At 70.3% G+C, this 115,343-nt stretch carries 101 protein-coding genes, 2 tRNA genes and 4 pseudogenes (1 of these 107 only partly in view); 60 read left to right on the top strand and 47 right to left on the bottom strand.

The genetic code is table 11. The annotated features are described in order from the left end of the window. Positions 1–662 carry the start of a potassium/proton antiporter gene (locus CP976_RS18635; RefSeq protein WP_150481400.1) on the bottom strand. The gene continues 868 nt to the left of window position 1, outside the view, so the window shows 662 of its 1,530 coding nt (coding positions 1–662); the start codon lies at positions 660–662; the stop codon falls past the left edge of the window. Positions 663–900: 238 nt separating this feature from the next. Between CP976_RS18635 and CP976_RS18630 the strand changes: the two genes are divergently transcribed. Then, positions 901–3,768, top strand: coding sequence for a penicillin acylase family protein (locus CP976_RS18630; RefSeq protein ID WP_150481399.1), 2,868 nt, complete (start codon positions 901–903; stop codon positions 3,766–3,768). 57 nt (positions 3,769–3,825) lie between these two features. Here CP976_RS18630 and CP976_RS18625 read toward each other — a convergent pair whose 3' ends face one another. Next, on the bottom strand, positions 3,826–4,449 hold the full coding sequence (locus tag CP976_RS18625) for a 5-formyltetrahydrofolate cyclo-ligase (protein ID WP_150481398.1): 624 nt from the start codon (positions 4,447–4,449) through the stop codon (positions 3,826–3,828). A 93-nt stretch (positions 4,450–4,542) separates the two neighbouring features. Between CP976_RS18625 and galU the strand changes: the two genes are divergently transcribed. From galU to CP976_RS18590, 7 genes are all read left to right on the top strand, one after another. After that, positions 4,543–5,445: a UTP--glucose-1-phosphate uridylyltransferase GalU gene (gene galU, locus CP976_RS18620; protein ID WP_150481397.1), complete on the top strand. Its 903-nt coding sequence runs from the start codon at positions 4,543–4,545 to the stop codon at positions 5,443–5,445. A gap of 4 nt (positions 5,446–5,449) precedes the next feature. Then, on the top strand, positions 5,450–6,787 hold the full coding sequence (gene glp / locus CP976_RS18615; protein ID WP_150481396.1) for a molybdotransferase-like divisome protein Glp: 1,338 nt from the start codon (positions 5,450–5,452) through the stop codon (positions 6,785–6,787). 61 nt (positions 6,788–6,848) lie between these two features. Further along, positions 6,849–7,343, top strand: coding sequence for a cyclic pyranopterin monophosphate synthase MoaC (gene moaC, locus CP976_RS18610; protein ID WP_086845559.1), 495 nt, complete (start codon positions 6,849–6,851; stop codon positions 7,341–7,343). Beyond that, positions 7,340–7,840, top strand: coding sequence for a MogA/MoaB family molybdenum cofactor biosynthesis protein (locus CP976_RS18605; RefSeq protein ID WP_086845557.1), 501 nt, complete (start codon positions 7,340–7,342; stop codon positions 7,838–7,840). The genes moaC and CP976_RS18605 overlap by 4 nt, the downstream gene beginning before the upstream one ends. A 23-nt stretch (positions 7,841–7,863) precedes the next feature. After that, positions 7,864–8,484, top strand: coding sequence for a GNAT family N-acetyltransferase (locus tag CP976_RS18600; protein WP_150481395.1), 621 nt, complete (start codon positions 7,864–7,866; stop codon positions 8,482–8,484). 172 nt (positions 8,485–8,656) lie between these two features. Beyond that, positions 8,657–9,844 carry a divisome protein SepX/GlpR gene (gene sepX, locus CP976_RS18595; RefSeq protein ID WP_150481394.1) on the top strand — a complete coding sequence of 396 codons (1,188 nt, stop codon included), beginning with the start codon at positions 8,657–8,659 and terminating at the stop codon, positions 9,842–9,844. A gap of 82 nt (positions 9,845–9,926) precedes the next feature. Beyond that, positions 9,927–10,000: transfer RNA gene (locus tag CP976_RS18590), tRNA-Ala, on the top strand. Positions 10,001–10,065: 65 nt separating this feature from the next. Here CP976_RS18590 and CP976_RS18585 read toward each other — a convergent pair. Further along, positions 10,066–10,542 (bottom strand): GNAT family N-acetyltransferase, encoded by a 477-nt coding sequence (locus tag CP976_RS18585; protein WP_150481393.1) that lies wholly within the window; start codon positions 10,540–10,542, stop codon positions 10,066–10,068. A gap of 60 nt (positions 10,543–10,602) precedes the next feature. On the opposite strand from CP976_RS18585, the gene CP976_RS18580 reads away from it, so the two are divergent. After that, complete coding sequence (locus CP976_RS18580; protein WP_150481392.1) at positions 10,603–11,406, top strand: exodeoxyribonuclease III; 804 nt, start codon at positions 10,603–10,605, stop codon at positions 11,404–11,406. A gap of 10 nt (positions 11,407–11,416) precedes the next feature. Here CP976_RS18580 and CP976_RS18575 read toward each other — a convergent pair whose 3' ends face one another. Continuing rightward, on the bottom strand, positions 11,417–12,064 hold the full coding sequence (locus CP976_RS18575; protein WP_150481391.1) for a MerR family transcriptional regulator: 648 nt from the start codon (positions 12,062–12,064) through the stop codon (positions 11,417–11,419). Between the two features lie 130 nt (positions 12,065–12,194). Here CP976_RS18575 and CP976_RS18570 point away from each other — a divergent pair, with 130 nt between their 5' ends. The 4 genes from CP976_RS18570 to CP976_RS18555 all read left to right on the top strand — a co-directional run bounded on the left by CP976_RS18570 (position 12,195) and on the right by CP976_RS18555 (position 15,823). Next, positions 12,195–13,730, top strand: a complete 1,536-nt coding sequence (locus CP976_RS18570) for a flavin-containing monooxygenase (RefSeq protein ID WP_150481390.1) — start codon at positions 12,195–12,197, stop codon at positions 13,728–13,730. Continuing rightward, complete coding sequence (locus CP976_RS18565; protein WP_150481389.1) at positions 13,727–14,650, top strand: alpha/beta fold hydrolase; 924 nt, start codon at positions 13,727–13,729, stop codon at positions 14,648–14,650. Before CP976_RS18570 ends, CP976_RS18565 begins: the two co-directional genes overlap by 4 nt. After that, positions 14,647–15,531: an SDR family oxidoreductase gene (locus CP976_RS18560; RefSeq protein ID WP_150481388.1), complete on the top strand. Its 885-nt coding sequence runs from the start codon at positions 14,647–14,649 to the stop codon at positions 15,529–15,531. The genes CP976_RS18565 and CP976_RS18560 overlap by 4 nt, the downstream gene beginning before the upstream one ends. Before the next feature lie 76 nt (positions 15,532–15,607). Next, entirely contained in the window at positions 15,608–15,823 is a 216-nt protein-coding gene (locus CP976_RS18555; RefSeq protein ID WP_150481387.1) for a hypothetical protein, read from the top strand. A 47-nt stretch (positions 15,824–15,870) separates the two neighbouring features. On the opposite strand, the gene CP976_RS18550 is transcribed toward CP976_RS18555, so the two are convergent. Continuing rightward, on the bottom strand, positions 15,871–19,116 hold the full coding sequence (locus tag CP976_RS18550) for a S41 family peptidase (RefSeq protein ID WP_150481386.1): 3,246 nt from the start codon (positions 19,114–19,116) through the stop codon (positions 15,871–15,873). A gap of 165 nt (positions 19,117–19,281) precedes the next feature. Between CP976_RS18550 and CP976_RS18545 the strand changes: the two genes are divergently transcribed. Together CP976_RS18545 and CP976_RS18540 are read left to right on the top strand one after the other, a co-directional pair. Continuing rightward, positions 19,282–19,881: a TetR/AcrR family transcriptional regulator gene (locus tag CP976_RS18545; protein WP_150481385.1), complete on the top strand. Its 600-nt coding sequence runs from the start codon at positions 19,282–19,284 to the stop codon at positions 19,879–19,881. A 103-nt stretch (positions 19,882–19,984) separates the two neighbouring features. Next, entirely contained in the window at positions 19,985–22,195 is a 2,211-nt protein-coding gene (locus CP976_RS18540; protein ID WP_150481384.1) for an MMPL family transporter, read from the top strand. Positions 22,196–22,272: 77 nt separating this feature from the next. Here the strand turns inward: CP976_RS18540 and CP976_RS18535 are convergent, their stop codons facing one another. Further along, positions 22,273–23,415, bottom strand: coding sequence for a glutathione-independent formaldehyde dehydrogenase (locus tag CP976_RS18535; protein ID WP_150481383.1), 1,143 nt, complete (start codon positions 23,413–23,415; stop codon positions 22,273–22,275). Positions 23,416–23,505: 90 nt separating this feature from the next. Here CP976_RS18535 and CP976_RS18530 point away from each other — a divergent pair, with 90 nt between their 5' ends. The 4 genes and pseudogenes from CP976_RS18530 (at position 23,506) to CP976_RS18515 (ending at position 28,370) form a co-directional block, all read left to right on the top strand. After that, positions 23,506–23,691, top strand: a complete 186-nt coding sequence (locus CP976_RS18530; protein WP_150481382.1) for a hypothetical protein — start codon at positions 23,506–23,508, stop codon at positions 23,689–23,691. A 43-nt stretch (positions 23,692–23,734) separates the two neighbouring features. Continuing rightward, a pseudogene (locus CP976_RS18525) lies at positions 23,735–24,249 on the top strand (YbaK/EbsC family protein). Then, the gene (locus tag CP976_RS18520) at positions 24,246–25,022 is read left to right on the top strand and encodes a DMT family transporter (RefSeq protein ID WP_150481381.1); all 777 of its coding nucleotides are present in this window, start codon (positions 24,246–24,248) and stop codon (positions 25,020–25,022) included. Before CP976_RS18525 ends, CP976_RS18520 begins: the two are co-directional and overlap by 4 nt. A gap of 219 nt (positions 25,023–25,241) precedes the next feature. Next, positions 25,242–28,370: an HD domain-containing protein gene (locus CP976_RS18515; protein WP_150481380.1), complete on the top strand. Its 3,129-nt coding sequence runs from the start codon at positions 25,242–25,244 to the stop codon at positions 28,368–28,370. A 188-nt stretch (positions 28,371–28,558) separates the two neighbouring features. On the opposite strand, the gene CP976_RS18510 is transcribed toward CP976_RS18515, so the two are convergent. Further along, entirely contained in the window at positions 28,559–29,044 is a 486-nt protein-coding gene (locus tag CP976_RS18510; protein ID WP_229876166.1) for a hypothetical protein, read from the bottom strand. Between the two features lie 465 nt (positions 29,045–29,509). Here CP976_RS18510 and CP976_RS18500 point away from each other — a divergent pair, with 465 nt between their 5' ends. From CP976_RS18500 to CP976_RS18485, 3 genes and pseudogenes are all read left to right on the top strand, one after another. Beyond that, positions 29,510–30,631 carry an IS630 family transposase gene (locus CP976_RS18500; RefSeq protein ID WP_308430070.1) on the top strand — a complete coding sequence of 374 codons (1,122 nt, stop codon included), beginning with the start codon at positions 29,510–29,512 and terminating at the stop codon, positions 30,629–30,631. An 806-nt stretch (positions 30,632–31,437) separates the two neighbouring features. Beyond that, positions 31,438–31,995: an ATP-binding protein gene (locus tag CP976_RS18490; protein WP_150481378.1), complete on the top strand. Its 558-nt coding sequence runs from the start codon at positions 31,438–31,440 to the stop codon at positions 31,993–31,995. A 330-nt stretch (positions 31,996–32,325) separates the two neighbouring features. Beyond that, positions 32,326–32,626: pseudogene (locus CP976_RS18485) on the top strand (hypothetical protein). Positions 32,627–32,806: 180 nt separating this feature from the next. Here the strand turns inward: CP976_RS18485 and CP976_RS43740 are convergent. Both CP976_RS43740 and CP976_RS18475 read right to left on the bottom strand, forming a co-directional pair. Next, a pseudogene (locus CP976_RS43740) lies at positions 32,807–32,941 on the bottom strand (GntR family transcriptional regulator); the annotation flags it as partial. A 333-nt stretch (positions 32,942–33,274) separates the two neighbouring features. Further along, positions 33,275–33,904, bottom strand: a complete 630-nt coding sequence (locus tag CP976_RS18475) for a recombinase family protein (RefSeq protein WP_229876169.1) — start codon at positions 33,902–33,904, stop codon at positions 33,275–33,277. 26 nt (positions 33,905–33,930) lie between these two features. On the opposite strand from CP976_RS18475, the pseudogene CP976_RS18470 reads away from it, so the two are divergent. Beyond that, positions 33,931–34,053: pseudogene (locus tag CP976_RS18470) on the top strand (EamA family transporter); the annotation flags it as partial. Positions 34,054–34,124: 71 nt separating this feature from the next. After that, positions 34,125–34,400 (top strand): DUF1876 domain-containing protein, encoded by a 276-nt coding sequence (locus CP976_RS18465; protein ID WP_150481377.1) that lies wholly within the window; start codon positions 34,125–34,127, stop codon positions 34,398–34,400. Positions 34,401–34,440: 40 nt separating this feature from the next. Here CP976_RS18465 and CP976_RS18460 read toward each other — a convergent pair whose 3' ends face one another. The 6 genes from CP976_RS18460 to CP976_RS18435 all read right to left on the bottom strand — a co-directional run bounded on the left by CP976_RS18460 (position 34,441) and on the right by CP976_RS18435 (position 39,260). Beyond that, the gene (locus tag CP976_RS18460; RefSeq protein ID WP_150481376.1) at positions 34,441–35,604 is read right to left on the bottom strand and encodes a serine hydrolase domain-containing protein; all 1,164 of its coding nucleotides are present in this window, start codon (positions 35,602–35,604) and stop codon (positions 34,441–34,443) included. Positions 35,605–35,639: 35 nt separating this feature from the next. Continuing rightward, positions 35,640–36,086: an organic hydroperoxide resistance protein gene (locus tag CP976_RS18455; RefSeq protein ID WP_150481375.1), complete on the bottom strand. Its 447-nt coding sequence runs from the start codon at positions 36,084–36,086 to the stop codon at positions 35,640–35,642. A gap of 106 nt (positions 36,087–36,192) precedes the next feature. Then, on the bottom strand, positions 36,193–36,654 hold the full coding sequence (locus CP976_RS18450) for a MarR family winged helix-turn-helix transcriptional regulator (RefSeq protein WP_150481374.1): 462 nt from the start codon (positions 36,652–36,654) through the stop codon (positions 36,193–36,195). Further along, positions 36,651–37,418, bottom strand: a complete 768-nt coding sequence (locus CP976_RS18445) for an energy-coupling factor ABC transporter ATP-binding protein (RefSeq protein ID WP_190146991.1) — start codon at positions 37,416–37,418, stop codon at positions 36,651–36,653. The genes CP976_RS18450 and CP976_RS18445 overlap by 4 nt, the downstream gene beginning before the upstream one ends. Beyond that, positions 37,406–38,167, bottom strand: a complete 762-nt coding sequence (cbiQ, locus tag CP976_RS18440) for a cobalt ECF transporter T component CbiQ (protein WP_150481372.1) — start codon at positions 38,165–38,167, stop codon at positions 37,406–37,408. The genes CP976_RS18445 and cbiQ overlap by 13 nt, the downstream gene beginning before the upstream one ends. A 1-nt stretch (position 38,168) precedes the next feature. After that, positions 38,169–39,260, bottom strand: a complete 1,092-nt coding sequence (locus CP976_RS18435) for an energy-coupling factor ABC transporter permease (protein WP_150481371.1) — start codon at positions 39,258–39,260, stop codon at positions 38,169–38,171. A 168-nt stretch (positions 39,261–39,428) separates the two neighbouring features. Between CP976_RS18435 and CP976_RS18430 the strand changes: the two genes are divergently transcribed. Further along, a complete protein-coding gene (locus CP976_RS18430) occupies positions 39,429–39,794 on the top strand; it encodes an SsgA family sporulation/cell division regulator (protein WP_150481370.1) in 366 nt (121 codons plus the stop codon). 16 nt (positions 39,795–39,810) lie between these two features. Here the strand turns inward: CP976_RS18430 and CP976_RS18425 are convergent, their stop codons facing one another. From CP976_RS18425 to CP976_RS18410, 4 genes are all read right to left on the bottom strand, one after another. Next, positions 39,811–41,481 (bottom strand): penicillin-binding transpeptidase domain-containing protein, encoded by a 1,671-nt coding sequence (locus CP976_RS18425; protein ID WP_150481369.1) that lies wholly within the window; start codon positions 41,479–41,481, stop codon positions 39,811–39,813. Between the two features lie 96 nt (positions 41,482–41,577). Then, a complete protein-coding gene (locus CP976_RS18420) occupies positions 41,578–43,212 on the bottom strand; it encodes a penicillin-binding transpeptidase domain-containing protein (RefSeq protein WP_150481368.1) in 1,635 nt (544 codons plus the stop codon). A gap of 159 nt (positions 43,213–43,371) precedes the next feature. Continuing rightward, a complete protein-coding gene (locus CP976_RS18415; protein WP_150481367.1) occupies positions 43,372–43,560 on the bottom strand; it encodes a hypothetical protein in 189 nt (62 codons plus the stop codon). A gap of 51 nt (positions 43,561–43,611) precedes the next feature. Then, positions 43,612–45,357, bottom strand: coding sequence for a dolichyl-phosphate-mannose--protein mannosyltransferase (locus CP976_RS18410; protein ID WP_167537360.1), 1,746 nt, complete (start codon positions 45,355–45,357; stop codon positions 43,612–43,614). Positions 45,358–45,469: 112 nt separating this feature from the next. On the opposite strand from CP976_RS18410, the gene rsmI reads away from it, so the two are divergent. The 14 genes from rsmI to CP976_RS18340 all read left to right on the top strand — a co-directional run bounded on the left by rsmI (position 45,470) and on the right by CP976_RS18340 (position 61,318). After that, entirely contained in the window at positions 45,470–46,315 is an 846-nt protein-coding gene (gene rsmI, locus CP976_RS18405; RefSeq protein ID WP_150481365.1) for a 16S rRNA (cytidine(1402)-2'-O)-methyltransferase, read from the top strand. A 229-nt stretch (positions 46,316–46,544) separates the two neighbouring features. After that, positions 46,545–46,955, top strand: a complete 411-nt coding sequence (locus tag CP976_RS18400) for a hypothetical protein (protein ID WP_150481364.1) — start codon at positions 46,545–46,547, stop codon at positions 46,953–46,955. 79 nt (positions 46,956–47,034) lie between these two features. Continuing rightward, on the top strand, positions 47,035–47,916 hold the full coding sequence (locus CP976_RS18395) for a TatD family hydrolase (protein ID WP_150481363.1): 882 nt from the start codon (positions 47,035–47,037) through the stop codon (positions 47,914–47,916). A gap of 120 nt (positions 47,917–48,036) precedes the next feature. Next, the gene (locus tag CP976_RS18390) at positions 48,037–49,506 is read left to right on the top strand and encodes a resuscitation-promoting factor (protein ID WP_150481362.1); all 1,470 of its coding nucleotides are present in this window, start codon (positions 48,037–48,039) and stop codon (positions 49,504–49,506) included. 178 nt (positions 49,507–49,684) lie between these two features. Further along, the gene (rsmA, locus tag CP976_RS18385) at positions 49,685–50,572 is read left to right on the top strand and encodes a 16S rRNA (adenine(1518)-N(6)/adenine(1519)-N(6))-dimethyltransferase RsmA (RefSeq protein WP_150481361.1); all 888 of its coding nucleotides are present in this window, start codon (positions 49,685–49,687) and stop codon (positions 50,570–50,572) included. After that, complete coding sequence (locus CP976_RS18380) at positions 50,569–51,468, top strand: 4-(cytidine 5'-diphospho)-2-C-methyl-D-erythritol kinase (protein ID WP_150481360.1); 900 nt, start codon at positions 50,569–50,571, stop codon at positions 51,466–51,468. Before rsmA ends, CP976_RS18380 begins: the two co-directional genes overlap by 4 nt. 41 nt (positions 51,469–51,509) lie before the next feature. Then, positions 51,510–52,778 (top strand): HEAT repeat domain-containing protein, encoded by a 1,269-nt coding sequence (locus tag CP976_RS18375; protein ID WP_229876171.1) that lies wholly within the window; start codon positions 51,510–51,512, stop codon positions 52,776–52,778. Positions 52,779–52,849: 71 nt separating this feature from the next. Further along, entirely contained in the window at positions 52,850–54,658 is a 1,809-nt protein-coding gene (locus CP976_RS18370) for an ABC-F family ATP-binding cassette domain-containing protein (RefSeq protein WP_150481359.1), read from the top strand. 191 nt (positions 54,659–54,849) lie between these two features. Next, entirely contained in the window at positions 54,850–56,652 is a 1,803-nt protein-coding gene (locus tag CP976_RS18365) for an outer membrane protein assembly factor BamB family protein (protein WP_150481358.1), read from the top strand. Between the two features lie 64 nt (positions 56,653–56,716). Next, the gene (locus CP976_RS18360; protein ID WP_150481357.1) at positions 56,717–58,654 is read left to right on the top strand and encodes an outer membrane protein assembly factor BamB family protein; all 1,938 of its coding nucleotides are present in this window, start codon (positions 56,717–56,719) and stop codon (positions 58,652–58,654) included. A 240-nt stretch (positions 58,655–58,894) separates the two neighbouring features. After that, entirely contained in the window at positions 58,895–59,587 is a 693-nt protein-coding gene (locus tag CP976_RS18355) for a helix-turn-helix transcriptional regulator (RefSeq protein ID WP_150481356.1), read from the top strand. A 106-nt stretch (positions 59,588–59,693) separates the two neighbouring features. Beyond that, positions 59,694–60,077, top strand: coding sequence for a hypothetical protein (locus tag CP976_RS18350; protein WP_150481355.1), 384 nt, complete (start codon positions 59,694–59,696; stop codon positions 60,075–60,077). Between the two features lie 43 nt (positions 60,078–60,120). Further along, positions 60,121–61,089, top strand: coding sequence for a hypothetical protein (locus CP976_RS43285; protein WP_190146992.1), 969 nt, complete (start codon positions 60,121–60,123; stop codon positions 61,087–61,089). A 13-nt stretch (positions 61,090–61,102) separates the two neighbouring features. Next, positions 61,103–61,318, top strand: a complete 216-nt coding sequence (locus tag CP976_RS18340; RefSeq protein WP_150481354.1) for an ATP-binding protein — start codon at positions 61,103–61,105, stop codon at positions 61,316–61,318. Between the two features lie 59 nt (positions 61,319–61,377). Here CP976_RS18340 and CP976_RS18335 read toward each other — a convergent pair whose 3' ends face one another. Both CP976_RS18335 and CP976_RS18330 read right to left on the bottom strand, forming a co-directional pair. Continuing rightward, positions 61,378–61,692: a hypothetical protein gene (locus CP976_RS18335; RefSeq protein ID WP_150481353.1), complete on the bottom strand. Its 315-nt coding sequence runs from the start codon at positions 61,690–61,692 to the stop codon at positions 61,378–61,380. Positions 61,693–61,710: 18 nt separating this feature from the next. Then, a complete protein-coding gene (locus CP976_RS18330) occupies positions 61,711–63,390 on the bottom strand; it encodes a sodium:solute symporter family protein (RefSeq protein WP_150481352.1) in 1,680 nt (559 codons plus the stop codon). Positions 63,391–63,554: 164 nt separating this feature from the next. On the opposite strand from CP976_RS18330, the gene galT reads away from it, so the two are divergent. The 3 genes from galT to galK are packed head-to-tail and all read left to right on the top strand — an operon-like array spanning position 63,555 to position 66,779. Next, positions 63,555–64,616 carry a galactose-1-phosphate uridylyltransferase gene (gene galT / locus CP976_RS18325; RefSeq protein WP_086841407.1) on the top strand — a complete coding sequence of 354 codons (1,062 nt, stop codon included), beginning with the start codon at positions 63,555–63,557 and terminating at the stop codon, positions 64,614–64,616. Continuing rightward, entirely contained in the window at positions 64,613–65,575 is a 963-nt protein-coding gene (galE, locus tag CP976_RS18320) for a UDP-glucose 4-epimerase GalE (protein ID WP_150481351.1), read from the top strand. Before galT ends, galE begins: the two co-directional genes overlap by 4 nt. A 28-nt stretch (positions 65,576–65,603) precedes the next feature. Next, entirely contained in the window at positions 65,604–66,779 is a 1,176-nt protein-coding gene (gene galK / locus CP976_RS18315; RefSeq protein ID WP_150481350.1) for a galactokinase, read from the top strand. Positions 66,780–66,838: 59 nt separating this feature from the next. On the opposite strand, the gene CP976_RS18310 is transcribed toward galK, so the two are convergent. The 3 genes from CP976_RS18310 to CP976_RS18300 form a co-directional block, all read right to left on the bottom strand. Then, positions 66,839–67,864: a hypothetical protein gene (locus CP976_RS18310; protein WP_167537359.1), complete on the bottom strand. Its 1,026-nt coding sequence runs from the start codon at positions 67,862–67,864 to the stop codon at positions 66,839–66,841. Beyond that, positions 67,852–68,304: a hypothetical protein gene (locus CP976_RS18305; RefSeq protein ID WP_229876174.1), complete on the bottom strand. Its 453-nt coding sequence runs from the start codon at positions 68,302–68,304 to the stop codon at positions 67,852–67,854. Before CP976_RS18305 ends, CP976_RS18310 begins: the two co-directional genes overlap by 13 nt. A gap of 287 nt (positions 68,305–68,591) precedes the next feature. Next, positions 68,592–69,050, bottom strand: a complete 459-nt coding sequence (locus CP976_RS18300; RefSeq protein ID WP_150481349.1) for a GNAT family N-acetyltransferase — start codon at positions 69,048–69,050, stop codon at positions 68,592–68,594. A gap of 305 nt (positions 69,051–69,355) precedes the next feature. Between CP976_RS18300 and CP976_RS18295 the strand changes: the two genes are divergently transcribed. After that, the gene (locus tag CP976_RS18295) at positions 69,356–70,123 is read left to right on the top strand and encodes a LuxR C-terminal-related transcriptional regulator (protein WP_150481348.1); all 768 of its coding nucleotides are present in this window, start codon (positions 69,356–69,358) and stop codon (positions 70,121–70,123) included. On the opposite strand, the gene tamR is transcribed toward CP976_RS18295, so the two are convergent. Further along, positions 70,082–70,579: a MarR family transcriptional regulator TamR gene (gene tamR, locus CP976_RS18290; RefSeq protein ID WP_059416014.1), complete on the bottom strand. Its 498-nt coding sequence runs from the start codon at positions 70,577–70,579 to the stop codon at positions 70,082–70,084. The two genes, CP976_RS18295 and tamR, sit on opposite strands and share 42 nt — an antisense overlap. 149 nt (positions 70,580–70,728) lie before the next feature. Here tamR and CP976_RS18285 point away from each other — a divergent pair, with 149 nt between their 5' ends. Continuing rightward, on the top strand, positions 70,729–71,547 hold the full coding sequence (locus CP976_RS18285) for a trans-aconitate 2-methyltransferase (RefSeq protein ID WP_150481347.1): 819 nt from the start codon (positions 70,729–70,731) through the stop codon (positions 71,545–71,547). After that, positions 71,547–71,906 (top strand): VOC family protein, encoded by a 360-nt coding sequence (locus tag CP976_RS18280; RefSeq protein ID WP_150481346.1) that lies wholly within the window; start codon positions 71,547–71,549, stop codon positions 71,904–71,906. Before CP976_RS18285 ends, CP976_RS18280 begins: the two co-directional genes overlap by 1 nt. On the opposite strand, the gene CP976_RS18275 is transcribed toward CP976_RS18280, so the two are convergent. Both CP976_RS18275 and CP976_RS18270 read right to left on the bottom strand, forming a co-directional pair. Then, positions 71,903–72,580 (bottom strand): TetR/AcrR family transcriptional regulator, encoded by a 678-nt coding sequence (locus CP976_RS18275; RefSeq protein WP_086849988.1) that lies wholly within the window; start codon positions 72,578–72,580, stop codon positions 71,903–71,905. The two genes, CP976_RS18280 and CP976_RS18275, sit on opposite strands and share 4 nt — an antisense overlap. After that, entirely contained in the window at positions 72,577–73,593 is a 1,017-nt protein-coding gene (locus tag CP976_RS18270; protein ID WP_150481345.1) for an acyl-CoA desaturase, read from the bottom strand. The genes CP976_RS18275 and CP976_RS18270 overlap by 4 nt, the downstream gene beginning before the upstream one ends. A 294-nt stretch (positions 73,594–73,887) precedes the next feature. Between CP976_RS18270 and ppc the strand changes: the two genes are divergently transcribed. Beyond that, the gene (ppc, locus tag CP976_RS18265; protein WP_150481344.1) at positions 73,888–76,620 is read left to right on the top strand and encodes a phosphoenolpyruvate carboxylase; all 2,733 of its coding nucleotides are present in this window, start codon (positions 73,888–73,890) and stop codon (positions 76,618–76,620) included. A gap of 64 nt (positions 76,621–76,684) precedes the next feature. On the opposite strand, the gene CP976_RS18260 is transcribed toward ppc, so the two are convergent. The 8 genes from CP976_RS18260 to CP976_RS18225 all read right to left on the bottom strand — a co-directional run bounded on the left by CP976_RS18260 (position 76,685) and on the right by CP976_RS18225 (position 83,209). Continuing rightward, on the bottom strand, positions 76,685–77,386 hold the full coding sequence (locus CP976_RS18260; RefSeq protein WP_150481343.1) for an LPXTG cell wall anchor domain-containing protein: 702 nt from the start codon (positions 77,384–77,386) through the stop codon (positions 76,685–76,687). Between the two features lie 173 nt (positions 77,387–77,559). Further along, positions 77,560–78,063, bottom strand: coding sequence for a hypothetical protein (locus CP976_RS18255; protein ID WP_150485389.1), 504 nt, complete (start codon positions 78,061–78,063; stop codon positions 77,560–77,562). Between the two features lie 42 nt (positions 78,064–78,105). Beyond that, on the bottom strand, positions 78,106–78,708 hold the full coding sequence (gene pth, locus CP976_RS18250; protein WP_150481342.1) for an aminoacyl-tRNA hydrolase: 603 nt from the start codon (positions 78,706–78,708) through the stop codon (positions 78,106–78,108). Positions 78,709–78,775: 67 nt separating this feature from the next. Further along, the gene (locus tag CP976_RS18245; RefSeq protein ID WP_150481341.1) at positions 78,776–79,369 is read right to left on the bottom strand and encodes a 50S ribosomal protein L25/general stress protein Ctc; all 594 of its coding nucleotides are present in this window, start codon (positions 79,367–79,369) and stop codon (positions 78,776–78,778) included. A 195-nt stretch (positions 79,370–79,564) separates the two neighbouring features. Continuing rightward, entirely contained in the window at positions 79,565–80,545 is a 981-nt protein-coding gene (locus CP976_RS18240; RefSeq protein WP_059415896.1) for a ribose-phosphate diphosphokinase, read from the bottom strand. A gap of 135 nt (positions 80,546–80,680) precedes the next feature. Beyond that, positions 80,681–82,126, bottom strand: a complete 1,446-nt coding sequence (gene glmU / locus CP976_RS18235; RefSeq protein WP_150481340.1) for a bifunctional UDP-N-acetylglucosamine diphosphorylase/glucosamine-1-phosphate N-acetyltransferase GlmU — start codon at positions 82,124–82,126, stop codon at positions 80,681–80,683. Positions 82,127–82,258: 132 nt separating this feature from the next. Further along, positions 82,259–82,334, bottom strand: a tRNA-Gln gene (locus CP976_RS18230). Positions 82,335–82,348: 14 nt separating this feature from the next. After that, the gene (locus CP976_RS18225; RefSeq protein WP_150481339.1) at positions 82,349–83,209 is read right to left on the bottom strand and encodes a terminase gpP N-terminus-related DNA-binding protein; all 861 of its coding nucleotides are present in this window, start codon (positions 83,207–83,209) and stop codon (positions 82,349–82,351) included. A gap of 167 nt (positions 83,210–83,376) precedes the next feature. Between CP976_RS18225 and CP976_RS18220 the strand changes: the two genes are divergently transcribed. After that, positions 83,377–84,675: a sensor histidine kinase gene (locus CP976_RS18220; protein WP_150481338.1), complete on the top strand. Its 1,299-nt coding sequence runs from the start codon at positions 83,377–83,379 to the stop codon at positions 84,673–84,675. Positions 84,676–84,703: 28 nt separating this feature from the next. On the opposite strand, the gene CP976_RS18215 is transcribed toward CP976_RS18220, so the two are convergent. Together CP976_RS18215 and CP976_RS18210 are read right to left on the bottom strand one after the other, a co-directional pair. Continuing rightward, the gene (locus CP976_RS18215) at positions 84,704–85,198 is read right to left on the bottom strand and encodes an SUKH-3 domain-containing protein (RefSeq protein WP_150481337.1); all 495 of its coding nucleotides are present in this window, start codon (positions 85,196–85,198) and stop codon (positions 84,704–84,706) included. A gap of 85 nt (positions 85,199–85,283) precedes the next feature. Further along, positions 85,284–85,874 carry a YwqJ-related putative deaminase gene (locus tag CP976_RS18210; RefSeq protein ID WP_150481336.1) on the bottom strand — a complete coding sequence of 197 codons (591 nt, stop codon included), beginning with the start codon at positions 85,872–85,874 and terminating at the stop codon, positions 85,284–85,286. A 378-nt stretch (positions 85,875–86,252) separates the two neighbouring features. Between CP976_RS18210 and CP976_RS18205 the strand changes: the two genes are divergently transcribed. The 4 genes from CP976_RS18205 (at position 86,253) to CP976_RS18190 (ending at position 91,843) form a co-directional block, all read left to right on the top strand. Continuing rightward, complete coding sequence (locus CP976_RS18205) at positions 86,253–87,257, top strand: SMI1/KNR4 family protein (RefSeq protein WP_150481335.1); 1,005 nt, start codon at positions 86,253–86,255, stop codon at positions 87,255–87,257. An 8-nt stretch (positions 87,258–87,265) separates the two neighbouring features. Further along, on the top strand, positions 87,266–90,202 hold the full coding sequence (locus CP976_RS18200) for an SUKH-4 family immunity protein (protein ID WP_150481334.1): 2,937 nt from the start codon (positions 87,266–87,268) through the stop codon (positions 90,200–90,202). A 149-nt stretch (positions 90,203–90,351) separates the two neighbouring features. Further along, positions 90,352–90,813 carry a carboxymuconolactone decarboxylase family protein gene (locus CP976_RS18195; protein WP_150481333.1) on the top strand — a complete coding sequence of 154 codons (462 nt, stop codon included), beginning with the start codon at positions 90,352–90,354 and terminating at the stop codon, positions 90,811–90,813. A gap of 142 nt (positions 90,814–90,955) precedes the next feature. Beyond that, on the top strand, positions 90,956–91,843 hold the full coding sequence (locus CP976_RS18190; protein ID WP_150481332.1) for a cellulose-binding protein: 888 nt from the start codon (positions 90,956–90,958) through the stop codon (positions 91,841–91,843). A gap of 575 nt (positions 91,844–92,418) precedes the next feature. Here the strand turns inward: CP976_RS18190 and CP976_RS18185 are convergent. From CP976_RS18185 to CP976_RS18175, 3 genes are all read right to left on the bottom strand, one after another. Continuing rightward, the gene (locus tag CP976_RS18185) at positions 92,419–94,032 is read right to left on the bottom strand and encodes a sodium/solute symporter (protein WP_150481331.1); all 1,614 of its coding nucleotides are present in this window, start codon (positions 94,030–94,032) and stop codon (positions 92,419–92,421) included. Further along, the gene (locus tag CP976_RS18180) at positions 94,029–94,475 is read right to left on the bottom strand and encodes a DUF485 domain-containing protein (RefSeq protein WP_150481330.1); all 447 of its coding nucleotides are present in this window, start codon (positions 94,473–94,475) and stop codon (positions 94,029–94,031) included. The genes CP976_RS18185 and CP976_RS18180 overlap by 4 nt, the downstream gene beginning before the upstream one ends. A gap of 152 nt (positions 94,476–94,627) precedes the next feature. Then, complete coding sequence (locus CP976_RS18175) at positions 94,628–95,149, bottom strand: GNAT family N-acetyltransferase (RefSeq protein ID WP_150481329.1); 522 nt, start codon at positions 95,147–95,149, stop codon at positions 94,628–94,630. 127 nt (positions 95,150–95,276) lie between these two features. On the opposite strand from CP976_RS18175, the gene CP976_RS18170 reads away from it, so the two are divergent. Further along, positions 95,277–96,464: an alpha/beta hydrolase family protein gene (locus CP976_RS18170; RefSeq protein WP_150481328.1), complete on the top strand. Its 1,188-nt coding sequence runs from the start codon at positions 95,277–95,279 to the stop codon at positions 96,462–96,464. Positions 96,465–96,476: 12 nt separating this feature from the next. Here CP976_RS18170 and CP976_RS18165 read toward each other — a convergent pair whose 3' ends face one another. Next, entirely contained in the window at positions 96,477–97,970 is a 1,494-nt protein-coding gene (locus CP976_RS18165; protein WP_150481327.1) for an MFS transporter, read from the bottom strand. A gap of 530 nt (positions 97,971–98,500) precedes the next feature. Between CP976_RS18165 and CP976_RS18160 the strand changes: the two genes are divergently transcribed. Together CP976_RS18160 and CP976_RS18155 are read left to right on the top strand one after the other, a co-directional pair. Then, on the top strand, positions 98,501–99,289 hold the full coding sequence (locus CP976_RS18160) for an ABC transporter ATP-binding protein (protein ID WP_086854879.1): 789 nt from the start codon (positions 98,501–98,503) through the stop codon (positions 99,287–99,289). Then, positions 99,286–101,865, top strand: coding sequence for an ABC transporter permease (locus CP976_RS18155; protein ID WP_150481326.1), 2,580 nt, complete (start codon positions 99,286–99,288; stop codon positions 101,863–101,865). The genes CP976_RS18160 and CP976_RS18155 overlap by 4 nt, the downstream gene beginning before the upstream one ends. Before the next feature lie 105 nt (positions 101,866–101,970). On the opposite strand, the gene CP976_RS18150 is transcribed toward CP976_RS18155, so the two are convergent. Then, positions 101,971–103,407, bottom strand: coding sequence for a DUF2079 domain-containing protein (locus CP976_RS18150; RefSeq protein ID WP_229876176.1), 1,437 nt, complete (start codon positions 103,405–103,407; stop codon positions 101,971–101,973). A 296-nt stretch (positions 103,408–103,703) separates the two neighbouring features. Between CP976_RS18150 and mfd the strand changes: the two genes are divergently transcribed. Then, on the top strand, positions 103,704–107,237 hold the full coding sequence (gene mfd, locus CP976_RS18145; protein ID WP_150481325.1) for a transcription-repair coupling factor: 3,534 nt from the start codon (positions 103,704–103,706) through the stop codon (positions 107,235–107,237). A 13-nt stretch (positions 107,238–107,250) separates the two neighbouring features. On the opposite strand, the gene CP976_RS18140 is transcribed toward mfd, so the two are convergent. From CP976_RS18140 to CP976_RS18130, 3 genes are all read right to left on the bottom strand, one after another. Next, positions 107,251–107,622 (bottom strand): MerR family transcriptional regulator, encoded by a 372-nt coding sequence (locus CP976_RS18140; RefSeq protein WP_150485387.1) that lies wholly within the window; start codon positions 107,620–107,622, stop codon positions 107,251–107,253. A 26-nt stretch (positions 107,623–107,648) separates the two neighbouring features. Next, positions 107,649–108,410: an SDR family NAD(P)-dependent oxidoreductase gene (locus CP976_RS18135; protein WP_150481324.1), complete on the bottom strand. Its 762-nt coding sequence runs from the start codon at positions 108,408–108,410 to the stop codon at positions 107,649–107,651. Positions 108,411–108,499: 89 nt separating this feature from the next. Then, complete coding sequence (locus CP976_RS18130) at positions 108,500–109,102, bottom strand: TetR/AcrR family transcriptional regulator (RefSeq protein WP_150481323.1); 603 nt, start codon at positions 109,100–109,102, stop codon at positions 108,500–108,502. A gap of 236 nt (positions 109,103–109,338) precedes the next feature. Here CP976_RS18130 and CP976_RS18125 point away from each other — a divergent pair, with 236 nt between their 5' ends. Next, a complete protein-coding gene (locus CP976_RS18125) occupies positions 109,339–110,175 on the top strand; it encodes an SCO6745 family protein (protein WP_150485386.1) in 837 nt (278 codons plus the stop codon). Positions 110,176–110,330: 155 nt separating this feature from the next. Here CP976_RS18125 and CP976_RS18120 read toward each other — a convergent pair whose 3' ends face one another. Next, a complete protein-coding gene (locus CP976_RS18120) occupies positions 110,331–110,516 on the bottom strand; it encodes an antitoxin (protein ID WP_150481322.1) in 186 nt (61 codons plus the stop codon). A 161-nt stretch (positions 110,517–110,677) separates the two neighbouring features. Between CP976_RS18120 and CP976_RS18115 the strand changes: the two genes are divergently transcribed. The 3 genes from CP976_RS18115 (at position 110,678) to CP976_RS18105 (ending at position 113,599) form a co-directional block, all read left to right on the top strand. After that, entirely contained in the window at positions 110,678–111,448 is a 771-nt protein-coding gene (locus CP976_RS18115; protein ID WP_150481321.1) for an HNH endonuclease family protein, read from the top strand. A 125-nt stretch (positions 111,449–111,573) separates the two neighbouring features. Then, positions 111,574–112,815 (top strand): MFS transporter, encoded by a 1,242-nt coding sequence (locus tag CP976_RS18110; protein ID WP_150481320.1) that lies wholly within the window; start codon positions 111,574–111,576, stop codon positions 112,813–112,815. Positions 112,816–112,855: 40 nt separating this feature from the next. Next, positions 112,856–113,599: a GNAT family N-acetyltransferase gene (locus CP976_RS18105; protein WP_150481319.1), complete on the top strand. Its 744-nt coding sequence runs from the start codon at positions 112,856–112,858 to the stop codon at positions 113,597–113,599. A 60-nt stretch (positions 113,600–113,659) separates the two neighbouring features. Here the strand turns inward: CP976_RS18105 and CP976_RS18100 are convergent, their stop codons facing one another. After that, positions 113,660–114,424: an AfsR/SARP family transcriptional regulator gene (locus CP976_RS18100; RefSeq protein WP_167537357.1), complete on the bottom strand. Its 765-nt coding sequence runs from the start codon at positions 114,422–114,424 to the stop codon at positions 113,660–113,662. 389 nt (positions 114,425–114,813) lie between these two features. Between CP976_RS18100 and CP976_RS18095 the strand changes: the two genes are divergently transcribed. Next, on the top strand, positions 114,814–115,257 hold the full coding sequence (locus tag CP976_RS18095) for a hypothetical protein (RefSeq protein ID WP_150481317.1): 444 nt from the start codon (positions 114,814–114,816) through the stop codon (positions 115,255–115,257). Positions 115,258–115,343: the final 86 nt, after the last annotated feature.

The following is a 115,343-nucleotide window of genomic DNA, read 5'->3' as shown; positions in this document are numbered from 1 at the left end:
CTCAGCCCCCAGGAGCCGAGCCAGCCCACCGCGAGCCCGATGGCCGCGCCGATGGCCAGCTCCAGCAGGATCACGCCGAGCAGTACGTACCAGTGCTCGACCGGACCCGCCGTGGACAGCGAGACCACGAGGATGACCACCGGGGCGTCGTTGAAGCCGGACTCCGCCTCCAGCGTGCCCGTCACGCGCGCGGGGAGAGGGATCTTCCGCAGCACGGAGAACACGGCCGCCGCGTCGGTCGAGGAGACGACCGCCCCGATGATCAGCGCCTGCCGCCACTCCAGGTCGATCAGGTAGTGCGCGGCCGTCGCCGTCACCCCGACGCTCACCGCGACACCGGCCAGCGCCAGTGCCGTGGCGGCCGGCAGGGCCGGCTTGATCTCCTTCCACTTCGTGCCCAGACCGCCCTCGGCCAGGATCACGACCAGGGCCGCGTATCCGATGACCTGGGTCAGTTCGGCGTTGTCGAAGTGGATGTCGCCGACGCCGTCCTGGCCCATGGCGACGCCTATCCCCAGATAAACGAGCAGGCTGGGGAGCCCGCTGCGCGAGGAGATCCGTACCGCTGCGACGGCGACGAGCAGGACGAGCGAGCAGACGAGCAGGAGCTGGTTGAGGTGGTGAACAGTCAGCGGCCGAATCCTTCCCTGGCTCACACGCACGCGCGCGTGAGCTCACGTACATCGCACATGACGCGGTGGCGCATCGCGCCAACTACTTCGTTACCTTACCTAACTCTTGACGATTTCTTGACGCTTCCGAGGGCAGGATCGAACGTTCGTCCGTGCCGGTTCCCGACTCCGCGTCAAGGGGCGCAGGGCCCTGCGCCTATCGTTGCTCCAGCGCTCAGTTAAAAGCACAGCCGAACCTGCCGCTCGCGTTAGGACAGCAAGGACAGCGATGCCCCCCAACACCACCGCCTCCACGGGCCAGCAGCCCGCCAAGTCCGGCAGGAGAAAGGGGCGCAAAGCCCGCCTGATCGTGCTCGTCCTGGTGCTGGCCCTCATCGGGGGCGTCGGCTTCGGGGGGTACTGGACCATCAGCACCGTCCGGGCCTCCTTCCCGCAGACCAAGGGCTCCCTCACGCTGAAGGGCCTCTCGGGACCCGTCGAGGTCAAACGCGACAATTACGGCATCCCGCAGATCTACGCCTCCTCCGACGCGGACCTGTTCATGGCGCAGGGCTACGTCCAGGCGCAGGACCGGTTCTACGAGATGGACGTACGCCGTCACATGGCCGCCGGCCGGCTCTCGGAGATGTTCGGCAAGAGCCAGGTCGACAACGACGAGTTCCTGCGCACGCTCGGCTGGGAGCGGGTCGCCAAGCAGGAGTACGACACCAAGCTGTCGGCCGCCACGAAGAAGTACCTCCAGGCCTACGCCGAGGGGGTCAACGCCTACCTCCAGGGCAAGGACGGCGAGGACATCTCCCTGGAGTACGCGGCGCTCGGGTTCACCAACGACTACAAGCCGCAGAAGTGGACCCCGGTCGACTCGGTCTCCTGGCTGAAGGCGATGGCCTGGGACCTGCGCAGCAACATGCAGGACGAGATCGACCGCGCCCTGCTCACCAGCCGCCTCGGCCCGAAGCAGATCGCCGAGCTGTACCCGCAGTACCCGTACAGCCGGAACAAGGCGATCGTCCAGGACGGCCAGTACGACGAGCTGACGGGCGCGTTCGAACAGGGCGGCACGAGCGGCACGGGCACAGGCACGGGCACCGGCACCGGCACCGGCACAGGCACCGGCACCGGCACCGGCGGCACGGGCACAGGCGGAACCGGCGGCACCGGGGCCGGCACGGCGGGCACGGCCTCCGGCACCTCCGGCACGGCTTCCGGCGCCTCGGGCACCGCCTCCGGTACCTCGGGCCTGGACAGCCAGCTCACCGGCCTCAGCGATGCCCTGAGCGACCTCCCGCCGGCCGTCGGCGTGAACGGCGACGGCATCGGCTCCAACTCCTGGGTCGTCCGCGGGAAGCACACCATCACCGGCAAGCCGCTGCTGGCCAACGACCCGCACCTGTCGCCCTCGCTGCCGTCCGTCTGGTACCAGATGGGCCTGCACTGCCGCAGCGTCTCCAGCGCGTGCCAGTACGACGTCAGCGGCTACACCTTCGCCGGCATGCCGGGCGTGATAATCGGTCACAACCAGGACATCGCCTGGGGCATGACCAACTCCGGCGTCGACGTCACGGACCTCTACCTGGAGAAGATCACCGGCAACGGCTACCTGTACGACGGCAAGGTCAAGCCCTTCGAGACGCGCGAGGAGACCATCAAGGTCGCCGGCGGCTCGCCCAGGAAGATCGTCGTCCGCGAGACCAACAACGGGCCGTTGCTGTCCGACCGTGCCAAGGAGCTCGTGAAGGTCGGCAAGAAGGCCACCGTCGACACCGCCGCACCCGACAGAGGCGACGGCTACGGCGTCGCGCTGCGCTGGACCGCGCTTCAGCCGGGCACCAGCATGGACGCCGTCTTCGCCATGGACCGGGCGAGGAACTGGACCGACTTCCGCAAGGCCGCCGCACTGTTCGACGTGCCCTCGCAGAACCTGATCTACGCGGACACCGAGGACAACATCGGCTACACCCTGCCGGGCAGGATCCCGAAGCGCTCCCAGGACGACGACGGCTCCGTCCCGGCGCCCGGCTGGGACCCCAAGTACCGCTGGACCGGCTACATCCGGCAGGACGAGCTGCCGTACGAGTACAACCCGGACCGCGGCTACATCGTCACCGCCAACCAGGCCGTGATCGACCCGGACAAGTACCCCTACACGCTCACCGGGGACTGGGGCTACGGCACGCGCAGCCAGCGGATCACCGACCTGATCCAGTCGAAGATCAAGGACGGCGGCAAGATCTCCACGGACGACATGCGCCAGATGCAGCTGGACAACAGCAGCGAGATCGCCCGGCTGCTGGTTCCCACGCTGCTCAAGATCGACACCGAGAACAAGGACGTCCGCGAGGCGCAGAAGCTGCTGGAGGGCTGGGACTACACCCAGGACACCGATTCGGCGGCCGCCGCCTATTTCAACGCGGTCTGGCGCAACATCCTCAAGCTCGCCTTCGGCAACAAGCTGCCCAAGGAGCTGCGGGTCAAGGGCCAGTGCCTGTGGGTGAAGCCGGTCAACATCACCGGGCCCGCCGACGAGGCTGAGGACGTGCGCGAGTGCGGCGAGCGCGACCCCGACCAGGCGCAGCCCGACGGCGGCGACCGCTGGTTCGAGGTGGTCCGCAAGCTGATGGACCAGCCGGACAGCGACTGGTGGAAGACGCCCGAGGTGGGCACCCGCGACGGCGCCGTCAACCGCGACCAGCTGCTCAGGCGCGCCATGGTCGACGCCCGCTGGGAGCTGACCGCCAAGCTCGGCAAGGACATCGACACCTGGACCTGGGGCCGGCTGCACCGCCTGTTCCTGAAGAACCAGACCCTCGGCACCGAGGGCCCCGGTTTTGTCCAGTACGCCCTCAACCGCGGCCCCTGGGAGCTCAGCGGCGGCGAGGCCACCGTCAACGCGACCGGCTGGAACGCGGCCGGCGGCTACGGCGTGGTGTGGGTGCCGTCCATGCGGATGGTCGTGAACCTCGGCGACCTCGACAAGTCCCGCTGGATCAACCTCAGCGGCGCCTCCGGGCACGCCTACAGCGCCCACTACGTCGACCAGACGGACAAGTGGGCCGACGGCGAACTGCTCCCGTGGTCCTTCTCGGACCGGGCGGTCGAGGACGGCACGACCGACAAGCTGGTGCTCAAGCCGTGAGCCGCTGAGACCGGAAACCGAACGGCCCTCCACGCACGCGTGGAGGGCCGTTTCGCATCAGCTCTCCTGCCCGAACCGCCGCACCCCCGACGGCGTCACCACCGCGTGCACCGGCCGGTCGTGGGGCTCCTCCGGGACGTGCGCGATCACCTCCGAGTCGTACAGCAGCACCACCAGCGCGGGATGCATACCCGCCCGCTCCAGCCGCGCCAGCACACGGTCGTACGAGCCTCCGCCGCGCCCCAGCCGCATCCCGCGCGTGTCGACCGCCAGACCCGGCAGCAGCACGGCGTCGGCGGCGGTCACGGCGTCCGGGCCGAGGCGCTCGCCCGCGGGCTCGAAGAGGGCCATCCTGCCGCCGTGTTGGACGCGCGCCAGCGAGCCCTCGCCCTCGTAGACGCCCCAGTCCAGGTCGTTGTCGGGGAGCAGGACCGGAAGCAGGACACGTACGCCCCGGGCGCGCAGCGCGTCCAGGAGCGCGCGCGTCCCCGGTTCGCTCCCCACGGAGACGTACGCGGCCACCGTGCCGGTCCGCGCCAACTCGGGCAGCTCCAGCGCCCGCCCGGCCAGCGCGGCCGAGGTTTCCCGCAGGTCATCCGCCGTCAACCTGTTCCTCACCGTAAGGAGATCGCGCCGCAAACTCCGCTTGTCAGGCTCGCCCGGACGTCCGATGTGACTCAAAGGTTGCTCCCGTACCGTTCCAATACGCTCATATGAGCGCCTATGAACCGGAGCCGCAGATTCCATGCAAAGGCACCGGATATGGTGGCGGGCATGACTCAGTCGCACCCTCGGATCAGCAAGGCTGTCATTCCAGCAGCAGGCCTCGGTACCCGGTTCCTGCCGGCCACGAAGGCCACTCCCAAGGAGATGCTGCCGGTCGTCGACAAGCCGGCGATCCAGTACGTGGTCGAGGAGGCCGTCGCCGCGGGTCTCGACGACGTCCTCATGGTGACGGGCCGCAACAAGCGCCCCCTCGAGGACCACTTCGACCGCAACTACGAGCTGGAATCGGCGCTTCAGAAGAAGGGCGACGCCGGCCGTCTCGCCAAGGTGCAGGAGTCCAGCGACCTCGCGACGATGCACTACGTCCGCCAGGGCGACCCCAAGGGCCTCGGCCACGCGGTCCTGTGCGCCGCTCCGCACGTGGGCGAGGAGCCCTTCGCCGTCCTCCTCGGCGACGACCTGATCGACCCCCGCGACCCCCTGCTCCAGCGCATGGTCGAGGTCCAGGAGCAGCGCGGCGGCAGCGTCATCGCGCTCATGGAGGTCGCCCCGGAGCAGATCCACCTCTACGGCTGCGCCGCCGTCGAGACCACCGAGGACAGCGACGTCGTCCAGGTCAGCGGCCTCGTCGAGAAGCCCGACCCGGCCGACGCCCCGTCCAACTACGCGATCATCGGCCGCTACGTCCTCGACCCGCACATCTTCGGCATACTGCGCCGGACCGAGCCGGGACGCGGCGGTGAGATCCAGCTCACGGACGCCCTCCAGCAGCTCGCCGAGGACGAGAAGATCGGCGGCCCGGTGCACGGCGTCGTCTTCAAGGGCCGCCGCTATGACACCGGCGACCGCGGTGACTACCTGCGTGCCATTGTCCGACTCGCATGCGAACGTGAAGACCTGGGCCCGGACTTCCGGACCTGGCTTCGCAGTTACGTAGCCGAGGAGATGTAACACGTTGAGCAGCGCCGCGCCCCGCGTCACCGGCCAGGACCACTCGGGCCCCGACCACCTGTGGTCGGTGGAGGAGCACCTGGAGGACATCCTCGCCACCGTCCGGCCCCTGGAACCCATCGAGCTGCATCTGCTCGACGCCCAGGGCTGCGTCCTCGTCGAGGACATCACGGTGCCGGTGTCCCTGCCGCCCTTCGACAACAGCTCGATGGACGGCTACGCGGTGCGGGTCGCGGACGTCGCGGGCGCGAGCGAGGAGTTCCCGGCGGCCCTGGAGGTCGTCGGGGACGTCGCCGCCGGCCAGGCCGAGCTGCTCCACGTGGGCCCCGGCCAGGCCGCCCGCATCATGACAGGCGCCCCGCTGCCGCCCGGCGCCGAGACGGTCGTGCCCGTCGAGTGGACCGACGGCGGGCTCGGCGAGGGCCCGGTGGCCGGGATGCGTGCCCGCAGCCTCGGCCCCGAGGGCGCCACGGGACACGTGCACGTGTACCGCCCGGCCGGGGCCCGCGCGCACGTGCGCGCCAAGGGCAGTGACGTGAAGGCCGGCGACCGCGCCCTGGAAGCCGGCACGATCCTCGGCCCGCCCCAGATCGGCCTGCTCGCCGCGATCGGCCGCGGCACGGTCCGGGTCCGCCCGCGCCCGCGCGTGGTGGTGCTCTCCACCGGCAGCGAACTCGTCCAGCCGGACACGGAACTGGGCACCGGTCAGATCTACGACTCCAACAGCTTCGCCCTCACCGCCGCCGCCCGCGACGCCGGCGCCATCGCCTACCGCGTGGGCGCCGTCGCCGACGACGCCGAGACCCTGCGCTCCACCATCGAGGACCAGCTCGTCCGCGCCGACCTGATGGTCACCACGGGCGGTGTGAGCGTCGGGGCGTACGACGTCGTCAAGGAGGCCCTGTCCCACGTCGCCGACGCGGACGAGGCGGGCAGCGGCATCGAGTTCCGCAAGCTCGCCATGCAGCCCGGCAAGCCCCAGGGCTTCGGCTCCATCGGCCCCGACCACACGCCGCTGCTGGCCCTGCCCGGCAACCCGGTGTCGTCGTACGTCTCCTTCGAACTGTTCGTCCGCCCCGCAATCCGCGCCCTCATGGGCCTGGAGGACGTCCACCGGCCGGCGACCCGGGCGACGCTGACCGCGGACAAGGCGCTGACCTCCCCGAAGGGCCGCCGCCAGTTCCTGCGCGGCACGTACGCCGACGGCACCGTGACCCCGGTCGGCGGCGCCGGATCCCACCTGGTCGCGGCCCTCGCCCACGCCGACGCGCTGATCGTCGTCCCCGAGGACACCGAGTCCGTCGAGCCCGGCGCCGAGGTCGAGGTGGTCCTGCTCGGCTGAGAGGCGCTGGTTGGGGGTACCGTGTCGCGCACAGCAGGCCGGACCGGGAGCGCCACACAGCATGAGCACGCAGGACCCCCCTACGCAGGACCGCCTGACGCACATCGACGAGGCGGGTGCCGCCCGCATGGTCGACGTGTCCGAGAAGGACGTGACCGCGCGCACCGCCCGCGCCAGCGGACGCGTCCTCGTCTCACCCCGCGTGATCGAGTTGCTGCGCGGCGAGGGCGTCCCCAAGGGCGACGCCCTCGCGACCGCGCGGATCGCCGGGATCATGGGAGCCAAACGCACCCCGGACCTGATCCCGCTCTGTCACCCCTTGTCGGTGTCCGGTGTGAAACTGGACCTGTCGGTCGCGGACGACGCGGTGGAGATCCTGGCCACCGTGAAGACGACGGACCGCACGGGCGTCGAGATGGAGGCCCTCACCGCGGTCTCCGTCGCCGCGCTCACCGTGATCGACATGGTCAAGGCGGTCGACAAGGGAGCGGTCATCACGGACGTACGCGTGGAGGAGAAGACGGGCGGCAAGTCGGGCGACTGGAGCCGGGCATGACATACCGCGCTCTCGTCGTCACCGCCTCCAACCGAGCCGCCGCCGGGATCTACGAGGACAAGGGCGGCCCGCTCATCGCGCACGGCCTGAAGGGCTTCGGCTTCCAGGTCGACGGCCCCCAGGTCGTCCCGGACGGCGACCCGGTGGAGGCCGCCCTGCGCGCCGGTGTCGAGACCGGCTACGACGTCATCGTCACCACCGGCGGCACGGGCATCTCGCCCACCGACCGCACGCCCGAGGCGACGCGCCGGGTGATCGACCACGAGGTCCCGGGCATCGCCGAGGCCATCAGGGCGTTCGGCAGGGAGAAGGTGCCGACCGCGGCGCTCTCCCGGGGGCTGGCCGGAGTGGCGGGCGGGACGCTGATCGTCAACCTGCCCGGCTCCAGCGGCGGGGTGAAGGACGGCCTGGCCGTCCTGGAGCCGCTGCTGGTCCACGCCGTCGAGCAGCTCCGCGGCGGTGACCACCCCAGACCCGGCACTGGGGGTGCGAGCTGAACAGCCCATCCTGGCCCGTCGAGCTGGTGGACGGCGATATCGTCCTCAGGCCGATAAAGCTGCGCGACCAGCGGGCGTGGCGCGAGGTCAACCGGCGCAACCGCGACTGGCTGCGCCCCTGGGAGGCGACCATTCCGCCGCCCGCGCCCGGCGGCCCGCTGACGCACCGCCCGACCTTCCGCCAGATGGTCCGCCACCTGAGGTCGGAGGCGAACGCCGGCCGGATGCTGCCCTTCGTCATCGAGTACCAGGGGCGGCTGGTGGGGCAGTTGACCGTGGCCGGAATCACCTGGGGCTCGATGTGCTCGGGGCACGTCGGCTACTGGGTGGACGAGGGGGTGGCCGGCCGCGGGGTGATGCCGACGGCGGTGGCGCTCGTCGTGGACCACTGTTTCCGCACGGTCGGGCTGCACCGCATCGAGGTCTGCATTCGCCCCGAGAACGGGCCGAGCCGCCGGGTCGTGGAGAAACTCGGATTCCGTGAGGAGGGGATCAGGCCGCGTTATCTCCACATCGACGGGGCCTGGCGGGACCACCTCGTCTTCGCGCTGACGGCGGAAGAGGTGCCGGACGGGTTGCTGAGGCGCTGGCACCGGGCACGATCGCAGAGTAATCCGGGAATCCGGCAGCACCCCGGGAATTGAATATGTGTTCGAAATTGATCGCCCGGTGACCGCCTCAGGTCATTGAATTCCCGGCCTCGTCGGTCTGCTGATCGCATCCGTCGCAAAAAAAGTTCGAAATATCAGCCAGATCGTGCGACACACCGGCTCAATTGGCAGATGGCCTCACGCAAACCCCTCTACCGTGTGAGGCGTGAGCAGCAGCGGCCTCATCTACGCAGTCATTGTCGGGGCCTGGGCCGCCTACTTGGTGCCGATGTGGCTCCGTAGGCAGGACGAGCTGAACGAGGCCCGTCCGACGGAACGCTTCAGCACCGCCATCCGGCTTCTGTCCGGAAAGGCGGCCATGGAGCGCCGGTACGCCAGGGACCTGCGGGCGCGCTCCGCCGAGGAGGGGGAGCAGGACGCCGACGACCTGGACGCCGTCACCGACTCGGTGGACGTCCGGGCCTTCGCCGTGTCCAAGACGCGTCCGCAGACCCAGGCACCCGTACCGTCGCCCGCCCCCGAGCAGCCGGCCCGCCCGGCACCCGGACCGGCGAGTGCCGAACGCGGACGGGGGCCCGTGCCCGCCGCCCGGCGCGGCGCGACGCCCCAGACGAACAAGGCGAACGAGGCGGCCGCAGCGCGGGCCCGGCGCTCGAAGGTGCTCGCGCGCCGTCGGCGCACCACCACCATGCTGTTCCTCGCCTTCACCGTCGGCGCGATCGTCGCCGCCGTCGGGGGCCTCGCGTTCCTGTGGGCGCCTGGTGTGCCCGCCGTCATGCTCAGCGTGTACATCGCGTACCTGCGCTCCCAGGAGCGCCGCCGCTTCACCTACCAGATGGACCGCCGTCGGGCCGAGGCCGCGGCCCAGCGGCTGCGGGAGCACCAGCGGCAGCCCCGCCGGCGCGCCTCCGCCGACGAAGCGGCCGACGACCCGGAGGAAGGACCCGGGCCGGCGACCGACCCCGGCCTGTCGGCCCTCGCGGCGGACCGGCGCGCACTCGTCGAGCAGACCGACCACGCCGAGTGGGTCGATCAGCAGCGCGAGCGGCAGCGGCGGCCGGGACAGGGCGACAGCTGGGAGCCGGTGCCGGTGCCCCTGCCGACCTATGTGACCGCACCCGTCGCGCCCCGGGCCACCAGCGACGTGGACCTCGCAGCCCCCGACACCTGGAGCTCCGCGCGGTCGAGCGCCGTCACCCCGGACCACGAGGACGCCCCCGCCGGCGGCGCGGACCCCGGCGAGGCGGAGCACCGCGAGCAGGAGAGGGCGGACGGCGACGGGCGCAGTGACGCCCGCCGCGCGGCTTCCGCACGGCGGGCGCGGGAGCGCGGCCGCACGCCGCTGTTCGACCAGTACGAGGACGGGGGGCGGCCCCGGGCCGCCAACGAGTAGCCCGCGAAGCCGCAGGTGACCGCCCCTCGGGAACGGATTTCCAAGCAGGCCGATCGGGGTGCTAAAGTTTCACTCGTTGCAAGGGCCTGTGGCGCAGTCCGGTAGCGCACCTCGTTCGCATCGAGGGGGCCAGGGGTTCAAATCCCCTCAGGTCCACGCAGCTCAGAGCCCCGGTCGGGAATCCCGACCGGGGCTCTGACGTATGTTCAGCACCACACGCGTCAGAGGCCCTTGGCGAAGCAGCGGCTCGACTCGTAGTGCCGGTAGTAGCCGAACTTGGCGCACGGCTCGTAGCCGCTGGACGTGTACAGGGCTATGGCCTCCGGCTGCTTGAGGCCCGTCTCCAGGACCATGCGGATGCGGCCGGCCGCGCGGGCGTCCTCCTCCAGGGCGGCCAGGATGCGGCGGGCGAGGCCCCGGCCGCGCATCTGCTCGATCACGTACATGCGCTTGACTTCGGCGTCGCCGTCCAGGTTGCCCTCGTCGTTCGCGTCCTGAGCACGCCAGCCGCCCGAGGCGACGGGGGTGCCGAGCTCGTCGTACGCGATCAGGTAGATGCCGTTCGGCGGCTCGAAGTCCGACGCGGCCATGACCGTCGCGTCGCCGTCGTCCCCGTAGCGGACGGCGTACTCGGCCTGGACCTGGTCGTTCAGCTTCACGGCGTCGGGGTGGTCGAAGGAGACCCGGCGTATATGCATGCCGGCTACCGTATTCGATCCGGAACTGGACCTCGTCCAGGGTGCCGGTATCGTGCCGGGGTGCTCACTGTGACCTCTGTGAATGTGAACGGGCTGCGTGCCGCCGCGAAGAAGGGCTTCGTGGAATGGCTCGCGGAGACCGAAGCCGATGTGCTGTGCCTCCAGGAGGTGCGCGCCGAGCCGGGGCAGCTGCCCGAGCATGTGCGGGCGCCCGAGGGGTGGCACGTGACGCACGCGCCGGCCGCCGCCAAGGGGCGGGCCGGGGTGTCCCTGTACAGCCGCCGCGAGCCCGACCGGGTCCAGGTCGGGTTCGGGTCGGAGGAGTTCGACGGCAGCGGACGGTATGTGGAGGCGGACCTGCCGGGGGTCACCGTCGCCTCCCTCTATCTGCCCTCCGGTGAGGTCGGCACCGAGCGGCAGGACGAGAAGGAGCGCTTCATGGGCGAGTTCCTCGCCTATCTGAAGGGGCTCAGGGAGCGGGCCGCCGCCGAGGGGCGCGAGGTCCTGGTCTGCGGCGACTGGAACATCGCCCACCAGCAGGCCGACCTGAAGAACTGGCGCGGCAACACCAAGAACTCCGGGTTCCTGCCCGAGGAGCGGGAGTGGCTGTCCCGGGTCCTCGATCCCGCGGACGGCGGGTACGTCGACGTCGTACGCGCCCTGCACCCGGACACCGAGGGGCCGTACTCGTGGTGGTCGTACCGCGGGCGGGCCTTCGACAACGACACCGGCTGGCGGATCGACTATCACGTGGCCACCCCGGGTCTCGCCGGGCGGGCGGTCAAGGGGTTCGTGGAGCGGGCCGCCACGCACGCGGAGCGGTGGTCCGACCACGCGCCGGTGACCGTCGTCTACGACCGCTAGGACCCGGTGGTCAGTCTCCGCCCCCGCGCATCCTGCGGTCCATGGCCAGGGACAGTTCCGCCTCCACCACGCTGCGGGCCAGCGGGCGCAGGCGGGGCAGGTCGTCCTCGGAGGCGTGGCGCAGGACCAGGCCGGTGAAGAGTTCGGCCAGGGCGTCGGCGTGGGTGCGGACCTGCTTGGCCGCGCCGAGGACCTCCGCGAGGGGGATGCCCTCGCGGACCAGGGCCGAGGAGACGTCCAGGAGGCGGCGGCTGATGTGGACGATCTCATTGCCGTCGGTGCCGAGGTAGCCGAGCTCCATCGCGGCGGCGAGGTTCTCGGGGGTGGCCTCGCCCGCGAAGTGGTCGGCGAGTTCCTCGGGGGTGAGGTGGACCGGCTCCTCCTCGGTGGGGGCGCCGACGCCGAGCAGGTCGCCGACGTCCCGGCCGTGGTCGAAGGCCTCCGCCAGCTCCGCGATGCCGCTGAGGGTGTGGCCGCGTTCCAGCAGGGCCGTGATCGTGCGCAGCCGGTTCAGGTGCTGGTCGTCGTACCAGGCGATGCGGCCTTCCCGGCGAGGTGGCGGGATCAGCTTGCGTTCGCGGTAGAAGCGCAGGGTGCGCACCGTGATCCCGGCCAGGCGGGCCAGCTCTTCCATGCGGTATTCACGCTTCTCGGCCACCTGGGCACCTTAAGGCGTACCGAGGGTAACTTTCCTCGACGGCCCCCTACCCATCAGTACGTCACTGCCCTACTCTCCCATTGCGCCAGTGTTCACTGGCATGGTTCTCGTGGTGTGTGGAGGTGTCGGCATGGGCGAACGCGAACACGAACGCGAGCATGTGCGGGTCGCGGTGGTCGGTTCCGGGTTCGGCGGGCTGGGGGCCGCCGCGCGGCTGCGCCGCGAGGGTGTCACCGACTTCGTCGTCCTGGAGCGGGCGAGCAGCGTCGGCGGGACCTGGCGCGACAACAGCTACCCGGGGTGCGCGTGTGACGTGCCGTCGCATCTGTACTCGTTCTCCTTCGCGCCCAACCCCGACTGGCCGCGCACCTTCTCGGGGCAGGAGCACATCCGTGCCTACCTGGAGCACGTGACGGACGTGTTCCGGCTGCGGCCGCACATCCGCTTCGACTCGGAGGTGAAGCGGATGACGTGGAACGCCGAGCGGCTGTGCTGGGACATCGAGACCAGCAGCGGGAGCCTGTCGGCGGACATCGTCGTGTCGGCCACCGGTCCGCTGTCCGACCCGAAGGTGCCGGACATCCCCGGGCTGGACTCCTTCCCGGGCAAGGTCTTCCACTCCGCCCGCTGGGACCACGACTACGACCTGCGCGGCAAGCGCGTCGCGATGGTGGGGACCGGGGCCTCGGCCATCCAGATCGTGCCGGCCGTCCAGCCCGACGTGTCGCGGCTCACGCTCTTCCAGCGCACCCCGCCGTGGGTGATGCCCCGCGTCGACCGGGCCATCAGCGACGCCGAGCGGTGGCTCCACCGGCAGCTGCCCTTCACCTCGCAGCTGCGGCGCGGACTGCTGTGGGGCATCCGGGAGTTGCAGGTCCAGGCGTTCACCAAGCGCCCGAACGAACTCGGCTTCGTCGAGCAGCTGGCCCGGCGCAACATGGCCCGTGCCGTCAAGGACCCGGCCCTGCGGGCGAAGCTCACCCCGGACTACCGCATCGGCTGCAAGCGGATCCTGCTGTCCAGCGACTACTACCCGGCGCTCGCCCAGCCCAACGTCGATGTGGTCGCGAGCGGGCTGGCCGAGATCCGCGGATCGACCCTCGTCGCCGCCGACGGCAGTGAGGCCGAGGTGGACGCGATCGTCTTCGGCACCGGGTTCCACGTCACCGACATGCCCATCGCCGACCGGGTCGTGGGCGCCGACGGGCGGACCCTCGCCGAGACCTGGAAGGGCGGCATGGAGGCCCTGCGCGGAGCCTCCGCCGCAGGCTTCCCCAACTGGATGACGATCATCGGGCCCAACACCGGCCTCGGGAACTCCTCGATGATCCTCATGATCGAGTCCCAGCTGAACTACCTCGCCGACTTCGTCCGCCAGCTCGACGTCCTCGGCGGCCGCGTCGCCCTGGACGCCCGGCCGAGTTCCGTGAGCGCCTGGAACCACCGGGTGCAGGAGCGCATGAAGCGGACCGTGTGGAACACCGGCGGCTGCACCAGCTGGTACCTCGACGCGAGCGGCCGCAACACCACCATCTGGCCCGGCACGACAGCCGAGTTCCGGCGGGCGACGCGGCGGGTGGACCTCGCGGAGTACGACGTCCTGCGGGCCCCGGCGGCCGAGCGGACGGCCGGGAAGGCCGAGAAGAAGGCGGGGGTGGACGCGTGAGCCGTCTCCTGTCCGTCGACTCCGGGCCCTACGCCCCGCCCGCCCCCGCGCGCGAACTGACCGCCGTCTCCGCCGACGGCGCCCGGCTGCACGTGGAGATCCATGGGCCCGACGCAGCCCCCGCCGTCGTCCTCGCCCACGGCTGGACCTGTTCCACCGCCTTCTGGGCGGCGCAGATCCGCGATCTGGCCGCCGACCACCGGGTCATCGCCTACGACCAGCGCGGCCACGGACGCAGCCCCGCGAGCCCGGTGTGCAGCACCGACACCCTCGCCGACGACCTGGAGGCCGTACTCGAAGCCACCCTGGCGCCCGGCGAACAGGCCGTGGTCGCCGGGCACTCCATGGGCGGCATGACCGTGATGGCGGCCTCCGGGAGGACCGCCTTCCGCGAGCACACCGCCGCCGTCCTGCTGTGCAGCACGGGCAGTTCGGAGCTGGTCGCGGCCTCCACCGTCGTCCCCATGCGGCCCGGGCGGCTGCGGACCTGGCTGACCCGGCGGATCCTGGGCTCCCGGGCGCCGCTCGGCCCGGTCACGCCCCTGGCCCGCCGGATCCTCAAGTACGGGACGATGGGCCCGGCTTCGGCCCCGCACATGGTCGAGGCCTGCGCCCGCATCGTGCACGCCTGCCCCCGCACGGTCCGCCACACCTGGTCGCACGTGCTGGACCTGCTCGATCTCGACCACGGCGTACGGGAGCTGGACGTGCCCACGGCCGTCGTCGTCGGCACGGCGGACCGGCTCACGCCGCCGGTGCAGGCTCAAGCCCTGGCCGCCGCGCTGCCGCACTGCACCGGGCTCACCGAGCTGCCCGGCATCGGCCACATGACGCCCGTCGAGGCGCCCGAGCTGGTCACCGGGAAGATCCGTGAACTCGTGCACACACACATCCAGGTCGTATCCGAGGAGAGCGCATGAGCAGGGTGAGCCTCGAAGGCAGGGTCGCCGTGGTGACCGGGGCGGCGCGCGGCGTCGGGGAGTTGCTGGCCCGCAAGCTCTCCGCGCGCGGCGTGAGGATCGCGCTGGTCGGGCTCGAACCGGACGCGCTCAAGGAGGTGTCCGCGCGGCTGCACAGCGACAGTGAACACTGGCACGCCGACGTCACCGACCACGAGGCGATGGCCCGGGTCGCGGAGGAGGTCAAGGAGCGCTTCGGCAGGGTCGACATCGTCGTCGCCAACGCCGGTGTCGCCACGGGCGGTCCGTTCGCCGACTCCGACCCGGAGTCCTGGCGGCGGGTGATCGAGGTCAATGTGATCGGCTCGGCGGTGACGGCCCATGCCTTCCTGCCGATGCTGCTGGAGAGCCGCGGGTATCTGCTCCAGATCGCGTCCCTCGCCGCGATCACCCCGGCGCCGATGATGACCGCGTACTGCGCGTCCAAGTCCGGGGTGGAGGCGTACGCGCACAGCCTCAGCGCCGAGGTCGGGTACCGGGGCGTGAAGGTCGGCGTCGGGTATCTGTCGTGGACCGACACCGACATGGTGCGCGGGGCCGACCAGGACGACGTGATGCGGGAGTTGAGGCAGCGGCTGCCCTGGCCGTCCAACAAGACGTACCCGCTGGGCCCGGCGGTGGACCGGCTCGTGGCCGGGATCGAGCGCCGGTCGAGCCATGTCTACGGGCAGTGGTGGCTGCGCGGCATGCAGGGCGTGCGCGGATATCTGCCCGGCGTCATCGGGACGGTGGGCCAGCGGGAGATGCGGCGGTTCGCGGACCGGCTGACGGGCATGCGCACGGGCCTCGTCGGGGCGGGCGGAGCGGCCGATGAGCAGCAGCGGACTACGCACCGTAAGTGATCGACATGCGCAGCGTCACCGCCCGTGTGAATCTGGTCGAGCCAGATCCCCTCACCCCCAACGGGAGTGAACCCACATGGGTATGAAGGACCAGTTCCAGGAGAAGTCCGAGCAGTGGCAGAACCAGGCCCGGCAGAAGGCGGACCAGGCTCGCGAGCAGATGCAGGGCCGCGGCCGCCGGCGTGACGAGGACATGGACCCCTCGCAGCCGCAGCCGCAGCGCGACCGTGACCGCGACCGGGAGCGTGAGCGCGAGCAGGAGGACCGCTTCGACCAGGACTACGACGCCTGACGTTGCGTGCTGAAGGGAAGGGGTGCTCCGCGCGGGGCACCCCTTCCTCACGCCCTGGGCGGCAGCTTCGGTCGGGAGCGGTCCGGTACGTCGCTGTAGGTCGGCGGCGTCGCCGGCGGGTTGGTCTCCAGCAGCCCGAGCGCCAGCTCCACCGCGTCCGTGAGCTGGGCATGACGGCCCTCCGCCCAGTCCAGCGGCGTGCGCAGGACGTCGATGTCGGGGGCGACGCCGTTGTTCTCCACCGACCAGCCGTAGGCGTCGAACCAGGCAGCGTTCATCGGCACCGTGATGACCGTGCCGTCCCCCAGCTCGTGCCGGCCGGTCATGCCGACCACGCCGCCCCAGGTGCGCTGCCCCACCACCGGGCCCAGCTTCAGCAGTTTGAACGCGGCGGCGATCATGTCGCCGTCGGAGGAGGTCGCCTCGTCCGCCAGGGCCACCACCGGGCCCCGCGGCGCGTTCGAGGTGTACGACACGGGCTGGGCGTCGCGGGTCAGGTCCCAGCCCAGGATCGTGCGGCTCAGCGTCTCGATGACCAGCTCGCTGATGTGGCCGCCGGCGTTGCCGCGCACGTCCACGATCAGCGCGGGCCGGGACACCTCCATGCGCAGATCACGGTTGAACTGCGCCCAGCCCGAACCGCCCATGTCCGGGATGTGCAGATAGCCGCACCGCCCGCCGCTCAACTCCCGCACCACCGACCGGCGTTTGGCCACCCAGTCCTGGTAGCGCAGCGGCCGCTCGTCGACGAGCGGGACGACGGCGACCCGCCGGGGCGGGCCCGCGCCCTCCGCGGGCGAGAAGGTCAGCTCCACCGTCGTACCGCCCGCGCCGGCCAGCAGCGGATAGGGGCCCGCGTCCGGATCGACCGGGCGGCCGTCGACGTGGGTCAGGACCGCTCCCTCGCGGATGCCCGTGCCGGCCAGCGGGGAGCGGGCCTTGGAGTCGGAGGAGTCGCCGGGCAGGATGCGCCTGACCGTCCAGCCGCCGTCCCGGCGTACGAAGTTGGCGCCCAGCAGGCCCTGCCGGCGCTGGTAGTGCGGCGGGCCCTCGTTGCGCCGGGCGGCGGTGACGTACGCGTGGGACGTGCCCAGCTCGCCCAGTACCTCGCGCAGCAGGTCGGCGAACTCGTCCGGGGAGGCGACCCGTTCGACCAGCGGACGGTACTGGTCCAGCACCCCGGCCCAGTCGATGCCGCACATGCCCGGCTCCCAGAAGTACGCCCGGATCAGCCGCCCGGCCTCCTCGTACGCCTGCCGCCACTGAGCCGCCGGGTCGACCACGTGCAGGATGCGGCGCGCGTCGATCCACACCGTCGTGTCGGCGTCGCCGGGCTCGGTCGCGGGCACCGCGCGCAGCTCGCCCTCGTCGACGATCACCAGCCGCGTGCCGTCGCCGCTGACCGCGAAGAAGTCCAGGTGCACGGCGAGTTCGGACTTCTTGGCCTTGGTGATGCCGAAGTGCTCCAGGGTCGGCCGGCCGCTGGTGTCGTCCGGGTTCGCGAAGGTCTCGCCCAGCGCGCCCGAGATCGGCCAGCGCAGCCACACCAGCCCGCCGCCCGCCACCGGGTGCAGCGCCGAGTACTTGGAGGCGGCCACCGGGAAGGGAGTGACCCGGCTCTCCAGCCCCTCGACCTCGACGATCACGGCGCCGCTCTCCCCGTTCTCGTCGTCCTCCACCGGGTCCAGGCCCCCGGCGGCCGGGCGGCCCTCGGGGTTCACCGCGAAGGGGGAGGGTGTCGCGGAGGACAGCGGCACGAGATACGGGCGGCAGCCCAGCGGGAAGGACAGGTCGCCGGTGTGCACGTCGTAGACGGGGTCGAAGCCGCGCCAGGAGAGGAAGGCGAGGTAGCGGCCGTCGCGCGTGAAGACCGGGTTCTCGTCCTCGAAACGGCCGTTGGTGACGTCGACGACGAACCTGTCCCCTTCCGCGGTTCCGGCGAGCCGGGCCATCTTGATCTGCCGAAGTGTCCGCCCGATCCCCGGATGAGACCAGGTCAGCCACGCCCCGTCCGGGGAGAACGCGAGGTCGCGCACGGGTCCGTTGACCGACCGGATCAACTCGGTGACCTCGCCGGCGGACTCCTCGGTCACGTCCACGAGCAGCAGTCGCCCGTCGTGCGAGGCGACCGCCAGCCGCTCGCCCTCCGGGTCCGACACCAGCTCCCGGACCCGCCCCAGTCCGCCCGAGGCCGGCCGCCGTGGCCCGCGGTCCCCGCTCGCCCGGGGCAGGGAGGCGATCTCGATCGCGTCCTCGCCCTCCGCGTCCGTCACGTACGCCACCCGCCCGCTCGCGCCGAGCATCTCCGGCATCCGCACCCGGACGCCCGGGATGTCGGTGAGGGTGCGGGCCGGCCCGTCCCGGTGGGTGAGCCAGTACAGGCTGCCGCGCACGACGACCGCGCTCGCCCGCCCGGTCTCGTCGACCGAGATCCCGTCGACGTGCTGGGCGGCGGCCACCTGGTACGGGCGCCGCCCCGCGCGCGGGCCGTTCAGCCATACGTCCAGCCGGCGCGGCTCGGACCCCGGTGACAGATCGTCGACCAGCCACAGGTCGCCCGCGCACTGGTACACCACCCGGGTGCCGTCACTGGAGGCGTGCCGGGCGTAGAAGGCGTCGTGGTCGGTGTGCCGGCGCAGGTCGGAGCCGTCGTAGGCGCAGGAGTACAGGTTGCCGACGCCCTCGTGGTCGGAGAGGAAGGCGATCCGGCCGCCGGCGAACATGGGGGAGTGCAGATGGCCGCCGAGATCGGCCAGCAGCCGTTCGCCGTGCAGCCACAGCCTGCCCGTGGCGCCGCCCCGGTAGCGCTTCCAGGCGGCCGGCTCGTGCGGCGGGGTGCCGGTGAGAAGGAGGGACTTGCGCTCCCCGTCCAGATCGGCGACCTGGATGTCGGCGACCGGCCCCCAGGGCAGCTTGCGGCCCGGGTCGCCGTCGAGGGAGACCTTGTAGGCCCAGGTGAAGTACGAGAAGGGCTCGCCGTGCGAGGCCACGGCCAGGATCTCGCCCTCCGGGGTCCAGCCGCAGACCCGGGTGTCGGCGCTGCCCCAGTGGCTCACCTGCCGGCCCGGACCGCCGTCCACCGGGACGAGATGGACCTCGGGCACCAGGCTGCGCCAGCTCGTGTACGCGAGGTGGCGGCCGTCGGGCGAGAAGCGAGGGTGTCCCACCTTGGTGCGGTCGACGGTGAGCCGCCAGGCGCGGCCGGGGCCGTCGACCGGGGCGAGCCAGAGGTCGTCCTCGGCCACGAAGCACAGCAGGTCGTCATGGAGATGCGGCAGACGCAGATAGCTCACCTCCCCATGCTTTGCCCGGGGGCGGACCGGAGCAAGTTATGACAAACCGGCGTGCGTGCCGCCTCGTGACCCAGGACACGTACGAAACCGTTTCGTTCTCATGTGAGGGTGCGCTACATTCGTGACGTACGAAACCGTGTCGTTCGGAGCAGGAAGGTGAGCGAGATGGCTGAGGCCGCCACCGTGCGTCGCAGTCGGATCACGCCCGAGCGTGAGGCCGAGCTGTACGCGGCCGTGCTCGACCTGCTCCGCGAGGTCGGCTACGACGCCCTCACCATGGACGCCGTGGCCGCTCGCACCCGGTCCAGCAAGGCGACGCTCTACCGCCAGTGGGGCGGCAAGCCGGAGCTGGTGGCGAAGGCGATCCGGCACAACAAGCCGGGCAGCATCGCCGACGTCGACACGGGATCCCTGCGGGGCGACCTGCACGCCCTCACCTCCCGTGAGGACGACTGCACCATGCAGCAGAACGCCGCGCTGATGCGCGGTCTGTTCATGGCCGTGCACGGCAACCCGGACCTTCTCCAGGCGTTCAAGGAACTGCTCATCGAGCCCGAGATGGAGGAGTTCCACCGGGTCGTGCAAAGAGCGGTCGACCGCGGCGAGGTCCAGGCCGGCCGCCCGGCGCTGGACTACATCGTGCACATGCTCGTCGGCGCGTTCGCCACGCGCACGCTGATCGACGACCAGCCGCCGACGCAGGAGTTCCTCACCTCGTACATCGACGCCGTGGTCCTCCCCGCCCTCGGCGTTCCCGTCGACTGACGATTCCCTGAACTAGCCCTCCACCTGACGTCACCGCTCACGTCGTCGGGCTGATCAGCCCTGCCCAGAACCAACCCCACGACCTGACCGGGAGTACGCCCTCGTGGCCACATTCCTCTACAAACTCGGCCGGATCTCCTTCCGGCGGCGGCACCTCGTCGCCCTGATATGGGTGGCCCTGCTGACCCTCGCCGGTGTCGGCGCGGCCAGCGCCCCCGCCGCGGGCAACAGCTCGTTCTCCATCCCCGGCACGGAGGCGCAGAAGGCCTTCGACCTGCTGGAGCAGCGCTTCCCCGGCACCAGCGCCGACGGAGCCACCGCCCGTGTCGTCTTCAAGGCGCCGAGCGGCGAGAAGATGACCGACCCCGGCAACAAGGCGACCGTCCAGGAGACCGTCAAGGAACTCGCCGACGGCTCCGAGGTCGTCCGCGTCACCGACCCGTACCAGGCGAAGGCCGTCAGCAAGGACGGCACGGTCGCGTACGCGCAGGTCTCGTACAAGGTTTCCGGCATGGAGCTGGAGGACTCCTCGCGCGACGCCCTGGAGGACTCCGCGCAGGACGCGCGGAAGGCCGGGCTGACCGTCGAGATCGGCGGTGACGCGCTCCAGACCGTCCCGCACACCGGCACCACCGAGATCATCGGCATCGCGGTCGCCGCGGTCGTCCTCGTCATCACCTTCGGCTCGCTGATCGCGGCCGGTCTGCCGCTGCTGACGGCGCTCATCGGCGTGGGCATCGGCGTCTCCTCGATCACGGCGCTGGCCAGCGCGCTGGACCTCGGCTCGACGACCTCCACCCTCGCGATGATGATCGGCCTCGCGGTCGGCATCGACTACGCGCTGTTCATCGTCTCCCGCTACCGGGCCGAACTCGCCGAGGGCCGCGACCGCGAGGAGGCGGCCGGCCGGGCCGTCGGCACGGCGGGCTCCGCGGTGGTCTTCGCGGGCCTCACGGTCGTGATCGCCCTGGTGGGCCTGTCCGTCGTCAACATCCCGATGCTGACGAAGATGGGCGTCGCGGCGGCGGGCACGGTGGCCATCGCGGTGCTGATCGCACTGACCATGGTCCCGGCGCTGCTCGGGTACGCGGGCCGGAAGGTGAAGCCGGCGGGGGAGAAGGGCAAGCTGCTCGGCCGGGCCAAGAAGCAGGAGGAGCAGGACAAGCCGGTGAAGCCGAACCTGGGCACGCGCTGGGCGAGCTTCGTCGTCCGCCGCCCGGTCGCGGTCCTGCTGCTCGGCGTCGTCGGCCTCGGCGCGGCGGCCGTCCCGGCGGGGAGTCTGGAACTGGGCCTGCCGGACGACGGCTCCCAGCCCACGTCCACCACACAGCGCCGCGCCTACGACCTCCTCTCCGAGGGCTTCGGGCCGGGCTTCAACGGCCCGCTGATGGTCGTGGTCGACGCGAAGGACAGCGACGACCCGAAGGCGGCCTTCACGCAGGTCGGCGCTGAGATCAAGGGCCTCGAGGACGTCGTCACGGTGACGCCGCCGGCGCCCAACAAGGCCGGTGACACGGCGACGATCACCGTCATCCCGGACTCCAAGCCGTCGTCGGTCGCGACCGAGGACCTGGTCCACTCCATCCGCGGAAAGGGCGCCGGGATCAAGGCCGACTCCGACGCGAACGTGCTGGTCACGGGGCAGACGGCGATGAACATCGACGTCTCCGAGAAGCTGAACGACGCCCTGATCCCCTACCTGGTCCTGGTGGTCGGCCTGGCCTTCCTCCTCCTGATCGTGGTGTTCCGCTCGATCCTGGTCCCCCTGAAGGCGGCCCTCGGCTTCCTCCTGTCGGTGATGGCGGCCCTCGGCGCCGTGGTCGCGGTCTTCCAGTGGGGCTGGCTGGCGGGCCTGATGGGCGTCGAGCAGACCGGGCCGGTCATGTCGATGATGCCGATCTTCATGGTGGGCGTGGTCTTCGGCCTGGCGATGGACTACGAGGTCTTCCTGGTGACCCGGATGCGGGAGGCCTACGTCCACGGCGAGAAGGCCGGCCAGGCGGTCGTGACGGGCTTCCGGCACGGCGCCCGGGTGGTGACGGCCGCGGCGGTCATCATGATGGCGGTCTTCGCCGGCTTCATCGGCTCGTCCGAGTCCATGGTCAAGATGATCGGCTTCGGCCTCGCGATCGCGGTCTTCTTCGACGCGTTCGTCGTCCGCATGGCCATCGTCCCGGCCGTCCTGGCCCTCCTCGGCCGCAAGGCCTGGTGGCTGCCCAAGTGGCTGGACCGGGCCCTGCCCAACGTGGACGTGGAGGGCGAGGGGCTGCGCTCGGCGTCCGGGGATCAGGACAAGGAGCTGGTGCGCGCCTGACCGCATCCTGACAGACCGGCCGGTGAGGGCCCCGTGGGGACGGGGAGCCCTCACCGGCTCTTGTCATACGTGCTCTCTCATGCGTGCGGGTGGAGGACGACCTTGGTGTAGCCCTCGACACGCTTGTCGAACTTCTCGTACGCCGTAGGCGCCTGGTCGAGAGGAAGCTCGTGCGAGACGACGAAGCTCGGCGTCGCACGGTCCTCGATGATCATGTCGCGCAGGTGGCGGTTGTACCGCTTGACGTTGCACTGACCGGTGCCCATGCGGAGCCCCTTCTCGAAGAGGCGCCCGATGGAGACCATCAGCATGCCCTGCTTCGCCTGCTCGTCCGGTCCGCCGGGATCGCGCGGGACGTACAGGCCGGGCACGCCCAGCGCGCCCGTCGGCCGGACCGTCTCGACGAGCGAGTTCAGTACGGTCGCCGGTTCCTCGCGGTCCTCGTTCTGCGCCTGGGCCTGGTAACCGACGGCGTCGATCCCCTTGTCCGTGCCCCGGCCTCCTTCGGTCTGCTCCTTGATCTGCTCCGCCGGGTTGCCCTGGGTGAAGTCGATCGGCACGGCTCCGATCTCCTCCGCCTTCTGCAGCCGCTCCGCCACCCGGTCGACCACGAACACCTTGCTCGCGCCGCGCAGCATCGCGGAGTAGGCGGCCATGAGCCCGACCGGACCGCCGCCGTAGACGGCGACGGTCTCACCGGGACGCACGTCGGCCAGTTCGTTGCCGTGGTAGCCGGTCGGGAAGATGTCGGCGAGCAGGACGAAGTCGGTCTCCTTCTCGGTGCCCTCGGGGAGCTTGAGGCAGTTGAAGTCGGCGTAGGGCACGCGCACGTACTCCGCCTGGCCTCCCACATAGGGCCCCATCGCGACATAGCCGTAGGCGCCGCCGGCGAAGCCCGGGTTCACGGTCAGGCAGAAGCCCGTGAAACCGGCCGTACAGTTCTTGCAGAAGCCGCATGCCACATTGAAGGGCATGACCACCCGGTCGCCGCGGCTGAGCGAGGTGACCCCCTCTCCTGCCTCCTCGACGACCCCGAGGTTCTCGTGACCGAACACGATCCCCGGTTCCGCGGCGGTACGGCCCTCGTACATGTGCAGGTCCGAGCCGCAGATGGCGGTCGAGGTGACACGGACGATCACGTCGTTCGGGTGCTGGATCCGTGGGTCCTCCACTTGCTCTATCGCTACCTCGAAGGGGCCTTTGTACACGACAGCCCTCATCGTCACGCACCTCCAACTGTGTCGTGAGTCATATACCAGGCTGGTACATGATGAGACGATTTGCATCCACAGAGGAAAGGAAGTAGAGCCTTGTCAGGACGTATCGGCACATTGCTCGTAGCGGTTCCCGGCCTGTCGGGCGTCGTCTATCCGGAGGGGACGCGCGTGACGATCCGGGGCACCGGAGGGTCCGTCGACGGTTTCGTCGACGGGGACTGGCTGCCGCTCGCGTGGTGGGAGTTCGCGGACGTCCGGCCGGAGGACGCCACCGGCTGAAACCGCCTCGCGTGTCTCGTACACGCACCGCTAGCGTGCCCGCATGACGACGACAGCCGCCACGGGCGCCGAGAACTCCGGAGTACACCCCCGTTTCGCCGAGGCCCTGCGGGAGCTGGGGATCGAGGACCTCGTACCCCAGGTCCGCCGGTACCCCGAAGCCACCCGCACCGCCGCCGAGGCCGCCGCCGCGCTCGGGTGCGAGCTGAGCCAGATCTGCAAGTCGCTGATCTTCGCGGCGGACGGTGTGCCGGTGCTGGTGCTCATGGACGGGGCCTCCCGGGTCGACCTCGAGCTCGTGCGGAAGGAGCTCGGGCGGAGAAGGTCACACGCGCCAAGGCCGATGTCGTGCGGGAGACCACCGGGTACGCCATCGGCGGGGTGCCGCCCTTCGGGCACAGGACGAAGACGCGCGTGCTCGCCGACCGGTCCCTGCTCGGGCACGACCTCGTCTGGGCCGCCGCCGGGACGCCGTACACCGTCTTCCCCATGGCGCCCCGCGACCTCGTCGGCCACGCCGGCGGCACCTTCGTGGACGTGCGTGAGCTCTCCGCGTGACGCCCCTGGTCACCGCCGCCGTCCTGCTCGCCGCCGTCACGCACGCAAGCTGGAACGCCATCGCCCACAAGATCACCGACAAGCTGGCCGGGTTCGCGCTGATCTCGGGCGGCGGGGTGGTCATCGGGCTGGCCCTGGCGCCCTTCGTGGCGTTTCCGGCTGCCCGGGCATGGCCGTATCTGCTCGGCTCCGCCGCCATACACATCGCCTATTACGCGCTGCTGATGAAGTCCTTCCGGCTGGGCGACTTCGGGCAGGCCTATCCCATCGCGCGCGGCACCGCGCCGCTCGTCGTGACCGTGCTCGCCGCCGTCTTCGCGCACGAGGTGCCCGACGGGTGGGCCGCCGCCGGTATCGCCCTGTCGTGCGCGGGGCTGACCGGCGTCGCCGTGTGGGGACTGCGCGGGCGCCGGCCCGACTGGGCGGCGATCGGAGCGGCCCTGGCGACCGGCCTGACGATCGCGGTGTACACCGTCGTCGACGGCCTCGGCGTGCGCGCCTCCGGTTCCTCCCTCGGGTACATCGCCTGGCTGATGGCGGTCCAGGGAGTCGTGATCCCCGCCTACGCCGTGAGCCGCTGGAGGAGGCGGACTCTCGGCGTTCTCCGGCCGTTCGCCGGGATCGGGCTCATCGGGGCCGCCCTCTCCGTCACCGCCTACGCCCTCGTCCTGTGGGCCCAGACCAGGGCCGAGCTCGCGCCCATCGCCGCCCTGCGCGAGTCGTCGATCAACTCGGTTTCATGCAGTGATGAGCGCCTGTCTAAGGACGGATGAGGTCGACCTATCCGCCGCATGAGAGCCGGCGTACGCCTCAGGAGTGCGTTTCGGCCGAGGCAATCCACGTCCATCCGGCAACCTGCCGCCAGCTTGCCCGTAGAGCTCCGCCGCGATGTGCGTAGTGCCGAATCGACTGTTCACCTGACATACAGCAAACGGACTGGCTAGCGTTGACTTGAGCAGGCACGGAGGCGTTGACAGATCCAGGGGGACTCAGTGGCGGACGTACTTCCATCTCATGCAGAGAAAATGGCTCAGGAAGCATGCACTCTTCAACCGTTTCAAGGGGTGAATCTTCTCGGTATTCGAAATAGCGTGGAAGAACTTCTGGGCGCTATCGGAAATGGCGGCATCTTCGAAGAATACACAAAGCATGACATTAGCCACATTGATGCGATGCTTGAATCACTTGAGTGGATCATCCCAGAGGAAACTAAAACACAGCTAACGCCGACCGATTGGCTTCTCACGGTCCTGGCAATCTATTTCCACGATCTAGGCATGCTCGTCACGAAAGACGAGTATCAGCAGCGAGACCAGTCATCCTTCGCAAGATTCAAAGAAGACGTGCTGCTAACCGATGACAATAACGGGCGCGATTACAAAGCGCGCATCGGTGAACTGCAGTCCCAAGGGGGCGACGTCGAGAGGTTCCTTTATCAGGAATTTGTGCGCTACTTCCATGCGACGCGCGTGCGAAACTGGATCGTAGGTAACGCAACTACAGAGTACGGGGCCTCTGGCGCGGCGCAGACGGAAGTGTCGAAGGTGCTCGAGTGCCTTCCTTACGTCTTCCGTAAGGATCTGGCGTTGGTCTGCGAAAGCCATCATCTAGATGATCTTGACAATGAAACGAAGTACAGTGTTTCTAAGCCATACGGAACACGAAAAACGCAGACTGCGAACGTTCAATACGCTGCCATTTTGCTGCGGACGGTGGATATCCTGCACGTCACCAGCGATAGAACTCCGTCGATCACTTTCCGGATCCTGAACCCGAGTGACCCCACTAGTCAATTGGAATGGGCTAAGCAGCAAGCGGTAACATCAGTACGAGCAAAATTGGCCATCAATGATGAAGGAGAGCTCGACCCTTCGTTGACTCCAGAGGGTATTGAAGTTCATGCGCTTTTTACGGATGGAAACGCCTACTTCGGATTGATCGCTTACCTGCAATACGCAGAGCAGCAACTCCGCATGAGCCACGAGTGGGAGGCCCGTTCCAATCGTTTGTTCGCATCCACATTCACTTTTCCGTGGAGATACGTTGACACACGCAATATCCACGTAGAAGGTTTTCTTCCTCGACAGTTCGACTTCAATATCGATCGCGAGAAAATTCTCGACCTCCTCACAGGGCACACCCTCTACAACGACAGTAATGTCGTGCTGCGAGAGCTTCTGCAAAACTCGATTGATGCTGTGCGGCTTCAGGATGAGCTGGAGAGGCTATCTGATGGAAGCGACGGAAAGGTCTGGATTTCTTGGGATAGTAAAGCTCGTACCCTTGAGGTCAGAGACAATGGCTGCGGCATGACGCAGGAGATTATCGAGAATAATCTCCTCAAGGCTGGATCAAGTCGATACCAAGAGGCGGATTTCAGGAAAAAGTACCCAAACTTCAGCCCCATCAGCCGATTCGGCATCGGGGTGATGTCTGCCTTCATGATTGCCGATCAGGTTGAAGTCATCACCTCACACCCGGAGGAAGAAGAGGCCCGTCAACTCGAATTGCGCTCCGTTCATGGAAAATACCTGGTGAGGGTCCTTCCGAAGGAGGAAGTCGATGTCAAAATCAGACCTCATGGCACAATCGTCCGCCTGACGGTGCGCCCCAGCGCCGAAATTGATGACATCCTTATGACTGCGCGCCGCTGGATCGTGGTGCCAGGCTGCACCGTAACATGCACAATTGACGGTTCAGAAGAGCAGCGGGTGGGCTATGACCACCTCAAGGAAGCTCTAGAGGACTTTCTTGTCAAGTCGTCACTAAGCTCTCGCGAGCATCTCACTTCGAACAAGGTTCGAGTTGAAGTGGTCGAGAAAGAGAATGCAACAATTGCGTATGCGCTTCGCTGGAACGAATTCTTCAGGCAATGGGAATTTCTGAAGCATAGTCGGTATGCGCCGGCATCGCGGAGATTTACTCTTCGAGAACAGTACATCGGCGGCCGAGAAGGCCACCAGCGTGATCAGTTCGCTCCAGGCGTGTGTGTGGAAGGTGTGCGAGTCGAAAGCACAGCACCAGGATACAAGGATCGTAACGGAATTATCGGCCTCGTTAATGTGAGCGGCCAGGGTTCCCCTCGTACAAATGTAGCTAGGTCATCTCTGGATGATACTCCTGAGAAGACGGCCCTGATCGGAAAAATATACGAAGCATACTGCGATCACATCCGAGATCAAAGCGATCTACTGCAAAGCGAAAACGGCTATTCGCTGACATGGGCTTGCAGTGAAGCTCAGTTCCTAACTTCCTCATTGACGTCGCACAATATGGTCCCTAGTTCGTTTCGTCTCCTCCAGGCGGCGCTTCAAAGAGTACCTCTGGCCGTAGTGGAAGAAGGTGGTGTGCGCCGGAAAGCTTCCATCGAAGAGATTCGAAGGCTACCCGAGATCCATATGCGTATCAGCAACTTCGCTGACCATGTGGAGGCGCTACTGCGGGAAGTCCCAGCCGACGTTTCCTTGCAGTCGCTGCTGGAGTTTCTGGGAAATGCAGAGGACCCTATTCCAGCAGACTGGACGCTCCTGTGCAGCCGCCTTGGTGGTTTCGGGATCTTGGAAGAGCATCTCGCGGCAGAGTGGGAGATTGCGGTTCTCTCCGGCCGTATGGATCGGCGATCTTGCAACGTCACCTGGCGTCGACGAGAAGGTACGCCTAGGTGGACATCAAGCCTGAACTCCAGAGAAGCACTTGATCTGGTCGAGCATCTATCGATGCGGTCGTTTGAGGGTGAGAGGGAAGGCCGCCTGCGGCACGTCATGAGGCTGCCCATCGGGGAAATTGAGTCGACAGGATTCTCCGACCGTTACATCGGAGTAAGGGTAGGCGTCGAGCACTACCTGCTAAACACTCATCCATGGGCTTGGGCTGTCGATGCCACAAAGGAGCGGTTTAGCGAATCGGAAGAGCTAAATCGGCACTTGACGGTTCTATCATGGCTGATCACCTTTGTTGGACTGAACCGAACGGATCTAACAGAAGAAGTTTATCGGAGGCTGGCAGGGTCAGAATTCGACGTCAGCTATCTCGACCTCAAGAGGTTTCAGGAGTCTTGCGATATGGCTGCAGCTAAACAGATCTTCGATTCTTCGCGCTGGACGCGATCAGATAATAACTGATGCTGATCTGCCTGGCAGTTGTCGCACCTGTGCAACCGTACGTGAGTCGGGTTGCAATGATGTGAAGCTAAGACGTGCGGACGCCGGATACGGCAGGTGGCTGATTTCCGGCGTTCGCAGCGCATGTGCCGCGCCTTGCTTGCAAGAGTGCGAGCACAAGACGGCGCCAAGTGATCGGCGTGCGAGGTTTACTGCATTGCTGGCAGAAGGAGAAAGCAGGCAAGCAACCACATTACTGACAGCGAGACAATAATGAACAGCAACACGTAAGTTTCATACCAGCGAATGAAGTTCCGTGGACGTGGCCGCTTGCGAAATCCTGGCTCAATCATCTCGTCAGTGATATCGCATTCTTCGTTGCGATAGTCAAACCATGCAATGGCGCCGACCACAATCAATGTCGAGGTAAATGCCGCGACTATGGTGGTAAGGCTGAGTAATCCGATCACTCCGCCCCGCGCGGTACTTGGTGCTACTCCCCACTTGCTATACCCGACAAACAGAGCAAGAGCTGCGGTGACGAGGCCCGTAGCTAGCGTCTGGTAGATGGCGAGGAAGCGGTACGCGTTCTCGTTCACTGCGTGAATCTGCTGCAAGAGGTAGCGGTATCGCTCCAGTGCGAACTCCCTCCGCACGGAACTCATCTCAGGTTCTGCATCCCCCGGTGCTGTCATCGCTCCCCCACTCATTTGACCTACCTCAGCCGAGACCACCACAGCTGTGACCTCCCCTGCCGTTTCCTGGCCTGCGCCACTGACATGCTGCCATGCGAGCGTTGCCTGCGCAGGGGGCGAGCACACCAAGTGAGAGGTGAGTGGGCGAGCTTGGCACTCGTCTCGGCACTGATGGACTAGGTACTGTCGGGATTGTGTCTGGCGGACGTCGGGTTGGTCTCCCGTAGTCGTGCGCCAGTTGATCGCGTGACTAGGGGGGCTGGTACGGGCATGGCGGTTGACGCTGCTCGCACGGATGAGGGGTTCACATCAGCTGGGGCTGCGCGGGTGTTGCGTGCTGCGTGCCGGACGGCGGGGCTCGATGAGAGGGGCGCGGAGCTAGTGCTGTGACCGGGAAGGTTCGCCGGGTTGGTGGTTGGGGCGGTTGGATGGGCGGTGACGTCGGTTCCGACCGCTGGAGGTGTGGTGGCTGAGCCTGTGCGGGTGCGCAGACTGACCGATCAGGAAGGGCAGAAGCTGCAGCAGATCGTGCGCCGGGGAAGTACCAGCTCGGTGCGCTACCGGCGGGCGATGATGTTGCTGGCGTCCGCCGGCGGAAACCGCGTCCCGGTGATCGCCCAGCTGGTCCAGGCCGACGAGGACACCGTCCGGGATGTGATCCACCGGTTTAACGAGATCGGCCTGGCCTGCCTGAACCCTCGATGGGCGGGAGGCCGTCCCCGCCTGCTCACCCCTGACGACGAGGACTTCGTCATCCAGACGGCCACCACCCGCCCCACCAAGCTCGGCCAGCCCTTCACCCGCTGGTCGATCCGCAAACTCGCCGCCTACCTGCGCCGAGTCCACGGTCGTGTCATCCGCATCGGCCGGGAAGCCTTACGGTGCCTGCTGTCGCGCCGCGGAATCACCTTCCAGCGCACCAAGACCTGGAAGGAGTCCCCAGATCCCGACCGCGACGCCAAGCTCGACCGGATCGAGCAGGTGCTGGGGCGCTTCCCCGACCGAGTGTTCGCCTTCGACGAGTTCGGGCCGCTGGGGATCCGGCCCACCGCGGGCTCTTGCTGGGCGAAACAAGGCAAGCCCGACCGGCTGCCGGCGACCTACCGCCGCACCCACGGCGTCACCTACTTCCACGGCTGCTACTCCGTCGGCGACGACCGTCTGTGGGGCGTCAATCGCCGCCGCAAAGGCACCGCTAACACCCTGGCGGCGCTGAAGTCGATCCGCGCCGCCCGACCCGACGGCGCCCCGATCTACATCATCTTGGACAACCTCTCAGCCCACACCGGTGTGGACATCCGCCGCTGGGCGAAGAAGAACAAGGTCGAGCTGTGCTTCACCCCGACCTATGCCTCCTGGGCCAACCCGATCGAGGCCCACTTCGGACCGCTGCGGCAGTTCACCCTGGCCAACTCTCACCATCGCAGCCACCCCGCGCAGACCCGGGCCCTGCACCGCTACCTGCGCTGGCGCAACGCCAACGCCCGCCACCCCGACGTAATCGCTGCCCAGCGGAAGGAACGAGCCCGCATCCGCAGCGAGAAGGGCGTCCGCTGGGGCGGACATGCCAGATGCCCGGCGGCGTGAAGGATCGACAACCGGCACAGCCTCGTGCCGGAAGTAGTGGCGTAGGCCCTTGTGGCCGTGACCGCCGCCGTACTTGAAGTCGAGTTGCATGAACATGCCTGCGGCGTCCCTGATGGCGCGGACATCACGCATGCCGACTCGTTGGTGCGCGGGTCGTTCGGCCTGGATGCCGTCAGGGCGCGCGATCATCCAGGACAGCACCGCTGAACTGAGATCACTGTCCTCGACCATGAACCGATCGGCGGAAGGGGCGTCGGAGCGCTCGTCGGCGAGACCGCCCAGCGTGGACAGTGCATCGGGCAACGTGCTTGGGTAGCCGATCGGCTGAGGGGCGGCCGGCCGCGTGAGATCGAAGAAGCGAGATCACCGGGTGAGACGCGACGGCCCAGTTTGACGCTCAGGACGTCAGCCATGATGGCCGCTGCCTGCGGCTGGATGCCCGCGCCCTCGCGCCAACGCTTCACGGAGACGTGTGTGGTCCCGAGGGTGATGCCGCGTTGTGCAGCGGCGTCCTGCATTCGCTTCGCCAGGCCCTTGTTCGAGACCTTCGCCTCGTCCATGACGGCGATCAACTGCGCGTTCGGCTCTCGGCTCATGCGCCCCTGCCAACCCGAGAATGACGGCGAGTGTTCATCGTGTCACAGCATTCTCGCGGCGGGGGGTTCATTGGTGAACCCCCTTGTCTTTGCCGGTGTTCACGTGAACCCCCTGGTGAACGCTCCCGGTGACGTCCCGTGCGTCGTGTACTGGCATTCCGGAAAGCAAGCGGTGCCATGAGGGCCGTAGAGGTTCGGAAGGGGACGGTCATGGATGCGGGGAAGGCCATGCACCTGGCGAGTGAGTTGGATGCTTACGCGCACTGGTTCGTGGCACCGAAGCCGTCCTCGGGCGGGCACTTTCTGACGCTGACGCTGTTCGCCGAGTGCGGTAACACGGCGCGCATTGCACGGGACACGACGTCCGTGTTCCTGCGCGGCGTTGTTGCGGAGGAACTCATCTACGACGCTCGGCTGGCTGTGTCCGAACTGGTCGGGAACGCCGTGAACCACGCGGTGCCCGGTCGAGGCAAGGTGCATCCCGGCGGCTGTCGACGCATTGACGTGGCGTTCAAGCTGTACCCGAAGTGGCTCTTCATCGGCGTGACGGATGAGGACTCGACGCCCCCGCTCCTGCCTATGGGCGACGTGTACTCGCCCGAGCTGATGGCGGACATCTCGGAAGCGGTCCTGCCCGACAGTGGACGCGGGTTGCTGATTGCTCAGCGGGTGGCAACGGCGGTCAGGTGGACGCCTGGCGAGCGGGGCGGAAAGACGGTCTGGTGCCGCTTCGACCTGGACGGCCGGGAACTGAGCGAACCGTCCTGATGATCTCCGGGCCCCTGCCGCCTCGTTACTCCCACGCGATCGGGAGTCGGTGGGGGCCCGGAACCCCGGCCGGAGCTGACCTCTCCGGCCAATGGGGCGCGGCCCTGGTGCATACGGGACCCCGCAGGATCCCCTGACCCCGAGCACGGGGCCGCGCTTCTAACCTCATACCGAGACCGGACCACCCCCGTGCCTGGCAGCAACCGGGGTGGTCCGGGAGGGGACACAGCGTTCCCCGGTGCCCGATGGTACCGGGGTCGTTGTGCTGCTCATACGCCCCGGGCCACAAAGAGTTGACGATCCGTTACTTGTACGGATGGGAGTGGCCAAGTGACTGGCGCGGGTGAGGACTGGCTGCGTGACGGCCTGGATGACATCGCGGACGCGGAGCCCAGCATGTGGGTGCGCGGCGTCGACTACATCGCAGGGGTGGCGTGAGGCGCGCGCTGCCGCAGACCGGTTGAACAGGGCCCTTCTGGGAGTCGGGTTCGAGTTGTCCGGTGTGCGTGCGGTGGCCTCGACCGACGGGGCTGGGCGGGGCGTCGTCCGGCTGGCGGGGCGGCCGATCGAGGTGGAGGAGCTGGCCGGTCTTCTGGAGACGCTTGCGACCACTGACGGCGGCGTGGGATGAACGGCGTTTTCGCAGATGAGCGGCGCGGGTGGGCACGTCGTCGGCTGGAGAGACTTTGGGCGGGAGCTGCCATGGGGCGAGTGAACAGGGGGCCCTACGCTCGCCCGGCGAATCGGTTTCCGACCACCACAGCGTGTGTCCGGCGTTGGTGAGCTCCTCGTAGACCGCTGTCGGGCGCTGGCCCGTGCGGAGTTCTTCGAGGATCAGGGCGCGGTCGGCGGTGCCGTGGGTGACGCGGGTCAGGTGCAGGATCGGGGTCGCGTCGGGGAGCTGGAGCGTGGCGCGCTCGTCGGGCAGCGGCATACGGGCGCGTACGGCTGCGGTGACGCGACGCCACAGCGAAGAGTAGGCTCGGGCAGTCGAACGCCAAGCGGCGAAGTTCCCCACACGCGTAGGGCCAAAGAGCGCGGCACGACTCGCACGGCTGTTGAGGCCGTCCCCGAGGTAGGCGTCAAGCCGACGCATGTTGCCGTGACAGCTGCCTACCTGCCGACTCGGGCAAGGTAGTGGCTCGGAGCGCTGGCATCGCTTTGAGGTGCTGCGGAAGGTCTGCCGACGCATGGTGTGAACGATTGGTAGGCGTCAACTTTCACCAAATCGCAGCCGACAACTTTTGCGGCAAGCTGCCCGCAAACTATTTTGATGGCGTCACAGATTCAAGTGCGGCGACTCCCCGTCCAGGTAGCGGCGGTACACCTCACGGACGATCTCCGCCTCCTCCTCGACGATCGCGCGGCCGTCGCCGGTGTAGCCGTACGGCCGGTTGCCCACGTGGGGCCGGCCTTCGCGGGCGTGGTCCTTCAGGGCGTCCTTGAGGCGGCGGGACGTGTCGTCGGAGGAGCGGCACGCATGGGCAACCTCGATGCGGAGGATGAAACGGTCGTCGGGGTCGGAGAGGTCGCGGCGGTTCGCCTCGCCGTGGAGCAGGACGCGCTTGTCGTCGGCGATCGAGAGCAGCTCTTCGAGATCCTTGGGCTGCCGCATGAGGCGGTCGGGGTGGTAGGCGATGACGTGCCGGATCTCTCCGGCCCCCATCGCCCTGAGCATCGCTTCCCATCCGGGGCGCTTGCGGTCGCGCTGCCATGCCGAGCGGTTGTTGTCGACGTAGACGTGCGTCGGCTCGACGCGGAGCTGGAGGCGTTCGGCGATCTCCCGGCAGATGCGTTCCTGCCGGTCGACGCCGGTCTGGTCCTCGTCCCTGGTGTGGGAGATGCGGCAGTAGATCGCTGCGGGCTCGCCCGGCGGGACGGCGGCCCTTCCTAACTTGGGTCGGGTCATGCCAATCACTGTATGAGCCGGGTATGACATCGATCATCGTGGGCGCCGCCATCGGGGCCGTGTTCTTCAAGGAGCGGTTCGGGGCGCCGAGGATCGCGGCGGCCGGGCTGCTCGTCGTCGGGATCGGGCTGATGCTGCACGCCGGGTAGGCCGTGCCAGGCGGGTGCGTCCAGCCGGTGGGAGGAGCACCCTGGAACTAAGTGTTCCGGAGGTGATCGTCATGATGCACACCACAGTGGGATGGCATGTCGAGATGGAGTTCCGGGAGGACGACCAGCACACCCAGGCGGTGGCGCTGGTCCGGCTGCCCGACGGCTCCGAGGTACGGGCGCACGGGCAGGCGAGCCGGCACCGGACCGACGTCAATCAGCCCAGAGTCGGGGAGGAGATCGCCGGCGCCCGGGCGCTCAACGAACTCGCCATGCGACTGCTGACCAAGGCCCACGACGAGATCGACCAGGCATCGGGGCGGACCTCCCACCCGATTCACGTCTAGGGACGGACGGCCAAGAGGTTTCTGGAGCCGTCCAAGACGTCTAGAGTCCCAGCGCCCCCCGCACCGCCCGCACCAGCCCCTGCGCCCGCGGATCCGCCGTGACCGTCTTGCGGAAGCCGTTGGTGACATAGCCGAACGCGATCCCGGTGTCCGGGTCGGCGAAGCCGAGGGCGCCGCCGCGGCCCGGGTGGCCGAAGGAGCCCGGCGTGAGGAAGGGGGAGGCGCTGCCGTGCAGCATGTAGCCGAGGCCGAAGCGGGTTCCGACCACCAGGACGCGGTCGGGGCCCGCCGACTCCTCGGCCCGGGCCAGCCCGACCGTCTCCGGCGTGAACAGGCGTGAGGCGCCGGCGGTGTCGCCGATCAGCGCCGCGTAGAAGCGGGCCAGTCCGTCCGCCGTCGCGATGGCGTTGGTGGCGGGGAGGGCCGCCGCGCGGTAGGCCGGGTCGTTCTGGTCCGGGAACGGGGTGATCGCCGCGAAGGCTCGGCGGGTCAGGGAGGCCGGGTCCTCGTAGGCCTCGGTGACCGAGCGCTTCGGGCGGGCGCGCAGGCCGCCGGCCGGCTCGGGCCCCTCGACGCGGCCCACGCGTCCGACCCGGCCGGCCTCCGCGTCCGGCAGGCCCAGCCAGAGGTCCAGGCCCAGCGGGCCGGTGACCTGCGAGGCCAGCCACGCGCCGGTGCCCTGCCCCGTCACGCGTCGCACCAGTTCGTCGAGCAGCCAGCCGTAGGTGAGCGCGTGGTAGCCGTGGTCGGTGCCCGGTTCCCAGGCGGGGGCCTGGGCGGCGACCGCCTCCGGGCCCCGGAGCGGGTCGAGGGCCTGCTCGGAGGTGAGGGGGTGGTCGAGGACGGGGAGGCCGGCGCGGTGGTTCAGCACGTGCCGGACCAGCACCCGCTCCTTGCCCCGCGCCTTGAACTCCGGCCAGTAGTGGCCCACCGGCGCGTCCAGGTCCAGTTGTCCGCGCTGGTGCAGCAGCAGGAGTACGGCGGCGGCGACACCCTTCGTCGCCGAGCGCACGACCTGGGCGGTGCCGCGCTCCCAGGGGGCCGTGCCGTCGACGTCCTTCGTGCCGGCCCACAGGTCGACGACCCGCTGCCCGTCCCGGTACACGGCGACCGCGGCGCCCCGCTCCCCGAGCGTGCCGAAGTTCCGCACGAACGCGTCCCTGACCGGCTCGAAGCCCTCGGCCACTGTGCCGTGCACGTCCACGTCCGTACTCCTCGTCTCGCCGACTCGATTCCCTTTCAACCAAGCACGATCGTCACGTCGATGTTCCCGCGGGTCGCGTTCGAGTACGGGCAGACCTCGTGGGCCGCGTCCACCAGCTTGCTCGCGAGGCCCGGGTCGAGGACGGGGAGCGAGACGCTCAGGGCGACCGCGAGGCCGTAGCCGCGCTGCTTGTTGGGGCCGATGCCGACCTTCGCGGAGACCGTGGAGCCGGTCAGGTCGTAGCCCTCGCGGTTGCCGACCAGGATCAGCGCGTTGTGGAAGCAGGAGCTGTAGCCGGCCGCGAAGAGCTGTTCCGGGTTGGTGCCGTTGCCGTCGCCGCCGAGCTGCGGGGGCATCGCGACCTTGAGGTCGATCTGGCCGTCCTGGCTGGTGACATAGCCCTCGCGGCCGCCGTGGGCGGTGGCCTCGGCCACGTACATGATCTTCGTCGGGCGGGTGTCGACGACGGCGGCGTCAGTCATGGCTGGATCCCCCAGAACAGGTGCGCACTAATACATCGCGCACAAGGTACCGGCCAGTAGGAAAGCATCTGCTCAGCAGGGGGTGATAACCGGGGGTAACGGGCGATCAGTGCGGGCGGTTCGGGGACGCCTGCGATTTCTCCGCCAGCCGCCACAGCTCTTCGCGTAGACGCGCGACCTCCGGTGCGGCGAGCCCCGTCGCCGCGAGCAGGGCGCCCGGTACGCCCGCCGCGCGCTCCCGCAGCTCCTCCCCGGCCCCGGTGCAGGCGACCAGCACCGAGCGCTCGTCGTGCGCCGCGCGCTCCCGGCGGACGAGTCCCACGCTCTCCAGCCGCTTGAGCAGCGGCGACACCGTGCCGTAGTCGAGCCTCAACGCGGCGGCCAGCTCCTTGACCGTGGTCTCACCGCGCTCCCACAGGACCAGCAGGACCAGGTACTGCGGATAGGTGAGGCCGAGCTCGTCGAGGAGGGGGCGGTAGACGGACGTCACCGCCCGCTGGGCCGCGTACAGCGCGAAGCAGAGCTGGTCGTCCAGCAGCAGCGAGCCCTCGGTCTCCTCGTTCGTCACGCGCCCATTGTCACCGAACGCGGATCGAAGCCGAACGGCAGCTCCAGCCGGTGGGCGCGCATCAGCTCCTCGTCGGAGAGCAGCTCGCCGGTCGGGCCGTCCGCCGCGATCACGCCCTCGCTGAGGATCAGGGAGCGCGGGCACAGCTCCAGGGCGTACGGCAGGTCGTGCGTGACCATCAGCACGGTCACGTCGAGGGAGCGCAGGATGTCGGCCAGTTCACGGCGGGAGGCGGGGTCGAGGTTGGAGGAGGGCTCGTCGAGGACGAGGATCTCCGGTTCCATGGCGAGCACGGTCGCCACGGCCACCCGGCGGCGCTGACCGAAGGAGAGGTGGTGCGGCGGGCGGTCCTTGAACTCCGCCATGCCGACCCGCTCCAGCGCCCGGTCCACGCGCTTCTCCAGCTCCGGCCCCTTGAGCCCGGCCGCGGCGGGCCCGAACGCCACGTCCTCCCGGACGGTCGGCATGAAGAGCTGGTCGTCCGGGTCCTGGAAGACGATGCCGACCCGGCGCCGGATCTCCGCCATGTGCTGTTTGCCGACGGGCAGCCCGGCCACCTTCACCGTGCCGGTGCCGCCGGTCAGGATGCCGTTGAGGTGGAGCACGAGGGTCGTCTTGCCGGCGCCGTTCGGGCCGAGCAGCGCGACCCGCTCGCCGCGCGCGACGGAGAAGTCGACGCCGAAGAGGGCCTGGTGCCCGTCGGGGTAGGCGAAGGCCAGACCGGCCACGTCCAGTGAGGGGGTCACATCAGTCACAGGGCCCATCCCAGCAGACAGACGGCGAGGGCGGCACAGGGGAGGGCGAGGGCGTACGTCCACTGCGCCCGGGACGCGGTCACCTCGTCGATGACCGGCATGGAACCGGCGTACCCGCGGCTGATCATGGCCAGGTGCACGCGCTCGCCGCGCTCGTAGGAACGGATGAACAGGGCGCCCGCGGACTTGGCCAGGACGCCCCAGTGCCGGACGCCCTTCGCCTCGAAGCCGCGCGACTCCCGGGCGATCCGCATGCGCCGCATCTCGTCCGTGATGACGTCGCCGTAGCGGATCATGAAGGACGCGATCTGCACGAGGAGCGGCGGGAGCCTGAGCCGCTGGAGGCCCAGGAGGAGTTCGCGCAGCTCGGTGGTGGCGGCGAGGAGCACGGAGGCGGCGACGCCGAGCGTGCCCTTGGCGAGCACGTTCCAGGCGCCCCACAGGCCGTTGACGCTCAGGGACATACCGAGGACGTCGACCCGTTCGCCCTCCGCCACGAACGGCATCAGCACGGCGAACGCGACGAACGGCACCTCGATCAGCAGCCGCCTCAGCAGGAAACCCGCGGGCACGCGCGCGACGTACGCCACGGCCCCGAGCAGCACGGCGTACACCCCGAACGCCCACATCGCCTCCCGCGGAGTCGACACCACGACCACCACGAAGGCGAACACGGCGGCGAGCTTGGTGTGCGGCGGCAGGCCGTGCACGGGCGAGTGCCCGTGCCGGTAGAGCTTGTGCGCGTGCCCTGCTCCCATGTCAGACGCTCGTCGTGCTTGTGCTGGGCGTCGTGTCGGTCGTGTCCGTCGTGTCCGACGGGGACGTGCTGTCCGAACGGCGACGGCGTACGGCCCAGAAGACCGCGCTGCCCGCGACGACCGTGACCCCGACACCGATGACACCCGCCAGTCCGCCGGACAGGCGGGCGTCGTCGACGTCCTCGACGCCGTAGTCGGCGAGCGGGGAGTCGGCCACCGCGTGCTCCTCGGCCCTCTTGTCGATGCCGTGGTCGGCTGCCACCTTCTCCAGGCCGTCGGGGTCGGCGGAGGCGTAGAAGCTGACGAACCCGGCCAGGACCAGGGAGGCGGCCAGGCCCGCCGCCCACACCTTGCGGTGCGAGGTCCGGGCGGCCACGGGGGCGGGCTCCGGCTCGGCCTGTGGCGCGTCGACGAGTTCGCCGTTCACCCGCAGCTTGAGCTTGTGCGTGAGGCCGCGCGCCCCGTACACCAGGTCCGGGCGTACGGCGATGACCGAGCCGACGGTCAGCGCGGTGATCGCGGCCTCCCCGATGCCGATCAGGACGTGCACGCCGACCATGGCGGTGGCGACCTTGCCGATCGACACGTCGGTGGTGCCGCCGATCGCGTACATCACCGTGAAGGCCAGGGCGGCGGCCGGCACGGAGACCAGGGCGGCGACGAAGGAGGCCACGGTGACCGACCGGCGGGTGCGGGGCAGCACCTTCACCAGGCCGCGGAAGAGGGCGTAGGCGACGACCGTGGTGACGATCGCCATGTTGGTGATGTTGACGCCGAGCGCGGTCAGGCCGCCGTCGGCGAAGAGGATGCCCTGCATGAGCAGGACGACGGAGACGCACAGGACCCCTGTGTAGGGGCCGACGAGTATCGCGGCGAGCGCACCGCCGAGCAGATGGCCGCTGGTCCCCGCCGCGACGGGGAAGTTCAGCATCTGCACCGCGAAGATGAACGCCGCGACGAGTCCTGCCAGCGGTGCCGTCCGCTCGTCGAGCTCCCGGCGTGCGCCGCGCAGGCTCACGGCGATGGCGCCCGCGGCGATCACACCGGTGGCGGCGGAGGTGGGCGCGTTGATGAATCCGTCAGGTACATGCACCGTTCGATGATGTGGCTAGATGCGAACGATTTGCAAGAGCGTGATGCTCGTTTTATCTCATCGGTGATATGTCCGGCCTCCAGGGGCGCAATCCGGAAAATATGCGACATTGGAGGGGAGTGGACACACAGTCTCCACGCTGGTAGCGCACGGTGAAAGGCCCGTCCGATGTCCGTAATCGAGCAGTACGCGCGAGCCCACATCGTCACGGATGCGGACGTCCTACTGGACGCGGAGCAGGAAGCGGTCCCCGTCACGCTGCGCTACGACCCTGATCGGGACCCGGGCGCCGTACGGATCGGGCTGCCCGGGGCCGGGGCGCGCGAGTGGACCTTCGACCGCCGGCTGCTGGAGGAGGGGCTGCGGGCCCCCACGGGCAGCGGCGAGGTCCGGGTGTGGCCGTGCGGCCGGGTGCAGGCCGTCGTGGAGTTCCACTCCGCGCACGGGGTGTCGGTGGTGCAGTTCGAGCGGCAGGCGCTGCTGCGGTTCCTGCGGCGGACGTACATGGCCGCCGCGGAACCGGTCACTCACTGAGCTTCGAACTCGGAGCTCAGCCGCCCGTCTTCAGCAGCGCCGCCACGATCGGCCCGGCCGTCTCGCCGCCGTGGCCGCCCTGCTGGACCACACCCGCGGCCGCCAGATCACCCCGGTAGGCGGTGAACCAGCCGTTCGGCTTCTTCTGCCCGTCGACCTCGGCGGACCCGGTCTTCGCGCCGGCGTCACCGCCGACCCCGGCCATCGCCTCCGCGGCCGTGCCGTAGTCGGCCGTGTACGACATCAGCTCACGAAGCTGGGACAGCGTGCCCGACGACAGGGTGCGCGAGGCCGTGGCGAGCTTGCGGCCGTCCACGTCCGGGGAGACCAGATACGGCTGGCGGAAGGTGCCGGACTTGACCGTCGCCGACACCGACGCCATGTTCAGCGGGTTCATCCGGACACCGCCCTGCCCGATCAGTGAGGCGCCCATCTGCGCCGCCGACTGCACCGGCACAGCGCCGTCGAAGGAGGGCACACCGATCGCCCAGTTGTTCATCCCCAGGCCGAAGACCTGCTGGGCCTGCTTGGTCAGGTCGTCGTCCTTGAGCTTGGGCGCCTGACTGATGAAGGCCGTGTTGCAGGAGCGGGCGAAGCTCGCCTTGAACGTGCCGTCCTTGATCTCGAACTTCTTGTCGTTCTGGAACTTCCAGTGCCCGTACGTGAAGTACTTCGGGCACGGGTGCTTCTTGTCCGCCGAGGCCAGGTTCTTCTCGAGCAGCAGCGACGCGGTGATGACCTTCATCGTGGAGCCGGGGGCCAGGGAGCCCTGGAAGGCGGTGTTGAAGCCGGGCGAGGCGTTGGCGGCGGCCAGGATCTCGCCGGTCGAGGGCCGCACCATGGCCACCGACGACCGGGCCTTCTTCGCGACCTGCTTCTCGGCCGCCGCCTGGAGGGCGGGGTCCAGCGTGGTCTTCACCGTGCCGGGCGTGCCCTTGCTCAGCTCCAGCAGGGTCTTGTCGGACAGGTCGTCCGACTCGGCGGACTTCCCGCGCTCGACCCGGAGCTCGATGCCGGCCTTGCCGCCCGCCTGCTTGCCGTACTTCTCGCGCAGCCCGTCCAGGACGGGCCCCAGCGAGGCGTACTTCTTCTTGGTCAGCTCGCCGCCGTCCCGGTCGAGCGCCTTGACCGGGGGCGTGCCCGCCTCGCCGGTGACCAGCTTGTCGCCGTCCTTCAGATCGGGGTGGACGACCGCCGAGTGCCAGTCGACCAGCGGCTTCCCGTCGCTCGTGCGGCGGACGACGGTCAGCGCGCTGTCGTACGCCAGCGGCTTCTCGGTGTCCTTGTACGACACCGTGGCCTTGACGGAGAACGGCACCTTGTCGCCCGCGGGCGTGCCCGGGGTGAGGGTGACGTCCTTGATGCGGGCGTCCTTGGTGTAGCCCGTGAGCAGCAACTTCGCCGCGGCCGAGTCGTCCGTGGCCGCGGCGGCCTCGGTGACCTTCCCCGACTGCCAGGCGGTGAGGAAGGCCTTGGCGGTGGTGGTGACCTCGGTCGCCGACAGGGGCCCGGTCTTCACCTCGGGCTTCTGGTCGGTGGAGGCCGACCGGGTGCCGTCGTCGGCCGACGCGCCGCCGTACAGCGCGTAGGCGCCGAGCCCGGCACCGCCGACGACCACGGCGATCATCCCGCCGATCACGGCGGGTCTCGTCTTCCCTCGCTCGGCGACGCGCCTTCTGTTGCCCACAGCTGTTCGTTCCTCCACGAATTCCCAGGGTCCCCGTTGCCCTCGGCTGTCCCAACGACGGCCACCACCCTAGAGTCCCGTCCGGCGGAGGTGAGATCAGCCACCTGTTCGTAGCACGGCTGCGACAATCGGCCCGGCCGCGTCGCCGCCGTGGCCGCCCTGCTCGGTCATGGCCGCCGCCGCGATGTCGTCACGGAACCCGGTGAACCAGCTGTTGGACTTGGCGTTCCCGTCGACCTCGGCGGAACCGGTCTTGGCACCGATGTCACCACCGAGCCCGGCCATGGCCTCCTGGGCGGTGCCCTGGGTGGCGGTGAGCCGCATCATCTGCTTGAGCTGGGCGGCGGTGCTCGCCTTCAGGCCCTGGGCCTGGGCGAGCTGACGATCGTCCAGCTTCGGCGAGACGAGATAGGGCTGGCGGAAGGTGCCGGTGATCGCGGTGGCGGTCACCGAGGCCATGTTCAGCGGGCTCATCTGCACCTGGCCCTGCCCGATGGCACCGGCCGCCCGGTCCGGGCCGCTGACTTCGGGGACGCTGCCGTCGAAGGAGGCGATGCCGGTCTTCCAGTTGTCCTGTCCCAGCCCGAAGCGCTGCTCGGCCTCCTGGGCCAGCGAGGCGTCCGTGAGCGGCTTCTCGTCGATGAGCTTGATGAAGGCGGTGTTGCAGGACCGCATGAAGCTGTTGGCGAGGGTGGCGCTCTCGTTGGGGTCCATGCCGGTGAGGTTCTCGAACTTCTGCCCCTGCCACACGGCGCTCGACGGGCAGGGTGCCGGGCCGTTCATCGAGGTCACGCCGTTGTCGATGAGCATCGCGGCGGTGATGATCTTCATCGTGGAGCCGGGTGCGGCCTGGCCGTCGAAGGCCGCGTTGAAGCCGTCCGTACGGTTGTTCGCCACGGCCAGCACCTCACCGGTGCTCGGCTTGACGGCCACCACCGACGACTGGGCGAACCGCTTGACCGCCTTCTCGGCCGCCGCCTGCGCGCTCGGGCTGATCGTGGTGATGAGCTTGCCGGGCCTGCCCTCGGCGAGGGTGAGCAGCGGGGAGTCGGGAGCGCTCCCGCCGGTGTGGCGGACCACCAGCTCGACGCCGGGGGAACCGCCGGACTTCGCACCGTACGTGTCGCGCAAGGCGTCCAGCACAGGGCCGAGGGAGGGGTACTTCTCCTTCGTCAGCACGGAGCCGTCACGGCCGACCGCCTCGATGGGCGGGCTGGCCGACTGCTCCGTGACGAGCGTGTCGTCCTTCTTCAGCTCGGGGTGCACGACGGACGGCTGCCAGTCGACCAGCGGCCGTCCGGTGGTGAGCCCGCGCACGACCTTCAGCTTGCCGCTGTAGCTCAGCGGCTTGGACTTCCCGTCGTAGGCCACCTTCGCCTTCACCGTGTACGGCACGGTGGTGCCGCTCGCCGCGCCGGGCGTGATCTTCACGTCGGTGATGTGCGCGTCGTCCCCGAAGGCGGTCAGCAGCTGCTCGGCGGCCGCGTCGTTGTTCGTGTACGACGCCGCCGTCGCGGCCTCGCCCTTCTCCCAGGCGCCGAAGAACTTGGCCGTGGTCTCCTTGACCTCGTCCTCGTCGGGCGGCCCCGACTTCTTCTCCGCGGCCACCCCGCTCGTGCCGCCGCCGTCCCCGTTCAGCGCGCTCATGATGTTGTAGGCCCCGTACCCGGCCCCGCCCACCATCACCGCGAACACGCCGCCTATGACAGCGGCCTTGACCCCCTTGCCCATTGGGCGGTCCCCTCCCCCTCGAGCTTCACGCGCTCCTTTGAACGCGTTCAGAACGCTCGATCCGGGAGCACTCTAAGCGCAGAGGGTGACGACAGGGACGGTTGTTTCGATTTTTGACCGAACACGCACCAGGCCGGACAGCGTGCCGGGACCCTTCGACTAGTCGTCCCCGCTGCTGTGCTGTGACCCGGAACGCCCGTTCGCGCTCCGGGTCAGTTCACTGCCGAGCAGCGTCACCTTGGCCACCCCACGTGCCCAGCGCGGGGCGTCGCCCCGGGCCGCCCAGAAGACGCAGACGCAGCCGCCGATGAGCAGCAGGACGACGACCGACAGTATGAGCACGAGCATGCTCGACCCCCGTTTGGTGTGATGATCCGCGCCATCCTTGCAGCTGACCAGCTAGACCCAGGTGTCCAGCCACATCCGCGCCCGCCAGTCGTCGATGGGGATGGCGGTGCCCGTGTACAGCGGCCAGAAATAGATGAAGTTCCACACGATCAGCAGGACGAGTACGCCCGCGCCCGTGGCGCCCACGACGCGGCGGGTGTCCGTGGAGCGGGGCGGGCCGATGATCGCGCCGAGGAGCATCGCCACCGCCAGGCACAGGAACGGCAGGAAGACGATGGCGTAGAAGAAGAAGATCGTGCGCTCCTGGTACATGAACCAGGGCAGGTAGCCGGCCGCGATGCCGCAGGCGATGGCGCCCGCGCGCCAGTCGCGGCGGAACAGCCAGCGCCACAGGACGTAGAGGACCGCGAAGCAGGCGACCCACCACAGCAGCGGCGTGCCGAGGGCCAGGACCTCGCGGGCGCACTTCTCGCCGGCGTCCGCGGGGCAGCCGTCCCGGCCGGGCGTGGGGGACTCGTAGAAGTACGACACCGGGCGGCCCAGGACCAGCCAGCTCCACGGGTTGGACTGGTAGGTGTGCGGCGAGGACAGGCCGACGTGGAACTCGTACACCTGGTGCTCGTAGTGCCACAGGCTGCGCAGCCAGTCGGGCAGGAAGGTCCAGCTGCCGCCCTTGCCGTCGGTGGCGGCCCAGTTGCGGAAGTAGCCGCCCGAGCCGTCGGTGGAGGAGAGGATCCAGCCGGTCCAGGACAGCACGTAGGTGACGATCGCGACCGGGACCGTGGCGACGAACGCCAGGCGCGTGTCACGCCTGAACACCGCCGAGTACGGGTGCCGGGCGCCGGCGACCCTGCGCGAGCCGACGTCCCACAGGACCGCCATCAGGCAGAACGCGGCCAGGATGTAGAGGCCGTTCCACTTGGTGCCGAAGGCCAGGCCCAGCATCAGGCCTGCCGCCCAGCGCCAGGGGCGCCATCCCAGGCGGGCCGTCTCGGCGACGTGCCGGTCGGGCCGGACCCGGCCGTCGGCATCCACCGGGAGCGCCGCGGCGAGTTTCTCGCGGGCCTTGTCCCGGTCGACGAGCAGACAGCCGAACGCGGCCAGCACGAAGAACATCAGCACGCCGTCGAGCAGCGCCGTGCGGCTCATCACGAAGTGCAGGCCGTCCACCGCCATCAGCGCGCCCGCCAGGCACCCCAGGAAGGTCGAGCGGAACAGCCGGCGGCCGATCCGGCACAGCAGCAGCACGGACAGCGTGCCGAGCAGCGCCGTCATGAACCGCCAGCCGAACGGGTCGAAACCGAACAGCAGCTCACCGAGCCCGATGACGTACTTGCCGACCGGCGGGTGCACGACGTACGCCGCGTCCGTCGGGATGGTGACGTGCCCGCCGGACGAGAGGACCATGTCGTTGGCCTTCTTGTCCCAGTTGACTTCAAAACCGCGGTGGACGAGCGCCCACGCGTCCTTGGCGTAGTACGTCTCGTCGAATATCACCGCCTTGGGGTTGCCCAGGTTCCAGAACCGCAGCACGCCCGCCAGCAGGGTGACGAGCAGCGGGCCGATCCAGCCCGACCAGCGCACCAGCCGCCCCGCGAGCGTGTGCGGGATGCCGAGCGCGGCCCACAGGCGGGGGCCTGGCTCGGTGTACGGCGGCACCAGCCGGTCACGGACGTCACGGGCGTCGCTTCTTGGCTGCTGGTAGCCGAAGCGGCGCAGCCGCTGCTGCCAGGGCGGCCGCTGCTCGTGCGGCGCCTGGCCCTGCCGGGTGTCCGTGGAGGACGCGGTACTGGTCACCGCGCCATCGTAGGGAACCGTGCTGTGTGAGTCCCGTGCATGGCCGGTATGCGTCCCCATCCTCCGCCCCTGGGCGGAGTGTGCGTCCCCGGCCCCTGGGAGGATGGAGGGCGTGACCGGAACCCTCGTACTCGCAGGCACCCCCATCGGCGACATCGCGGACGCTCCGCCCCGGCTCGCCGAGGAACTGGCCGGAGCCGATGTCGTCGCCGCCGAGGACACGCGGCGGCTGCGGCGGCTGACCCAGGCCCTCGGCGTCACGCCCAAGGGGCGGGTGGTGTCGTACTTCGAGGGCAACGAGTCCGCGCGGACCCCGGAGCTGGTGGAAGAGCTGGTGGGCGGGGCGCGGGTGCTGCTCGTCACGGACGCGGGGATGCCGTCGGTGTCCGACCCCGGCTACCGGCTGGTCGCCGCCGCCGTGGAGCGGGACGTGCCGGTCACCGCCGTGCCCGGGCCGTCCGCCGTGCTCACCGCGCTCGCGCTGTCGGGTCTGCCCGTCGACCGGTTCTGCTTCGAGGGGTTCCTGCCGCGCAAGCCCGGGGAGCGGCTGGGGCGGCTGCGGGAGGTGGCCGGGGAGCGGCGCACCCTCGTCTACTTCGAGGCCCCGCACCGGCTCGACGACACGCTCGCGGCGATGGCCGAGGTGTTCGGGGCGGAGCGGCGGGCCGCGGTGTGCCGGGAGCTGACGAAGACGTACGAGGAAGTACGGCGCGGGGGGCTGGGCGAGCTGGCGGCCTGGGCCGCGGAGGGTGTGCGCGGGGAGATCACCGTGGTGGTGGAGGGGGCGCCGGAGCGGGGTCCCGAGGAAGTCGGGGCGGAGGAGCTGGTGCGGCGGGTCCGGGTGCGGGAGGAGGCCGGGGAGCGGCGCAAGGAGGCGATCGCCGCGGTGGCTCAGGAGGCCGGGGTGCCCAAGCGGGTTGTGTTCGATGCGGTGGTTGCTGCGAAGCATTCCGGCTGACGGTTGTCTGTGGCTGGTCGCGCCCACGCGGCGGAGCCGCACATGGATACAGCCCCGCGCCCCTGAAGGGGCGCGCCCCATGCGTAGGCAAAGGCGACGGAGCGCTGGGGCAAGGAACCCCCAAAACGGCGCCAATAGTCGACAGTTCCGCTGCCTTCGATCCGGCCGGGGAGTCCACTGGGTCGCGGGGACGGAATCGTCCTCACGCCACAGCGGAACAGGAGCTGGCATGAGTGAGATCGCAGGGCAGACCGGGCTCCGCGCCGGTGCGAACGCCGTCGTCAACGAGTCGTACTCCTTCGCCTGCATGCGCTGCGGGTACGGCTGGGAGCAGTCCTACGAGATAGAGCACCACACGGACGCCGCGGGCCACGAGGTCGTCTTCTACGTGGCGGACGGCAAGGTCGTGCCCTCCCCGTTGAGCAAGCCCGCGTGCCAGAACTGCGACGGACACGTCGTACGGATCATGCGGCCCGGGCGGGTCGAGTCGGCGCGCAACGCGGAGCACCGGCATCACCGCGTGCCGCCGCCCGCCGGGCCCGTGGAGTCGCCCGTGCCGGAGGACGCCGACGAGAAGCCCGAGCACCACCCCTGGCAGCTGTCCGACCTGTTGCACCCCTTCCAGCGCAAGGCGAGCTGACCCGTCCGGCTCCCCTTGTCGACGCCCTCCCCGGTCCTCCCCCATCGGGGAGGGCGTACCCCTTTCGTAGGATCGGGGCATGCCTTCGAACGACTCCGGCAAGCACGCCGCGCCCCCGCTCCCGGACCCCCTCCGGGTGCCGGTCGCCGACTCCCACACCCATCTGGACATGCAGTCCGGCACGGTCGAGGAGGCGCTGGCGAAGGCGGCGTCGGTCGGGGTGACGACGGTCGTGCAGGTCGGCTGCGACCTGGCGGGCTCCCGCTGGGCGGCGGAGACGGCGGCCGCGTACGACGCCGTCCACGCGACGGTCGCCCTGCACCCGAACGAGGCGCCCCGGATCGTCCACGGCGACCCCGACGGCTGGTCGAGGCAGGGAGCGCGCGAACCCGGCGGCCGGGCCGCCCTGGACGACGCGCTCGCCGAGATCGACCGGCTGGCCGCGTTGCCCCAGGTCAAGGGCGTCGGTGAGACGGGCCTCGACTACTTCCGCACCGGGCCCGAGGGCAAGGACGCGCAGGAGAGGTCCTTCCGCGCCCACATCGAGATCGCCAAGCGACACGGCAAGGCCCTGGTCATCCACGACCGCGACGCCCACGCCGACGTCCTGCGCGTGCTGAAGGAGGAGGGCGCCCCCGAGCGCACCGTCTTCCACTGCTACTCCGGCGACGCCGAGATGGCGCAGATCTGCGCGAGCGCGGGCTACTTCATGTCCTTCGCCGGCAACGTCACCTTCAAGAACGCCCAGAACCTGCGGGACGCGGTGGCGGTGGCCCCACCGGAGCTGCTGCTGGTGGAGACGGACGCGCCCTTCCTCACGCCGGTGCCCTACCGCGGCCGGCCCAACGCCCCGTACCTCGTGCCGATCACCGTGCGGGCCATGGCCGAGGTGCGCGGCGTCGACGAGGACACGCTGGCGACGGCTCTCGCGGAGAACACGGCGCGCGCCTTCGGCTACTGACCCGAGCGCCGCACGACTGTGCGTAGTCGCGTCGCTTTGGAGAGTGACGAACGCTCCGCTAGGTTCTGGGGGCCCGATCCGGACCCCTCTGGACCCCTCCGGCCCCTGGAGCGTGTCGGCGTGAGCAACTCGCAGTACGAGATCTACAAGGCGTACGAGACCCTCGAGGCGTACGAGACGTACGGCCCGGCCTACGCCGGCCCGGTGTACGGCGGTTTCGACGCGCCGCGCGCCGATCCGCACAGCGCCGAGACGCCCGGGTACGGGAGGCCCGGGGCGCCCGTCGCCTACGAGGACACCTACCGGCCCGCCTACGAGGTGCCGCCCCTGCCCGGGTTGCCCCGGCAGGGCGCCCCGGACGACGGTGCGGCACCACCCGCGACCGGCGCGCGCACCACGCGCGCGGAAGCGCGCGCCGAGGCCCGCGCCGCGGCGCGCACCGGCTCGCACCGGCGGTCCGCGCGCCGGCGCAAGGCGCGGTACGCCGAGCGGCCGGGCGACGGCTCCATGCGGCGGCTGCTCCCGCAGGCCCTGGTCGTCGCCTTCCTGGCGGGCGGCACCACGGCGTTCGTCGCCAAGGACAAGGCGATCGAGCTGAACGTCGACGGCAAGGCGCGCACCCTGCACACCTTCGCCGACGACGTCACCGAGCTGCTGGCGGAGGAGGGCGTCGACCTCGGCGCCCACGACGTGGTGGCACCCGGCCCCGGCACGGAGCTCACCAGCGGCGACGAGGTCGCCGTGCACTACGGCCGCCCGGTGCGGCTCACCCTCGACGGAGAGCGGAGCGAGGTGTGGACGACGGCACACACCGTTGCGGGGGCGCTGCGGGAGCTGGGGGTGCGACAGGAGGGCGCGTACGTGTCCACGTCGCGCTCCCGGCGGATCGGGCGGGAAGGGCTCGCGCTGGACGTGCGGACCGAACGCGCGGTCACGATCATGGCGGACGGCCGCGCCCGCACCGTCCGCACCAACGCGGCGACCGTCCGGGAGGCCGTCGAGGAGGCCGGGATCACCCTGCGCGGCCAGGACACCACGTCGGTCCCGCAGGGAAGCTTCCCGCGCGACGGGCAGACCGTCACGGTGCTGCGGATCACCGGCGGCAAGGAGGTTCGTGAGGAGCCGATCCCCTTCCAGGTGCGGCGGACCGACGACCCGACCCTGTTCCGCGGCACGGAGGTCGTCGAAGAGGCGGGCCGGCCCGGCCTGCGCCGCGTCACCTACTCCCTGCGCACCGTCAACGGCGTCAAGCAGAAGCCGCGCCGGATCCGAGCCGAGGTGGTACGCGAACCACATCCGCAAGTGGTGAAGGTCGGCACGAAGCCGCGACCGACGTCCGTTCAGGGCGCCGACCACCTCGACTGGCAGGGCCTCGCGGCCTGCGAGTCCGGCGGCCGCCCCGACGCGGTCGACTCGTCGGGCACCTACGGCGGCCTCTACCAGTTCGACACCCAGACCTGGCAGGCCCTCGGCGGCCAGGGCCGCCCCCAGGACGCCCCGGCAGCGGAACAGACGTACCGTGCGAAGAAGCTGTATGTGCGGCGGGGGGCGAGCCCTTGGCCGCACTGCGGGGGCCGTCTGCGCGGATGACGGCCCAGCTGCGGGCAATCGTGCCTCCCCCAGTGCCTTAAGGGCCTGGGAGGTGCCCCCAGGCGGCACGGGTGGGCGCAGCGGCACCCCGCTCGGCCGGGTTGCGCAACGCCCCGACCCGGGCAGCCATGCCGAGCACCGAAAACCCCGGGCCCCGAACCCCCGTACCCTTGTCCCCGTGACCAGCCCCGCCCCCGACGCCCTCCTCGGCCCCGCCGACGTCCGCGAACTCGCGACAGCCCTCGGCGTACGCCCCACCAAGCAACGCGGCCAGAACTTCGTGATCGACGCGAACACCGTCCGCCGTATCGTCCGCACCGCACAGGTCCACCCCGACGACGTGGTCGTCGAGGTAGGGCCGGGCCTCGGGTCACTGACGCTCGCCCTGCTGGAGGTCGCCGACCGCGTCACGGCCGTCGAGATCGACGACGTGCTCGCCGCCGCGCTGCCCGCGACCATCACGGCCCGCATGCCCGATCGCGCCGACCGGTTCGCCCTCGTCCACTCCGACGCGATGCACGTCACGGAGCTGCCCGGCCCCGCCCCGACCGCGCTGGTCGCCAACCTCCCCTACAACGTGGCCGTCCCGGTCCTGCTGCACATGCTCGAAGCCTTCCCGAGCATCGAACGCACCCTGGTCATGGTCCAGTCGGAGGTCGCCGACCGCCTCGCCGCCCCGCCCGGCTCGAAGGTGTACGGCGTCCCGTCGGTCAAGGCCAACTGGTACGCCGAGGTCAAGCGGGCCGGCGCCATCGGGCGGAACGTCTTCTGGCCCGCGCCCAACGTCGACAGCGGCCTGGTCTCCCTCGTCCGCCGGACCGAGCCGCTGAAGACGACGGCCTCCAGGCGCGAGGTGTTCGCCGTCGTCGACGCCGCCTTCGCCCAGCGCCGCAAGACGCTGCGGGCCGCGCTCGCCGGCTGGGCCGGGTCCGCCGCCGCCGCGGAGGCGGCCCTCGTCGCCGCCGGGGTCTCACCGCAGGCGCGGGGCGAGTCGCTGACCGTGGAGGAGTTCGCGCGGATCGCCGAGCACAAGCAGAACCAGCCCGAGGAGGAGGAGTCCGCGTGAGCGTGACGGTCCGGGTCCCCGCCAAGGTCAACGTCCAGCTCGCGGTCGGCCCCGCCCGCCCCGACGGCTTCCACCCCCTGGCCAACGTCTTCCTCGCGGTCGGCCTCTACGACGAGGTCACCGTCACCCCGGCCGACGAGCTCCGCGTCACGTGCGAGGGCCCGGACGCCGACCAGGTCCCCCTGGACCGTACGAACCTGGCCGCGCGGGCGGCCGAAGCGCTCGCCGGGCGATACGGCCGGACGCCCGGCGTGCACATCCACATCGCCAAGGACATCCCCGTCGCCGGCGGCATGGCGGGCGGCAGCGCGGACGGCGCCGGCGCGCTGGTCGCCTGCGACGCGCTGTGGGGGACCGGCGCCTCCCGGGACGAACTGCTCGACATCTGCGCCGAGTTGGGCAGCGACGTGCCGTTCAGCCTGGTCGGCGGGGCTGCGCTGGGCGTCGGGCGGGGCGAGCAGCTGACGCCCCTGGAGGTCGGCGGCACCTTCCACTGGGTGTTCGCGATGGCCGGCCGCGGCCTGTCCACCCCGGCCGTGTTCCGGGAGTTCGACCGGCTCGGCGAGGGCACGGACATCCCCGAGCCCGTCGCCTCCCAGGAACTCCTCGCGGCCCTGGCGAAGGGCGACCCGGACGCGCTCGCCGCCGCCGTCTCCAACGACCTCCAGCCCGCCGCCCTCTCCCTCTTCCCCGAACTCGCCGGCACCCTGGCCACGGGCCGCGCCGCCGGCGCCCTCGCCGCCCTGGTCTCCGGCTCCGGCCCGACCACGGCGTTCCTCGTCCGCGGCCCGGAGTCGGCGGCCGCGGTGGCGCAGGCGCTGGTGGCCTCCGGCACCTGCCGGACCGTGCGGACGGCCGCCGGCCCGGCACCCGGGGCGACGGTCGCCGTGCGTTAATCCCGTGCGGCGGCCGGTTCCCGGCACTTAGGCTCCCCCGGTTGTTCTCGACGATGGGGGACGCAGGCGTGGACGAACTGGTCGCGGCCGTACGACGCGGAGACGCGGACGAGGTCCGGGCCCTGCTGGAGTCCGGGGCCGACCCGGAGACCTTCGACGACGGCCTCCCGGTCCTGTGCCGGGCGGTGGCGGCGTACGACGAACCCGTGGCGGAAGCGCTGCTGGAGGCCGGTGCCGACCCGCTGCGCCGGCTGCCCGACGGGAGCACCCCGCTGCTGCGGGCGGTGGACGGTGGGTCACATCACATGGTCTACGCGCTCGCCTCCCACCGGGTGCCGCTCCCCGCGCCGGAGCGCGAGGGCCTGCTGGCCCGGGCCCGCCGGTGGACCGAGGCGGGTGTGGAGGCGGAGCTGCGCCGGCTCACCGGCCTCACGGGGCCCGTCGAGCGGAGCCGGGTCGAGGACGACGAGGTCGGCTGCTGGTGCGAGCAGCTCACGCTGGGCGGGCTGACCGTGCGCGACGAGCACCGGGCGGTGCTCACCTCCATGGAAGAGCGCTACGGGATCCGTACGTCCTTCGATGAACTGGTCGAGCGTGCCCTCGCCCACCCCGACCGGGACCACATGGTCTGGTCCGACGTGGTGTTCACGCTCGGCCGCCGGCTGGACGAGGAGACCTGGCAGTGGACCAGGGACCTGCTCAACCACCCCGACCGGCTGCACCGCCTGCTCGCCGCCGACGTCATGCTGTTCCTGATCCTCGGAGACCCCGTCAAGGGAGGCGACCCCTTCTGGGGCCGGGGGAGGGAGCTCGTGCCCTGGGCCGAACAGGAGGAGGACCCGGAGGTGCTGGCGGTCATCCTCCAGGCGATGACCCACGACAGCGCCCCGGAGATCGAGGCCGTCGGCCTGTCGCACCTCACCCACCCGGACCCCGGGGTACGCGCCCTGGTGACGGACGCCCTGCAGCAGTCCGAGGACGGCCGGTCCCTGGCGCGCCCCGAGAGCCTCACCGCCGTGCTCACCCTGGCCCGTGACGAGGACCCCGGCGTACGCGAGGCGGCGTGCCGCTGGCTCGCGCACTACCGGGGGCGCGAGCCCGAGGTCGGGGACGCGCTGGTCGCGCTCACCCATGACGAGCGGCAGCCGATCCGCATCTGGGCCGTGTCCGGGCTGGCCAGGCGTGACGACCCGCGCTGCGTGGAGACCGAGCACCGGATCGGCCCCGTGGACGAGGAACAGCGCGGCGACGAGAGGCTCATGGACGTGTGGCGGTACCAGCGCCGCCAGGAGGCCGCCGAGCACTCCTGAACACCCCGGCCGGAGCACCCCGCCGCCCGACTACCCTGGAGGGTCGATCCACCCCCCTCGTCAGGAGAGAAATGGCCGTCAACCTGGTCAATGTCGAGAACGTCAGCAAGGTGTACGGCACCCGCGCCCTGCTCGACGGCGTCTCCCTCGGCGTCTCCGAAGGGGAACGCATCGGCGTCGTCGGCCGCAACGGCGACGGCAAGACCACGCTGATCCGGATGCTCGCCAGGCTGGAGGAGGCCGACACCGGGCGCGTCACGCACTCCGGCGGTCTGCGCATCGGCGTGCTCACGCAGCACGACTCCCTCGACCCCGAGGCCACCGTCCGCCACGAGGTCATCGGCGACATGGCCGACCACGAGTGGGCGGGCGTCGCCAAGGTCAGGGACGTCCTGACCGGCCTGTTCGGCGGGCTCGACCTCCCGGGGTTCCCCAAGGGGCTCGACACCGTCATCGGGCCGCTGTCCGGCGGTGAGCGGCGGCGTATCGCGCTCGCCAAGCTGCTCATCGAGGAGCAGGACCTGCTCGTCCTCGACGAGCCCACCAACCACCTCGACGTCGAGGGCATCGCCTGGCTCGCCCGGCACCTGCAGAACCGCCGGTCCGCGCTCGTCTGCGTGACCCACGACCGCTGGTTCCTGGACCAGGTGTGCACGCGCATGTGGGACGTCCAGCGCGGAGACGTCTACGAGTACGAGGGCGGCTACTCCGACTACGTCTTCGCCCGTGCCGAGCGCGAGCGCATCGCCGCCACCGAGGAGGTCAAGCGGCAGAACCTCGTCCGCAAGGAGCTGGCCTGGCTGCGGCGCGGGGCGCCCGCCCGTACGTCCAAGCCGCGCTTCCGCGTCGAGGCCGCCAACGAGCTCATCAAGGACGTACCGCCGCCCCGGGACAGCAGCGAACTGATGCGGTTCGCGTCCACGCGGCTCGGCAAGTCCGTGTTCGACCTGGAGGACATCACCGTCCAGGCGGGCCCCAAGGTCCTCCTCAAGCACGTCACCTGGCAGCTCGGACCGGGGGACCGGATCGGTCTCGTCGGCGTCAACGGCGCCGGGAAGACGTCCCTGCTGCGGGCCATGGCCGAGGCGGCCCGGACCGGCGGCGAGGCCCAGCCCGTGGGCGGGCACATCCGCGTCGGCAAGACCGTCAAGCTGGCCTACCTCTCGCAGGAGGTCGCCGAACTCGACCCGGCCACGCGCGTGCTGGAGGCCGTGCAGCAGGTGCGCGAACGCGTCGACCTGGGCAAGGGGCGCGAGATGACCGCCGGGCAGCTGTGCGAGACGTTCGGCTTCACCAAGGAGAAGCAGTGGACGCCGGTCGGGGACCTGTCCGGCGGCGAGCGGCGGCGGCTCCAGCTGCTGCGGCTGCTCATGGACGAGCCCAACGTCCTCTTCCTCGACGAGCCCACCAACGACCTCGACATCGAGACGCTGACGCAGCTGGAGGACGTGCTCGACGGCTGGCCCGGCTCGATGATCGTCATCTCCCACGACCGGTTCTTCATCGAGCGCACCACCGACCGGGTGTTCGCGCTGCTCGGCGACGGCACCCTGCGGATGCTGCCGCGCGGCATCGACGAGTACCTGGAGCGGCGGCAGCGCATGGAGGAGGCCGCGGCCGCCTCGACGCCCGCCGCGGCGCCGCAGACCGCCGCCCCGGAGAAGAGCTCCGCCGACCAGCGCGCCGCCAAGAAGGAACTCCAGAAGATCGAGCGGCAGCTCGACAAGGTCTCCGAGAAGGAGACCAAGCTGCACGCGCAGATCGCCGAAAACGCCACGGACTTCTCGAAGGTGGCGCAACTGGATGCCGAGCTGCGCGAGTTGGCCGGTCAGCGCGAGGAGCTGGAGATGCGCTGGCTGGAACTCGCCGAGGACGCGTGAAGGGTGCGTGAAGGCGCATAACGGCGGCATCACGGGCCGGTCCGCCCTTGGGAACAGGGGGTGAGACGGCCCGGTCGCTGTCGGAACCTGGTGATACAAAGAGTCGTCTTAGAACTTTATGAAGCGACTCTGAGCCCATTTCGTATCTCAGGGCGTGGCTAAAAATCAGTGATCGAACGGGGGAGCCGCTGATGACTCAGCCGCCCAGTCAGCCGCCGCACGGTGGCTTCGGAGCACCGCAGAACCAGCCGCCGCAGGGCGGTGGCTTCGGAGCACCGCAGAACCAGCCGCCGCAGGGTGGTGGCTTCGGGGCACCGCAGACACCGCCGCCGCCCCAGGGACCGCCCCAGACGCCACCGCCCCCGCAGGGGCCGCCGCAGCCTGGATACGGCTACCCCCAGCAGCCCCCGCAGCAGCCCGGGCCGTACGGGCAGCCGGGGCCGTACAACTCCGGCCCCTACGGCCAGCCGCAGCAGCCGGGCCCGTACGGCCAGCCCGGGTACGGCTACCCGCAGCAGCCGCAGTACCCGGGCGCGCCCGGCACCCCGTCCGGGGGCGGTTCGGGCAACCCCTTCAAGGGCAAGCCCGCCCTGATCATCGGCGCTGCCGTGGCCGTGCTGCTCGTGGTCGGCGGCACCGTGTGGGCGGTCACCGGCGGCGACGACGGCAAGAGCAAGAAGAAGCCGGTCGCCCAGCCGAGCAATGACGGCAAGCCCTCCGCCTCCGCCCCGGTCAACCCCGGTGACGGCAGCGGCGACGGCGGCGAGGACCCGGAGAACCTCAACGAGGGCCGCCAGGCGGGCGAGGCGAAGGTCCTCTGGTACAAGGAGGCGCCCGACGCCCCCGGTTCCGGCGCCGACGCCCCCGGCATGTGGGTCACCGACAAGGCGGCGGTGAAGGCGGCGTACAAGCAGCTCTTCGCCTACAACGTCGGTGACGGCAAGCCGGCCTGGGACGCGATCACCTTCCCGCAGAAGATCTGCGCGACCACCCCGCAGAAGACGTCCGACGACAAGATCGTCGTCGCGTACATGAGCGGCAGCAGCGACCGCGCCAAGTGCAACCAGCTCCAGGAGATCGACCTCGGCACCGGCGAGAAGGGCTGGAAGGAGGAGGTCGGCGACGGCGCCCTGTTCGACTCCACGCTCTCCGTCGAACTGTCCATCACCGGCAAGACGCTGATGGTGGGCCGCTCCCAGTCCGGCACGGCCTACGACGTCACCAACGGTGACAAGCTCTTCGACAAGAAGAAGTACGGCAGTGCCTGCTTCCCGTCCGCGTTCGCCGGCGGCGAGAAGCTGATCGCCGTCTCCTCCTGCGGTGCGGGCACCGACAAGGAGCACGACGAGGTGCAGGAGCTCGACCCGAAGACCGGCAAGGCGAAGTGGACCCAGCCGTTCGACAAGGGCTGGCGGGTCGCGCGCACCTACTCGGTCAGCCCGCTGGTCGTCTACAGCACCAACAAGGACAAGAAGGCCTGGAACATCTCCACCTTCACCTCCGGCGGCAAGTTCCGCTCGCAGGTCGGCTTCGACGAGGACTTCGCCCCCGAGTGCGGCTGGGCCATCCTCGAACGCGACCTCCAGGGCTGCCAGGGCGTCGCCGTCGACGACACCACGCTCTACCTCCCGACGGAGGCGACCACCGGCGCCAACGAGATCGTCGCGGTCAACCTCGCGGACGGCAAGGAGAAGTGGCGGGTGAAGTCCCCGGCCGACGAGTCGATGCTGCCCATGAAGGTCGAGGGCGGCAAGCTCATCGCCTATGTGCAGCCGTCGTACGACGCGGGCGGCCAGATCGTGTCCATCCCGACCGGCGGCAGCGACCACAAGCCGGTCAAGCTGCTCCAGAACCCGCAGGGCGCCGCGGACATCGAGAACGGCTTCTTCTCCAAGGACACCGACTGGGTCGACGGGCGCTTCTACATCTCGACCACGCGGCTGAGCGGAAACGACGACACGAAGGAGAAGTTGATGCTCGCCTACGGCAAGTGACTCTTCCCCCTTCGGATCCGCCTTCTCCTTCGTCGTCCGTCCCCTTCCCCGAGGTACACACGCCATGACCCAGCCGCCTCCGCCGCCCCAGCAGCCCCCGCCCGGGGGAGGCTTCGGGCCGCCCCCGGACCAGCCCCCGCAGGGCCCGCCCGCGGGTGGACCGAACCTCGACAAGGCCCCGCAGCCGGGATACGGCTATCCGCAGGCCCCGCAGGCCCCGCAGGCCCCGCAGGCCCCGCAGGCCCCGCAGACGCCTCCGCCTGCGGCCCCGCAGACACCGCCCCCGCCGCCCGCGCAGCAGCCGCAGCCCGGGTACGGCTATCCGCAGGGGGCTCCGCAGGCGCCCCAGCCGCCGCAGCCTCCGCAGGTTCCGCCCGGCTACGGCTATCCCGGCCAGCAGCCGGGGGCGTACGGGCAGCCGCCGCAGCCGCCGTACGGGCAGCCGGGTCAGCCAGGACAGCCGGGCCAGCCCGGGTACGGGCAGCCCGGTTACGCCTATCCGCAGCCGACCATGCCGCTCCAGCCGCAGCCCGGACAGCCGGGCGGGGGCCGGAAGTTCAACGCGCAGCTGGCCATCATCGTCGCCGCGGTCGTGGCGATCGCCCTGATCGTCGGCGGCGGCGTCTGGTACTCCACGTCCAAGGACGACGGCAAGAAGGACGACACCGCGAGCTCCGGCGGCGGCACCGGCGGCACGGACGACGGTAAGGGCGGCAACGGCGGCACCACCTCCGGCGGCAAGGAGAAGGCCCCGGCGGACCCCAGCGCCAACGTCCTCTTCCAGGTCCCGATGCCCGAGGTGAAGAACGACAGCACGGTCGTCGTCTCCGGCTCGTGGCTCACCGACAAGACGTACGCCAAGAGCGGCATCGCCGAGATCGTCGGCTACGACCGCGACAAGGGCGGCGAGCAGTGGACGATCCCGCTGGCCGGCCCGGTCTGCCAGGCGAGCCGCCACGTCACCGACGACAACATGACGGCGATCCTCTACCAGCCGGCGATGCCGACCAAGGCCGACCCGTCGCACGGGTGCAGCCAGATCGCCCTGATCGATCTCGACGCCGGCAAGAAGCTGTGGACCAAGACCCTCAAGACCGGTGACCAGCTGATCAGTTTCGACAACGTCACGGTCAGCGGCGACACCGTCGCCGTCGGCAGCACCAGCGGCGGCGGCGCCTTCGACGTCTCCGGCAAGCTCCTGTGGAGCCCGAAGCCGACCGACTCCTGCTACGACGCCGGGTACGGCGGCGGCGAGAAGCTGGTCGCGGTGCGCAAGTGCGGCACGTACGGGCAGCGGCAGCTGCACATCCAGACCATCGACCCGAAGTCCGGGAAGGTGATCTCGGAGTACAAGATGACCCAGGGCATCGAGTACGCGAGCGTCGTGTCGACCAACCCGCTCGTCGTGGCCGCCGATGTCGGCGACTCCGCGGGCGACGGCAGCGGCATCTCCGACTTCTTCTCCATCGACAACAAGACCGGCAAGCTGCGCACGCGCATCTCCGCGCCGGGCGAGCAGTTCGCGGCCCGCTGCGAGGGCGTCACGCGCATCGAGTACTGCAACCAGCTGGCCGTCGGCAACGACCGGCTGTACCTGCCGACCGAGGAGCACGACGGCAGCGGCGAGTACAGCCAGACCAACGAGATCGTCGCCTTCGACCTCTCCACCGGCAAGCAGACCGGGCAGCGGGCCGACGCGGGCGACGGCTACAGGATCTCGCCGCTGCGCATGGACGGCGGCAGCCTGATCGCGTACAAGCGGCCGCCCTACGACAAGGGCGGGCAGATCGTGAGCATCGACGGGGGCAGCTTCAAGCAGACGAAGCTGCTGGAGAACCCGGCGACGGACTCGGTGCGCGACGTGGAGGCCGGCATGTCGCCGGAGTACTCCGAGCTGCTGTACGGCGACGGGCACCTGTTCATGTCCAAGGTGTACGCCAGCAAGCGGAGCGGCAGCACGAGCGAGAAGGAGTACCTGGCGGTCGGCTTCGGTACGAGTTGATCGATCGATGCCCGCTTGATGATCGACTCGGTGCCGGTACGGTCCCGTCCCTGCTCAGGGGCGGGACCGTTCGCGTTTGGCTCAGTCAACCTCGAATGAGAGGAATTTCGGCGATCCGGGGCGATTCTCACGAGTAGGGGGAGCGCAACGTCGAACAAGCGTGTAGCTTCCGGGGGCATGAAGGCGGGGGAGCCGGGGGGCTTCCATCTGGGGGGACCGGGGTGACTGGGGGGTTGCTCGATGGGAGTGCGGCTGATGGTGGTCGACGACCACCGACTGCTGGCCGAGGCGCTGGCCTCGGCGTTGAAGCTGCGGGGGCACCGGGTGCTGGCCGCGGCGGCGCCGGCCGCGGGGGCGGCGGAGCTGGTGATCACGCGGGCGCCCGAGGTGTGCCTGCTGGGGACGGCCACGCCTGAGGAGCCGGGGATCTTCGACCCGGTGGTGCGGATCAAGCGGGAGCGTCCGCAGGTGGCGGTCCTGGTCCTGGGGCCGGTGCCCAACCCGCGCGGCATCGCGGCCGCTTTCGCCGCGGGGGCGTCGGGCTACGTACGTCACGACGAGCGCATAGAGGGTGTCGAGCGGGCGATCATGAAGGCCCGGGCGGGGGAGGCGGCGGTGGCGCCCCAACTGCTGCAAGCCGCGTTCAGCGAGCTGCTCAACCCGGCGGCCCAACCGGACGACGAGGGCCAGCGGTTGCTGTCGATGCTCACGCCCCGGGAGGTGGAGGTCCTGGTGCGCGTCGCCGACGGCGAGGACACGCGGCTGATCGCGGCGGGCATGGGCATCGCCCCGTCGACGGCGCGCACGCACGTCCAACGGGTCCTGATGAAACTGGGCGTCGGTTCCCGCCTGGAGGCGGCGGCGCTGGCGGCTCGGACGGGGTTGCTGGACCGGGCCGGCCCGGTGGCCCGGGACCCGGGGCCGGAGGCCTGACCAGCCGTATCGAACGGTCTGGCATGGGTGGGTTCCGGCCGATCTCAGCCCTCGGAGGCACTCGACTCTAGACTCTGCCCTTCGACCGCCCACCCCGGAGTTGCGCGTGAGTTACGACGAGCAGCTGTGCCCTGATGCGCTCGGCGACATCGAAGCGGATCAAGGCGATGCTCCAGCCTTCATCAACGGTGCGGGCCTGGAATCCGTGTCGTGCCCTCGGTGCGGAAGCCAACTCGACTTCCAGGAGTGGTGGATGACCAGGATGGACGAGGCCTATCGGGACAGCAGCGTCCCAAGCCTTGCCGTGAAGGTTCCGTGCTGCGGCACTGAGACCACATTGAACGACCTTGTATACAACGTTCCTTCCGGATTCGCTCGGTTCAGGCTCAGGGCGTGGAGTCCCAACAGGCGCATGCTCAACGACGAAGACCTGACCAGGATCGGTCATGCCTTGGGTCATCCAGTACGGCAAATCTGGTCCCTCATCTGACACGGGGTGTCGGCCTGCACGTCCTCACACCAACGAGAGACCCATGTCTGAACCCGTCTTCGACATGCACCCAACAGCCACACCGGAGGTCATCGCTGAACGCCAAGCGCTGGCCGAGCGGGTATGCCGGGAACTGCGTCGTGCTGGTCTTCCTGTACACCGCGGTGACCTCAGCGGCGGCCCGCACAGCCGACCCGGCGCGGACGTGCACGTGGCACCGTTTATCGAAGGCGGGGTGTACGTCGACTGGAGCGCGGACGCGGAGCTGAGGGATGAAGCTCTCGATCTCTTCGCGCAAGGAATCGACTACTCGAATCCGCCGCCGGTCGTCAGTCGCCACAACGCGGTGCTTCAGCACATACAAGCCGCCCTCTTGGGAATTCTCACCTCGGCGGGATTCGAGGTCGAAGAACCAGACCGACACGGGCACGGGAGCATGTGTCCATGCTCATGCGACGAAAACGCAGTCGCTGGACCGGAAGACGCTCGAGCCACCCTCGCAGTCACGAGGCGAATACGGCCGGTGGAGGGGGCGCCATCCTTCACCGCTCCGTCCCCTTCCCAGACCACAGAAAAGAGTTCTATGAGTTCCAGCCCTTCTATCTACGCATTCATCGACGGCGGCGACGTGCCTGTTCCGCCGGACATGGAGCTGGTGCGTGCCGTTCTGGGCCCCCACGCTGTCGGGGATCCACAGCTCACAGTGAGCGAGGACGGAAGTCTGCGGTTCTGGATCCGGGCATCCGACGGCAGCGAAGCCGAGATCTCCGCCGACGAAACCGGCATCTTGGTGGAGCGCCCGGACACGGGCGGCGTATTCGCCATCGTCGCTGAACTTGTCGCGAAGCTGGAAGCTGTGATCATCGACCCGAGTACCGGCAGGGCCGTGTGCCGCACTGAGGAGCGAGCGCAACTTCCCGCAAGCATGCAGGAGGAGGCGATCGTCATCGATATGACGGGCAACGCTCTTGAGGCCGCCCTGTCAGGGCCGACTTACCGGGCGCCGCAGTGACAGTCGCCGCCCCGTGAGTTCGCACCGAATCGCCCGGCGCCGCGCCGAGGGCGACTGCCGTACGGACTCTCTCCCCGCGCCACCCCGTCCCCCGAACCCGGAACAGGGACGAGGCCGCGGTTTGTTGATCACCGACGCCCTCGCCGCCCGCTGGGGCATCCAGCGGAGCGGCGGCGGCCTGACGGTCTGGGCCGAGGTTCTCATCAGGGCGTCCGGCAGTAACACCTGACCTCCGCCGTCACCCCGGCACAGACATCGGCGCCCAGACGCACAACCGGCCGCCCACCCTCACTCCCTCGCTTCATCCCCCGCCACAACATCCGGCGGCGGCGGAGCCACAGGCCGCAGCTTCAGCCACACCAGGAAGAACACCCCCAGCGCGAGCATCCCCAGCCCGGTCCACAGGTTGATGTTCACACCCTCCGCCTTGTCGATGTCGGCGTCGGACGCGGTGAATCCCGCGATCGTGACGATGACCCCGTAGACCACGAACAGCCCACCGATGATCCGCCGGATGTCGAAAAGCCGCGCAGCCGTCGCCGACTTGCCCTGCAGTTCGGTGACTTCCCGCTGCACGTCCTTGTCGGAGTAGAACTCGGACATCTTTCGATCCTCCCTCGGTCAGAACGAGAACGGGATATAGCAGGCGGCGGCCAGGATCACCGCGCCCCAGCCCAGGAGTGCCGGCTTGCGGTACCAGGCCTCGTCCCCGGGCGCCGGCGGCTCCGCCATGCCGGGCGAGGTCGTGCCGTAGACCAGTCCCTGGAGTTCCTCGGCCGGCTTCGGCGCGGTGAAGAGCGACACCGCCACCATGACGACCGCGCCCGCGACGAACCCCGCGATGGCCGAGACGAAGTTGGCCCCCTGGTCGGAGGGGATGTCGATGATGCCCTGCTTGTAGATGACGAAGTAGTTGACCATCGCGGCCGTGGTGCCGGCGAGCAGGCCCCAGAAGCCCGACTTCATCGACGTCCGCCTCCAGAACATGCCGATGATGAAGACGACGAACATCGGCACGTTGAAGAAAGAGAACAGCGTCTGGAGGTAGCTCATGATGTTGGAGAAGGACGACGCCAGGAATGCCGTGCCGATGGAGGCCAGGACACCGATCGCGGTGATCAGGCGGCCGAAGCGGACGTAGTACTCGTCCTGGCGCCCCTTCACGACGTACTTCGCCCAGATGTCGGTCGTGAACACCGTGTTGAACGACGACACGTTGGCCGCCATGCCCGCCATGAAGGCCGCGAGGAGACCCGTCACGGCGATGCCCAGCACACCGTTCGGCAGGAGCTGTTCCATCAGGTAGGGAATCGCGTCGTTGTACTGGAGGTCGGAGCCGGCGGTGCCGATCTTCGGGACCAGGACCGCGGCGACCAGGCCCGGGATCATCACCAGGAACACGATGAAGATCTTCGGGAACGCGGCGATCAGCGGGGTGCGCTGGGCCGCCGAGAGGTTCTTCGCGGACAGGGCGCGCTGCACCTCGGCGAAGTTCGTCGTCCAGTAGCCGAAGGACAGGACGAAGCCGAGGCCCAGGACGATCGTCAGCCAGTTCGCGCCCAGCGGGTTGTCGCTGCCGATGCCCGTGCCGCCCCAGGAGGTCATGAAGTCGGCGCCGCGGGACTCGGTGAGGGAGTCGGACAGGCCGTCCCAGCCGCCCACCTTCTTCAGGCCGAGGACCGAGATGGGGATGAGCGCGGCGAGGATCACGAAGAACTGGAGCACCTCGTTGTAGATCGCCGAGGACAGGCCGCCGAGGGTGATGTAGGCGAGCACGAAGAAGCCGGCGACGACGATCGCCACCCACTGCGGCCAGCCGAGCAGCGCCTCGACCACGATCGCGAGGGCGTAGAGGTTGACGCCGGCGATGAGGATGGCGGCGCAGGCGAAGAGGCCCGAGCTGAGCAGGTGCGCCGCCTTGTCGAAGCGCAGCAGCAGGAACTCCGGGACCGAGCGGACCTTGGAGCCGTAGTAGAAGGGCATCATCACCAGGCCGAGGAAGACCATGGCCGGGATGGCCCCGATCCAGTACCAGTGCGTGGTGTAGACGCCGTACTGCGCGCTGTTGGCGGCCATGCCGAGGATCTCGGTGGCGCCCAGGTTGGCGGCGATGAACGCGAGCCCGGTGACCCAGGCGGGCAGGGAACGGCCGGAGAGGAAGAAGTCGAGGCTGGTCTTCACCGAGCGGCGGGCGGCGAAGCCGATACCGAGGACGACGACGAAGTAGATGCCGAGGATCGTGTAGTCGAGCCAGTTCGTGGGGAGTCGCAGCTCGGCTGCCAGGGTGGTGGGGGGATGCATGAGCCCTCGCTTCGTTGCGTGAACCGATACCCCGCGGAATCTACGCCTCCGTCTTCAGGGATTGAACACACCTGCTGATGCTCTTTGTTTGATTGTGATGTTGACAATTGGGGAGGGTCGTGTTTTGGTGTGTTGGGTTATGTTTGAAGGATGAGGAGTGCGGCGTGAAGAAGACCTCGACCCGGCTGGCCGACGGTCGCGAGCTCATCTACTACGACCTGCGTGACGACAGCGTGCGGGACGCGGCCGACCGCCGCCCGCTGGACCGCACCGTCACCACGTCCGAGATCCGCCGCGACCCCCTGCTCGGCGACTCCGTCGCCGTCGCCTCGCACCGCCAGGGCCGCACCTACCATCCGCCGGCCGACGAATGCCCCCTGTGCCCCTCCGAGGGCGACCGGCTGAGCGAGATCCCGGACTCGTCGTACGACGTCGTCGTCTTCGAGAACCGCTTCCCCTCACTGGCGGGCGACTCGGGCCGGTGTGAGGTCGTCTGCTTCACGTCCGACCACAACGCGGCCTTCGCCGACCTCAGTGAGGAGCAGGCCGGCCTGGTGCTGGAGGCCTGGACGGACCGTACGTCCGAGCTGTCCCATCTCCCCTCCGTCGAGCAGGTGTTCTGCTTCGAGAACCGGGGTGCCGAGATCGGCGTGACCCTCCAGCACCCGCACGGGCAGATCTACGCCTACCCCTTCACCACCCCGCGCACCGCGACGATGCTCCGCTCGGTCGCGGCCCACAAGGAGATGACGGGCGGGGAGAACCTCTTCGACGCCGTCCTGGAGCGTGAACTCGCCGAGGAACGGGTCGTCCTGGAGGGTGAACACTGGGTGGCCTTCGTGCCGTACGCGGCGCACTGGCCGTACGAGGTCCACCTCTACCCCAAGCGCCGTGTGCCCGACCTGCTCGGGCTGGACGAGGCCGCGCGCACAGAGTTCCCCAAGGTTTACCTGGAACTCTTGAGGCGCTTCGACCGGATCTTCGGTGCGGGCGAGCCTCCGACCCCCTATATCGCGGCCTGGCACCAGGCCCCGTTCGGCGCGCTGGAGGAGTTCGACGGGGTCGTCCGGGAAGACTTCGCGCTGCACCTCGAGCTTTTCACCATTCGCCGTACTTCCGGCAAGCTGAAGTTCCTCGCGGGTTCCGAGTCCGGTATGAACGTGTTCATCAACGACGTGCCGCCGGAGCGCGCGGCCGAGCGACTGCGAGAGGTAGCGAGTTCATGAGCGGGAAGTACCTGGTGACAGGCGGCGCGGGCTACATCGGCGGCGTGGTCGCACAGCACCTGCTGGAGGCCGGTCACGAGGTCGTCGTCCTCGACAACCTGTCGACCGGCTTCCGCGAGGGCGTCCCCGCCGGGGCGACGTTCGTGGAGGGCGACATCCGCGATGCCGCCAAATGGCTGGACTCCTCGTTCGACGGTGTTCTGCACTTCGCCGCGTTCTCACAGGTCGGCGAGTCGGTCGCGAAGCCGGAGAAGTACTGGGACAACAACGTCGGCGGCACCATGGCCCTGCTGGCGGCGATGCGCGAGGCGGACGTCCGCAAGCTCGTCTTCTCCTCGACGGCGGCGACGTACGGTGAGCCGGAGCAGGTCCCGATCGTCGAGTCGGCGCCGACTTCCCCCACCAACCCCTACGGCGCCTCGAAGCTCGCCGTCGACCACATGATCACCGGCGAGGCGGCGGCCCACGGACTGGGCGCGGTGTCGCTGCGCTACTTCAACGTGGCGGGCGCGTACGGCGAGCACGGCGAGCGCCACGACCCCGAATCCCACCTGATCCCGCTGGTCCTCCAGGTCGCGCAGGGCAAGCGCGACGCCATCTTCGTCTTCGGCGACGACTACCCGACGCCGGACGGCACCTGCGTGCGCGACTACATCCACGTCGCGGACCTGGCCGAGGCCCACCTGCTGGCCCTGAAGGCCGCTGCCCCCGGCGAGCACCTCATCTGCAACCTCGGCAACGGCAACGGCTTCTCCGTCCGCGAGGTCATCGAGACGGTCCGCCGGGTGACGGGCCACCCGATCCCCGAAGTCGTGGCCCCCCGCCGGGGCGGCGATCCGGCGGTCCTGGTGGCATCGGCCACCACGGCCCGCGAGAAGCTGGGCTGGAACCCGTCCAGCGCGGACCTCGACGGAATCGTCGCGGACGCGTGGGACTTCGCGCAGCGGCGCGGCAACTAGAACAGGAACGAAGGGTCAGGGGTCAGGCATGAGCGAGGCTGTTGCCGACACGGTCGCCGGAGCGGTCGCCGAACGGTTCACGGAGCTTTACGGCGCCGAGCCGCACGGGGTCTGGGCGGCGCCGGGCCGCGTCAACCTCATCGGCGAGCACACCGACTACAACGACGGCTTCGTCATGCCGTTCGCCCTGCCGCACAAGGCGGTGGCGGCGGTCTCGCGCCGCGAGGACGGCGTGCTCCGCCTCCACTCGGCGGACGTCGAGGGCGGGGTGACCGAACTCCGCCTGGACGACCTGTCTCCCGAGTCGGACAAGAACTGGACGGCGTATCCGGCGGGCGTGGTGTGGGCCCTGCGCGAGGCCGGCCACGCGGTGACCGGCGCGGACGTCCACCTGTCCTCCACGGTCCCGTCGGGCGCGGGCCTGTCGTCCTCGGCGGCGCTGGAAGTGGTCGTGGCGCTGGCCCTCAACGACCTCTTCTCCCTCGGCCTCCGGGGCTGGCAACTGGCCCGCCTGTGCCAGCGCGCGGAGAACGTCTACGTGGGTGCCCCGGTCGGCATCATGGACCAGACCGCGTCAGCGTGCTGCGAGGCGGGACACGCCCTGTTCCTCGACACCCGCGACCTCTCCCAGCGCCAGATCCCCTTCGACCTGGCGGCCGAGGGCATGCGCCTCCTCGTGGTCGACACCCAGGTCAAGCACTCCCACAGCGAGGGCGAGTACGGCAAGCGCCGCGCGGGCTGCGAGAAGGGCGCGGCACTGCTCGGTGTCGACGCCCTGCGGGACGTGCCGTACGCGGAACTGGACGCGGCCCTGGCCCGCCTCGGCGACGAGGAGGAGGTCCGCCGCCTGGTCCGCCACATCGTCACGGAGAACGAGCGCGTCGAACGGGTGGTGTCCCTGCTGGAGTCGGGCGACACGCGCGCGATCGGCCCGATCCTGATCGAGGGCCACGCCTCCCTGCGCGACGACTTCCGCATCTCCTGCCCCGAACTGGACCTGGTCGTCGACACGGCCCTCACCTCCGGCGCCCTGGGTGCCCGCATGACCGGCGGCGGCTTCGGCGGCTCGGCGATCGTCCTCGCGGAGGAGACGGACGTGGACGCGATCACCAAGGCGGTGACGGAGGCCTTCTCTGCGGCGGGCTTCACGTCGCCGCGGGTCTTCGAGGCGGTGCCTTCGGCGGGAGCCCGCCGGGTGCGCTGACCTCGGGAGCGGGGCGCCCTCACCGCGGGGAGGGCGCCCGAGCATTCCGCGCGGCGGCTTCAGCGATTGACGGACTGGATCTCCTGGACCGGCACCTCGGTGGTGGTGGCGAACGTGCCGCTGGGCAGTTCACCGCCGGTGCCGCCCGTGCCTTCCCAGCTGATCTCCCAGGTGAGAGTCGCCTTGAGGGCGTAGGAACCGTCCCCCGACGACCGCAGGTACCGCACCCCGCACGGAGGCGTCAGCTCCGCCTTGCCCCTGGCGTACGGCTCTCCGATCGACCCGTCGTCGTTGATCCCGCACTCACCGGACGCCGGAAGGCTCTCCGCGTCCTCCGTCCCCGGATCGAGGTGCAGGCTCACCGGCTTGGCGGTCGTGGTCGCCCACAGCCCGGTACCGGGCAGACTCGCCGTGACGGAAACCGGCTTGAAGGTGCCCTTGTCCAGCCAGACCCAGGTGGGAGCGTTCACCGTCGACTTGCCGTTCGGCGCGAGGGACACCTTGGTCGGCGGCACGACGGTCCGCTGATGGGCGAGGCCGGCGAGCGTCTCGGTGTCGATGGCCTGGGGGACGCCGGGGTTCTCGCCGGTGTCCACCCAGAACGGCTTGCGCGTGCAGTTGCCGGCCGCAGGGTCATCCTCCATCTTCGGATTCTTGACGGCCACCCACCACATGCCCTCGTCGTTCTTGTCGACGTTGAAATCCTTGTAGGGGTGGCCTCCCTTGTAACGCGCCTTGTCGTCCGCGATACCCGCGGGGTCGCCGCCGACAGACTCGTACATCGACCAGTTGGCCTCGGTGTAGGTCTTGAAGTTCTTGGCCTTCCAGTAGGGCTCGTACCAGCAGGCCAGTGGCTCCCAGTCCACGGCGTTGGACGTGATCGGGCCGCTGTCCTTCGAGGGGGCTGCGCCCTTCAGGTTGAACGTGATACGCGATTGCAGCACCCGGCCTGAGGTGTCACCGGACGCCTCGACATCCCGGGATCCGTTGCTGCCGACTCCTCCGGCGACAGCTGTGTCGACCCCGAGGAGGAACAGCGCGGAGGCGAGAGCCGCGAGCGCCACGCGTCGTGTCACGGCTGGCACTTCTGCGACCCCCGGTCCTCGTGGAGGCTCCAGATCTGCCAGACGCCCTCCTTGTTCTTCTTGACGCCGGTGTTGTAGTAGACGTAGCTGTCGGGCGAGGTCTTGACCACGTTCACCTTGTTGGTCTTGAGGTCCTTGACGTTTGCGTTGCTCTCGTCCGCGCAGTACGTCACCGCCGCTGACGTCTTGTCGAACACCGTCACCTGGCGGTCGAAGTAGCGCAGGGTGCCGGCCCAGCTGGTCTTCCTGGCGATGTTGTCCTTCGCGTAGTTGTAGACGCCGACCAGCGCACTGTCCGTGTAGTAGAAGCCCATTCCGGACTTCTTCAGGTCGCCGTAGGCCATCGCCTGATCCACAGTGCTGATGGCCCGTTCGTTGTCGGCGAGGATGGCGTCCTTCTGGGGGTCTCCGGTCTGCCTGTCCTCGAAGACGTTCTTCATGTCGTCAGGCAGCTTGACCTCAGGCCGATCAATCCCGTCCGCCGACGCGGACACCGACGGCGAAGCCGATGGCGAATCGGCCGAATCCGCACCGGCGATCTTGTCGGACGACGCCCCGTCACCTCCCCCCGAGCCACAGGCGGTCAGCAGCAGGGCCGCAGATGCGGTGAGCGCGGCTGTCACGAGCCGAGCGGGGCGGTTCACTGTGTCTCCCATTGATCACGTGGGGGGATAACTCAAGCGAACCAACGCTATCGGTGGGCCGAACCCCGACGGCAACGAGGTCTTCAGCCCAGCTTCTTGGCCAGCGTGTACTCCGTGATCCCCGGCGGATAGTCCGGGATCACGCACACCACCTCGTACCCCTGTTTCTCGTAGAACCGCGGCGCCTGGAAGTCCCACGTCTCCAGGCGGGACGCGCGGCAGCCGCGTTTCTCGGACGCGATGCGTTCCGCCTCCCGGAGCAGCCCGGCCCCGAGGCCCGCCCCGCGGTGGCATTCGTCGACCCACAGGAATGTGACGTGGAGCCAGGTCGCCCAGGTGTAGCCGACGAGGCCGCCCGCCAGGTCGCCGGTCCTGTCGTTCACAGCCCACACGTGCAATGGGACGTCCCTTTCGTCCGGCGTTCCGTGCAGGGCGCGCAGGACCGGAGAGGCGGCTGTGTTCGCTTCCCGCAGGCGCGTGCGGAGCAGATCACGTCGGGCCTTGTCGACTTCTGTCTCAAGACGGAACATGCGGCACACCATAAACGCGCAGGACAGTCAGTTCTGCAAATAACCTTCCGCTCCGGGCCCCCGCCCGTACTCTGATGAACAGCACCGGTGGGGGCCGGTGCCGATCAGGGGGCGAGACAGCCGGGTACGACGCCCGGGGTGGGGGTAGCGGTTTCTGCACGGCGGCGGCCGTGCGGCTGCGGCGACCCGGCCAGGCTGCTGCGAGGACGGACGGACAGATGCAGCAGACCCGGACACCCCGGTGTCGTACCCGCGCGGTGCCGTCTTCCGACGATGGGGTATCCCCTGCTCTTCAGGAGCTTGGGGAAGGGGGTTACGTGGTTCGCATCCGAGTCCTGGTCGTCGACGACCATCGCATCTTCGCCGAGTCACTCGCGGCGGCCCTTGCCGCCGAGCCCGATGTAGACGTCTCCGCGGCCGGCAGCGGCCCCGCCGCGCTGCGCTGTCTGGAGCGGGCGGTCGCCGAGGGGCGGCGGTTCGACGTGCTGCTCGTCGACGCCGATCTGGGCGGCAAGGTGCCGGGCGCCCGCCCGGCCGTACCCGTGCAGGAGGGCAACGAGGACGGGCTCGTCGACGGGATCTCCCTCGTCACGGGGGTGCGGTCCGCGCAGCCGAACGTACGGATCGTCGTGCTCGCCGAGAAGGACGACCCGCGCCGGGCCGCGCTGGCCCTCCAGGCCGGGGCCTCCGGGTGGGTCGCCAAGGACTGCTCGCTGTCCCGGCTGCTCACCGTCATCCGGGGCGTGCTGCGGGACGAGACGCATCTGCCGCCCGCCCTGCTGACCGGCGTCCTGCGCGAGCTGACCGCCGCCCGCAAGCACCGCACCGAGAGCGAGCGGCTGGTGGAGTCCCTCACTCCGCGTGAGCGGGAAGTGCTGCGGTGCATGGTGGCGGGGCTGGGGCGCAAGGCCGTCGCCGAGCGCCTGTATCTGTCGCCGCACACGGTGCGTACGCACATGCAGAACGTGCTGGGCAAGCTGGGAGTGCATTCCACGCTCGCCGCCGTCGCCCTGGCCCGGCGGGCCGGGGTCGGGCCGGTCGACCTAGCCGGGGATGTTGTCGAACGGGGCGGTCAGCTGGCGTAGCAGCCCCGCCAGTTCGCCGCGCTGGGCCCGGGTGAGCTCCGCGAGGATCGCGCGCTCCTGGTCCAGCAGGCCCGCCAGGGCCTGGTCGGCGCGGTCCCGGCCCTCGTCCGTCAGCCGGACCAGGACGCCGCGGCGGTCGCTGGGGTCGGGGAGGCGTTCCACCAGACCCTTCTTCGCCAGGCGGTCGATGCGGTTCGTCATCGTGCCCGACGTGACCAGGGTCTGGGTGAGGAGCTGTCCCGGCGAGAGCTGGTACGGCGTGCCCGCGCGGCGCAGCGCCGTCAGGACGTCGAACTCCCACGGCTCCAGGCCGTGTTCCGAGAAGGCCAGCCGCCGTGCCCGGTCCAGATGCCGGGCCAGTCTGCTCACGCGGCTGAGCACCTCGAGCGGTTCGACGTCGAGGTCCGGGCGCTCCCGGCGCCATGCTGCGACCAGCCGGTCGACCTCGTCCTCCATGGCGATCAGTGTAGTGGTTGTGTCGACGTAGAGTCTCTTGATATCCATTTTCTTGACGTCGAGATAAATGCGGTGTCACGCTGTGTGTGCGCGACCTGCCGTCACCACCAGGAAACCACCGGAACCCCACCAGGACACCAGGAGGACCCATGCCCGCGGCCGCCCCCGCCTGGGACCCCGCCCAGTACCTCCGCCACGCCGGACACCGCGCCCGCCCCTTCACCGACCTCCTGGCCCGCGTCCCCGACCTCCCCGGCGACCCTCCCCGCATCGCCGACCTCGGCTGCGGCCCCGGCAATGTCACCGCGCTGCTCGCCGCCCGCTGGCCCACCGCCCGGATCACCGGCTACGACAACTCGCCCGCGATGCTCGACAAGGCCCATGTCGATCATGAGGGGCCCACCCCGGGCGGCGGCCGTCTCGACTTCGCCCACGCCGACGTCCGTACGTGGACGCCGGGCGAGCCCTGCGACCTGATCGTCAGCAACGCCACGCTCCAGTGGGTGCCGGGGCACCCCGACCGGTTCGCCGACTGGGTGGCCGCGCTGAACCCCGGCGGGACCTTCGCCTTCCAGGTGCCCGGGAACTTCGACGCCCCCAGCCACCGCCTCATGCGCGAACTCGCACACGCACCGCACCGGCGCGACCGGCTCGCGGGTGTCCTGCGCCACGGCGACGCCGTCCTCACCCCCGAGGTCTACCTGGAACGGCTCACCTCCCTCGGCTGCACCGCCGACGTGTGGGAGACGACGTACATCCATCTGCTCCAGGGCGAGGACCCCGTGCTCGACTGGGTGAAGGGGACCGGCCTGCGGCCCGTGCTGACCGCCCTCGCCGACGATCCCGAGGCACGGGACGGCTTCCTCGCCGAGTACCGCGCCGCCCTGCGCGAGGCCTATCCGGCGGGGCCGCACGGTACGCCGTTCCCGTTCCGCAGGGTGTTCGCGGTGGCCCGGAAGGAACGCTGATGATCGTCGCCCTCGACCACGTCCAGCTCGCCGCCCCGCCCGGGAGCGAGGAGCGGCTGCGGGCCTACTACGCCGGTGTCCTCGGCATGACCGAGATCCCGAAGCCGCCTCTGCTCGCCCGGCGCGGCGGATGCTGGTTCCAGGCCGGTGCCGTGCAACTGCACCTGGGGGCCGAGAAGGACTTCCGGGCGGCGAAGAAGGCCCACCCCGGGCTGCGGGTGACGGGCATCGACGCGTACGCCGCCCGGCTGGCAGCCCACGGGGCGCCCGTCACCTGGGACCCCGCCCTCCCGGGACACAAGCGCTTCTACTCGCACGACCCCGTCGGCAACCGCCTGGAGTTCCTGGAACCCCTCTAGGCCTTCCGGCGCCCTATCAGGTGCGGCTTCGCCTCCAGTCCGTCCAGCCCGTGCCACGCCAGGTTCACCAGGTGCGCGGCCACCTCCGCCTTCTTCGGCTTGCGTACGTCCAGCCACCACTGGCCGGTCAGGGCGACCATGCCGACCAGGGCCTGGGCGTACAGCGGGGCCAGCTTGGGGTCAAAGCCGCGGCTCTTGAACTCGCGGCCCAGGATGTCCTCCACCTGGGTGGCGATGTCCGAGATGAGCGAGGCGAAGGAACCCGTCGACTGGGGGATGGGGGAGTCACGGACCAGGATGCGGAAACCGTCCGTGTACTCCTCGATGTAGTCCAGCAGGGCGAAGGCCGCCTGCTCGCACAGTTCACGCGGGTGGCCGGCGGTCAGGGAGCTGGTCACCATGTCCAGCAGGCGCCGCATCTCGCGGTCCACGACCACCGCGTACAGCCCTTCCTTGCCGCCGAAGTGCTCGTACACCACCGGCTTGGAGACCCCGGCCTTCGCCGCGATCTCCTCCACCGACGTGCCCTCGAAACCCTTGGCGGCGAAGAGCGTGCGACCGATCTCCAGCAGCTGCTGGCGGCGCTCGGCACCGGTCATCCGGGTGCGACGCACTCGCCGCGGCTTGTCGTTGCTGGGGTTGCTGCTCGAGTCGGTCGCCACAGCGACCATCATGCCGCCTTGACGGGCTCCTTCCCGCGCGGGGAGCCGCCTTCCCCGGTGTCACGGCGCGAATCGATACGCGAGCGTGACGGCCAGCGCACGTCGTACGCCCAGCCGAGCATCTCGAACCAGCGGATCAGCCGGGCGGAGGAGTCCAGCTGGCCGCGCATCACACCGTGCCGCGCCGAGGTGGGGTCGGCGTGGTGCAGGTTGTGCCAGGACTCGCCGCAGGACAGGATCGCCAGCCACCACACGTTGCCCGAGCGGTCGCGCGACTTGAAGGGGCGCTTGCCCACCGCGTGGCAGATCGAGTTGATCGACCACGTCACGTGGTGCAGCAGGGCCACCCGGACGAGCGAGCCCCAGAAGAACGCCGTGAACGCGCCCCACCAGGACATCGTGACCAGGCCGCCGATCAGCGCCGGGAGGCCCAGGGACACCACCGTCCACAGGACGAACTGGCGGGAGATCGCGCGGAGCGTCTTGTCCTTGATCAGGTCCGGGGCGTACTTCTCCTGCGATGTCTGCTCTTCGTCGAACATCCATCCGATGTGCGCCCACCACAGGCCCTTCATCAGGGCCGGGAGCGTCTCGCCGAACCGCCACGGCGAGTGCGGGTCGCCCTCGGCGTCGGAGAACTTGTGGTGCTTGCGGTGATCGGCCACCCAGCGGACCAGCGGACCCTCGACCGCCATGGACCCTGCGACGGCCAGCGCGATCTTCAGCGGCCGCTTGGCCTTGAAGGAACCGTGGGTGAAGTGACGGTGGAAACCGATCGTGATGCCGTGGCACCCCAGGAAGTAGAAGAACACCAGCAGACCGAGGTCCAGCCAGCTCACCCCCCAGCCCCAGGCCAGCGGCACGGCCGCCAGCAGCGCGAGGAACGGGACGGTGATGAAGAGGAGGAGGGCGATCTGCTCGATGGACCGCTTCCGCTCGCCGCCCAGCGTGGCGGCGGGAGCTTCGTCGGTGGCCTGACCGGACGCCTTCGGGGCGTTTTCGATCACGTCGGAACTACTGGTCATACGCGTCCCCTGGGGGGTATGTGGATGGTGGAGAGGGTGCCGGGTCACGGGAACCCCGCAATGCTTCCTACGGTTCCGTAACCTACGGCTTCGTAAGTATGGCAGCGCGTCGCCCGGCGGCAAGAGCCCGAGAGCCTGCGCGTCCCGGCCGACACCTATCCTGGAGTCGGTCGGACAGCGCGGTCCGCTCTGTTTTCTTCCCGGATGTCCGGCCCGTATGCGGCGCCCGCCGCGCGAGACGCCGTCCGGGTACCCCCTCCCAGACGAGCTTCAACACTGCAAGGAGCCGCACCTGTGAGCAGTGCCGACGACCAGACCACGACGACGAGCAGTGAGCTGCGTGCCGACATCCGCCGACTGGGCGACCTCCTCGGAGAGACCCTCGTCCGGCAGGAGGGCCCCGAGCTCCTGGAACTCGTCGAGAAGGTCCGCCGCCTCACCCGTGAGGACGGCGAGGCCGCCGCCGAGCTGCTGCGCGGCACCGAACTCGACACCGCGGCCAAGCTGGTCCGCGCCTTCTCCACCTACTTCCACCTGGCCAACGTCACCGAGCAGGTCCACCGCGGCCGCGAGCTGCGCGCCCGGCGCGCCGCCGAGGGCGGACTGCTCGCCCGCACGGCCGACCGGCTCAAGGACGCCGACCCCGAGCACCTGCGCGAGACGGTCCGCCACCTCAACGTCCGCCCCGTGTTCACCGCCCACCCCACCGAGGCCGCGCGCCGGTCGGTCCTGAACAAGCTCCGGCGCGTCGCCGCGCTCCTGGAGACCCCGGTCATCGAGTCCGACCGCCGCCGCCTCGACATCCGGCTGGCCGAGAACATCGACCTCGTCTGGCAGACCGACGAACTGCGCGTCGTGCGCCCCGAGCCCGCCGACGAGGCCCGCAACGCCATCTACTACCTCGACGAACTGCACGCGGGCGCCGTCGGCGACGTCCTGGAGGACCTCACCGCGGAGCTGGAGCGGGCCGGAGTCAAGCTCCCCGACGACACCCGCCCCCTCACCTTCGGCACCTGGATCGGCGGCGACCGCGACGGCAACCCCAACGTCACCCCCCAGGTCACCTGGGACGTCCTCATCCTCCAGCACGAGCACGGCATCAACGACGCGCTGGACACGATCGACGAACTCCGCGGCTTCCTGTCCAACTCCATCCGCTACGCCGGCGCCACCGAGGAACTGCTGAGTTCCCTCCAGGCCGACCTGGAGAACCTCCCCGAGATCAGCCCCCGCTACAAGCGCCTCAACGCCGAGGAGCCCTACCGGCTCAAGGCCACCTGCATCCGGCAGAAGCTGGAGAACACCAAGCAGCGCCTCGCCAAGGGCACCGCGCACGTGCCGGGCCGCGACTACCTCGGCACCAGCGAGCTGATCAGCGACCTGCGGATCATCCAGACCTCCCTGCGCGAGCACCGCGGCGGCCTCTTCGCCGACGGCCGCCTCGCCCGCACCATCCGCACCCTCGCCGCCTTCGGCCTCCAGCTCGCCACCATGGACGTACGCGAGCACGCGGACGCCCACCACCACGCCCTCGGCCAGCTCTTCGACCGGCTCGGCGAGGAGTCCTGGCGGTACGCGGACATGCCCCGCGACTACCGCACCAAGCTGCTCGCCAAGGAGCTCAGGTCCCGCCGGCCGCTCGCCCCCACCCCGGCCCCCGTCGACGCGCCCGGCGAGAAGACCCTCGGCGTCTTCCAGACCGTCAAGCGGGCCCTGGAGGTCTTCGGGCCCGAGGTCATCGAGTCGTACATCATCTCCATGTGCCAGGGCGCCGACGACGTCTTCGCCGCCGCCGTCCTCGCCCGCGAAGCCGGCCTCATCGACCTGCACGCCGGCTGGGCCAAGATCGGCATCGTGCCCCTGCTGGAGACCACCGACGAGCTCAAGGCCGCCGACACCATCCTCGAGGACATGCTCTCCGACCCGTCCTACCGGCGCCTCGTCGCGCTCAGGGGCGACGTCCAGGAGGTCATGCTCGGCTACTCCGACTCCTCCAAGTTCGGCGGCATCACCACCAGCCAGTGGGAGATCCACCGCGCCCAGCGCCGCCTGCGCGACGTCGCCCACCGCTACGGCGTCCGGCTGCGCCTCTTCCACGGCCGCGGCGGCACCGTCGGCCGCGGCGGCGGCCCCACCCACGACGCCATCCTCGCCCAGCCCTGGGGCACCCTGGAGGGCGAGATCAAGGTGACCGAGCAGGGCGAGGTCATCTCCGACAAGTACCTCATCCCGTCCCTGGCCCGGGAGAACCTCGAACTCACCGTCGCCGCCACCCTCCAGGCCTCCGCCCTGCACACCGCACCCCGCCAGTCCGTCGAGGCCCTCGCCCGCTGGGACGCCGCCATGGACGTCGTCTCCGACGCCGCCCACGCCGCCTACCGCCGCCTCGTCGAGGACCCCGACCTGCCGACGTACTTCCTCGCGTCGACGCCGGTGGACCAGCTCGCCGACCTGCACCTGGGCTCCCGGCCCTCCCGCCGCCCCGGCTCCGGCGTCTCGCTCGACGGCCTGCGCGCCATCCCGTGGGTGTTCGGCTGGACCCAGTCCCGGCAGATCGTCCCCGGCTGGTTCGGCGTCGGCTCCGGCCTCAAGGCCCTGCGCGAGGCAGGCCTGGACACCGTGCTCGACGAGATGTACGGCCAGTGGCACTTCTTCCGCAACTTCATCTCCAACGTCGAGATGACCCTGGCCAAGACCGACCTGCGGATCGCCCAGCACTACGTCGACACCCTCGTCCCCGACGAACTCAAGCACGTCTTCGACACCATCAAGGCCGAACACGAACTGACCGTCGCGGAGGTCCTGCGCGTCACCGGCGAACAGGAACTCCTCGACGCCGAACCCGTCCTGAAGCAGACCTTCGCCATCCGCGACGCCTACCTCGACCCCATCTCCTACCTCCAGGTCGCCCTGCTCAAGCGGCAGCGCGACGCGGCCGCCGCCGGCGAACAGCCCGACCCGCTCCTCGCCCGCGCCCTGCTCCTCACCGTCAACGGCGTGGCAGCGGGCCTGCGCAACACCGGCTGAACCGCTCCCGGACACCACCGTGCCCCCGAACCCGTACGGGCCCGGGGGCACGGTCCGTTCCGCGTCAGCCGCGGCCGAGCCTGCGGCGACGCAACACCAGGAACCCGCCGCCCGCCACCAGCACCGCCGCCACACCGGACAGCACACCCACCGGCGCTCCATTGCCCGTCTCGGCGAGATCACCCTCGGCACCGCCCTGCGGCGACGGCGACGAAGACGCCGGCACACCCCCGCCGGCCGGCGAACTCGGGGACGCCGGGGACGCCGACGAACCCGGCCCCGCCGACGGCGCCGCTGACGCCCCGGACGAAGGCGACGGCGAAGCCGACCCGGACGGCGTCGAACCGCCGGGCTCCTGCTCGTCCTCGCAGTCCGTCCAGAACACCTTGTGCTTGGCGGCACCCTTCTCACCGTCGAAGTTCCAGAACAGCTTGTAGTGCCCGTCGGGCAGCGACAGATCCTCCGTACGGCCGTGGCCCTCCGCGTCCAGGGTGAGCGCGCCGGACTTCACCGTCTCCCCCTTGTTCTCGCTCGGGGGGATCGCGTCGATGCGCCAGTCGACCTCCTGGCCGCCGTCAAAACCGAAGGCGTCCAGGTAGAACGTGCACACGTGCGGCTCGTTGCGGCGCAGTTCCTCGTCCGTCGAAGCGTCGTGGATCTTGACCGTGCCGTTGTCACCGGGAGGGGTCGCGTGGGCGGCCGGAGCGAGCAGGAGGACCGCGGAAGCGGCGGCGGCGACAGCGCCGGCGCGCGAGAGAGTTCGCATCGAGAAGTCATCCATCTTCGAGAAGTGACCGAGAAGATGTGGAGGGGGCGGCTCAGCTTCCAGCCCCACCCGACCGCCCGTCAATCACGAACCGACAACGCTCGGCCCCCCACAGAAAGGGAGAACGCCGGAACCCCTCAGACGGTCACTCAAACAGTCACTCAAACAGTCACTCAGACAGTCACGAAAGCCGCCGTCAGCAACGCCACGCCCGACAACGCCATCACCCACGCCGCCCGCGTACGCAGCAGACCACCCGCCACCACGACCGACGCCAGCAACAGCGCACCACCCAGCGGAATCCACGCGTACAGCACCCCGGCCGGGCCCGAGCGCACCGCGTCATCACTGCCGGGCTTCACGACCACCGTGTAGGTCCGGCCCTTCTGCACCGCGACCGACTTCTCCAGGACCACCTTCGACCGGGGCTGCCAACCCTCGGACAACGGCGAGTACCGACCCGTGCACGTGTCCTGCCCGCACCGCGACACCTCGACCGTGCCGCGCTCCCGGCCCTTCGTCAGCATCACGTGCTGCGCCGTGCCCCACGACGCCCACACACCCGCGATCAGGATCAGCACCGCGACCGCACCCATCGCCGCGAACCGCCCGAACCGCAACACGGCATGGGCGCTCTCGTGAGTGACGGCAGCAGAGGCAGGCATGGCCGGGATCATTGGCCATACCCGCACGGCCGGTCAACTCCCCAGGGCGACAAGTCAGGAGTTGTACGTACTCTGCGCCCGCTCCAGCCCCTCGATCACCAGAGCCTCCACCGCGTCCGACGCCCGGTCCACGAAGTAGTCCAGCTCCTTGCGCTCCGCCGACGAGAAATCCCTCAGCACGAAATCCGCCACCGGCATCCGTCCCGGCGGCCGGCCGATCCCGAACCGCACCCGGTGATAATCCGCCCCGAACGCCTTCGTCATCGACTTCAACCCGTTGTGCCCGTTGTCCCCGCCGCCCAGCTTCAACCGCAGCACCCCGTAATCGATGTCCAACTCATCATGAATCGCCACGACATGGGCCACCGGCACCTTGTAGAAGTCCCGCAGCGCGTTCACCGGCCCGCCCGACAGATTCATGTACGACATCGGCTTCGCCAGAATCACCCGACGGCTCATCGGCCCCGGCGGCCCGATCCGTCCCTCGACGACCTGCGCCTGCGCCTTCCCGGCCCGCTTGAACCTCCCCCCGATCCGCTCCGCCAGCAGATCGGCCACCATGAAGCCCACGTTGTGCCGGTTACCCGCGTACTCCGGCCCCGGATTGCCCAACCCCACGATCAGCCAGGGCACGGCGGCATCGGTCGTCACGTCCATGTCTCCTTCATACGCGTCGGCCGCTGCCCCGCACGGGAACAGCGGCCGACGAAACGACGACGAGGGATCAGGCCTCGGCGGCCTCTGAGCCCTCTTCCTCGCCCTCGGAGGGCTCCTCGGCCTGCGCGGCCAGAACCTGAAGGACGACCGTGTCCTCCTCGACGTCCAGCGTCGTGCCCTTCGGCAGCGGGATGTCCTTGGCCAGGATGGAGTCACCGGCCGTCAGACCCTCGACGGAGACGGTCACGGACTCCGGGATGTGCGTGGCCTCGGCCACCACCGGCAGCGCGTTCAGCACGTGCTCCAGCAGGTTGCCGCCCGGGGCCAGCTCACCCTCGGTGTGCACGTAGATCTCGACGTTGACCTGCTCGCCACGCTTCACCAGCTGAAGGTCCACGTGCTCCAGAAAACCCTTCAGCGGGTCACGCTGCACGGCCTTCGGAATCGCCAGCTCGTTGGACTTGCCGTCGATGTCCAGCGCGATCAGCACGTTCGGCGTACGCAGCGCCATCAGCAGCTCGTGACCCGGCAGGGTCAGGTGCAGCGGGTCCGAACCGTGCCCGTACAGGACACCCGGAACCTTGGACTCACGACGGATACGGCGCGCGGCACCCTTGCCGAACTCGGTGCGCGTCGCGGCGGAGATCTTCACCTCGGACATACTCACTCCTCGAAGTCAGAAACGGACGTGGTCACCCGGCCACGAACGGCCTGCTACGAAGAGCGCGTCGATAACGGACCGCCGTACAAGCCTCCAGAAGAAGCGGTACGGCCTCCCTCGCCGAGCAACTTCAGCAGTCTACTCGGCAAGGGAGGCCGCACCCAAAACGATCTACAGAAGCCCGACCAGGGCCTCCTACTGGTCGTCGAACAGGCTCGTCACCGAACCGTCCTCGAACACCTCACGCACCGCGTTCGCGATCGTCGGCGCGATCGACAGCACCGAGATCTTGTCCAGGTCCCCGCTCAGCTCACCCGGCGTCGGCAGCGTGTTCGTGAACACGAACTCACTCACCCGCGAGTTCTTCAGCCGGTCCGCCGCCGGACCCGACAGCACACCGTGCGTCGCCGTCACGATGACGTCCTCCGCGCCATGCGCGAACAGCGCGTCCGCCGCGGCACAGATCGTCCCACCCGTGTCGATCATGTCGTCCACCAGGACACACACGCGCCCCTTCACCTCACCCACGACCTCGTGGACGGTGACCTGGTTCGCGACGTCCTTGTCCCGGCGCTTGTGCACGATCGCCAGCGGCGCGCCCAAACGGTCGCACCAGCGGTCGGCGACCCGCACCCGGCCCGCGTCCGGAGACACGACCGTCAGCTTGTTCCGGTCCACCTTCCGGCCCACGTAGTCCGCCAGCAGCGGCAGCGCGAACAGATGGTCCACCGGACCGTCGAAGAAGCCCTGGATCTGGTCCGTGTGCAGATCCACGGTCAGCAGCCGGTCCGCACCCGCGGTCTTCATCATGTCCGCGATCAGACGCGCCGAAATCGGTTCACGTCCCCGGTGCTTCTTGTCCTGCCGCGCGTAACCGTAGAACGGCACGATGACGGTGATGGAGCGGGCCGACGCACGCTTCAGCGCGTCGATCATGATCAACTGTTCCATGATCCACTTGTTGATCGGAGCCGTGTGGCTCTGGATCAGGAAGCAGTCCGCACCACGTGCCGACTCCTGATAACGCACATAGATCTCCCCGTTCGCGAAGTCGAAGGCCTTCGTCGGGACAACCCCGACACCCAACTGCTGGGCGACCTCCTCGGCAAGCTCGGGGTGGGCGCGGCCGGAGAAGAACATCAACTTCTTCTCGCCGGTCGTCTTGATCCCGGTCACAGCACTGTCTCCTCAGAGGTGTCGCAGCTGGGTGTCGAGAGACCTCTCAGCCGGCTTGCTAGAGGCCGTCTCAGCTGGTGGGGGTGCGGGTGTGCACTTATCACCGTACGCCGTGTTTCAGGCACCGGTTTCCGGTCAGCCCTCCTCGGCCGACCCCCGGGAAGCCGCCTCGGCCGCCTTCGCAGCCGCGCTCCCCGGACGCTTACGAGCCACCCAACCCTCGATATTCCGCTGCTGACCACGGGCCACAGCCAGCGAACCGGGCGGCACATCCTTGGTGATCACGGACCCGGCGGCGGTGTACGCGCCGTCCCCGACCGTGACAGGCGCCACAAACATGTTGTCCGAGCCCGTACGGCAATGAGAACCGACAGTCGTGTGGTGCTTCTCCTGACCGTCGTAGTTCACGAACACGCTCGCGGCACCGATGTTCGTGTGATCACCGATCGTCGCGTCACCGACATACGAGAGATGAGGCACCTTCGTCCCCTCACCGATCGAGGCGTTCTTCGTCTCCACGTACGTCCCGATCTTGCCCTTCGCACCCAGCCGGGTCCCCGGACGCAGATACGCGAACGGCCCCACGCTCGCCTCCGCACCCACCTCGGCGCCCACCGCCACCGTGTTGTCCACGCGCGCGCCCGCACCCACCCGGGTGTCCGTCAGCCGGCAGTTGGGACCGACCTCCGCACCCTCGCCCAGGTGCGTCGCCCCGTGCAGCTGCGTGCCCGGATGCACCACGGCGTCCTGCTCGAACGTGACCGTCACATCGACCCAGGTGGTCGCCGGATCGACGACCGTGACACCGGACAGCATCGCCTCGGTGAGCAGCCGGTCGTTGAGAATCCGACGCGCCTCCGAGAGCTGCACACGGTTGTTGATACCGGCGATCTCCCGGTGGTCACCCGCCACCGACGCCCCGACCCGATGCCCGGCCTCACGTAGGATCCCGAGCACGTCGGTCAGGTACTCCTCGCCCTGGCTGTTGTCGGTCCGCACCTTCTTCAGCGCGTCGGCCAGCAACTGCCCGTCGAACGCGAACACGCCCGAGTTGATCTCCCGGATCGACCGCTGCGCGTCGGTGGCGTCCTTGTGCTCCACGATCGCCGTCACGGCACCCGAGTCGTCCCGCACGATCCGGCCGTAGCCCGTCGCGTCCGGCACCTCGGCGGTCAGGACGGTGACCGCGTTGCCGTCTTCCCTGTGGGTCGCGGAGAGCGCCCGCAGCGTCTCGCCGGTGAGCAGGGGAGTGTCCCCGCACACGACGACGACCGTCCCGTCGACGGACCCGCCGAGCGCTTCCAGTCCCATCCGCACGGCGTGACCCGTGCCGTTCTGCTCCGCCTGTACCGCCGTGCGGACGTCCGGGGCGATCTCGCCGAGATGGGCGGTGACCTTCTCACGGGCGTGGCCGACCACGACGACCAGGTTCTCGGGGTGCAGCTCGCCCGCGGCGGCGAGCACGTGTCCCACGAGACTGCGGCCGCAGAGCTCGTGCAGGACCTTGGGTGTGGCCGACTTCATACGGGTGCCCTCACCCGCTGCGAGAACGACGACGGCTGCCGGGCGGTTGGCGCTCACGGGATGCCCTTCGGCTGTGGATGGGGTGGGGTGACATCCGCAGGATACCGGGGGGTTTTGTGGGGGGTGGGGGTGTGGGGCCTGGCCGGGGGTTCGCGGAGTCAGGACCCGAACTGAGGCTCTGGGGGCCGCTGGCTCCCCCGCAAGGATTCGAACCTTGTCCTGCTGGTACCAAAAACCAGTGTGCTGCCAGTTACACCACGGGGGACAGCGCCTCAGACCTTACCGGAGACGGGCCTGAGCGTGGGCAACGATGCCGCTCCACCAGCCTTCGATGCGGTTGTACAGCTCGGCACTTCGGGAAACCGTCACGGCAAGGCAGCCGTGGTAGTCGTCGCCAGTGTTCTTGCGGACGGTTTTGGGGTTGTGCTTCTTCAGCGTCGGCCTGGCGAAGACCGACGCGTCGACGTCAGCCAGGTCCGCCCAATAGCGCTGTGCCGCCTCGACGTCCGCTGATTCGTGGATGAGTACCCGGAAGCGCAGGCGTTCCCGGCTCACCCCGAGCAGGTCGAGCCAGGCGAGGTAGACCTGGATCACTCCGGGGTCACTGTTGACGAAGACGACCCTCTCGCGCCGGTCGTATGGCTTGCTCTTGGCGCCCTCGGCCCAGTAGAGCGCGACGCCCGTCAGGAACAGCTCCCTGTCCGTGAGGTCGCCCACCTCCTGTGTTGCGCTTTCCTTGGTGCGCTTGCGCTCTTCGTCCTGCGTGGCGCGGAGCCGGGCGAGACCCGCTTGCATGAGTGCCCGCTGTTCCTCCGGCGTGTACCGGGGTTCCGGCTTCGGCAGGTCCCTCACCCACAGCGACACCGAGCTCCTCGAGCACCCCAGCTCCGCCTCGATCTGGTCGTACGTCCAGCCCTGGAGCCGGAGCTCCCTGGCCTTCTGCCGTAGGTCGTCCTTCGCGTTCGGGCGCTTCGTCCAGGCCGGCGGGGGCTCACCCTTGACCAGTTGGTTGAGGATGTCGTTGTTGAAGATCTTCAGCTCGTCGCGGATCTGACGAAGGCTGTAGCCCGACCGCCGCAGCGCCACCGCCCTCTCCCGCAGGCCCTCGAAGTCGGCGTATTTGCCAGGTGCATGTGTCATAGGCATACCGTCCGGGCGGAATGGAGGCCTCCGGGGTCGAACGGTGAGCGATTCAGCAGTTCGAGGGATATCGGGCCGTATCGCAGCCGAACGGTCACGGAGTGTGGTGTGGGCAAGTCCGGGAAATGCGCCGGAAAACCGGCTGCGGGCGCCCGTAGGCTGGAGGCATGACCGCGACGGGGGAAGACCTTGTGACGGCCCGGGGAGGGCCATGGTGGTGGGACAGACGGCGTAGTGCCGTGTTCGATGTGAGTCTGGCCGTGGTGTCCGCGCTGGAGTGCGGGGCGGAGGGCATTCCGTTCGCCAGGGACGCGGGGGTCCCGGTGGCCGCGGGGGTCGTTTTCGGTGTGGTGGCCGGTTCCGTGCTGCTAGTGCGGCGGCGCTGGCCGATCGCCGTCGTGCTGGTCTCGATCGCGATCACGCCCGCCCAGATGGGTTTCCTGATGGGCGTCGTCGGCCTCTACACCCTGGCCGCGTGCGAGCTGCCCCGGCGGATCGTCGGCTCGCTGGCGGGGATGTCGCTGGTGGCGACGCTCATCGTGACGTTCGTGAAGACGCGGCAGGACATGGTGCGGGGTGATCTGGACCTGGGGGACTGGTTCGTGCCCTTCGCGGCGATCACGATGTCGCTCGGTTTCACGGCGCCCCCGGTGCTGCTCGGTCTGTACGTGGGGGCCCGGCGGCGGCTGATGGAGAGCCTGCGGGAGCGTGCGGACAGTCTGGAGCGGGAGCTTCAGCTGCTCGCGGAGCGGGCGGAGGAGCGGGCCGAGTGGGCCCGGAACGAGGAGCGGACGCGGATCGCCCGGGAGATGCACGACGTCGTCGCGCATCGGGTGAGTCTGATGGTCGTGCATGCCGCCGCGCTTCAGGCGGTGGCGCGGAAGGATCCCGAGAAGGCCGTCAGGAACGCCGCGCTCGTGGGGGACATGGGGCGGCAGGCGCTGACCGAGTTGCGGGAGATGCTCGGGGTGCTGCGCAGTGGCGGGGGCGAGCGGCGTGAGCGTGCCGCGTCGATGCCGTTGGCGGCGGTGGGGGTGGCTGCCGCGGCGGCGGCTTCGCGGGCGGCTGACGACGAGGGGCCGTGTCTGGCGGAGATCGAGGATCTGGTGGGGCAGTCGGCCGCCGCGGGGATGGTGGTCGATCTGACGGTGGAGGGTGATGCCCGGTCGTATGCGCCGGAGGTGGAGCAGACGGCGTATCGGGTGGTGCAGGAGGCGTTGACGAACGTCCACAAGCACGCGGCCGGGGCGAAGACGTATGTGCGGCTGGCGCATCGGGTGTCGGAGATCGCGATGCAGGTGGAGAACGAGCCGCCCGAGGCGGCGGCGTCGTCGGCGCGGTTGCCGTCCGGGGGGAACGGGCTGGTGGGGATGAAGGAGCGGGTTGCCGCGCTGGGCGGGGTGTTCGTGTCCGGGCCGACGGATGCGGGGGGTTTTCGGGTGTCGGCGGTGATTCCGGCGTCGTAGCCGTCCGCGCGGCTCTGTGTGGCTGTTGTCAGCCCGCTGTCAGGCGCGTCGGTGCCGTGCCGGCGATGAGGGTGGACAGGGCTTGGTCGATGTCGGCGCCGAGGTACCAGTCACCGGTGTGGTCGAGGGTGTAGACGCGGCCTTCGGTGTCGATGGCGAGGAGGGCCTGGCTGTCGGTTTCGGCGCCGAGGGGGCAGACCTCGGTGCCGAGGGCGCGGCCGAGGTCGCCGAGGGTGCGGGCCATGTGGAGGCCGTGCAGGGGGTCGAGGTGGAGGGTGGCGGGGGCGACCTGGCGGCCGGGGCCGGTGGGGGTGATGTGGAGTCCGCCGAACTCGGCCCAGGCTTCGACGGCCGCGGGGAAGACGGTGTGGCGGTGGCCGGCGGGTGAGGCGTGGTCGCGCAGGGCGTCCGCCCAGATCTCGGCCTGTTTGATGTCCCAGCGTCCGGGTTGCCAGCCGGCGGCGCGCAGGGTGGCGTCGACTTGTACGGCGAAGCGGGTGGTGGAGGTGCGGTCGGTCTGCATCTGCCCTTCGTCTCGTCGAGGTCATGGGCGGCGTGGGGTGCGCGCCGAGGGGTGTTGTTCCGGTGTGCGTGGGGGGTGGGGTGCGTCAGCCGGTCGTGGCCGCAGGGTCGACTATGCGGACGCCGAAGTGGGCGCTGAGCGCGGTGCAGGCGCGGCAGGGGGTGGCGAAGCTGCCGTGGAGGGGGTCGCCGTCCTCGCGGATGCGGCGGGCGGTGAGTTTGGCCTGCTTGAGGGCTTTGCGGGCCTCGCCGTTGGTCATGGGTTTGCGGGCGGCGCGTTTGCTGCGGGCGGCGTCGGCGGCGGTGATGTGCCGGGAGATGAGGATGGTCTCGGCACAGCGGCCGGTGAAGCGGTCGCGCTGGGCGCTGGTGAGGGTGTCCAGGAAGTCCTGGACGAGGGGGTGCAGGGCGGGAGGTGCGTCGCCGCGGGCGGCGGTGCCGGTGAGGGTGGCGCCGCGGACGGAGAGGGCGGCGGCGACGGTGGGGAGGATGCCGTCGCGGCGGTGGTGGAGGACGGGGGCGTGGGGCGCTTCGGTGGCGCTCCAGCCGATGCGGGGGTCGCCGCTTCGGGGGGCGCCGGTGCGTGGGTCGCCGCCTTGTGGGGCACTGCCCCGGGGGTCGCCGTTTCGTGGGTCGGCGGACCTGCCGGTGTGTGGTCCCGTCTGTGTCGCGTTCATGATCGTATTCCCCTCCGTGCATCCCCCGGGGGTCACAGACTGCCAAATGCCGTGGCTGGTGCGGAAGCTGGGGAGCGGTGACACGCCCGTTCCGGGGCGTGCCGTCACGGTGGGGTGACGGCTGGTCACAGAAGCGGAAGGGGCGGCTGACCGGTGCCGGTGACCGGTGTCGTCGTACCGCATAGGCTGTCGGCACCGCGGGCCGTGCGGTGATCCGTTCGGAGATCGATGCAGTGAACCGGAGGGTGATCCGTGGGGTCGGCGGGTGCAGGGAAGTGCAGTGAAGTCGAGACAGACAGACGTGACAGTCGATACGGGCCGTAGTGCGCCAAGGGTGGTCAATACGGGTCGTACAGAGTGCCGCAGGGGGCAACCGCCATGACGACAGGTCGGCTCGGGCAGCAAGCCGCGCCGCCGAACGCGGCCTACGCCGGGCAGGTCGTGCATTTCCCGGATCCGGTCCGGGCGGCCCGTCACCCGAGAGGGGTACGGGTCGACGAGCGTGGTTACCCCGACTTCTCGCCCTATGCGCGTGCGGCCGCGGAGATCGCGGAGCCGCCGGAGGGTTTCGGTGTCGACGAGTTGCGGCTGACGGACTACGTGTCGGCGAACATGGCGCTGTCGGCGTCGGGGCACGAGTTGTGGGACACGGTGCCGGCGGTGGCGACGCCGCACGGCTGGACGTGGCACCACGCGGTGGGCTCCCGGCGGCTGGAGCTGGTCCCGGTCGAGGTGAAGGCGTTGCTGCGGCACCACGGCGGTGTGGCGACGTCGGGCGTCGACCATGCCAAGCGGGGCACGCGGCCGTTGCAGGAGACGCGTCCGGCGCACTTCGGGCTGCCGAAGTCGGGTGTGGCGGTGACGGAGTCGCAGGTGCAGGGGGTCGAGGAGGATCTCGGCTATCGGCTGCCGGGTCCGTACCGGTCGTTTTTGAAGGCGGCGGGGGGCTGTGCGCCGGTGGGTGCCGCGCTGGACGCGGAGCTGGGGCTGCTGGTCGACCAGCCGTTCTTCACCGTGCGGGACGAGGCGGCCGTGAACGACCTGGTGTACGTCAACAAGTGTCTGCGTGACCATCTGACCAAGGACTACCTGGGGGTCGCCTTCGTGCAGGGCGGGCTGCTGGCGGTGAAGGTCAAGGGGGACCGGATCGGTTCGGTGTGGTTCTGCGCGTACGACGACGCGCGGGACGTGGATCCCTCGGTGCCGCCGGCGGATCGGGTGGAACGGTTGCTGCTGCCGTGCGGGGACGACTTCGATGTCTTCCTGTCGCGGCTGGCCGGTGATCCGCCGGAGTTGGAGACGGTGGCGAACTTGATGGTGGACGGCGGGTTCGCGCGTGTGGTGCCGGTGGGCGCGGTGTCGTCCTCGGCCGTGGGGGAGTGACGTCAGCGATGGTGACCTTCGCGCAGGCGCAGGAGCGCGCGGAAGAGTGGATCAACGGGGACGTGCCGTCGTACCAGCATCGTGAGGTGCGGGTGCGGGAGTTCGACCTGGGGTTCGTGGTGTGGGCCGAGGACCGGGCGGACGGGCCGCGTTCCGACGGTGGCGCGCAGCGGCTGGTGATCGCGCGGGACAGCGGTGAGGCGACGCTGTGGCCCGGGCTGCCGGTGGGTGAGGTGATCCGCCGGTACGAGGAGGAGTACGGCCGTCCGGACACGGCGGAGGAGCCGGCGCCGGCCGCGGCGGCCCGGGTGGATCTGAACCAGACGTCCTTCCTGCTGACTCCGCCGGAGTGGTTGCAGGACGCGGCCGACAAGCTGGGGATTCCGGATCGGCGGGGGGCCGGTGCGGGTTCGGGAGCGGGGGCGGGGGCGGGTGCCGCGTCGGCTTCCGCCGCCGACCCGGCTGGTGCTTCGGGCTCTGCCGCTGCCGGTGCTGCAGGGGGTGATTCCGCTTCCGGTACGTCCTGGCCTGCTGCGGTGGGGAGTGACGGCGGGGGAGCGGAGGCGCCGGGTGTGCCTGCCGGGGCCACGCCCTGGGCGGGTACGGACACCAACGGCGATGCCGGTGACGACCGTTCCGTACCGCTGCCCGCGACGGTCTTCGCGCCGCCGCTGAGCGAGACCGACGGTGACACGCCGCCGCCGACGACGCCGGAGGCCAAGACGGCGCTGCTGTCGGGCGGCAGCCAGCTTCCGCCGACGGCGGTCTCACCGGCGATCGACGATCCGAACGCGCAGGGCGGTGCGGGTGCGGGTGCGGCTTCGCCTGGTGGGCCGGGCTACGGCTATCCGCCGGGGTCGGCGGGTGCCGCTCCGGCTCCTGGCGTGCCGGGTACGCCGCCCGGTGGTGTGCCGCTGGGCAGCACGCCTCCGCCTGGGCCGGGCGGGCAGCCGTACGGGTATCCGCCGCAGGGTGCCGACGGTGGGGCTGTGGGGTCTGCGGGGGGTGGGGCGGCTTCCGGGCCTGCTCCCGCCGGTGTTCCGCAGCCGCCGAACGGGCCGGGTGTGCCTGAGCGGCCGCTCGCGCCGAACGCCGGGGACATCGCCGACGCCGCGACCAGCAAGGCGGCTCCACCGCCGGGTCGTGGACGGGGCGCGGGGCCGACGACGCCGCCTCCGCCGGGCGCCCCGGGGACGCCGGGTGTCCGGCCGGGCAGTACGCCGCCTCCGCCGTCGGGGCCCGGTGCGCCGGGTACCCCTGCGGGGGGTTACGTGCCTACGCAGCTCGTGTCGGCGCTCGGGCCTGAGGGGTCCGGTGGCCCTGGGGGTCCTGGAGGTCCGGGTAACGAGGGGCCTGGTGCTCCGCTGCCTCCCCAGCAGCCGCCGGGTCCTCCTGGTGCGCCGCAGCCTCCGGGTCCTCCTGGTGCGCCGCAGCCTCCGGGTGCTCCGAACCCGCCCGGCGTCCCTGGTGGTACGCCGCCCGGTGGTGTTCACCATGCCGCCACGATGCTGGCCGATCCCGGTCGGTCCGGTCCGGGTGCACCGCAGCCTCCGGGGCCTCCGGGCGCGCCTGGTGCGCCTGGTGCTCCGCAGCCTCCGGGTACGCCGAACCCGCCTGGTGCGCCGGGTGCCCCTGGCGCCCCGGGTGTTCCCGGCGGCCCGGGTCCCGTGCATCACGCGGAGACCATGCTGGCCACGCCTCCGGCGGGCGGCCCCGGCGTGCCTCCGCCGCCGCAGGCCCCCGGGGCGCCACCCGCTGCCCCGGGTGTCCCGGGCGCCCAGGGCGCTCCTGGCGTGCCCGGTGCGCCGCCGATGCCGCCCGGGGCGATGCCGCCTGGTGGGATGCCACCGGGTGCGATGCCACCGGGTGCGATGCCGCCCGGCGCCATGCCGCCCGGTGCGATGCCGCCGCCCGGTCAGCCCGGCCCCGGGCAGCCTCCGGCGTACGGCTATCCGCAGCAGCCCGCCGGGCAGCCGACGGTCGGCCCCGGCTACCAGGCCGTGCTGCGCTACCGCGCGCAGGACGGTTCCGAGCAGCAGCTGATCCGGCGTTCGGCGCCGGGTACGCCGCATCCGGAGTGGCAGATCTTCCACGAGCTGCGGGCCATGAACGTGCCCCCGGACCAGGTGCTGGAGCTGCACACCGAGCTGGAGTCGTGTGAGCTGCCGGGTGCGTACTGCGCGCGGATGATCCGGGAGCAGTGGCCGCAGGCGCGGATCACGAGCATCGCGCCGTACGGTACGGACCACGCGAGCCGGCAGCAGGGTATGCGGCAACTGCTGGTCCACCAGGGCGAGTTGCACCAGGTGGCGGACGGCCCGGCGCGTCCGGCCCCGGTGCGGGCGCCGTTGCCGCCGGTGCCGGCGGTGCCGCCGATCCCGCCGGAGGCCATCGCGCAGGAGCTGGCGGCCGCGTTCGGGCCGGGGGTGTTCCGGTTCGAGCAGGCCGCAGTGTCCCGGCAGGGTGTGCCGCCGGTCGTGGCGCACACGCTGGTGGCGGCGGGCCTGCCGATGGACATGGGCCCCTTCTTCTGGGCGCAGGCGCAGCCGGGCAGGCCCGTGCCGACGCTGGCGGAGCTGGCGGCCGAGCGCGGTGTGCAGCCGGCCTCGGACGCGGGTTCCTACCTGGTGATGGGCAGCGACTTCGGCAAGGCGATCTGCGTGCAGTACGGCACGGCGAACATCGTCGCCGTGCCGGTGGAGGCGGGGCCGGGCGGGGCGCCCGTCCCGCCGCAGTTCGTGAACACCGGGCTGCCGGAGTTCGCGCGCTGCCTGGCGCTGCTCGGGCGGATGTGGCGGCTGCGGTTCGGGCTGAACCAGGAGCAGGCGGGGCGCTGGACCGTCGACTTCCAGGCCCAGTTGGCCGCGCTCGACCCGGCGGCGCTGGGGTCGCCGGAGAGCTGGTGGTCGGTGCTGCTGGAGCAGATGTGGGACGGACTGCTGTGACGCGCCGCCGCTGAGGTGTCCTGAGAGCCGGGTCCGGTCGGTCGTGAGGCCGCCGGGTCCGGCTTTTTCGTGCCGGGCTGTCACACATTCCCGCGCCGCTCCGTCAGTGAGGTGACAGCGCATCACCGCAGACGCAGGAGGCAGAGATCATGCAGGCACGGATGACCAACCCGGCGTACGTCCTTCCCGGTGCGATGAAGGGCATCGGCACCCTCTTCCAGGCGATCGGGGAGGGCGGGCTCCGGCAGGACGTGGCGGAGATCGTCGGGCTGCGGGCCAGTCAGATCAACGGCTGCGGGGCCTGCGTGCACGGGCACACCGACAACCTCCGCAAGGCCGGGGTGAGCGAGGAGCGCATCGCGGCCGTCGCCGCTTGGCGGCACGCGCCCTTCTTCTCGGACGCCGAGCGCGCCGCGCTGAAGCTGACGGAGGCGATGACGCGGCTCTCGGATCTTTCGGAGGAGTCGGTTCCGGACGCGCTGTGGGACGAGGTGGCCGACCACTTCGACGAGAAGGAGATCTCGGCGCTGATCCTCACCGTCGCGGTCACGAACCTGTTCAACCGCATCAACACGACGATCAAGGAGCCCGCGGGCACCACGTGGGGCTGACCGCTGTACGGCCGGGCCGGGCCCGTGACCTCTGTGCGGAGTGTCGCGTTAGGAACGCTTCCGCCTGATCCACAAAGATGTGCGCGGAATCATCCCATTTCGCGCTCGATCGCGCGTCGGCGTGGTGGAGAGGGGCCCCAGCATGAGCAGCGCATCGGTGTCCCCGCACGGCTTCCAGGCCGTGCGGGGGCGCGGTTACCGTCCCGAGCAGGTCGACGAGTACGCCGAGGCCCTGTCCGAGGACCGTGACGCGGCCTGGGAGAGGGCCGCGCGGCTGACGGTGCTCGCCCGGCAGATGGACGCGGAACTGGAGCGGCTGCGGGAGGCCGTCGCGGGGCTGGTCCCGCAGACCTACGAGTCGCTCGGGGAGCGGGCCCGGCGGCTCCTCGACCTCGCCCAGGAGGAGGCGGCGGCCGTGCGGGAGGGGGCGCGGCGGGAGGCGCGGCAGCTGGTGGACGGGGCGGGCGCGTCCGCGGCCGGCGTGCGCGAGTCCGCGCAGGCGCACGCCGAGGCCGTACGCGCCGACGCGGACGAACGCGCCCGGCAGCGGCTGCTCGCGGCGCGCGCCGAAGCCGACGAGATCCGGGCCGTGGCCGGCCGGGAGGCCGGGGAGCAGCGGGGCGAGGCGCTGGCCGCGTTGCGGGAGATGCGGCAGCGTACCTCCGGAATGCTGGCCGAGCAGGCCAAGGAACACGCCGAGCGGTGGGCTGAGCTGGACGAGGAGTATGCCGCCCGGGCGGCCGCGCTGGACACCCACCACGCGGAAGCGGTGACGCGCGCCGAGGGCGCGCTGACCGAGGCCGAGCAGGCCTTCGCCGACGCCGACGACTCCGCCCGGGACCAGCAGGAAGAGGCTGCCGCACGCGCCGCGGAGCTGCTCGCCGAGGCCCGCGGGCACGCGGAGTCCGTCGAACAGGAGACACAACGAGTGCTGCGTGAGCACGCCGAGCGCGCGGACGACGTACGGGCACACATCGACCGCGTACACACCAGCCTGACGGCGTGGGCGGGGAGGGCGACGGCGGAGTGAGGCGAGGCGCGCGGCGTGGCGGGGCAGGGCGGCGACCGGGTGACATCGGCCGCGGCGCTTTGGCGCGGCGCCGCCGTCCATCCACCGCCCCCATCGGCGCCGCCGCCACCACCGGCCGCCCAGCGGGCGTTGCCGACGCTGTCGCCTTCCGTCCGTTGACCGTCGCTTCTGCGTGACGTCGGCGGGCGTCGCCGACCGCTGGCCGTCGGATGGGTATTGGGGCCGCCGGGGAGCGTCGGCGGACCGGCGGGCGTTGCCGAGGCTGCTGCCTGCTGCCTGCTGCCTGCTGTCCGTTGGCCGTCGCTCCCGCGCGGTGCTGGCGGGCATCGCCGAACGGCGGCTGGCGGCTGGCGGCTGGCGGCTGGGGGTTAAGGCCGCCCTGGGCCGTCGGCCGGCCGGCGCGCGTTGCAGAGGCTGCCTCCTGCCTCCTGCCGTCCGCTGGCCGCCGCCGCTGCCGCGGGGCGCCGGCGGGGCGTCGCCGACCGCCGGCCGGTGGGAGCGTGTTGGCGCCGCCGCCTGCCGGCGGCGGACCAGCGCGCGTTTCCGACGCTGTCGTCGGCCGCCGTGCCACCCTGTCAGCGATTCCTGCGCACCGCGCCCGCCAGGATCCAGCCCTCCACCGCCTCGTACTCGTGGCGCTGTTCCTCCGACTTGCGGCGGCCGGAGGCCATCGTGCCCAGCCAGCCGCAGGCGAAGCCCAGGGGGATGGAGAGCAGGCCCGTGGTGGTGAACGGGAACCAGTTGAAGTCGGCGTCGGGGAAGGCGGAGACGGGTGAGCCGGAGACCAGGTTGGTGCCCGGCATCAGCAGCAGGACGGCCAGCGAGCCGCCGATGAGGGTGCTGAGCAGGCCCGTGCGGGTGTAGCGGCGCCAGAAGAGGCTGTAGACCAGCGCGGGCGCGATGGCCGAGGCGCCCAGGCAGAAGGACAGCGTCACCAGGGGTTGCAGGCTGCGATGCTGGACGAGCGTGGCCAGGAGGATCGCCGGGGCGCCCACGGCCAGCGCCGATACCCGGGCCACCGTCATCTCGCGGCGCGGTGACATTTCCCGTACCCGGGCCGCGAACACGTCGTGCGCGAGGGAGTTGGCGCAGGCGAGGATCATCCCGGCGACCGAGGCGAGCAGCGTGAGGAAGACCGCCGTGGTGACGGTCGTGAACAGGAACGTCTCCGCCGTCGAGACGTCCGGGCCGAACGCCGCCTGGGAGCCCAGCAGGTAGGCCGTGTTGCCCTGCGGGTCCACCTGCGCGATCACCGCCCGCCCGACCAGGGCCGTCGCGCCGAACCCGACGACCGTGATGACGAGCACGAACAGTGCCACGCCCGACACCGCCCAGGACATCGACCGCCGCACCTGCCGGGCACTGGAGGCGGTGTACATGCGCATGGTGACGTGCGGCAGTACGCCACCGCCGAGGACCACCGTGAGCTGCGCGGTGATCATGTCCAGGTCGGGGCTGGGGCCGCTCGCGAACTGGAGCCCCGAGGAGAGGAACGCCGATCCCACACCGCTGTTCGCTGCGGCCGCGTTGAACAGGGCCCCCGGGTCCCAGTCGAACCGGTGCAGGATCAGCACCGCGACCACCATGCCGGAGCCGAGCAGCATCACGATCTTCAGGATCTGGATGAGGGCGGTGCCCTTCATTCCGCCGATCGCCGCGTAACTGATCATCAGCGCGCCCACGCCGATGATGCAGCCCGTCTGCAACGACTCGCCGGAGAAGCCGAGGACGAACGCCATCAGCTGCCCGGTGCCCGCGAGCTGCACCACCATCAGCGGCACCAGCGCCGCCAGGGTCACCGCACAGGCCGTGATACGGACACCGCGTCCCGGCATACGGCGGGTCAGCGCGTCGCCCATGGTGAACCGGCCCGCGTTGCGCAGCGGTTCGGCCAGCAGGAACATCAGCAGCATCAGCGACAGCGCCGTACTGAGGGCCAGTACGGTCCCGTCGTAGCCGAACAGGGCGATCACGCCGCCGGTGCCGAGGACGGTCGCGGCGGAGATGTAGTCGCCGGCGATCGCCAGGCCGTTGCGCATGGGGGACAGCGAGCTGTAGCCGGTGTAGAACTCGTCGAGGTCGTCGCGGTCGGGGCCCGTCATCACGCACAGCAGCAGGGTGATCGTGGCCACCGCCGTGAAGCCCACGAGCGACATCGACTGGGCGTTGCCGCTGAACTCGGTGGTCACCGCGTTTCCTCCCGCCTGGCGTCCAGTTCGGCCTGCTTGCGTATCCGGTCCGCGAGGGGGTCGACGCGGCGGCGGGCCGTCTGCTCGTACAGGGCGATCGCCAGCCAGGTCACGGGGACCTGGACGAGCGCCAGCAGCAGGCCGGTGGGCAGGCCGTCGGTGACGGTGCTCGTCATGAACGATGGTGCGAACGCCGACAGGATCAGGAACAGGACGAAGTAGCCGAGCGCCGTGAGTGTGGCCACGCGCCGCTGCCAGCGGTAGGCGCTGCGCAGCACCCGCAGGTCGCTGTGGTGCCCGAGCGCGGCGTGGCGCTGGGGGCGCCGCCCGGCCGGTTCGGGTGGCCCGGGCGGCTGCTGCGGCTGCCAGGGATAGGTGTCGTAGGAGGGGGAGGAATCGGGCGGCCGGTACGGGTAGGACGGTGGCGGCGGGTCGTAGGACATCCCGGTGCTCCTTGCGCGGGTCGGATCCGGTGCGGCGGACCGCAGGGAGGTGGGGGGTGGGAGCCACGCACGTTACTTCGCGGTACCGGGTGGACGCGAGCCTTTGGGCAAACTGATTGGTCGGTACGCGCTTGCTGAGCTGACCTCGGGTGTTACCCGCATTGACCCCGTTTCCGGGCGTCCAGTCGTCCGAGGTGGCGTACGTAACGGACTCCGGGGCGGCCGGCCACGGTGGTGTCCTCGACGCGTGTGAAGGCGCTGCGGGCCAGGACGGTCATCGAGGCCGGGTTGTCCAGGGTCGTGACCGCGGTGAGGGAGGTCAGCCCGTAGTCGGTGGCGGCCAGGCGGCACACCTGAGCGACGGCCGCCGTCGCCACGCCCCGGCCCGCGGCCTGTTCGCCCACCCGGTAGCCGAGTTCGGCGCAGCCGTCCGTCACGTCGATCAGGTTCACCCGGCCCACCAGGTTCCCCTCCTCGTCCAGGACGACATGGAAGTGGCACACGCGCGCGTGCTGCTCCGCGAGGAGCGCCCGGTGGCGTTCGGCGAACCCCGCCGCCGTGAAGTAGGCGTCCCCGCGGTCCGGTATGGAACGGGCGAAGTACGCGCGGTTCTCCCGCTCGAAGGCCAGTAGCGCGTCCGCGTGGTCGGCCCGCAGGCGCTCCAACTTCACCATGGGGGCAGAGAATACGGGTCGCCCCACCGCGGTCGTAGGGGCGGCCGGGTTCGTCGGTCCAGGGGACTACACGCTGTACAACCCTGAGCCGATGTCGAATTCCGGGCCGCCGCCTACCGTCCATGGCATGGATATCAACAGAGCCCCCCGCCGGGCCGCTGCCGCCGCCGTGCTCGCCCTCGCCCTGTCGTTGCCGGTCGTCACCGCGAGTCCGGCGGCCACCGCGCCGTTGCTCGCCGGTGCCACGGCGACCGCATTAGGCGCGCCGCCGTCGCATGCCCGGGCCGAACTGCCCCGCCCCACCGGCCCACACACCGTCGGTCGCGACACGCTCCACCTCGTCGACACCGACCGCCCGGACCCCTGGGTGCCGTCCGCCGGCGCGCGCCAGTTGATGGTGTCGATGTACTACCCCGCCCGGCCCGGAACGGGCGGACCGCGGGCCCCCTACATGACCGCCGAGGAGGCCCGCATGCTGCTGGAGTCGAGGGCCCCGGACGCCACGGTCCCGCCCGAGACCCTCAGCGGTGTGCGCACCTGGGCGCGCTCCGGGGCCCGGCCGGTGCACGGACGGTTCCCGCTCGTCGTGCTCTCGCCCGGTTTCTCGCTGCCGCGTGCCACCCTCACCGGCCTCGCCGAGGACCTGACCAGCCGCGGATACGTGGTCGCGCTGGTCGATCACCCGTACGAGAACGCCGGCACGACCCTTCCCGACGGGCAGACCCTGCCCTGCACGCTGTGCGACGAGGTCACCGAGGACAGGCTCCCGGCCGTCGCCGAGAGCCGGGCCGAGGACGTCTCCTTCGTGCTCGACCGGCTGACCGGCCGCCACCCCGCCTGGCGGCACGCGCACGTGATCGACCTGAAGCGGATCGGCATGGCCGGGCACTCCCTCGGCGGCAACGCCGCCGCCACGACCATGGCCGCCGACGCGCGCGTGCGGGCGGGCGTGAACATGGACGGTTCCTTCTTCGCCCCCGTCCCGGACAGCGGCCTCGACGGCCGTCCCTTCCTGATGTTCGGGGCGCAGGGCAGTCCCCTCGCGGAGACGTGGGACCCGGCCTGGGCACATCTGGACGGCTGGAAGCGCTGGCTGACGGTCGCCGGAGCCGACCACGGCTCCTTCACCGACGTGCCCCTCCTCGGGGAACTGGTCGGCATTCCCGATACCGCTCCCCTCCCGTTCGAGCGTTCGGCGGCCCTCACGCGCGCGTACGTCGCCGCCTTCTTCGATCTGCAGCTGAAGGGGGTTCCCCAGCCGCTGTTCGACGGGCCGTCACCCTCGAATCCGGAAGTCTCCGTCCGGCTGCCCTGACCGTCGTGGTCTTCAGCCCTCGAGGACCGGAAACCTGCGCGGCGCCAGGACCAGCAGCACCAGGAACGCCAGCGCCGCCGCGCAGGACGCGCCCAGGTAGACCGCGTGCACGGCGTCGGCGATCGCCCGCCGGGTCGCCTCCGGGGCGGTGCCCGAGTTGAGGGCCCGGGTCACCGAGTCGAGGTCGCTCGCGCCGCCGAGCCGGGCGGCCAGCACGCCGTTGGCGACCGCGCCGAAGACCGCCGCGCCGATCGTCTGGCCGGTCTGGCGGCAGAACAGCACGGACGCGGTCGTCGTGCCGCGCTCCGCCCACCCCACCGTCGACTGCACCCCGACGATCAGCGGCAACTGGAACAGACCCAGGGCGGCCCCGAGCAGCAGCATCAGCAGGGTCGGCTGCCAGGCCTGCCCGGGGTACGGCAGGAACGGGAAGGCGAACAGGATCAGCGCGGCGGCTCCGATGCCCAGCATCGCCGTGTTGCGGAAACCGATCCTGCGGTACACGTGCTGGCTCAGCGCCGCCGATACGGGCCAGCTCAACGTCCATACGGACAGCACGAATCCGGCGGCCACGGGCGCGAGGCCCAGCACCGACTGGGCGTAGGTGGGCAGGAACACCGCCGGCGCCACCATCAGCAGGCCCAGCGCGCCCAGGGCCAGATTGACCGCGGCGATCGTACGCCGCCGCCACACCCAGCCCGGGATGATCGGCTCCGCCGCCCGGCGCTCCACCAGCACCACGACCGCGACCAGGGCGAGTCCCGCGGCGAACAGGGCGAGTGAGGGTGCCGACAGCCACGGCCACGCCACCCCGCCCTGCACCAGCGCCGTGAGCAGCACGCCGCCGCAGGCGAACACCGCGAGCGCGCCGGCCCAGTCCACGCGCGCGTGCGGGCCGGTCTCCCGCTCCGGCTCGTGGAGATGACGGACGATCAGCCACAACGCGACCGCGCCGACGGGCAGGTTGACCAGGAAGATCCAGCGCCAGTCCGCATAGGCGGCGAGCACCCCGCCGAGACCCGGGCCGGCGACCGCCGAGACCGCCCACACCGTGGACAGCTTCGACTGGATCTTGGGACGGTCTTTCAGCGGGTAGAGGTCGGCGGCGAGCGTCTGGACGGTGCCCTGAAGGGCACCGCCGCCCAGGCCCTGCACCACGCGGAACGCGATGAGCGCACCCATGTTCCAGGCCAGCGCGCACAGCAGCGAGCCGACGAGGAAGACCACCGAGCCCGCGACGAGGACCGGTTTGCGGCCGAAGGTGTCGGAGAGCTTGCCGTACACGGGCAGGGTGACGGTCACAGCCAGCAGATAGCCGGAGAACAGCCAGGAGAAGACGGAGAAACCGCCGAGGTCTCCGACGATCTGCGGGACGGCGGTCGAGACGATGGTGGCATCGAGCGCCGCCAGCGCCATCGAGAGCATCAGGGCGGCGACGACAGCGCCCCGCCGGTCTGTCGTGGCGGGACGTGCGGACTCGCGCGCCGCGGAACTGGTGCTGCCCACCCCGGGTTTCCTCCCCCTCGCCCTGGCCGCGCCTGCGCCACGGGTGCCTCGTTTTGCCTGCCCCTTGCACTTACCTGCCGCCGAACAGCTTCCCACTTGGCCCGCCCGTCACCCGACCTCCACCCCTCAACGACGCGCTTCGCGCGACCCTTGTCTGATTCAGGCTGCGGGAGGGTGGAGCCTGAACAGGCCGACGGGTGGAGCGAACCCTGAGACCGTCTCCACCCTTCGGTGGACTGCCCCTAGGGGTACCTCCGTACTACGACCTGGGGAGGGTTCGTACCGGCGGAGGACGAGACGCGCAGGGGCCGGTCCTTAACCTGGCTTTACGCCGCCGGGGGGCGGTTGCGCACACCGGCGGGGGTGGGGTTTTCCACAGGAAAAGACTGCGCTGAGCACCAGGGCGCGGGACCCCTCCCCGCCGCGAGACTGAAACGCGTCGGACGGACCCAGTGGTCCGGCAGCGCATACCGCGGCTGTCGACCAGGCGACCGCCTTCACCATCTGCTGACCGATATAGGAGACATACCGTGACTTCGGCTGTGACCATTCCCAGGCACGGGGGCACTGGAGGGCGTACGGCCGTTGCCGCGCGGGCGCGGCAGGTCGTGAAGGCCTACGGGACCGGTGAGACCCGCGTCGTCGCCCTCGACCACGTCGACGTGGACATCGCACGGGGCCAGTTCACCGCGATCATGGGCCCCTCGGGGTCCGGCAAATCCACGCTCATGCACTGCCTCGCCGGGCTCGACACCGTCACCGGCGGGCAGATCTACCTCGACGAGACCGAGATCACCGGCCTGAAGGACAAGAAGCTCACGCAGCTGCGCCGGGACCGGATCGGGTTCATCTTCCAGGCGTTCAACCTGCTGCCGACGCTCAACGCCATAGAGAACATCACGCTGCCCATGGACATCGCGGGCCGCAAGCCGGACAAGCAGTGGCTGACGCGCGTCGTGGAGACCGTCGGGCTCGCCGACCGTCTCAAGCACCGGCCCACCCAGCTCTCCGGTGGCCAGCAGCAGCGCGTCGCCGTGGCGCGGGCCCTCGCCGCCCAGCCCGAGATCATCTTCGGGGACGAGCCGACCGGAAACCTCGACTCGCGCGCCGGCGCCGAGGTGCTCGGCTTCCTGCGCCGGTCCGTGGACGAGCTGGGCCAGACCATCGTGATGGTCACCCACGACCCGGTCGCCGCCAGCTACGCGGACCGTGTGCTGTACCTCGCCGACGGCCGCATCGTCGACGAGATGTTCAAGCCGACCGCGGAGGCCGTCCTCGACCGCATGAAGGACTTCGACGCCCGGGGGCGCACGTCATGACCGTCATGAAGACCTCCATGCGCAACTTCTTCGCGCACAAGGGACGCATGGCGCTGTCGGCGATCGCCGTCCTGCTGTCGGTGGCCTTCGTCTGCGGCACGCTCGTCTTCACGGACACCATGTCCACGACGTTCGACAAGCTCTTCGCGGCCACCTCCTCGGACGTGACGGTGAGCGCCAAGGGCGCCTCCGACACCGGCGAGACCACCGCCGACAACGGCAAGCCGCCAGTCATGCCGGCCTCCGTACTGGGCGAGGTCCGCAAGGCCGACGGGGTCAAGTCCGCCGAGGGCGCGGTGTTCTCGACCTCGGTGACCGTCGTCGACGCCGACAAGGACAACCTGTCGCCCTCCAGCGGCGGCCCGACCATCGTCGGAAGCTGGAACAGCAACGAAGCCCGCACCATGAAGATCACCTCCGGTGCGGCACCCGGGAACTCCGGCCAGATCATGGTCGACGCCGACACCGCCGACAAGCACGACCTGAAGCTCGGTGACGAGATCGGCGTGCTCAGCGCGGTCGGCACCCACAAGACGAAGATCTCCGGCATCGCCGACTTCACCGTCACCAACCCCGGCGCCGCGATCTTCTACCTCGACACGAAGACCGCCCAGCAGACCCTGGTCGGCGAGACCGGCGTCTACACCAACGTCAACGTCACCGCGGCCTCCGGCGTCAGCGACGCGCAGCTGAAGAAGAACGTCACGGCCGCACTCGGCGGCGACTTCCAGGTGAAGACCGCGAAGGAGACCGCCGACGCCAACCAGAAGGACGTCGCGGGCTTCATGAACGTGATGAAGTACGCGATGCTCGGCTTCGCCGGGATCGCCTTCCTCGTCGGCATCTTCCTGATCATCAACACCTTCTCCATGCTGGTCGCGCAGCGCACCCGGGAGATCGGCCTGATGCGGGCGATCGGCTCCTCCCGCAAGCAGGTCAACCGCTCCGTGCTGGTCGAGGCGCTGCTGCTCGGCGTCGTCGGATCGGTGCTCGGCGTGGCCGGGGGCGTCGGCCTCGCGGTCGGCCTGATGAAGCTCATGGGCCAGATGGGCATGGAGCTGTCCACCGACGACCTGACGGTGGCCTGGACGACCCCGGTGGTCGGCCTCGTCCTCGGCGTGGTCGTCACCGTCCTGGCCGCCTACCTGCCCGCCCGGCGCGCCGGCAAGATCTCCCCGATGGCCGCACTGCGCGACGCGGGAGCCCCCGCGGACGCCAGGGCCGGCTGGATCCGCGGCGTCATCGGCACGGTCCTCACCGGCGCCGGCGTCTTCGGCCTCTACCTGGCGACGGAGGCCGACAAGGCCCAGGAGGGCTCGCTGTGGCTCGGCCTCGGCGTGGTGCTGTCGCTGATCGGCTTCGTCGTCATCGGCCCGCTGCTCGCCGGCGGTGTGGTCCGCGTCCTCGGCGCCGTCCTGCTGCGCATGTTCGGCCCCGTCGGCCGCATGGCCGAGCGCAACGCCCTGCGCAACCCGCGCCGCACCGGTGCGACGGGCGCCGCGCTGATGATCGGCCTCGCGCTGGTGGCGTGCCTGTCCGTGGTCGGCTCCTCCATGGTGGCGTCCGCCACCGACCAGCTCGACAAGACCGTCGGCACGGACTTCATCGTCCAGTCCGACAGCGGCCAGCTCATCACCCCGCAGGCGGTCAAGGCCGCGAAGGCGGCCCCGGACGTGGAGCGGGTCACCGAGTACAAGTGGACCAAGGCCGACTTCACCACCCCCGACGGCAAGACGCTCAAGGACACGGCGATCACGGCGGCCGACCCGTCGTACGCGACCGACCTGCGCACCGAGACGGTCGCCGGCAAGCTCCCCGACGCCTACAAGCCCGACTCGATGTCGGTGCACGAGAAGTTCGCCAAGGACCACGGCGTCAGCCTCGGCTCCAAGATCAAGGTCGCCTTCAAGGACGGCGCCACGGCCGACCTGACGGTCCGGGCGATCACCAGCAGTGACGTCGTGATCGACGCGGGCGCCATGTACACGTCCATCACCACGATGGCCAAGTACGTCCCCGCCGACAAGATGCCGCTGGACATGATGCTCTTCGCCAGCGCCAAGGACGGGCAGCAGGACGCCGCCTACAAGTCCCTGAAGTCGGCGCTGCACGACTACCCGCAGTACACCGTGCGCGACCAGACCGACTACAAGGAAGCCCTGAAGGACCAGATCGGCCAGCTGCTCAACATGATCTACGGCCTGCTGGCCCTGGCGATCATCGTCGCCATCCTGGGCGTGGTGAACACCCTGGCCCTGTCGGTGGTGGAGCGCACCCGGGAGATCGGCCTGATGCGGGCGATCGGCCTGTCCCGCCGCCAGCTGCGCCGCATGATCCGCATGGAGTCGGTCGTCATCGCCCTCTTCGGCGCCCTCCTGGGCCTCGGACTGGGCATGGGCTGGGGTGCCACCGCACAGCAGCTCCTCGCCCTGGAGGGCCTGGAGGTCCTGGAGATCCCCTGGCCGACGATCACCGGCGTGTTCATCGCCTCGGCGTTCGTGGGTCTGTTCGCGGCACTCATCCCGGCGTTCCGGGCGGGCCGGATGAACGTCCTGAACGCCATCGCGACCGAGTAGCGGGGCAAGGACCACCGCACACGGGGGTTGCGGAGGACGGACCCGCCCCGGAGGTTTCCACCTCCGGGGCGGGCCCTTTGCCCGGCCGGGTCCGCGCATCCGGTGTCAGCCCGCCGTGCGCCGCTCCAGGACCACGTACCCGTTGGCCTTGCCCGCGACGGCGTACGCGGCGCCGGGATGCAGGTCCCCGGCGTAGCCCACGGGGTCGCGGTACTCGCCGTCGATGTTCTCCAGGGCGATGTACTGGGGGGTGCTGCCCCGGGTGTTGCCGAGCCAGAAGACCCGGCAGCGTGCGGTCAGGCGGCTGATCGGGCCGATGTTGGCCTCGACTGTGGCGCCGTCGGGGATCCGCGCCAGGAGCCGTTCGACGCCGGACACCGCGGCGGGCTTCCGGTAGGTCCCGGCCTCCGTGAGCTGCGCCAGCGGCAGTGAGGTGGTCAGCGCCAGGGCCGCCGCGGCGACGGCGGCCGGCAACTGGGCGGCGTACGAGCTCAGCCACGCGCGCGGGCTGTGGCGCGCGGTCGTCAGGGCGTCGGCGAGCGCGAGGAACACGACCGGCATCAGAACCGCGCTGTAGTGCCAGTCGGTGCCCCAGTAGTGGTCGTCGCCGGACAGGAAGCGCCAGCCGAGCGTCGGCAGGGCCACCAGCAGCAGCGGGGAACGCAGGGCGAGCAGTCCGGTGGTGGGGATCAGCAGCCAGGCGAGGGTGCGGAGCTTGGTGCCGAGGCCGTCGACGGGGCTGCCCGACTCGCTGACCTTGTTCCAGTAGTCGTAGGTCCCGGCGGTGTTGAACGACGGGATGACCACCGTGAGGACGAGCAGTGCCGCCGCCATGCCGAACACCGCGGCACCGAGCGCGTACGGAACCGTCCGGGGCGACGAGCCGCGCGCCCGCCAGGCGACCACGAGCGCGATCGCGGCCAGCGTCAGTCCCAGGTCCTCCTTCACCAGCACCAGGGGAAGCGCCCAGCACAGGGCCGCGCGCCGGCGGTCCGCGAGCAGCGCCTCCAGGGAGAAGGCGATCAGCGGGACGGCGAAGCAGATCTCGTGGAAGTCGAAGTCGACGGCGCGCTGGACACCCCAGGACAGCCCGTAGGCGAGGCCGAGCGCCAGACCCCGGCGACGGCCGAGGAGCCGGGCTGCGGCGCGGGTGACGGGCACGGCGGACAGGGCGAAGAGCGCGGCCTGGGCGACCAGCAGCGTGACCGGTGAGGGAAACAGCCGGTACGCCGGCGCGAGCAGAGCCGTCACCGGGCTGAAGTGGTCACCCAGGATGGCGAACCCCGGCCCCTTGAGGTCGGACACCGGCGCCCGCAGGTGCGCGTACGCCCGCACGACCTGCTCGAAGATGCCCAGGTCCCAGGAGAGGGTCGTCATGTGCCGGTAGCGGCCGACGGAGACGGCCGTGTAGGCGGCGAAGAGGACCGCGGCCAGGACCCAGGGGTCCCACCGCGCGCGATCCGGGGGCCGGCCGCCGCGGGAAGGGGCGACCGGCGTCGGTATGTGGGCCTCTGAGACGGCCGGGAGGGCGGGGGCGGGCATGCCGGGCCTTACGGGTGGGGGGTACCGCTCGGGGGACCGGGCCGATCATGCCGTGGCGAAATCAACGGGTGGAGGTGAAGTTGTGAAGATTGGGCGGCTGATTCCGATCTTGTCCGGCGGCGTAGCTGTCTCGTCCAGCCGCACACGGGGGCAGGCGGCCGGGCGGGCCTCGCGGAGAACCGGCGTCATCCACAGCCCCGGCGCGCGGGCGCGCGTCGTCGTACGCTGGAGACCCCCGGCCCGCGACGCGCGTCGGGCCCGTCGTGTTGCCCACCCCTGGACGGAAAACACCCCGAATGAGCCTGCACGGTCTGCTCGACGCCGTAAGTAAGGACGCCGCCCTCGCGGAAGCGATCAACGCGGCCGCAGACGGCAACCGCATGCACGTCGACCTGGTCGGCCCCCCTGCGGCCCGCCCCTTCGCGGTCGCCGCCCTGGCCCGCGACACGGGCCGCCCGGTGCTGGCCGTGACGGCGACCGGCCGCGAGGCGGAGGACCTGGCCGCGGCCCTGCGCTCCCTCCTCCCGCCGGAGGGGATCGTGGAGTACCCGTCCTGGGAGACGCTCCCGCACGAGCGGCTCAGCCCCCGCAGCGACACCGTCGGCCGCCGATTGGCCGTGCTGCGCCGCCTGGCCCACCCCCGCCCCGACGACCCCGAGACCGGCCCGGTCTCCGTCGTCGTGGCGCCCGTGCGGTCGGTGCTCCAGCCGCAGGTCAAGGGCCTCGGCGACCTGGAGCCGGTCGCCTTGAGGACGGGGCAGACCGCCGACCTGAACGAGATCGTCGACGCCCTCGCGGCCGCCGCGTACGCGCGAGTGGAGCTCGTGGAGAAGCGCGGCGAGTTCGCCGTCCGCGGCGGCATCCTCGACGTGTTCCCGCCCACCGAGGAACACCCCCTGCGCATCGAGTTCTGGGGCGACGACGTCGAGGAGATCCGCTACTTCAAGGTCGCCGACCAGCGCTCCCTGGAAGTCGCCCAGCACGGCCTGTGGGCGCCGCCGTGCCGGGAACTGCTGCTCACCGAGGACGTCCGCGCGCGTGCGCGTGCCCTCGCCGAGGAGCACCCCGAGCTCGGTGAACTGCTCGGCAAGATCGCCGAGGGGATCGCGGTGGAGGGCATGGAGTCCCTCGCGCCGGTCCTGGTCGACGACATGGAGCTGCTGCTCGACGTGCTGCCCAAGGGCGCCATGGCCGTCGTGTGCGACCCGGAGCGGGTCCGCACGCGCGCGTCGGACCTGGTGGCCACGTCGCAGGAGTTCCTCCAGGCCTCCTGGGCGGCCACCGCCGGCGGCGGCGAGGCGCCCATCGACGTCGGCGCGGCCTCCCTGTGGTCCATCGCCGACGTCCGGGACCGGGCCCGCGAGCTGGACATGATGTGGTGGTCGGTGTCGCCGTTCGCCGCGGACGAGGAGCTCGACGCCGACACGCTGAAGCTCGGCATGCACGCCCCGGAGACCTACCGCGGGGACACCGCCAAGGCCCTCGCGGACACCAAGGGCTGGCTCGCCGACGGCTGGCGCGCGGTGTTCGTCACCGAGGCGCACGGCCCGGCGGCCCGTACGGTCGAGGTGCTGGGCGGCGAGGGCATCGCCGCCCGTCACGACGCGGACCTGGCCGAGATCTCCCCGTCGGTCGTGCACGTGGCGTGCGGCTCGATCGAGCACGGCTTCGTCGACCCGGCCCTCAGACTCGCCGTACTGACCGAGACGGACCTGACCGGTCAGCGGGCGGCGGGCCGCGACGGCGCCCGGATGCCGGCCCGCCGCCGCAAGACCATCGACCCGCTCACCCTGGAGCCGGGCGACTACATCGTCCACGAGCAGCACGGCGTCGGCCGCTACATCGAGATGGTGCAGCGCACCGTGCAGGGCGCGACCCGCGAGTACCTGGTCGTCGAGTACGCGCCCGCCAAGCGCGGCCAGCCCGGCGACCGCCTCTACATCCCCACCGACCAGCTGGAGCAGATCACCAAGTACGTCGGCGGCGAGGCCCCCACCCTGCACCGCCTCGGCGGCGCCGACTGGACGAAGACGAAGGCCCGCGCGAAGAAGGCCGTCAAGGAGATCGCGGCCGACCTGATCAAGCTCTACAGCGCCCGCATGGCGGCCCCCGGCCACGCCTTCGGGTCGGACACCCCCTGGCAGCGCGAGCTGGAGGACGCCTTCCCCTACGCGGAGACGCCCGACCAGCTCACCACCATCGCCGAGGTCAAGGAGGACATGGAGAAGTCGGTCCCGATGGACCGCCTGATCTGCGGCGACGTCGGCTACGGCAAGACCGAGATCGCGGTCAGGGCCGCCTTCAAGGCCGTCCAGGACGGCAAGCAGGTGGCCGTGCTCGTGCCCACGACGCTGCTGGTGCAGCAGCACTTCGGGACGTTCAGCGAGCGGTACGCGCAGTTCCCCGTGAACGTGAAGGCACTGTCCCGCTTCCAGACCGACACCGAGGCCAAGGCGGTCCTGGAAGGCCTGCGCGAGGGCTCGGTGGACATCGTCATCGGCACCCACCGCCTGTTCTCGTCGGAGACCAAGTTCAAGGACCTGGGCCTGGTCATCGTCGACGAGGAACAGCGCTTCGGTGTCGAGCACAAGGAGCAGCTGAAGAAGCTCCGCGCCAACGTCGACGTGCTGACCATGTCCGCCACCCCGATCCCCAGGACGCTGGAGATGGCCGTGACGGGCATCCGCGAGATGTCCACGATCACGACCCCTCCGGAGGAACGGCACCCGGTGCTGACCTTCGTCGGCCCCTACGAGGAGAAGCAGATCGGGGCCGCCATCCGCCGCGAACTGCTGCGCGAGGGCCAGGTCTTCTACATCCACAACCGCGTCGAGTCGATCGACCGGGCCGCCGCCCGGCTGCGCGAGATCGTCCCCGAGGCGCGCATCGCCACCGCCCACGGCCAGATGTCCGAGCAGGCGCTGGAACAGGTCGTCGTCGACTTCTGGGAGAAGAAGTTCGACGTGCTGGTGTCCACGACCATCGTGGAATCCGGCATCGACATCTCCAACGCCAACACCCTCATCGTCGAGCGCGGCGACACCTTCGGCCTGTCCCAGCTGCACCAGCTGCGCGGCCGGGTGGGCCGTGGCCGCGAGCGCGGGTACGCGTACTTCCTCTACCCGCCGGAGAAGCCGCTGACCGAGACCGCGCACGAGCGGCTCGCGACCATCGCCCAGCACACGGAGATGGGCGCCGGCATGTACGTCGCGATGAAGGACCTGGAGATCCGCGGCGCGGGCAACCTGCTCGGCGGCGAGCAGTCCGGCCACATCGCGGGCGTCGGCTTCGACCTGTACGTACGGATGGTCGGCGAGGCCGTCGCCGACTACCGCCGCCAGCTGGAGACCGGCGAGATCGAGGAGGAGCCGCCGCTCGAGGTCAAGATCGAGCTGCCCGTCGACGCGCACGTCCCGCACGACTACGCGCCGGGCGAGCGGCTCAGGCTCCAGGCGTACCGCGCCATCGCCTCCGCCAACACGGAGGAGGACGTCAAGGCGGTACGCGAGGAACTCGTCGACCGCTACGGCAAGCTGCCCGAACCCGTGGAGAACCTGCTGCTCGTGGCCGGTCTGCGGATGCTCGCGCGGGCGTGCGGCGTCGGCGAGATCGTGCTCCAGGGCACCAACATCCGCTTCGCGCCCGTGGAGTTGCGCGAGTCGCAGGAGCTGCGGGTCAAGCGGCTGTACCCCGGGGTCGTCATCAAGCCGGCAGCGCACCAGGTGCTGGTGCCGCGCCCGAAGACCGCGAAGGTCGGCGGGAAGCCGCTGGTCGGGCGGGATCTGCTGGCGTGGGTCGGGGAGTTCCTGACGTCGGTGCTGGGTTCCTGACGCTGACGTGGTGTCAGGCCACCGGTCGTACGTGCGTCCCGGTGGCCTGACGCAGCGCCGCCGCCAGCCGGTCGCGGACCTCGACCTGTGCGGCGATGCGCGCGTCCAGCACCGCGAGACGGCCGGCGGCGACCCGGAGCGCCTCCGCGGAGGCGGGCCCGGCCGTGACGTCGCCGTCCAGGCACGGCAGGAACACCCGTACGTCGTCGAGCGTCAGGCCCACGTCCAGCAGACGGCGGACGTTGCGGACGCGGACGGCCGTACCGGTGTCGTACAGGCGGTAGCCGTTCGCGGCGCGTACGGAGGTGATGAGCCCCGCCTGCTCGTAGTGGCGCAGGGCGCGCGGCGTGGTGCCGGTCGCCTCGGCGAGTTCACCGATCCGCATACGTCGTTCCGCCATGCGCGTCAGTCTCATGCGACGACCGCGCCGCCGTCCACCGGAAGGATCACGCCGGTGACGAACGACGCCTGCGGCGAGGCCAGTTGTGTGATCGCCCACGCCACCTCCTCGGGGCGTCCGACCCGGCCGAGCGGCGTGTGCGCGAGCTGCCACGCGCGGATCGCGGCCTGCTGTTCGGGGGTGTGGCCCGAGTGCTCGCCGATCGGTGTGTCGATCGCTCCCGGCGCCACGGCGGCGACCCGGATCCCCAGCGGGGCGAACTCGACCGCCCAGCTGCGTGTGAGCACCTCCAGGGCCGCCTTCCCGGCCGCGTACAGGGAGTTGCCCGGCCAGGCGCGCTGCCCGACGGACGTCGTCACGTTCACGATCACGCCCCGGCTGTCCTCGAGAGCCGGGAGCGCGGCCTGCGTGAGCAGGACGGGAGCGAGGAGGTTCGTCGCGAGCTGGTGCTCCACGGTGGCACGCGTATAGGTGCGCAGGGACTGGGTGTTGACGATGCCCGCGTTGTTCACGAGTACGTCGATGCGGCCGTGCCGGTCGAGTGCCGTACGGACGATGCTCTCGGGGCCGTCGCCGGCCGTGATGTCGGCGACGAGCGGGCTGATGCGGGCCGGGTCATGGGCGGCGGTCCCGGCGAGGGGCGCCTCACGGCGGCCCACCGCCACGACGTGTGCGCCCGCGTCGGCGAAGGCGTGGGCGGTGGCACGGCCGATGCCGGAACCGGCGCCGGTGACGAGCACGGTGCGTGGGGTCTTCGAATGCGGGGATGCCATGCGGGGATCGTCGGACCCTGACGTCAGTGTCAAGGTCAAGCGCGAGTGCCGAGGTCACGCCCGTATGGCACGAGGGCGGTGAGCGACGGTTACCCGGAGTGGCGGAACAGCATCCGCGCCAGCTTGCGGAACACCTCCTCGGGGTCCTGGCCGCCCACCGGATCCTCCAGGTTGTGACCGAGCAGCAGCGTGGCGAAGCCGTGGGCCAGGGACCAGGCGGCGACGCCGGCGAGCCGGGGGTCCGTGCCACGGCCTTCCGGGGGCACCGCCGTGACGGCCTCGCGCAGGGCGTCGGAGGCGAGGGCGCGCGCCGTGGTCAGTTCCAGGTCGCCGGTGCGCAGCAGTTCGGGCGCGAACATCACCTGGAAGTGCGCCGGATGCTCACGCGCGAAACGTACGTAGCGCACACCGGCCTCCTCCAGGTCTGTCGCCGCCCTGAGCGTTGTCGCGAGCAGCCCGAAGCCCTCGGCGGCGATGGCCGTGAGCAGTCCGGCGCGGTCCTTGAAGTGGTGGGCGGGCGCGGCGTGCGAGACGCCTGCGCGGCGGGCGAGGTCGCGCAGGCTCAGCCCGGACGGACCGTCCGCCGCGATGGCGTCGAGGGCGGCGGTGAGGATGGCACGGCGCAGGTCGCCGTGGTGGTACGGGCGGCCGCTGGGGCCCTTCTCGGTCGCTGATGGCTTGCTGGAGCTCATGCCAGGAGCGTACGCCGCATCTAGGCATTGACAAGTTCGGGGTCGCCGAGGCAATCTTGTCAGTGTCAAGTTGAGTGCCCGGGCGGCCGGCCGCGACGCGGTGGGAATGGCGGCGGTCAGGTGCGACGGGACCGGACGCGAGTGCGTGGAGGTGTGTCATGCCGGAGCATGTCGGCGAGATCGACGGAGACGCGGTGACGCGGGACGGCCGCGTGCAGCCGGCTCGCGTGCGGCAGATGTGGCACCTGCTGGAGCCCCTGCACGCGGTGCTGTACTACGCGCCGGAGGCCTTCGAGGAGGCGGCCGCCCTCGGGTACGGCACCCGGGAGCGCTGGCCGAGCTACTTCGCCTACCGCGCCGCCCCGTTGGGGGAGGCCGGCCCGGAGCGGGTGGCCTCGGCCTTCTACAGCTTCAGTCCTCGCATGGTCGCCGAGTATGCCGAGCCGGCCTGGAGAGTCGCGAGCCCGGACGCGGTCCTCGAAGCGAGGACGCGGGCGGTCGACCGGGCCTACCGCGCCCTGTTCGGCGACCAGGTGGACAGCCCCGCGATGGCGGAAGCCGCCGCGCTCGCCCGGCGCGCGGCCGAGGCGGCAAACCCGGCCGGCCGTCCGCTCGCCGCGGCCAACGCCGCGCTCGACTGGCCCACGGCTCCGCACCTGCAGTTGTGGCACGCGGCGACGATCCTGCGCGAGCACCGCGGCGACGGCCACCTCGCGGCCCTGCTCGTGGCCGGCCTGGATCCGGTGGAGGCGCTCGTCTCCTTCGCCGCGATAGGCGCCGCGCCGGTGGAGCGCTTCGAGAGCCGTGGGTGGAGCTCAGCGGAATGGGCTGCCGCGCGCGACCGCCTGGCCGGCAAGGGCCTGGTCGACACGGACGGCGGGGCCACGCAAGCGGGCCGCGCGCTGCGTGACCGAGTGGAGCGGCACACCGACCGACTTGCCGCCGGGCCCTGGCAGTTGCTCGGCCCGGAGGGCGTCGACCGTCTCGCCGGACTGCTGGGCGACTTCTGGGTCGCGGTCCTGGCGTCGGGACTGCTGCCCCAGGAGACGACGTTGGGGATAGGCAAGGTCTGATCCGGCGGGGGGTGCGAAGGCCCGCTCGGGCCACAGCTCATCCGCCCTCCGGCTCATCCGCATCCCTCCCCCAGGCGCCGTCGGGCATGCGAAGCCGCCCGCAGGAGGTGCGTCTTGGTTGCCTCCCCGCGGACGGCCTCTGAGGTGCGGAGGCCTTACTGCTGGTCGGGTCGTTCGCGGTCACGGTCCATGCCGAGCTGCCCCTCGACCCGCTGCTGCCCGGTGTCGATCTGGTCCTCGTACTTGCCGCCGGTCCTCTCGTTCATCTTCTGTTCCGCGGAGTCGGAGCCTTGCTTGCCCTTGTGCCGCGCCTGGCTCTTGAACTTGTCGAAGATGCCCATTCAGAGCTCCTTCCGGAGTTGACTCAGAACCGACGATACGCGCGCAATACGAGGAATGCCCGTTCAGGCCTGGTGTGGTCTGTACCTCTCCCTCGCTACGGTGGGGGAGGCACAGACCGCCCGTGCGGTGGCGGAACAGGCGAGCAGGGGAGGGGCGCACAGTGAGGCGTCTGAGGGGCGGGGCGGCACCGGCCGTCGCGATAATGTGCGCTGTGCTGGCCGGCTGTGAAGGCCTGGCCCCGCCCGCGGACGGCGGTGGACCCTCGGGTTCCGGCGTCCCGACGGCAGGCGACGGACGAGCCGTGAACCCGCTGGACAACCCGGACGGCACGAAGCCGGGCCTGGCGGTGATCACGTCCACCGAGGACAAGGCGCGGGCCCGTGCCCTCATCGGGAAGGTGGCGACGAAGGGACGCGGGCCCAGGACGGGCTACGAACGGGACAAGTTCGGCTACGCCTGGATGGACTCGGCACCGGCCGACGTCCCCTTCGCCCGCAACGGGTGCGACTCACGCAACGACCTCCTCAAACGCGACGGGGAAGACCTCCGCTTCCGGTCGGGCTCGGACTGCGTCGTCATGGCACTGACGCTGCACGACCCGTACACCGGGAAGGTCATCGAGTGGACCAAGTCCCGCGCGATGGAGGTCCAGATAGACCACGTCATGCCGCTGTCCTACGACTGGCAGATGGGCGCCTCGCGCTGGACGGAGGACAAGCGGGAGGCCATCGCCAACGACCCGCTCAACCTCGTCCCGGTGGACGGGCGGACCAACAGCTCCAAGGGCGACTCCGGACCGGCGTCCTGGCTGCCGCCGAACAAGCGGATCCGCTGCGCCTATTCGGTGCGCTTCGCCCAGGTGTCGCTGAAGTACGAGCTTCCCGTCACGGCGGCGGACAAGCGGATGATGCTGGAGCAGTGCGGCGGCTGACGCGGCACGGGCTGCCGGTGCGGCTGCCGCTCGGCCAGAAAGCACTTTCCAACTCCGACTCGATGTGCTGGGGTGACCCGTGATGTCACAGGACGGGTGACGGGGACACGATCGGAGGGTGACGGATGCCGAGCGGACTCGTCGCGCTGGCGCTCGGCGGCTTCGGCATCGGTCTGACCGAGTTCCTCATCGCGGGGCTGCTGCCGCAGGTGGCGTCCGGTTTCGCGGTGTCCGAGGCGGCCGCGGGCTGGCTGATCTCCGGGTACGCGCTGAGTGTCGCGGTGGGAGCGATCGCGCTGACCGCGGCGACGGCACGGCTGCCCCGCAAGCAGGTCCTGCTCGGGCTGGTGGCGTTGTTCGTCGTCGGCAACCTGCTCTCCGCCATCGCGCCGAACTACCCGGTGATGCTGCTCGGGCGGATCGTCGCGGCGCTGTGTCACGGTTCGTTCTTCGGTATCGGTTCGCTGGTCGCGCGCAGTCTGGTCGCGCCGGAGAAGAAGTCCCAGGCCGTGGCGATCATGTTCGCCGGGCTGACGGTCGCGAACGTGCTGGGCGTGCCGTTCGGCGCGCTGGTCGGCGAGCGCTGGGGCTGGAGGGCGGCGTTCTGGGCCGTCACCGCGATCGGCGTGCTCGCGCTCGCGGGAATCGCCGCGCTGGTGCCCGCGTGGGCGGGCCGAGTGCGGCCGGCGACAGGAACGGATCCCGTACCGGGTCGGCCGGCCACAGGGCCAGGCGAGTCGGACCCAGCGCCCCCCAGCGGCCTGCGGGCGCAGTTGCGGGCGTTCCGGTCCTGGCAGGTCTGGCTGACGCTGACGGCCACCGCGCTCAGCTACGGCGGGATGTTCGGCGCGTTCAGCTACATCGCCTACACCTTCACCGAGGTCAGCGGCTTCGCCCCGGCGGACGTCGCCTGGCTGCTGATGGTGTACGGCGTCGGACTGGTCGTCGGGAACCTGGTCGGCGGGCGCGCGGCCGACCGCGACCGTGACCGTGCCCTGGTCCTCGCGCTGTCCGGACTCACCCTCACCTTGGCCCTGTTCGGGCTGCTGGCCGGCAGCGCGACCGCCTCGGTCGTCCTGGTGTTCGTGATGGGCGTGACCGGGTTCGCCAGTGTGCCCGGGATGATCACGCGTGTCACCGACTACGCGCACGGAGCGGCACTGGCCGCCAGCGCCAACGTGTCCGCTTCCAACGTCGGCAACGCCCTCGGCGCCTGGCTCGGAGGCCTGGCCATCACCGCGGGCCTCGGCTACACCTCACCGCTCTACGTCGGCGCCGGCATCGCCCTGTTGTCGACGGCGGTCATGGTGATCGCCGTCCGCCGGGCCGGGACTCCCCGAGTGGCGGACCGTGCCCCCACGTCGTAATTCGGTTCCGGCCGTGCGCCCTCATGCCTACCGTGATCGCATGCAGCCGAAGATATCGAGCCTCGCCGACCGCCCGGACATGCTGGAGCGGGTCGTCGGAATGGCGGACACCTGGCCCGAGTTCACGATCCAGGACCTCGTGGGCGCCGCTCACTTCCCTCGGATCGCCGCCGAACTCCCGGAGTGCGTCCTGTTCGCCGAGGACGAGAAGGGCGAGGTCGTCGCGAACGCCTACAGCGTGCCCTTCGCCCTGAATGCCGAGGGCCGTGGCCAACTGCCCGGGAACGGCTGGGACACGGTCCTGGTGTGGGCGTTCTCCGACCTGCGTCGCGGGGTCCGCCCCGACACGGTCAGCGCGATCTCGGTCTCGATCGCCCCGCACGCCCAGGGCCGCGGCCTGTCCGCGCTGATGCTCTCGGCCATGCGCGACAACGCCCGGGCGCGCGGCTTCCGGGAGGTGGTCGCCCCCGTCCGCCCCAACGCCAAGCACCTGGAACCGCACACGCCCATCGAGGAGTACGCCCACCGCGTCCGCCCCGACGGCCTGCCCCAGGACCCGTGGCTGCGGGTCCACGCCCGGGCCGGCGCCACCATCGACTGCGTGGCACCGGCCTCCATGACGGTGTCCGCCTCGCTGGCGGACTGGCGCCGCTGGACGGGGCTGCCCTTCGACACCCAGGGCGACATCGAGGTGCCCGGCGCCCTGGTGCCGGTGCGCTGCGAGCCCGAGCGCGGATACGCGGTGTACGTCGAGCCCAACGTGTGGATGCGGCACCCCTTGTGACCGCGGTACGCCGTGTGACGCGGCGGGCCCTGCCGTAAAGCTCCCTTACGACGCAGTCGCTTACGATCCGTAGGCCGGCTGGCCCGCCAGCGCGGCGAGTTCGGGAGCGGGCTCGACGCCCAGCTCTCTGCGCAGCCGTCGCCGCAGGTCCCGGAACAGCTCGGCGGCCCTGCTGGGTGCTCCGATCTCCACGAACGCCCGCATGAGGAGCAGATGGCTCGGCTCGTCGAGCGGTTCCCAGGACACCAGGAACGTCGCCGTCTCCGCCGCCTCGTGGGGAAGGCCGCCGACCAGGAGGCTGTGACCGGCCTCCCGCAGCGCGTGGAACCTGCGCTCGTCCCAGCCGGCCTGGTGCATCTCCGCCCATGCCGACCGCACGTCGGACATCAACGGCTGCCGCAGCATCTCCAGGTCCCGGGCGCGGGGCGGTACGCCTGGCCGGGTGACGCGTTCCAGGGCCTCCTCCGCCAGCCTCCAGTCGCTGGCCAGCGCGTCGGTGAGGTGCACCGTCTCGCCTTCGGTGTACGTCAGTTCCCAGGGCAGGCTCCGGTTCGTCCGCCACAACAGGCGGCTGAGCCTGCGCCGCCCGACACTCTCCGGCAGGTCGGGCCAGAGCGCTCCGACGAGGGCGGGTCTTCGGGCTCTGCGTCCACCGCGCAGTTCCAGATAGGCGAGCAGTTCGGCGGTCTGCGGCGGCAGTCGGTGGGATTCGTGTTCTGCGAGGTGGATGCCGTCGTCACCCAGCAGACGGAGCAGCACGGTGGGTTCGGTCCCGCTCTTGTCCGGGTGCGTGGAGGCCACTCCGAACGGAGATACGTATGGCAAAGGTTCCCCCTGTTTTTCCCCGTTTCCGGCCCGTGTCCTCGTAAGTACCGGGCCGTGCGTGATGCGACAGAGGTCAGCTGTGCGGATCACGCGCCAGACAGTTAACACCGGGCCGCCGAACGGAACAAGCCATATGGCCACCGGTCGTGGGACAGCGGTGACCGAAAGTGATTTCCCGGCGCGTCCGGCCGTCGAGTGGCCCGCAGGCGCTGACCTGGCCCGAGAACAGCGCGGAGACACCCGGAAGACACCTCCGTTGCATGATGTGCTCATGTCCGAGATCGTCAGGGGGCGCGACAGGGTGAGCGGGGAGACGGGGCCTTGTGAGCCTGTGCGAGCCGTTGGCCAACCGGCCGGAACGGCTTGCCAGTTGACTCATGGAGGACTCCGTGAACAAGAACCGCATCATCGCGAGCACCGTGCTCGTCGGTGCTCTCATCGGTGTCGGCGCACCGGCCGCCAACGCCGCGACCCCGGCCCGCTCCGTCGCCCAGGTGCAGACGGTCGACACCCACCGCGCGGTCACCTCGGCCGCCGAGGTGAAGGTCGCGACACCGGCCGCCTCCACCAACGCCGCCACGGGCTCCGCCACCGCCTCGGCCGCTGCGGAGACGGGCGAGGTCGCCGCCAAGGGCCGCATCAGCTGGCTCATCGGCAAGCTGAAGGGCCTCGGCTCGACCGCCTGGAACAAGCTGAAGGCCGCGGCCAAGAGCGGCTACAACGCGTTCAAGAAGGCGTACGAGAAGTACGTGCCGTGGCTGGTCCGCAAGGCGATCGAGGTCGGCTACACGGTCTACGAGGTCTACACCATCGTGAAGGACTTCGTCAGCTGACGACCGTGCTGACCGAAGGGCCGAGCAGGGTGATTCCCCGTTCGGACGCTTGTCGGGAAGCCACCGTCGCAGCGCCCGGACGCCCG

Origin of the sequence: Streptomyces coeruleorubidus (assembly GCF_008705135.1) — a bacterium.
GTDB lineage: Bacteria > Actinomycetota > Actinomycetes > Streptomycetales > Streptomycetaceae > Streptomyces > Streptomyces coeruleofuscus.
Note: the sequence above shows the minus strand (reverse complement) of the source record. Positions and strands in the feature narration are given on the sequence as shown.

Bases quoted from the DNA above. Each gene is read 5' to 3' on its own strand.
- CP976_RS18630 (WP_150481399.1), top strand. From the start codon at position 901: ATGCCCCCCAACACCACCGCCTCCACGGGCCAGCAGCCCGCCAAGTCC.
- galU (WP_150481397.1), top strand. From the start codon at position 4,543: ATGACTCAGTCGCACCCTCGGATCAGCAAGGCTGTCATTCCAGCAGCA.
- moaC (WP_086845559.1), top strand. From the start codon at position 6,849: ATGAGCACGCAGGACCCCCCTACGCAGGACCGCCTGACGCACATCGAC.
- CP976_RS18605 (WP_086845557.1), top strand. From the start codon at position 7,340: ATGACATACCGCGCTCTCGTCGTCACCGCCTCCAACCGAGCCGCCGCC.
- CP976_RS18585 (WP_150481393.1), bottom strand. From the start codon at position 10,542: ATGCATATACGCCGGGTCTCCTTCGACCACCCCGACGCCGTGAAGCTG.
- CP976_RS18570 (WP_150481390.1), top strand. From the start codon at position 12,195: ATGGGCGAACGCGAACACGAACGCGAGCATGTGCGGGTCGCGGTGGTC.
- CP976_RS18560 (WP_150481388.1), top strand. From the start codon at position 14,647: ATGAGCAGGGTGAGCCTCGAAGGCAGGGTCGCCGTGGTGACCGGGGCG.
- CP976_RS18555 (WP_150481387.1), top strand. From the start codon at position 15,608: ATGGGTATGAAGGACCAGTTCCAGGAGAAGTCCGAGCAGTGGCAGAAC.
- CP976_RS18545 (WP_150481385.1), top strand. From the start codon at position 19,282: ATGGCTGAGGCCGCCACCGTGCGTCGCAGTCGGATCACGCCCGAGCGT.
- CP976_RS18535 (WP_150481383.1), bottom strand. From the start codon at position 23,415: ATGAGGGCTGTCGTGTACAAAGGCCCCTTCGAGGTAGCGATAGAGCAA.
- CP976_RS18510 (WP_229876166.1), bottom strand. From the start codon at position 29,044: ATGACAGCACCGGGGGATGCAGAACCTGAGATGAGTTCCGTGCGGAGG.
- CP976_RS18490 (WP_150481378.1), top strand. From the start codon at position 31,438: ATGGATGCGGGGAAGGCCATGCACCTGGCGAGTGAGTTGGATGCTTAC.
- CP976_RS18475 (WP_229876169.1), bottom strand. From the start codon at position 33,904: ATGACCCGACCCAAGTTAGGAAGGGCCGCCGTCCCGCCGGGCGAGCCC.
- CP976_RS18465 (WP_150481377.1), top strand. From the start codon at position 34,125: ATGATGCACACCACAGTGGGATGGCATGTCGAGATGGAGTTCCGGGAG.
- CP976_RS18455 (WP_150481375.1), bottom strand. From the start codon at position 36,086: ATGACTGACGCCGCCGTCGTCGACACCCGCCCGACGAAGATCATGTAC.
- CP976_RS18445 (WP_190146991.1), bottom strand. From the start codon at position 37,418: ATGGGCCCTGTGACTGATGTGACCCCCTCACTGGACGTGGCCGGTCTG.
- cbiQ (WP_150481372.1), bottom strand. From the start codon at position 38,167: ATGGGAGCAGGGCACGCGCACAAGCTCTACCGGCACGGGCACTCGCCC.
- CP976_RS18430 (WP_150481370.1), top strand. From the start codon at position 39,429: ATGTCCGTAATCGAGCAGTACGCGCGAGCCCACATCGTCACGGATGCG.
- CP976_RS18420 (WP_150481368.1), bottom strand. From the start codon at position 43,212: ATGGGCAAGGGGGTCAAGGCCGCTGTCATAGGCGGCGTGTTCGCGGTG.
- CP976_RS18415 (WP_150481367.1), bottom strand. From the start codon at position 43,560: ATGCTCGTGCTCATACTGTCGGTCGTCGTCCTGCTGCTCATCGGCGGC.
- CP976_RS18400 (WP_150481364.1), top strand. From the start codon at position 46,545: ATGAGTGAGATCGCAGGGCAGACCGGGCTCCGCGCCGGTGCGAACGCC.
- CP976_RS18395 (WP_150481363.1), top strand. From the start codon at position 47,035: ATGCCTTCGAACGACTCCGGCAAGCACGCCGCGCCCCCGCTCCCGGAC.
- CP976_RS18370 (WP_150481359.1), top strand. From the start codon at position 52,850: ATGGCCGTCAACCTGGTCAATGTCGAGAACGTCAGCAAGGTGTACGGC.
- CP976_RS18365 (WP_150481358.1), top strand. From the start codon at position 54,850: ATGACTCAGCCGCCCAGTCAGCCGCCGCACGGTGGCTTCGGAGCACCG.
- CP976_RS18360 (WP_150481357.1), top strand. From the start codon at position 56,717: ATGACCCAGCCGCCTCCGCCGCCCCAGCAGCCCCCGCCCGGGGGAGGC.
- CP976_RS18355 (WP_150481356.1), top strand. From the start codon at position 58,895: ATGGGAGTGCGGCTGATGGTGGTCGACGACCACCGACTGCTGGCCGAG.
- CP976_RS43285 (WP_190146992.1), top strand. From the start codon at position 60,121: ATGTCTGAACCCGTCTTCGACATGCACCCAACAGCCACACCGGAGGTC.
- CP976_RS18335 (WP_150481353.1), bottom strand. From the start codon at position 61,692: ATGTCCGAGTTCTACTCCGACAAGGACGTGCAGCGGGAAGTCACCGAA.
- CP976_RS18330 (WP_150481352.1), bottom strand. From the start codon at position 63,390: ATGCATCCCCCCACCACCCTGGCAGCCGAGCTGCGACTCCCCACGAAC.
- galE (WP_150481351.1), top strand. From the start codon at position 64,613: ATGAGCGGGAAGTACCTGGTGACAGGCGGCGCGGGCTACATCGGCGGC.
- galK (WP_150481350.1), top strand. From the start codon at position 65,604: ATGAGCGAGGCTGTTGCCGACACGGTCGCCGGAGCGGTCGCCGAACGG.
- CP976_RS18305 (WP_229876174.1), bottom strand. From the start codon at position 68,304: ATGAAGAACGTCTTCGAGGACAGGCAGACCGGAGACCCCCAGAAGGAC.
- CP976_RS18300 (WP_150481349.1), bottom strand. From the start codon at position 69,050: ATGGTGTGCCGCATGTTCCGTCTTGAGACAGAAGTCGACAAGGCCCGA.
- tamR (WP_059416014.1), bottom strand. From the start codon at position 70,579: ATGGAGGACGAGGTCGACCGGCTGGTCGCAGCATGGCGCCGGGAGCGC.
- CP976_RS18285 (WP_150481347.1), top strand. From the start codon at position 70,729: ATGCCCGCGGCCGCCCCCGCCTGGGACCCCGCCCAGTACCTCCGCCAC.
- CP976_RS18280 (WP_150481346.1), top strand. From the start codon at position 71,547: ATGATCGTCGCCCTCGACCACGTCCAGCTCGCCGCCCCGCCCGGGAGC.
- CP976_RS18275 (WP_086849988.1), bottom strand. From the start codon at position 72,580: ATGATGGTCGCTGTGGCGACCGACTCGAGCAGCAACCCCAGCAACGAC.
- CP976_RS18270 (WP_150481345.1), bottom strand. From the start codon at position 73,593: ATGACCAGTAGTTCCGACGTGATCGAAAACGCCCCGAAGGCGTCCGGT.
- CP976_RS18260 (WP_150481343.1), bottom strand. From the start codon at position 77,386: ATGCGAACTCTCTCGCGCGCCGGCGCTGTCGCCGCCGCCGCTTCCGCG.
- CP976_RS18255 (WP_150485389.1), bottom strand. From the start codon at position 78,063: ATGATCCCGGCCATGCCTGCCTCTGCTGCCGTCACTCACGAGAGCGCC.
- pth (WP_150481342.1), bottom strand. From the start codon at position 78,708: ATGGACGTGACGACCGATGCCGCCGTGCCCTGGCTGATCGTGGGGTTG.
- CP976_RS18245 (WP_150481341.1), bottom strand. From the start codon at position 79,369: ATGTCCGAGGTGAAGATCTCCGCCGCGACGCGCACCGAGTTCGGCAAG.
- CP976_RS18225 (WP_150481339.1), bottom strand. From the start codon at position 83,209: ATGACACATGCACCTGGCAAATACGCCGACTTCGAGGGCCTGCGGGAG.
- CP976_RS18220 (WP_150481338.1), top strand. From the start codon at position 83,377: ATGACCGCGACGGGGGAAGACCTTGTGACGGCCCGGGGAGGGCCATGG.
- CP976_RS18215 (WP_150481337.1), bottom strand. From the start codon at position 85,198: ATGCAGACCGACCGCACCTCCACCACCCGCTTCGCCGTACAAGTCGAC.
- CP976_RS18210 (WP_150481336.1), bottom strand. From the start codon at position 85,874: ATGAACGCGACACAGACGGGACCACACACCGGCAGGTCCGCCGACCCA.
- CP976_RS18205 (WP_150481335.1), top strand. From the start codon at position 86,253: ATGACGACAGGTCGGCTCGGGCAGCAAGCCGCGCCGCCGAACGCGGCC.
- CP976_RS18200 (WP_150481334.1), top strand. From the start codon at position 87,266: ATGGTGACCTTCGCGCAGGCGCAGGAGCGCGCGGAAGAGTGGATCAAC.
- CP976_RS18195 (WP_150481333.1), top strand. From the start codon at position 90,352: ATGCAGGCACGGATGACCAACCCGGCGTACGTCCTTCCCGGTGCGATG.
- CP976_RS18190 (WP_150481332.1), top strand. From the start codon at position 90,956: ATGAGCAGCGCATCGGTGTCCCCGCACGGCTTCCAGGCCGTGCGGGGG.
- CP976_RS18180 (WP_150481330.1), bottom strand. From the start codon at position 94,475: ATGTCCTACGACCCGCCGCCACCGTCCTACCCGTACCGGCCGCCCGAT.
- CP976_RS18175 (WP_150481329.1), bottom strand. From the start codon at position 95,149: ATGGTGAAGTTGGAGCGCCTGCGGGCCGACCACGCGGACGCGCTACTG.
- CP976_RS18170 (WP_150481328.1), top strand. From the start codon at position 95,277: ATGGATATCAACAGAGCCCCCCGCCGGGCCGCTGCCGCCGCCGTGCTC.
- CP976_RS18155 (WP_150481326.1), top strand. From the start codon at position 99,286: ATGACCGTCATGAAGACCTCCATGCGCAACTTCTTCGCGCACAAGGGA.
- CP976_RS18150 (WP_229876176.1), bottom strand. From the start codon at position 103,407: ATGCCCGCCCCCGCCCTCCCGGCCGTCTCAGAGGCCCACATACCGACG.
- mfd (WP_150481325.1), top strand. From the start codon at position 103,704: ATGAGCCTGCACGGTCTGCTCGACGCCGTAAGTAAGGACGCCGCCCTC.
- CP976_RS18140 (WP_150485387.1), bottom strand. From the start codon at position 107,622: ATGCGGATCGGTGAACTCGCCGAGGCGACCGGCACCACGCCGCGCGCC.
- CP976_RS18135 (WP_150481324.1), bottom strand. From the start codon at position 108,410: ATGGCATCCCCGCATTCGAAGACCCCACGCACCGTGCTCGTCACCGGC.
- CP976_RS18130 (WP_150481323.1), bottom strand. From the start codon at position 109,102: ATGAGCTCCAGCAAGCCATCAGCGACCGAGAAGGGCCCCAGCGGCCGC.
- CP976_RS18125 (WP_150485386.1), top strand. From the start codon at position 109,339: ATGTGGCACCTGCTGGAGCCCCTGCACGCGGTGCTGTACTACGCGCCG.
- CP976_RS18120 (WP_150481322.1), bottom strand. From the start codon at position 110,516: ATGGGCATCTTCGACAAGTTCAAGAGCCAGGCGCGGCACAAGGGCAAG.
- CP976_RS18110 (WP_150481320.1), top strand. From the start codon at position 111,574: ATGCCGAGCGGACTCGTCGCGCTGGCGCTCGGCGGCTTCGGCATCGGT.
- CP976_RS18105 (WP_150481319.1), top strand. From the start codon at position 112,856: ATGCAGCCGAAGATATCGAGCCTCGCCGACCGCCCGGACATGCTGGAG.